This is a genomic window from Herbaspirillum frisingense GSF30 (assembly GCF_000300975.2).
Taxonomy (GTDB): domain Bacteria; phylum Pseudomonadota; class Gammaproteobacteria; order Burkholderiales; family Burkholderiaceae_D; genus Herbaspirillum; species Herbaspirillum frisingense.
The window spans coordinates 110,702-200,091 of record NZ_AEEC02000005.1 but is presented as its reverse complement, the minus strand read 5'-3'; the positions used below and the strand labels follow the sequence as shown (position 1 = coordinate 200,091).

The 89,390-nt window shown below is 64.1% G+C and carries 81 protein-coding genes and 1 riboswitch (1 of these 82 cut by a window edge); of the genes, 47 read left to right on the top strand and 34 right to left on the bottom strand.

What is annotated here, in order from left to right; all coding sequences use genetic code 11:
- The 5 genes from HFRIS_RS05790 to HFRIS_RS05770 form a co-directional block, all read right to left on the bottom strand.
- A partial coding sequence (locus tag HFRIS_RS05790; protein WP_006462327.1) for a calcium-binding protein occupies positions 1 to 461 on the bottom strand: 461 nt, incomplete at its 3' end.
- Positions 458 to 1,066 (bottom strand): type II secretion system protein, encoded by a 609-nt coding sequence (locus tag HFRIS_RS05785; RefSeq protein ID WP_081626823.1) that lies wholly within the window; start codon positions 1,064 to 1,066, stop codon positions 458 to 460. The genes HFRIS_RS05785 and HFRIS_RS05790, both read right to left, overlap by 4 nt.
- Positions 1,063 to 1,704 (bottom strand): pilus assembly FimT family protein, encoded by a 642-nt coding sequence (locus HFRIS_RS05780; protein WP_006462325.1) that lies wholly within the window; start codon positions 1,702 to 1,704, stop codon positions 1,063 to 1,065. The genes HFRIS_RS05785 and HFRIS_RS05780 overlap by 4 nt, the downstream gene beginning before the upstream one ends.
- Before the next feature lie 58 nt (positions 1,705 to 1,762).
- The gene (locus tag HFRIS_RS05775; RefSeq protein WP_006462324.1) at positions 1,763 to 2,482 is read right to left on the bottom strand and encodes a type 4 pilus major pilin; all 720 of its coding nucleotides are present in this window, start codon (positions 2,480 to 2,482) and stop codon (positions 1,763 to 1,765) included.
- Between the two features lie 235 nt (positions 2,483 to 2,717).
- Positions 2,718 to 4,676 (bottom strand): ATP-binding protein, encoded by a 1,959-nt coding sequence (locus HFRIS_RS05770; protein WP_051110877.1) that lies wholly within the window; start codon positions 4,674 to 4,676, stop codon positions 2,718 to 2,720.
- A gap of 323 nt (positions 4,677 to 4,999) precedes the next feature.
- On the opposite strand from HFRIS_RS05770, the gene pgi reads away from it, so the two are divergent.
- The 5 genes from pgi (at position 5,000) to HFRIS_RS05745 (ending at position 10,810) form a co-directional block, all read left to right on the top strand.
- Positions 5,000 to 6,703: a glucose-6-phosphate isomerase gene (gene pgi / locus HFRIS_RS05765; RefSeq protein ID WP_006462322.1), complete on the top strand. Its 1,704-nt coding sequence runs from the start codon at positions 5,000 to 5,002 to the stop codon at positions 6,701 to 6,703.
- Between the two features lie 45 nt (positions 6,704 to 6,748).
- The gene (locus HFRIS_RS05760; RefSeq protein ID WP_006462321.1) at positions 6,749 to 7,327 is read left to right on the top strand and encodes a hypothetical protein; all 579 of its coding nucleotides are present in this window, start codon (positions 6,749 to 6,751) and stop codon (positions 7,325 to 7,327) included.
- 270 nt (positions 7,328 to 7,597) lie between these two features.
- Entirely contained in the window at positions 7,598 to 9,205 is a 1,608-nt protein-coding gene (locus HFRIS_RS05755) for a sensor histidine kinase (RefSeq protein WP_039874543.1), read from the top strand.
- Positions 9,206 to 9,248: 43 nt separating this feature from the next.
- A complete protein-coding gene (locus tag HFRIS_RS05750) occupies positions 9,249 to 9,719 on the top strand; it encodes a response regulator (RefSeq protein ID WP_006462319.1) in 471 nt (156 codons plus the stop codon).
- Positions 9,716 to 10,810: an ATP-binding response regulator gene (locus tag HFRIS_RS05745; protein WP_006462318.1), complete on the top strand. Its 1,095-nt coding sequence runs from the start codon at positions 9,716 to 9,718 to the stop codon at positions 10,808 to 10,810. The genes HFRIS_RS05750 and HFRIS_RS05745 overlap by 4 nt, the downstream gene beginning before the upstream one ends.
- Before the next feature lie 39 nt (positions 10,811 to 10,849).
- Here HFRIS_RS05745 and HFRIS_RS05740 read toward each other — a convergent pair whose 3' ends face one another.
- The gene (locus HFRIS_RS05740; RefSeq protein ID WP_006462317.1) at positions 10,850 to 13,048 is read right to left on the bottom strand and encodes an ATP-binding protein; all 2,199 of its coding nucleotides are present in this window, start codon (positions 13,046 to 13,048) and stop codon (positions 10,850 to 10,852) included.
- A gap of 705 nt (positions 13,049 to 13,753) precedes the next feature.
- On the opposite strand from HFRIS_RS05740, the gene HFRIS_RS05735 reads away from it, so the two are divergent.
- Positions 13,754 to 14,125, top strand: coding sequence for a hypothetical protein (locus HFRIS_RS05735; protein ID WP_006462316.1), 372 nt, complete (start codon positions 13,754 to 13,756; stop codon positions 14,123 to 14,125).
- 361 nt (positions 14,126 to 14,486) lie between these two features.
- A complete protein-coding gene (locus HFRIS_RS05725) occupies positions 14,487 to 18,314 on the top strand; it encodes a hybrid sensor histidine kinase/response regulator (protein ID WP_039874539.1) in 3,828 nt (1,275 codons plus the stop codon).
- Positions 18,315 to 18,330: 16 nt separating this feature from the next.
- On the opposite strand, the gene HFRIS_RS05720 is transcribed toward HFRIS_RS05725, so the two are convergent.
- The 4 genes from HFRIS_RS05720 to HFRIS_RS05705 form a co-directional block, all read right to left on the bottom strand.
- Positions 18,331 to 18,651 carry a hypothetical protein gene (locus tag HFRIS_RS05720; protein WP_152486640.1) on the bottom strand — a complete coding sequence of 107 codons (321 nt, stop codon included), beginning with the start codon at positions 18,649 to 18,651 and terminating at the stop codon, positions 18,331 to 18,333.
- A gap of 61 nt (positions 18,652 to 18,712) precedes the next feature.
- Positions 18,713 to 19,033, bottom strand: a complete 321-nt coding sequence (locus tag HFRIS_RS05715; protein ID WP_039874537.1) for a hypothetical protein — start codon at positions 19,031 to 19,033, stop codon at positions 18,713 to 18,715.
- A gap of 2 nt (positions 19,034 to 19,035) precedes the next feature.
- The gene (locus tag HFRIS_RS05710; protein WP_006462311.1) at positions 19,036 to 19,644 is read right to left on the bottom strand and encodes a hypothetical protein; all 609 of its coding nucleotides are present in this window, start codon (positions 19,642 to 19,644) and stop codon (positions 19,036 to 19,038) included.
- A 2-nt stretch (positions 19,645 to 19,646) separates the two neighbouring features.
- Entirely contained in the window at positions 19,647 to 20,156 is a 510-nt protein-coding gene (locus HFRIS_RS05705) for a PAAR domain-containing protein (RefSeq protein WP_006462310.1), read from the bottom strand.
- Between the two features lie 458 nt (positions 20,157 to 20,614).
- Between HFRIS_RS05705 and HFRIS_RS05700 the strand changes: the two genes are divergently transcribed.
- Complete coding sequence (locus HFRIS_RS05700) at positions 20,615 to 21,865, top strand: PepSY-associated TM helix domain-containing protein (RefSeq protein ID WP_006462309.1); 1,251 nt, start codon at positions 20,615 to 20,617, stop codon at positions 21,863 to 21,865.
- 24 nt (positions 21,866 to 21,889) lie between these two features.
- Here the strand turns inward: HFRIS_RS05700 and HFRIS_RS05695 are convergent, their stop codons facing one another.
- The gene (locus HFRIS_RS05695; protein WP_006462308.1) at positions 21,890 to 22,714 is read right to left on the bottom strand and encodes a universal stress protein; all 825 of its coding nucleotides are present in this window, start codon (positions 22,712 to 22,714) and stop codon (positions 21,890 to 21,892) included.
- Positions 22,715 to 22,986: 272 nt separating this feature from the next.
- Between HFRIS_RS05695 and HFRIS_RS05690 the strand changes: the two genes are divergently transcribed.
- The 4 genes from HFRIS_RS05690 to HFRIS_RS05675 all read left to right on the top strand — a co-directional run bounded on the left by HFRIS_RS05690 (position 22,987) and on the right by HFRIS_RS05675 (position 25,219).
- Positions 22,987 to 23,403, top strand: coding sequence for a VOC family protein (locus HFRIS_RS05690; protein WP_006462307.1), 417 nt, complete (start codon positions 22,987 to 22,989; stop codon positions 23,401 to 23,403).
- Positions 23,400 to 24,350: a 2-hydroxyacid dehydrogenase gene (locus tag HFRIS_RS05685; protein WP_006462306.1), complete on the top strand. Its 951-nt coding sequence runs from the start codon at positions 23,400 to 23,402 to the stop codon at positions 24,348 to 24,350. Before HFRIS_RS05690 ends, HFRIS_RS05685 begins: the two co-directional genes overlap by 4 nt.
- Before the next feature lie 272 nt (positions 24,351 to 24,622).
- Positions 24,623 to 24,805 carry a type II toxin-antitoxin system HicA family toxin gene (locus HFRIS_RS05680; protein WP_006462305.1) on the top strand — a complete coding sequence of 61 codons (183 nt, stop codon included), beginning with the start codon at positions 24,623 to 24,625 and terminating at the stop codon, positions 24,803 to 24,805.
- Positions 24,806 to 24,823: 18 nt separating this feature from the next.
- On the top strand, positions 24,824 to 25,219 hold the full coding sequence (locus tag HFRIS_RS05675; RefSeq protein ID WP_006462304.1) for a type II toxin-antitoxin system HicB family antitoxin: 396 nt from the start codon (positions 24,824 to 24,826) through the stop codon (positions 25,217 to 25,219).
- A 50-nt stretch (positions 25,220 to 25,269) separates the two neighbouring features.
- Here HFRIS_RS05675 and HFRIS_RS05670 read toward each other — a convergent pair whose 3' ends face one another.
- The 7 genes from HFRIS_RS05670 to HFRIS_RS05640 all read right to left on the bottom strand — a co-directional run bounded on the left by HFRIS_RS05670 (position 25,270) and on the right by HFRIS_RS05640 (position 35,883).
- Complete coding sequence (locus HFRIS_RS05670; RefSeq protein WP_006462303.1) at positions 25,270 to 26,196, bottom strand: bestrophin family protein; 927 nt, start codon at positions 26,194 to 26,196, stop codon at positions 25,270 to 25,272.
- A gap of 118 nt (positions 26,197 to 26,314) precedes the next feature.
- Complete coding sequence (locus tag HFRIS_RS05665) at positions 26,315 to 27,760, bottom strand: heavy metal sensor histidine kinase (protein WP_006462302.1); 1,446 nt, start codon at positions 27,758 to 27,760, stop codon at positions 26,315 to 26,317.
- A complete protein-coding gene (locus tag HFRIS_RS05660) occupies positions 27,753 to 28,445 on the bottom strand; it encodes a heavy metal response regulator transcription factor (protein ID WP_006462301.1) in 693 nt (230 codons plus the stop codon). Before HFRIS_RS05660 ends, HFRIS_RS05665 begins: the two co-directional genes overlap by 8 nt.
- Positions 28,446 to 28,537: 92 nt before the next feature.
- Complete coding sequence (locus tag HFRIS_RS05655; RefSeq protein WP_006462300.1) at positions 28,538 to 31,705, bottom strand: efflux RND transporter permease subunit; 3,168 nt, start codon at positions 31,703 to 31,705, stop codon at positions 28,538 to 28,540.
- A complete protein-coding gene (locus tag HFRIS_RS05650; protein ID WP_006462299.1) occupies positions 31,702 to 32,922 on the bottom strand; it encodes an efflux RND transporter periplasmic adaptor subunit in 1,221 nt (406 codons plus the stop codon). Before HFRIS_RS05650 ends, HFRIS_RS05655 begins: the two co-directional genes overlap by 4 nt.
- Positions 32,923 to 32,980: 58 nt before the next feature.
- Positions 32,981 to 34,561, bottom strand: a complete 1,581-nt coding sequence (locus tag HFRIS_RS05645; protein ID WP_152486639.1) for an efflux transporter outer membrane subunit — start codon at positions 34,559 to 34,561, stop codon at positions 32,981 to 32,983.
- Between the two features lie 137 nt (positions 34,562 to 34,698).
- Positions 34,699 to 35,883: a citrate synthase family protein gene (locus HFRIS_RS05640; protein ID WP_006462297.1), complete on the bottom strand. Its 1,185-nt coding sequence runs from the start codon at positions 35,881 to 35,883 to the stop codon at positions 34,699 to 34,701.
- A gap of 120 nt (positions 35,884 to 36,003) precedes the next feature.
- Here HFRIS_RS05640 and HFRIS_RS05635 point away from each other — a divergent pair, with 120 nt between their 5' ends.
- The 4 genes from HFRIS_RS05635 to HFRIS_RS05620 all read left to right on the top strand — a co-directional run bounded on the left by HFRIS_RS05635 (position 36,004) and on the right by HFRIS_RS05620 (position 39,648).
- Positions 36,004 to 37,398: a CoA transferase gene (locus tag HFRIS_RS05635; RefSeq protein WP_006462296.1), complete on the top strand. Its 1,395-nt coding sequence runs from the start codon at positions 36,004 to 36,006 to the stop codon at positions 37,396 to 37,398.
- Between the two features lie 49 nt (positions 37,399 to 37,447).
- On the top strand, positions 37,448 to 38,152 hold the full coding sequence (gene lepB / locus HFRIS_RS05630; RefSeq protein WP_006462295.1) for a signal peptidase I: 705 nt from the start codon (positions 37,448 to 37,450) through the stop codon (positions 38,150 to 38,152).
- 108 nt (positions 38,153 to 38,260) lie between these two features.
- Complete coding sequence (locus HFRIS_RS05625) at positions 38,261 to 38,911, top strand: TetR/AcrR family transcriptional regulator (RefSeq protein ID WP_274620108.1); 651 nt, start codon at positions 38,261 to 38,263, stop codon at positions 38,909 to 38,911.
- A 413-nt stretch (positions 38,912 to 39,324) separates the two neighbouring features.
- Positions 39,325 to 39,648: a hypothetical protein gene (locus HFRIS_RS05620; protein ID WP_244436261.1), complete on the top strand. Its 324-nt coding sequence runs from the start codon at positions 39,325 to 39,327 to the stop codon at positions 39,646 to 39,648.
- A 59-nt stretch (positions 39,649 to 39,707) separates the two neighbouring features.
- Here the strand turns inward: HFRIS_RS05620 and HFRIS_RS05615 are convergent, their stop codons facing one another.
- From HFRIS_RS05615 to budC, 4 genes are read right to left on the bottom strand one after another with little or no spacing between them, the layout of a single operon-like run.
- Positions 39,708 to 40,517 (bottom strand): endonuclease/exonuclease/phosphatase family protein, encoded by an 810-nt coding sequence (locus HFRIS_RS05615; protein ID WP_006462292.1) that lies wholly within the window; start codon positions 40,515 to 40,517, stop codon positions 39,708 to 39,710.
- A complete protein-coding gene (locus tag HFRIS_RS05610) occupies positions 40,517 to 42,853 on the bottom strand; it encodes a VTT domain-containing protein (RefSeq protein ID WP_006462291.1) in 2,337 nt (778 codons plus the stop codon). Before HFRIS_RS05610 ends, HFRIS_RS05615 begins: the two co-directional genes overlap by 1 nt.
- Positions 42,854 to 42,910: 57 nt before the next feature.
- The gene (locus HFRIS_RS05605; RefSeq protein ID WP_006462290.1) at positions 42,911 to 43,117 is read right to left on the bottom strand and encodes a hypothetical protein; all 207 of its coding nucleotides are present in this window, start codon (positions 43,115 to 43,117) and stop codon (positions 42,911 to 42,913) included.
- A gap of 35 nt (positions 43,118 to 43,152) precedes the next feature.
- Positions 43,153 to 43,938 (bottom strand): meso-2,3-butanediol dehydrogenase, encoded by a 786-nt coding sequence (gene budC, locus HFRIS_RS05600; protein WP_006462288.1) that lies wholly within the window; start codon positions 43,936 to 43,938, stop codon positions 43,153 to 43,155.
- A gap of 420 nt (positions 43,939 to 44,358) precedes the next feature.
- On the opposite strand from budC, the gene HFRIS_RS05595 reads away from it, so the two are divergent.
- The 7 genes from HFRIS_RS05595 to HFRIS_RS05565 all read left to right on the top strand — a co-directional run bounded on the left by HFRIS_RS05595 (position 44,359) and on the right by HFRIS_RS05565 (position 50,321).
- Positions 44,359 to 46,794: an ATP-binding protein gene (locus HFRIS_RS05595; RefSeq protein ID WP_006462282.1), complete on the top strand. Its 2,436-nt coding sequence runs from the start codon at positions 44,359 to 44,361 to the stop codon at positions 46,792 to 46,794.
- 64 nt (positions 46,795 to 46,858) lie between these two features.
- On the top strand, positions 46,859 to 47,584 hold the full coding sequence (locus tag HFRIS_RS26000) for a methyl-accepting chemotaxis protein (protein WP_039874611.1): 726 nt from the start codon (positions 46,859 to 46,861) through the stop codon (positions 47,582 to 47,584).
- Entirely contained in the window at positions 47,581 to 48,195 is a 615-nt protein-coding gene (locus tag HFRIS_RS05585) for a hypothetical protein (protein WP_006462279.1), read from the top strand. Before HFRIS_RS26000 ends, HFRIS_RS05585 begins: the two co-directional genes overlap by 4 nt.
- 34 nt (positions 48,196 to 48,229) lie before the next feature.
- On the top strand, positions 48,230 to 49,183 hold the full coding sequence (locus HFRIS_RS05580) for a chemotaxis protein CheX (protein ID WP_006462278.1): 954 nt from the start codon (positions 48,230 to 48,232) through the stop codon (positions 49,181 to 49,183).
- An 80-nt stretch (positions 49,184 to 49,263) separates the two neighbouring features.
- Entirely contained in the window at positions 49,264 to 49,632 is a 369-nt protein-coding gene (locus tag HFRIS_RS05575; protein ID WP_006462277.1) for a response regulator, read from the top strand.
- Between the two features lie 154 nt (positions 49,633 to 49,786).
- Positions 49,787 to 50,053: a BrnT family toxin gene (locus HFRIS_RS05570; RefSeq protein ID WP_006462276.1), complete on the top strand. Its 267-nt coding sequence runs from the start codon at positions 49,787 to 49,789 to the stop codon at positions 50,051 to 50,053.
- Complete coding sequence (locus HFRIS_RS05565) at positions 50,040 to 50,321, top strand: BrnA antitoxin family protein (protein WP_006462275.1); 282 nt, start codon at positions 50,040 to 50,042, stop codon at positions 50,319 to 50,321. The genes HFRIS_RS05570 and HFRIS_RS05565 overlap by 14 nt, the downstream gene beginning before the upstream one ends.
- 54 nt (positions 50,322 to 50,375) lie before the next feature.
- Here the strand turns inward: HFRIS_RS05565 and HFRIS_RS05560 are convergent, their stop codons facing one another.
- Complete coding sequence (locus HFRIS_RS05560) at positions 50,376 to 51,242, bottom strand: PPC domain-containing DNA-binding protein (RefSeq protein WP_006462274.1); 867 nt, start codon at positions 51,240 to 51,242, stop codon at positions 50,376 to 50,378.
- Positions 51,243 to 51,515: 273 nt separating this feature from the next.
- Between HFRIS_RS05560 and HFRIS_RS05555 the strand changes: the two genes are divergently transcribed.
- Both HFRIS_RS05555 and HFRIS_RS05550 read left to right on the top strand, forming a co-directional pair.
- Positions 51,516 to 51,794: a helix-turn-helix domain-containing protein gene (locus HFRIS_RS05555; protein ID WP_006462273.1), complete on the top strand. Its 279-nt coding sequence runs from the start codon at positions 51,516 to 51,518 to the stop codon at positions 51,792 to 51,794.
- Positions 51,795 to 52,094: 300 nt separating this feature from the next.
- Positions 52,095 to 52,400, top strand: coding sequence for a hypothetical protein (locus HFRIS_RS05550; RefSeq protein WP_039874529.1), 306 nt, complete (start codon positions 52,095 to 52,097; stop codon positions 52,398 to 52,400).
- 65 nt (positions 52,401 to 52,465) lie between these two features.
- On the opposite strand, the gene HFRIS_RS05545 is transcribed toward HFRIS_RS05550, so the two are convergent.
- Both HFRIS_RS05545 and HFRIS_RS05540 read right to left on the bottom strand, forming a co-directional pair.
- Positions 52,466 to 53,770, bottom strand: a complete 1,305-nt coding sequence (locus tag HFRIS_RS05545; protein WP_006462272.1) for a voltage-gated chloride channel family protein — start codon at positions 53,768 to 53,770, stop codon at positions 52,466 to 52,468.
- 92 nt (positions 53,771 to 53,862) lie between these two features.
- A riboswitch (Fluoride riboswitch) is annotated at positions 53,863 to 53,936 on the bottom strand.
- 82 nt (positions 53,937 to 54,018) lie between these two features.
- Positions 54,019 to 54,315, bottom strand: a complete 297-nt coding sequence (locus HFRIS_RS05540; protein ID WP_006462271.1) for a YciI-like protein — start codon at positions 54,313 to 54,315, stop codon at positions 54,019 to 54,021.
- Between the two features lie 162 nt (positions 54,316 to 54,477).
- Here HFRIS_RS05540 and HFRIS_RS05535 point away from each other — a divergent pair, with 162 nt between their 5' ends.
- Positions 54,478 to 55,635: a zinc-binding metallopeptidase family protein gene (locus HFRIS_RS05535; RefSeq protein ID WP_039874607.1), complete on the top strand. Its 1,158-nt coding sequence runs from the start codon at positions 54,478 to 54,480 to the stop codon at positions 55,633 to 55,635.
- Between the two features lie 102 nt (positions 55,636 to 55,737).
- Here the strand turns inward: HFRIS_RS05535 and HFRIS_RS05530 are convergent, their stop codons facing one another.
- Entirely contained in the window at positions 55,738 to 57,081 is a 1,344-nt protein-coding gene (locus HFRIS_RS05530; RefSeq protein ID WP_006462269.1) for an MFS transporter, read from the bottom strand.
- A 160-nt stretch (positions 57,082 to 57,241) separates the two neighbouring features.
- Here HFRIS_RS05530 and cyoA point away from each other — a divergent pair, with 160 nt between their 5' ends.
- The 13 genes from cyoA to HFRIS_RS05465 all read left to right on the top strand — a co-directional run bounded on the left by cyoA (position 57,242) and on the right by HFRIS_RS05465 (position 71,492).
- Entirely contained in the window at positions 57,242 to 58,174 is a 933-nt protein-coding gene (cyoA, locus tag HFRIS_RS05525; protein ID WP_039874527.1) for a ubiquinol oxidase subunit II, read from the top strand.
- 76 nt (positions 58,175 to 58,250) lie between these two features.
- Positions 58,251 to 60,254, top strand: a complete 2,004-nt coding sequence (cyoB, locus tag HFRIS_RS05520) for a cytochrome o ubiquinol oxidase subunit I (protein WP_006462267.1) — start codon at positions 58,251 to 58,253, stop codon at positions 60,252 to 60,254.
- A complete protein-coding gene (cyoC, locus tag HFRIS_RS05515; RefSeq protein ID WP_006462266.1) occupies positions 60,247 to 60,873 on the top strand; it encodes a cytochrome o ubiquinol oxidase subunit III in 627 nt (208 codons plus the stop codon). Before cyoB ends, cyoC begins: the two co-directional genes overlap by 8 nt.
- Positions 60,870 to 61,346 (top strand): cytochrome o ubiquinol oxidase subunit IV, encoded by a 477-nt coding sequence (gene cyoD, locus HFRIS_RS05510; protein WP_006462265.1) that lies wholly within the window; start codon positions 60,870 to 60,872, stop codon positions 61,344 to 61,346. The genes cyoC and cyoD overlap by 4 nt, the downstream gene beginning before the upstream one ends.
- A complete protein-coding gene (locus HFRIS_RS05505; RefSeq protein ID WP_006462264.1) occupies positions 61,343 to 62,188 on the top strand; it encodes an SURF1 family protein in 846 nt (281 codons plus the stop codon). Before cyoD ends, HFRIS_RS05505 begins: the two co-directional genes overlap by 4 nt.
- Positions 62,189 to 62,193: 5 nt before the next feature.
- Positions 62,194 to 63,576: an ATP-binding protein gene (locus HFRIS_RS05500; RefSeq protein WP_006462263.1), complete on the top strand. Its 1,383-nt coding sequence runs from the start codon at positions 62,194 to 62,196 to the stop codon at positions 63,574 to 63,576.
- Between the two features lie 142 nt (positions 63,577 to 63,718).
- Positions 63,719 to 64,255: a response regulator transcription factor gene (locus HFRIS_RS05495; protein ID WP_006462262.1), complete on the top strand. Its 537-nt coding sequence runs from the start codon at positions 63,719 to 63,721 to the stop codon at positions 64,253 to 64,255.
- Positions 64,256 to 64,421: 166 nt separating this feature from the next.
- Positions 64,422 to 65,621 carry an ABC transporter substrate-binding protein gene (locus tag HFRIS_RS05490; protein ID WP_051110882.1) on the top strand — a complete coding sequence of 400 codons (1,200 nt, stop codon included), beginning with the start codon at positions 64,422 to 64,424 and terminating at the stop codon, positions 65,619 to 65,621.
- Between the two features lie 45 nt (positions 65,622 to 65,666).
- Positions 65,667 to 67,553, top strand: a complete 1,887-nt coding sequence (locus HFRIS_RS05485; protein ID WP_006462260.1) for an ABC transporter permease — start codon at positions 65,667 to 65,669, stop codon at positions 67,551 to 67,553.
- Positions 67,550 to 68,326, top strand: coding sequence for an ABC transporter ATP-binding protein (locus HFRIS_RS05480; protein WP_006462259.1), 777 nt, complete (start codon positions 67,550 to 67,552; stop codon positions 68,324 to 68,326). Before HFRIS_RS05485 ends, HFRIS_RS05480 begins: the two co-directional genes overlap by 4 nt.
- On the top strand, positions 68,323 to 69,024 hold the full coding sequence (locus HFRIS_RS05475) for an ABC transporter ATP-binding protein (protein ID WP_006462258.1): 702 nt from the start codon (positions 68,323 to 68,325) through the stop codon (positions 69,022 to 69,024). Before HFRIS_RS05480 ends, HFRIS_RS05475 begins: the two co-directional genes overlap by 4 nt.
- Before the next feature lie 159 nt (positions 69,025 to 69,183).
- Entirely contained in the window at positions 69,184 to 70,824 is a 1,641-nt protein-coding gene (locus HFRIS_RS05470; RefSeq protein ID WP_006462257.1) for a histidine kinase famiy protein, read from the top strand.
- A gap of 59 nt (positions 70,825 to 70,883) precedes the next feature.
- On the top strand, positions 70,884 to 71,492 hold the full coding sequence (locus tag HFRIS_RS05465; protein ID WP_006462256.1) for a DUF6988 family protein: 609 nt from the start codon (positions 70,884 to 70,886) through the stop codon (positions 71,490 to 71,492).
- On the opposite strand, the gene bioD is transcribed toward HFRIS_RS05465, so the two are convergent.
- From bioD to bioB, 5 genes are read right to left on the bottom strand one after another with little or no spacing between them, the layout of a single operon-like run.
- Complete coding sequence (gene bioD, locus HFRIS_RS05460; protein ID WP_039874515.1) at positions 71,470 to 72,150, bottom strand: dethiobiotin synthase; 681 nt, start codon at positions 72,148 to 72,150, stop codon at positions 71,470 to 71,472. The two genes, HFRIS_RS05465 and bioD, sit on opposite strands and share 23 nt — an antisense overlap.
- On the bottom strand, positions 72,147 to 73,514 hold the full coding sequence (gene bioA, locus HFRIS_RS05455; RefSeq protein WP_006462254.1) for an adenosylmethionine--8-amino-7-oxononanoate transaminase: 1,368 nt from the start codon (positions 73,512 to 73,514) through the stop codon (positions 72,147 to 72,149). Before bioA ends, bioD begins: the two co-directional genes overlap by 4 nt.
- Positions 73,511 to 74,674: an 8-amino-7-oxononanoate synthase gene (gene bioF, locus HFRIS_RS05450; protein WP_006462253.1), complete on the bottom strand. Its 1,164-nt coding sequence runs from the start codon at positions 74,672 to 74,674 to the stop codon at positions 73,511 to 73,513. Before bioF ends, bioA begins: the two co-directional genes overlap by 4 nt.
- Positions 74,675 to 74,684: 10 nt before the next feature.
- Positions 74,685 to 75,854 (bottom strand): cytochrome P450, encoded by a 1,170-nt coding sequence (locus HFRIS_RS05445; RefSeq protein WP_006462252.1) that lies wholly within the window; start codon positions 75,852 to 75,854, stop codon positions 74,685 to 74,687.
- Positions 75,854 to 76,870 (bottom strand): biotin synthase BioB, encoded by a 1,017-nt coding sequence (gene bioB / locus HFRIS_RS05440; RefSeq protein ID WP_006462251.1) that lies wholly within the window; start codon positions 76,868 to 76,870, stop codon positions 75,854 to 75,856. Before bioB ends, HFRIS_RS05445 begins: the two co-directional genes overlap by 1 nt.
- 115 nt (positions 76,871 to 76,985) lie before the next feature.
- On the opposite strand from bioB, the gene HFRIS_RS05435 reads away from it, so the two are divergent.
- Positions 76,986 to 77,618 (top strand): GntR family transcriptional regulator, encoded by a 633-nt coding sequence (locus HFRIS_RS05435; RefSeq protein WP_006462250.1) that lies wholly within the window; start codon positions 76,986 to 76,988, stop codon positions 77,616 to 77,618.
- Between the two features lie 41 nt (positions 77,619 to 77,659).
- Here HFRIS_RS05435 and HFRIS_RS05430 read toward each other — a convergent pair whose 3' ends face one another.
- Positions 77,660 to 78,586, bottom strand: coding sequence for an AraC family transcriptional regulator (locus HFRIS_RS05430; protein WP_006462249.1), 927 nt, complete (start codon positions 78,584 to 78,586; stop codon positions 77,660 to 77,662).
- Positions 78,587 to 78,690: 104 nt separating this feature from the next.
- Here HFRIS_RS05430 and HFRIS_RS05425 point away from each other — a divergent pair, with 104 nt between their 5' ends.
- Complete coding sequence (locus HFRIS_RS05425; protein WP_006462248.1) at positions 78,691 to 79,437, top strand: SDR family oxidoreductase; 747 nt, start codon at positions 78,691 to 78,693, stop codon at positions 79,435 to 79,437.
- Positions 79,438 to 79,672: 235 nt separating this feature from the next.
- Positions 79,673 to 81,079: an aminotransferase-like domain-containing protein gene (locus HFRIS_RS05420; RefSeq protein WP_006462247.1), complete on the top strand. Its 1,407-nt coding sequence runs from the start codon at positions 79,673 to 79,675 to the stop codon at positions 81,077 to 81,079.
- A gap of 42 nt (positions 81,080 to 81,121) precedes the next feature.
- Here the strand turns inward: HFRIS_RS05420 and HFRIS_RS05415 are convergent, their stop codons facing one another.
- On the bottom strand, positions 81,122 to 81,343 hold the full coding sequence (locus tag HFRIS_RS05415; protein ID WP_006462246.1) for a hypothetical protein: 222 nt from the start codon (positions 81,341 to 81,343) through the stop codon (positions 81,122 to 81,124).
- A gap of 234 nt (positions 81,344 to 81,577) precedes the next feature.
- Between HFRIS_RS05415 and HFRIS_RS05410 the strand changes: the two genes are divergently transcribed.
- The 4 genes from HFRIS_RS05410 (at position 81,578) to tcuC (ending at position 86,600) form a co-directional block, all read left to right on the top strand.
- Complete coding sequence (locus HFRIS_RS05410; protein ID WP_006462245.1) at positions 81,578 to 82,519, top strand: LysR family transcriptional regulator; 942 nt, start codon at positions 81,578 to 81,580, stop codon at positions 82,517 to 82,519.
- Between the two features lie 86 nt (positions 82,520 to 82,605).
- Positions 82,606 to 84,015 (top strand): FAD-dependent tricarballylate dehydrogenase TcuA, encoded by a 1,410-nt coding sequence (tcuA, locus tag HFRIS_RS05405; protein WP_006462244.1) that lies wholly within the window; start codon positions 82,606 to 82,608, stop codon positions 84,013 to 84,015.
- The gene (gene tcuB / locus HFRIS_RS05400) at positions 84,002 to 85,231 is read left to right on the top strand and encodes a tricarballylate utilization 4Fe-4S protein TcuB (protein ID WP_006462243.1); all 1,230 of its coding nucleotides are present in this window, start codon (positions 84,002 to 84,004) and stop codon (positions 85,229 to 85,231) included. The genes tcuA and tcuB overlap by 14 nt, the downstream gene beginning before the upstream one ends.
- 67 nt (positions 85,232 to 85,298) lie before the next feature.
- Complete coding sequence (gene tcuC, locus HFRIS_RS05395; protein ID WP_006462242.1) at positions 85,299 to 86,600, top strand: MFS transporter; 1,302 nt, start codon at positions 85,299 to 85,301, stop codon at positions 86,598 to 86,600.
- Between the two features lie 49 nt (positions 86,601 to 86,649).
- Here tcuC and HFRIS_RS05390 read toward each other — a convergent pair whose 3' ends face one another.
- A complete protein-coding gene (locus HFRIS_RS05390; protein ID WP_006462241.1) occupies positions 86,650 to 87,402 on the bottom strand; it encodes a lysozyme inhibitor LprI family protein in 753 nt (250 codons plus the stop codon).
- A 255-nt stretch (positions 87,403 to 87,657) separates the two neighbouring features.
- Between HFRIS_RS05390 and HFRIS_RS05385 the strand changes: the two genes are divergently transcribed.
- Positions 87,658 to 89,390, top strand: partial view of a DNA polymerase II gene (locus HFRIS_RS05385; RefSeq protein ID WP_039874502.1) — the 5' portion only. It continues 706 nt past the right edge of the window; only the first 1,733 of its 2,439 coding nucleotides appear in the window; the start codon lies at positions 87,658 to 87,660; its stop codon lies beyond the right edge, outside the window.

Below are 89,390 nucleotides of genomic sequence, written 5' to 3'. Positions count from 1 at the left end.
ACAGTGTCTGCCGCCTTGATGCCTTTACCCAGTCGCAGCGTATCGATGTTGCCAACATTGTTGTCATAGTCGTTGATGGTTTCGACGCCATCGCCCTGATTGAAGACATAGATGTCGTTGCCCAGACCACCATTCAGATAATCATTTCCTTTGTCGCCGGATAGCGTATCGTCGCCGTCGCCGCCATAGAGGGTGTCATCGCCACTGCCGCCCTCGATGGTATCTGCAAGTCGGCCCCCGGTGAGCACATCATTTCCCGCCATGCCGAGCATGCGGTTGTTCTGGTCTCCGAATCCGGTCCAGTTTTCGTTTCCGGAAGTGCCGGTCTGGGTCAGGCGGGACGCCAGGTCAGAATAGGCCCAGGTCGTGCCATCATCGAAGGTGATCTTCTCGATGTAGTAATAGCCTGTCAGGAAATAGTTTTCGATGGTGATGGCGTCAGTGCCCCAGGTCAGTGTCAAATGATTGCCGGACCGGGCAACGACGGTGTCTGCCGCATTGATACCTTTACCGAGTCGCAGGATATCGACGTTGCCGACGACGCGGTCAGGGCATGTCGCAGGTTGGCGGTGTTCAAGGTGGATTCCACGCTTTGCACGATGTCCGGACACAACCGCATGGGCAGCCCCGATACCTGCAAGACCCAGTTGGTATTGCTGCCGGCGATCAACGGACCCACGAACATCTGCCCGCCCCAGGGATTGTTGATCTGGGTACTGGCGCCGGCACCGCCCCCGACGTATTGCCGGGCCACGGCGGCGCCGCTGGCCAGCGTGCTGTTGTTGATCGGTGCGGCACCGTTATCGTTGGAAAAGAAATTCTGCAACGCCACCACCGTCTGCTGCAGGAAATAGGACGATGAGGCCACCTGCGTCTGATCCAGCTGCTGGCGCAGCACCACCAGCGAGGCCACCGCCAGGATGGCGGCAATGGCCATCGAGACGGATAACTCCACCAGCGTGAAACCACATTGGCGCTGTCGCAGTAGATGTGGCAGCGGCGCGTGACCGGGGGCGCCAGGCGAATGGGCGGCACATGACCGCCTGGGTAAGGAGAAACGGTTCATCGTAATTTGGTTTTCAGTAGCAGCACGCCGAGGTTGTCGCCAGCGTCCTGGCAAGCCGCTGCCAGTGCTGGAGGGGCAAGTTCGCGAGTCAGATTCTTGACGATGCGCGGGGCGGCCGGGCCAAAACCGCCTCCGATGGTGATCTCCGGCACGGCGGTGTTGATGGCAATGTTGCCGGTCCAGCCGACCGGGTTGCCCATACCACCGGGAAAGACCACCAGCGCATCGGCTAGTGGCGCCGACTGGTACAGCATTTCGATGCAGTGCCTGGCCGGGATGGCGTTGAGGTAGAGGCCCCAGGCCAGAGGCGCGGCGCCACCGAGCGCGGCCACGCCAACGGCACCGCCGAATGGATGGGTCACGGTCACGCGGTCGGTCCCAGGGAAGTTGATGATGAACTGGTTGAACGCGCCAAAGGACACCGCTCGTCGCAAGGACAGACCGGCGTAGCTGGGCAGTTGCGCATAGGCTTCGTTGACGCGCCTGATGGCATTGGCATTCTGCTCGGACAAGTCGTTGATACGTTGTTGATCGAGCAGCGAGGTGGCACCGGTGATGCCGCCCAGAACGATCATGCCAGCCAGGGCCACAGTGACCGAGAGCTCTACCAGCGTGTAGCCGGATTGCTGTTTTCTCATGAATGTGCGGAGGTATGTTTCGATGCAGCTCCTCTTAAAGGAACCGCATCGAAGGACATCACTTCCAGTTGACCAGGCCGATGGTGACGGTGCTGCTACCGGTGCCGCAGGCACGCGGATCGGTCATCGCTGCGATATCCAGATTGCCGTTTGCAAGATTGCCCTTAACGACCGCACCGCCGCCGGTAGTGCCGCCGGCCGTGGCACCGCCAGGTGGAACGGCTTGAATGGCGGCCAGAGTCATCGTGCCAATACCTGCAGTGGTAATGGAGCGGGTGCCGACCGTAGTTTCAGGTTGAACAAGAATGCCGCGTATGCCGGTGGCAGCCGCGGAAGTGACAATGTCAGCACAGGAAGACGCAGGAATGCCGGCGAAAGTGACGGCGTAGCCGGTGTTGGTTGCTGCTCCGGTAAAGGCCGTGGCGACATCCACGTTGGTGGCGTAACCAAAGCGATTATTCGCGATGCGGTTTGGGGGAGCGCCGAGAATGTCAAAGACACTGTCAAAGGCACCGAAGCCAACGGCCACGTCGGTGCTCAGACCGATGAAGTTATTGGCCCGGGCATAAATCTTGTCGATCTGTGCCATCAGGCGCGGGATGCCGCTGACCACATCATTGGCGCGCGATTGCCGCAGCACCACCTGCACCAGTGCAATCGCCGAGACCAGCAGCACGCCGGCAATGGCCACGGCGACCGACAGTTCGACGATGGTAAAGCCGCGTTGCGCATGCGGCAGGGTGCGCGGCTGGCGCGCCGGGTGAGGGGAGTAAAGCATGTCTGTATTCCTTGAAATAGGGTTAGCGCCGGCTGAAAGAGGGGGGCAGGCCTAACTGATGAGTGGATGGATTCTTGGCAAAGAACACCGCGCCGGGCCAAGGGTTGTCCCGTTCTTCATGCCACGTCCTGGCAGGCAACCAGGGTGTCGGGGCAGTCTTGCGCGCATGCGCCTTGCTTTCTGTCACGTCGTCGTGGTGCTTGTCCTTGGTTTGGCGATTTACTTCATCACGGGGCTATCTCCTTTCTCGTGGATCGAAACGCTTGGCCTGGATCGGCAGGACGAAGCGGCGCGAATAGCTCAGTACCCGCATGTAGCCGGGCAGGCGGAATTGCAGGATGTCGTCCTTGACGGCGCCAAACAGGCTTTGCACCGAGGCCAGGGCATCGACATCGATGTCGCTGGAGAGATGACCGATAAAGAAGTTTTCGGTCTGCGTCAGCAGGGAATAGCTGACCGAGGTCGGCGACTGGGTCGAATAGACGATGCCGATGCCGAACTTGGCGCCTTCCTTGGCAAAGCGGGCGTAGATGTCGGTGGTGTTCTTGCCGGCCGCCTCGACGGGGAAGATCATGTGTGCTTCTTCGAAGTAGATCTGCACGAAGCGCCCGGCCAGGGTGTTGGTGATGAATTTGCGTTCCTGCTGCAGGAACACGGCCGTGGAGATGATGCGCGAGAAGTAGCGCACGATGCGTTCATTGGCCGCACCCAGATCGATGATGACGGTCTTGCCGGTATCGAGGGCACGCAGGCTGTCATGCAGGAAATCGCTGGCGTTGGCGGAGTGGAACTGCAGGCATTCGCGCAGGAAATAGGGACCCACGCCATTGGTCTGGCAGAGCAGTTCCTGGATCACGCGGTCTTCTTCGTCGAACAGTTCGGTGCGGCCCACGCGCAGGTTGGGGTCGTTCTCGTACTTGAGCGCGAAGGCCGAGAGCACGCGGATTTCTTCGGTCATCTCGGTGAAGCTGGTGGGTATCGGCGGCGGCACCTTCGATCTGATCGCCTGCCAGGCCGCCATGCGCAAGCCCTGGGTGAAACCGACGTTGACCAGTCCACGGGCAGCGATGGCGGCGCAGACGACCTCGCCCGGCTCGAAGCCGGCTTCGTGCAATAGTGTCCAGTACAGACAGAGCTTGCGGAAGGCGGCCGCACTGTCGTCGGCACGCCCGGTCTTCAGGGCCGACAGGGCCGGAAAGCGGATCATCAGGAAGTTGCGTACCTCGGCAATCTCCAGCACCGAGGGCGTGAGCAGTTCGGAAAAGATCGCCAGGGCGCGGTCCGGGATGTCATAGAAGTTGTAGCGCAGGAATTCGCCGTCACCCCGGGGCTGGGTCGAGAGGTAGTACACCTGGACGCGCTCGGGGTAGGCCGAGGCGATGGAGAAATTGCCGTCCTGGGGATTGTCGTTGGCGTATTCGCCGTTGACGTCGAACACCAGCTGGCCGACGTGGCCACTCTCGCGGGTGGCATTGAGCACGCCCTGCATGAGCAGCTTGACGACGTTGGATTTGCCCAGCCGGGTCTTGCCGAACATGGCAGTGCGCTTGCCCACCACTTCATTGACGCTCATGGCCACCGGCGCCGTGTAGGCATGCTGGCCGATATGTTCGCCCCAGCGCACATGGCCCAGTTCGAAGGCTTCACCGACCTCGCCGGAGAGCGCCAGCAGGGCGCGCAGGATGGACTCGGGCAGCACGTGGCAGCCGCAGGTGGGGGAGAGCATCAGCCCACTGTAGCCAGGCAGACCGGCAAAGTAGCTCAGTTGCCCGTTGACCGGGTTGATGCGACAGCTGCCCATGACCCAGCAATGCAGTTCGCAACTGGTGCTGTAGCCATCGCGCCTGGCTGTGACCTGCAGGAAACGGACCAGGATGAACTCCTGCTGGCCGTGGAAGATCCAGTCGGGGGCGGCAACGGCGAGGAATTGGCCGGGTACGATGCCGGCGTCGCGCAGTCTCTCATAGGAGGAGCCTGCCTTGACCAACGGGCCGTCCTGGGACTCGACCCAGCCCAGGCTCCCTTCCCGATTGAAAAATGATTGCGCATCCTTGGATGCTGCATTGCCAGCCGCGGCACCGTTTGCACTGAGCAGCGTCACGATCGCCTTGGTCTCAGGCATGGCGGTAGTGGGCACACGCGGATTGATTCCGGTCGATGTCGTGTGCGGGCTGGTGGCGACAGTGGTGTTCATAAACGAGAGTGACTGCAGGCGATACTTCATCGCTACAGCGCTACGATCCATTGTTTTGACGGCTATACTTTAGCTAGTAAAACTACACGCCGGCTGACATTTCCTGACCGGATTGGTCGCCGCAAAGCCGCGCGGGCATTGGATTTCCGTCGATCAAAGGAAATCTGCATCCAGGCAAAACAAGGAGCGTGGATTCCTCGTTTCCTACAAGCGAATGTGCCGCCGTCCTATGCCCTTCGGAACAGGTCGACCCTTATCATCGAGCGATCCGGCATGCCGTCCGGCAAGTCCGCTGGCGCTGCCATCCCGCTCAAGGAGTCCGCATGACCAAGTTGCCCGCCGCCGATCTTCAACTGCCGCTGTTCGTCTACAGCCAGCGCGAGTCGCTGACCGAGAAGCGCGCCTGGATCGCCCTGCAGGAGCACCACCAGTACAGTGCCCGCCACTTCCGCCTGGAACGCCTGTTCGCCGCCGATCCCCGGCGCGGCGAAACCCTGACCGCCGAAGCGGCAGGTATCTATCTCGACTATTCCAAGAATCTCGTCACCACCGAAACCATGACCCTGCTGATGCAGCTGGCGCGCCAGTGCGGCCTGCAGGATCGGGTGGAGGCAATGTTCCGGGGCGACCGCATCAATGCCACCGAGCAGCGTGCGGTGCTGCATACGGCCCTGCGCAAGCCGGCGACGGAGCGGCTGGTGGTGGAGGGTGAAGACGTGATTGCGCAGGTGCAGGATGTCCTGGCGCGCATGGAGGTGTTTGCCGAACAGGTGCGCAGCGGCGCATGGACCGGGCATACCGGCCGGCCGATCCGCCACGTGGTCAACATCGGTATCGGTGGCTCGGACCTGGGGCCGATGATGGCGCACGAGGCCCTGCGCCACTACAGCCAGCGCGACTTGTCGCTGTACTTCCTCTCCGACGTCGACGCGGCGGCACTGCTGGAAACGGTGCGCGGCTTGCCGGCGGAGGAGACACTTTTCATCGTCTGCTCAAAGACCTTCACCACCCTGGAAACCATGACCAATGCCCAGGCCGCACGCCAGTGGCTGGTGCAGCAATTGGGCGACGAGGCGGCTGTGACCAGGCACTTTGTGGGCGTGACCACCAATATCGAGGAAGCCAGCCGCTTCGGTATCGATGAGCGCAACATGTTCGGCTTCTGGGACTGGGTCGGTGGCCGTTATTCGATGAGCAGCGCCATCGGCCTGTCGACCATGATCGCCATCGGACCGCAGCACTTCCGTGACATGCTGGCCGGTATGCACGCGATGGATGAACATTTTCGCACCGCGCCGCTGGAGCAGAACCTGCCGGCCATCCTCGGCATGCTCACGGTCTGGTATGGCAATTTCTTTGATGCCCGCAGCCAGGCGGTGCTGCCGTATAGCCAGTATCTCAAGCGCCTGCCGGCCTACCTGCAACAGCTGACCATGGAGAGCAACGGCAAACAGGTGACCCTGCACGGCGAGCCGGTGGATTACCAGACCTCGCCGGTGTATTGGGGCGATAACGGCATCAATGGGCAGCACTCCTTCTACCAGATGCTGCATCAGGGAACGCAGATGGTGCCGTGCGACTTCATCGGGTTCTGCCATCCCGCGCAGGCGCTGGGGCAGCAGCAGGAACTGCTGATGGCCAACATGTTCGCCCAGGCCGAGGCGCTGGCCTTCGGCAAGACCGTGCAGCGCGTGCGCGAAGAAGGCACGCCTGAAGAACTGGTGCCACACCGGGTCTTCCCCGGCAACCGCCCCAGCAACAGCATGCTCATCGAGCAGCTGACCCCCTATAGCCTGGGCAGCCTGATCGCGCTGTACGAACACAGTGTCTTTACCCAGGGTGTGATCTGGAATATCGATTCCTTCGACCAATGGGGCGTGGAGCTGGGCAAGCAGCTGGCCAAGCGCACCGCGCGCGAGCTGATCGATCACGGGCAGCCGCTACACCACGACAGTTCCACCAATGCCTTGATCCGGCGCTATCGCGCCTGCCAGGGCGGCACTGTCGCTAGCGATCCATCCAAATGAAGCGAAGCGGCCGCCTTGCGCCGCAGGGATCAAGGAGGAGACACCATGGGCAGCATCATCGCCGCACGATTTGAATTGCAGGACGAGGCGGCGCGTGCCGTCAACGCGCTGGTCGATGCCGGTTTCGCCCGCGAGCGCATCAGCAGTTTCTTCGTCAACCCGGCCGGGCAGCATGATCGTTTCGCCGTGGGCGGCGATCGGGACAAGTCGCCCGGCGCCGAAGAGACGGATAAAGGTGCGGCGGCCGGCGTGGCCGCGGGTGCCGGCGCCGGGGCTGTTGCCGGGGTGGCCGCCGCGCCCGTGGCTGGTCCCTTGGGGCCGGTGCTGGGTGGGCTTGTGGGTGGTCACCTGGGCGGTCTGGTGGGCAGTCTCAGTGCCACCGACGACGATCCGGTGCCGCGTCGCGTAGCAGGCATGCTGGTGGCGGTGCAGCTGGATGAATCTGCAGATGTCGCCGATTCCGCTGATGCCGTCAATTCCGCCGTCGAGCAACGCGCCATGAGGGTGCTGCAAGACCTGCAGGGTACTGATCTGGAGCGCGCGGAAGGCCAGATTCGCGATGGTGACTGGATCGACTTCGATCCTTTGATCGCACCGCAGTGGGTGCAGGGTGGCGTCGGCTGACGCAGTGCCGCGACAGGATCAGGGCCAGGCCCGACAGCACGCTGTCGGGCCTTTTGTCTTCCTGAAGGCACCGAGTGCAACCCCGGTCATGCACACCGCCGTTGACAGTTGATGAGTTTATGACTTTATAAGTCTATAATTGGGCGTAATAATTGATTACCAGAAATTCAGCGGGCGGGCGTACGACAGAACAATAAGAAACGCCAAGAGGGGGCGCTGCGATGGAAGGCAGCTGCGCCGTGAGAATGATCATGAAGCGGACGAACGCACATGAGATTATTGACCAAGGGCTTGTTGATCGTTGCCATCCCCAGTCTGGTTGAATTACTGCTGCTGGGGGCGCTGTTCAACTCACAGGACGATGCCGAGGAGGCCGAGCGCTGGGCCGCGCACTCGGCGCAGGTGATCAACCAGGCGGCCGAGGTGCGGCAACCGATGCTGCTGGAATCGGCCCGCATCCGCAATGCCATCCTCTTGAACCAGTCCGAGCCGATCAGTCGGCCCGAGATGTGGGCCGATCTGGAGGTCAAGACCGGCGAGCTGGTTCGGCTGGTGGCCGACAATCCCCAACAAACGACTGCAGTGCGGGCGCTGCACGACAGCATCGCGCGTTATCGCAGCTGGGCCGATACCGCCCGCGAGCGCATGCAACGGGGACAGCGCGATGCGCTGATCCGCGAACTGCGCGACGAGGAAGGGCCACATCGGCTCTCGGACTTCCTGAGCCGGCTGGATGGCTTTGTCGAGCAGGAGCGTCGGCTGGGCCAGCAGCGCACGGCGCTGCTGCAGTCGGCGCGCAATTCCCAGACCGCGTTGCTGATCGCGGCGGTGCTGGGCTCCATCGTTACTGCGGGACTGGCCTCGCTGGCCTTTACGCGCAACATCGGCAGCCGTATCTCGGTGCTCATCACCAATGCCCAGCGCCTTGCCGACGGGCAGCCGCTGGCGGCGCGGGTGGGTGGCAATGACGAGATCTGCCAGCTCGATGATGCCCTGCACCGCAGCAGCGAGCGCCTCAACGAGGCTTCGCGCCAGGCCCAGGGCTATCGTACCGAACTGGAACAGCGCGCACGCGAGCTGGCCGAGGTCAATGCCGACCTGCGCCAACAGACCCAGGACAATGAAATGTTCATCTACAGCGTGTCGCATGATCTGCGCTCACCGCTGGTGAACCTGCAGGGCTTCAGCAAGGAGATCACCCACACCACCCGCGAACTGCTGGCCGAAGTCGAACAACTGGCGCTGCCGGCGGCGGACAAGCAGCGCCTCAAGGCGCTGGTCGAGGAGGACATCCACACCTCGCTGCGCTTCATCCAGAACGCGGTTACGCGTTCGGCCGGGATCATCGATGCCATGTTGCGCCTCTCGCGTGCCGGCCGTGTCGAATACCAGCCGGTCATGCTCGACATGCATGCCATTGCGCAGCGCATCGTCGCGGCCATGAGCGGCAGCATCCGCGCCAAGGGGGCGCAGGTAGAGATCGCGGCCGATCTGCCGCCGGCCTTCGGCGACCCGACGTCGGTGGAGCAGGTGCTGGGCAACCTGGTGGGGAATGCCGTCAATTACCTTGATCCGTCGCGCCAGGGGCGTATCACCATCGACCACGTGCGCCACGCCGACAACATCGCCGCCGCGCCCAGCCTGGTGACCTACTGCGTGCGCGACAACGGCATGGGCATCGCACCGGCCTATCTGGACAAGATGTTCATTGCCTTCCAGCGTCTGCATGGCAACGCCGCGCCGGGCGAAGGTATCGGCCTGGCACTGGTCAAGCGGGTGGTGGAACGCCACGGCGGTCGCATCTGGGTGGAATCGGTGGAGGGGCAGGGCAGTTGCTTCTATGTGGCCCTGCCGGCGCGTCCGCCGGTGGCGGCATGAGCGCCGGCACCGGCGGGCAGGCATACATCACAGGGAGAGGGGCATGAATATGGAACAAAGCGTCAATATCCTGCTGGTCGAAGACGACGACGGCCATGCGCTTCTGGTGGAGAAGAACCTGCGGCGCGCCGGCCTGGTCAACGGCTTTACGCGCTTGCGCGATGGTCAGGAGGCGCTGGACTATTTCTATGGTGACGAACCGGCGCAGGGTGAATCGCAACAGCTGGTAGTGCTGCTGGACGTGAACATGCCGCGCGTGAATGGCGTAGAGGTGCTGCGCCGGATGAAGCAGGAGGCCTCCACCGCGGCCATCCCGGTCATCATGCTCACCACCACCGATGACCCCCGCGAGATCGCCCACTGCTACGAGACCGGCTGCAATGTCTACATCACCAAGCCGGTGGAATATGACGACTTCATCGAGGCGGTGCGCCGGCTGGGCTTTTTCCTGCAGGTGGTCAAGCTCCCCCTGGCGGGTCGTGTTGCGGATCGAGGCGAGAACGGGTCACGATGAGCGCCATCGCCGCCCACGTACTGGTACTGGAGGATGACGACGGGCTGCTGGCATTGGCCACCCGGGTACTGCGCAAGCAAGGACATCGCGTGACCGCCGTGGCCGATGCCGTCAGCGCCCTGGCGGCGGTGCAGCAGGAGCGACCAAACCTGCTCATCGTCGACTATCACCTGCAGGCACTGGAGACCGGTCTGGACTTTTTTCGGCAGCTGCGTGCATCGGGTCTGGACATTCCGGCCATCATGGTATCGGGCGTGTCCGACGATGCGCTCATCATCGAGGCGCTGCGTACGGGGGTGGCCGACGTGCTGCCCAAGACCACCGATTATCTGGACTATCTGCCGGCCGCAGTGGAGCGCCTGCTCCAGCAGCAGGCGCTGCTGCGCCTCGCCGAGGCCGAGCGCATGGCCCACGTGCGGGAAGAATTCGTGGCCGCGCTGGCGCAGGAATTCCGTGCCCCCTTGAATACCATCATCGGCTGGACGCAGTATCTGCTGCGCGACGCCACCGATGGCCAGCAGGTGCGCAAGGGGCTGGAAGTCATCGAGCGCAATGCGCGCCTGCAGGCGCAGCGGGTGGAGCAGTTGCTGGAACTGAGCCGCCTCATGGCCGGCAAGCTGCACGTGGACATGCAGCCGGTGGACATGGTCCGCGTGGTCGAACAGGGAATTGCGGCGGTACACGCGGTGGCCGATGCCAGGCAGATCCGCATTCATACGGTAGTCGATACGCCAGCGCCGATCCTGGGGGATCCTGCGCGGCTGCAGCAGGTGGTGGGGAACCTGCTGACGCACGTCATCCGCTCTACGCCGCCGCAAGGGCGCGTGCAGGTGATCCTGCGTCAGACGGGGGGGCAGGTAGAGCTGGAGCTGGGGCAGGCCTTGATCGACGCCGATCAGGCCAATGCGCCGGAGCGTGTTGGCGATGACGATGTCGAGGTCGACCTTGCAGGTGAGAGCGGCGTTGCGTCAGGATTGTCGCTGGCCATTGCCCGTCAGCTGGCGGAATTACACGAAGGGCGCATGCACGCGGAAGGTCTTGGCCCCGGTGTCCGTTTTCTGCTGACGCTGCCGCTGACCACTCCGAACTGAGCGATGTTGCCGGGGTGCCGGTGGCGGTCAGCGTCGCGTTCAGTCTGCCGGCGCCGGAATGGTGACGGTGAAGGTGATGATGTTGTTGTCGCAGTCTACAGTGATGCGGCCACCGTGGCCGTTGACGATCTCGCTGACGATGTACAGGCCCAGTCCCAGGCCGCGCGCATTGCGCTGGTTGCCCATCGACTCCTTCTTGTACGGCTTGAAGAGATTGTCGCGCACGGCGGCCGGTATCGGTGCGCCGTGGTTGGAGACCGAGATGGTCAGTTGTTCGTCGCGGCGGAACACGATCAGTGTAGAAGGCTTGCCGATTTCGCCATGGTGGCGCGTATTGGACAGCAGGTTGGACACCACCTGGCTGATGCGGTCACCATCGAGCCCGATCTCACCGCAGTCTTCGGCTTCCAGGATGATTTCATTGTCGGGATAGGCCATGCGGGCCTCGTTGACGATTTCCATCGCCATCTTGCGCACGTCCACCGGACGACGCTGGATATCCAGACCCATGCCGCTTTGCAGGCGGCTGATGTCGAGTACCTGCGAAATCAGCCGATGCATGCGGCTGGAGGAGGACGAGATGCGCTTGCTCAGGTTGGAACTGGAGGGTGAGTGCTCGCGCACCTCGATCATGCGGGCAGCCATCATGATGGCTTGCAGCGGATCGCGCAGGTCATGGCCCAGCGTGGCCAGCAGGGTTTCGCGGGCGCGCTTGACCATGTTTTCGTTGGACAGGGCCACTTCCTGGAAATCCAGGCGCAGCTGGCCGGCCACTTCCAGTTCAGTCTTGACCCAGGGCAGGCTCTTTCCGCGCACGGTTTCCTTCCAGACCGCGAAGGAGCCACGTGGCGTGAGTCGCGGGCCGAGCGGGCCGATGCTGTATTTCTTTTCGGGATTGCCACCCCAGCGCACGTCTTCCACCTGTTCGCTGCGGAACCAGAAGGCATAGCCGTCCTGTTCGCGGTAGAAGCGCACGGCCAGCACACCGCAGATGTCACCCAGCGCCTGCTTCAGGGCCGGGGCATCGGCGCCGAGGGCGCTGGTGTAGAACAGGTCCCCGGGTTCGTTTTCGTTGAGCCAGTTGATCAAGGCGTTGACCGCCTCGCGTGACGGTGCCTTGCCGAAGACCTGGGTCTTGCGGTCCATCGAGATGGCGCCGCCATGGCTGTTCATCAGGCGCAGGAAGCCCTCGTGTTCACCGGCCAGGGCCAGCACGATGTCTTCGCGGTCGGTGATGCGGGCCACGATCTCGCGCCGCAGGGAGGTGCTGTATTCCAGCGCCCGGGCGCGTTCGCCATTGAGGTTGCGCTCGACCAGGGCGCTGACGAACTGCGCCAGCAACTGGCAGGACATGCGCACCGCGTGCGGTACCAGGTGGGCACTCATGTGATGGCAGGCAATGAGTCCCCACAGCCGGTCGCCGATGACGATGGACAGGCTCATCGAGGCGCCCACGCCCATGTTGCTCAGGTATTCGATGTGTACCGGCGAGACGCTGCGCAGCATGCTGTGACTGAGGTCCAGCGGCCGCCCGGTCAGGGGATTGAGATCAGGCTCCAGCGCCACCGTGGGCGCCTGGACATCGGCGATCAGGCGGATCGGGTTGATCACGTACAGGCGTCGCGCCTGGGCCGGGATGTCGCTGGCCGGATAGCGCTGGCCGAGGAAGGGTTCGAGGTCTTCGCGCTTGTGCTCGGCAACGACCTCGCCGCTATCGTCATGCAGGAAGCGGTAGGCCATCACCCGGTCGAATCCGGTGATGCGGGCGATCTCGTCCACGGCCAGGGTCAGCAGGTCTTCCACGCCTTGCTGGCGCTGGATGCGCTGGATGGCCTGGTGCGCCGCCAGGGCGAAGGCGTCCAGCGACAGTGCATCGGCCGGGCGTTTCTCGAATTCGGCGATCAGCACGCCCTCGGACTTGTGGGTCACCAGATCGAAGGCGCCGGACGGCAGGGTGATCATGCGCGAATCGACATAGCCATGCTTGTCTTCCAGCGCGCTGTGGATCACTGCGCGGGCGCCGGCATCCAGGTGGTGTTCGCCCAGGGGGGCGCCCGGCGCGGGCAGCGCGCCAAGCAGGGCATCGGCGTTGGCGCTGCGCGAAGCGAGGCGGCCATCCGGCGTGAAGCACAGCAGGGCGCCGTGGCTCTGGATGGAACCGGGGATGTGGATCGGCTCCCGGTCGCAGTTGCTCAGGTCGACCGATCGTCGGCGATTTTCGTGGTACGGGTTGCTCATGTACTGCTTTCCCGAGGCCTGTGGAAACAGGGCGTCGAATTGCGGTCGCGCACATCTGGAGACGAACGCAAGTTGGAGGCGGCCCAAAGTCGGCAACGCACCTTTTCATTCCGCGCTGTTCCAGCTGTGGTCAAGCGCGGCGGTACGGCCCTTGTTTTCGGGAAATGCCAATTATAGGCGTGGTCCTGCATTTGGTGAACTCTGCATGTGAATTTAATGGCAGCGCCGGGAGGCCCCGATCCGTCCAGTCTCGCCAGCCGCCGGGATTTCCATTTTGTCCTACAAGGCAATCGGGAACAGTCCGATAGAACTCATCCGTGCGGGCTCTTAAGATCAGCAAAAACTCGCAGAAACAACGCGGCAGTCCGGTGCTTTTGTGCCGGAAGATGCCACACGGGAAAAGATTGCCCGGTTCAAGTGCTGAGACTTCGTGAGGATGCGTCAAATCACATCAGGAGGCGCTGTCAGGCTCTTCCAGTTTTGCGTGACATGGCTACAATGAAGTCGTCGATAGTGTGCTGAGCCGGGGTTACAACAGGGAGCGAACCAGTATGCTGTCGATGACATACCGGGAAGAAATCGAACGCTGTATCGGTCCGGCCAAGCCGCTGGCACCTGCCGGGACCGATGCGGACAATGGCAAGCTGACGTTGCAACCAGCCCGGCGCAGTCGGCATGCGTCGGATCTTTGAGCAGGGTAGCCTCATGGACAAGTCTGATTCCACCCATCCTTGCGATCCTCTCGTCGCCATCCAGCAGGGCGACTGGACCGCTTATCGCAACCACATCTCGACCCAGGCCGGGCACCCCGGCGAAACCGAGGACGAGCGCCCGAGCGCTTTTGCCGAGCCCGTACAGCAACAGGATACGGCGGGTGAGCCGCTGCACGGCGAGGAAGACATCCTGGCCTATCGTCGGCGCTGTGCGCGCGCCTACATCGGCATGAACGGTCGCCTGGGCGGCCGCGCCTACCGACCCAACGAGCCGGTGATCCTGACCCAGGAAGCGGTCCAGGAACTGGCCGAGTTGAATCGCCTGCTACGCGAAGAACGTGCGCTGAAGAAAAAAGCCGGCTGATACCCTGAGGCCGGGCGCCGCACCCTGTAGGTGCCTGACGCGACTTCGTGTAGGAAAACCGGAAGCTCCCCGCAAATGCAGATGCCATGCGGCTCTTGGCCGCATGCGCCGTTGCCCGCGGCGTGAGACGGCAGCGCGAGCGGGCGCGGGCTTCCCGTATAATCGTGCGCGTCATGCAGGGGCGCATGATCGACAATATCGAGCTCGCCGCACTATCGAGCTTGCAGTACGCAAGCGTCCCCGCTCGAAACGGATGCGAACAACAATGAAGGGACCCGTGGGCAAGGACGGCGCAACGTGATCGCGCAACGCCGTCATCCACGCGACCGACCTCGGTGCTCATAAAGGTAAGTTTCACGACATGGCAGAAATTTCTTGGTTGCGCGCAACCGGCCTGACCGCGCAAATCGTCGCAGCAACCGATTGGAGCGCCAGCCCCCTGGGCGCGCCGACCCAATGGTCGCCCACGCTGCGGACCACCCTCAATATCGCACTGCGTTCGCCCACGCCCAGTCTGCTGGTGTGGGGTGCTGGCCGTCACATGCTCTACAACGATGCATTTGCCGCCTGTATCGGCGCGGCCCACCCGGCCGCGTTCGGTGCTGCGCTGGCGGGTTCGCACATGTGGACCGGCGCCAGTGGCCGCTGCGAATCCGCCATCGAGGCCGCGTTCGCCGGCCAGCAACAGAAGCTGTGCCGTCTGCCCTTGTTCCACGATGACAACCAGGCGATCGCCACCGGCAATCAATGGGATTTCTCTTGCCTGCCGGTATGGGATGAGAAGGGTGAAGCAGGCGACGACCAGGTGGCCGGCGTCCTGTGTTCCCTGCACCGGGCCAGTGGACTGGATGCAGCGCTGGCCCATACCGACCTGCTGCGCGACCTGATGGAGCAGTCGCCCAGCTTCAAGGCCGTGGTGCGCGGGCCGCAGCACGTATTCGAGCGCGTCAATGACGCCTATTTCAAGCTGTTCGGCGACCGTCCGGTACTGGGGCTGCCGGCGCGCGAGGCCTTGCCCGAACTGTTGGATGAAAACCTCTTCGCGCTGCTGGACCGCGTCTATCAGACCGGGCAAGCCTATACCGAACGTGGCGCCCGCTTGTTCCTGCGGCGCTCGGAGGAGGGTGGATTCGCCGGGGCGGTGCTGGACTTCGTGTTCCAGCCCATCAAGGGCAGCGATGGCCGGGTGGCGGGCATCTTCATCGAAGGCAATGACGTCACTGATCTCCATGTCGCCGAGGAGCGGCTGCGCATCGTCGACCGTGCCGGTGGGATTGGCATCTTCGAGTGGTTTCCTGATTCCGGCAAGCTGGCGGTGTCAGACCGTTTCCGCCGCCTGTGGGGTGTCGCGCCGGAAGGCGAGGTGACCTCGCAGCAACTGGTGGACATGATCGATGAAGAGTTTCATCCCAACCTGGGGACGGTGCGTATCCGTGAGAGCGGCCCGCGCAATCCGCTCGAATACACCGAATACCACATCACCCGCCCCGACGGTGAGCAGCGCTGGCTGGCGCGCAAGGGCGAGGTGGTGCAGGACGATCCACGCGCCGGTGCGCGTTATGTGGGCGTGGTGTTCGATGTCACCTCGCGCAAGCTGATGGAACAGGCGCTGGCCGCCTCCGAGGCCAGCGTGCGGGCCAATAATGCCTTCGTGCGCCAGCTGCTGGATTCCACCGATCAGGGTTTCTTTTCCATCGACTGCGATGGCACGGTCACCCTGTGCAATGCCGCCTTCCTTCAGATGCTGGGCTATGCCAGCGAGAAGGACGTGCTGGGACGATCCATCCATGAAGTGATTCTGGTCCCGCAACAGGACGAGCCGGTCAGCCGTGCCGAATGCGCGGTGCTCAAGGCGGCGCGCGAAGGCATCACGGCCCATATCGACAACGAGGACTTCCTGCGCGTGGATGGCAGCAGCTTCCCGGCGCAATACCAGGCGCATCCGGTGTGGCAGGACGGCAAGCTGCAAGGGGCGCTGTGCACCTTCATCGATCTGACCGAGCGGCGTCGTGGCCTGCAGGCCTTGTCGTGGAGCGAGAGCCGCCTGACGGCCATCTTCAACCAGGCCTCGGTCTGCTTCTCCGAGCTGGACCTGCAAGGTAACTACCTGCGTGTGAACCAGGCGCTGTGCCGCATGCTCGGCCGCACTGAAGACGAGATGCTGCACATGACCCTGGCCGACGTCACCCATCCGGATGACGTGCCGATGAACATGTCCCTGTTCAACCGCTGCATCGAGGATGGCCGCTCCTTCACCCTGGAAAAACGCTACCTGCGTCCGGACGGTTCGACCTTCTGGGTCTCCAGCGACATCAGCCGCATCGTCGACGGCGAGGGCCGTCCGCAGGCCATGATCGCGGTCTCCACCGACATTACTGAACGCCGCCGCGCCGAAGATGCCCTGCGCGAACTCAACGACACCCTGGAGCAACGCGTGGTCGCCGAGATCATCGAGCGCACCCGCGCCGAGGCCGCCCTGCGTCAGATGCAGAAGATGGAAGCCGTGGGCCAACTCACCGGCGGCGTGGCGCACGACTTCAACAATGTGTTGCAGATCATCGGTGGCAACCTGCAATTGCTGCAGGGTGACCCCCGCCAGGATGATCGCAGCCGGCAGCGCATCCGCACCGCCATCGGCGCGGTCGATCGCGGGGCCAAACTGTCCTCGCAGTTGCTGGCTTTCGCGCGCCGGCAACCGCTGCAGCCGCGCAGCATCAACCTGGAACGTGTCGTTCAGAACATGGATGACCTGCTGCGCCGCGCCGTGGGCGAGAACATCGAGATTTCCACGGTGGTCACGCATGAACTGTGGAACAGCATGCTCGACCCCAACCAGGTCGAGAACCTGATCATCAACACCGCCATCAATGCGCGCGACGCCATGCCCAATGGCGGCCGCCTGACATTGCAGATCGATAACGTACAACTGACCGATCCGGCCTTCCTGTCACAGGCCGATCTGGCCGCAGGCGACTACGTCGAGCTGCAGATTTCCGACAATGGCGCCGGCATGTCGCCGGAGGTGCGCGAACGCGCCTTCGAACCCTTCTTCACCACCAAGCGCGAAGGCGAGGGCACCGGGCTGGGGCTGTCGATGGCATATGGCTTCGTCAAGCAGAGCAAGGGGCATATCAGCCTGCACAGCGAACCGGGCAAGGGCACGACCATCCGCATCTACTTCCCGCGTTGCATCGAGGACGAGGTGGTCGTCGACGACAGCCGCGACCTTCAGGTGCGGGGCGGCGACGAGACCATCCTGGTGGTCGAGGACGATCCCAACCTGCAGCTCACGGTCATCGACACGCTCTCGTCCCTGGGTTATCGCGTGCTCAAGGCCGACAATGGCGAACGGGCCTTGGCCATCCTGCAGAGCGGCATCACGGTGGACATGATGTTCACCGACGTGGTGATGCCGGGCAGCGTGCCGGTCACCGAACTGGCGCGGCAGGCGCGTCAGTTGCTGCCGGAGATCGAAATCCTGTTTACCTCCGGCTATCCGCGTGATGCCATTGTTCACGAAGGACGACTGGATGCCGGCGTGGAACTGCTCTCCAAGCCCTACCGCATCAACCAGTTGGCGCAACGGATCCGGCACATGCTGTCCAACCGGGCGCATCGCATCGAACTGGCCAAGGCCAGCCGGGAGCGTGACCTCGCCACGGCCTCGGCCACCATCCACGTCTTGCCGGTGGCCGAGCGCCACCACCAGGCTGATGCGACCGAGCAGCCACTGTCCCAGGAGGCTTATGGCACGGGCGGCCTCGCTGCAGGTGGCAGCGTCGGCGCGGCGGGCAGCGTGACTTCGCAGGATGCCGATGAGCCCGCACAGGCCGTCAGCGGACTGCGCCTGCTGGTGGTGGAAGACAACATCGACTCCCAGCAGCTGGTCTGTGAGTTGCTGGAGACCCTGGGCCATCAGGCGCGCGGCGTGGCCAGCGGCGAAGACGCGCTGCAGGCCCTGGAGGAGCAGCCGTTCGACGTGCTCTTCACCGATGTGAACCTGCCGGGTATCACGGGGGTGGAACTGGCCAAGCGCGCGCTGGAGCGGTTCCCGACGATGTCGGTGATCTTCGCCTCCGGCTACGGCGCGATGGTGGCACGCAACGTGGGCTTCCCGTCGCATTCGCTGCCCAAGCCTTACGATATCGATCAGTTGCAGGAGATATTGACGAAGATTGCGTTGGCTTGAAGCCTTGGGTCGGGTCTCAGATACCGTCCCTGCTCCAGCCTGCGCCGTAGCCCGGGCACAGCATCAGGAACTCCTTTGCCGTTGCGTCCTTGAAGTCCACGATCACAAAGGAATGGGAGTCATCTTCCAGGCGATAGCAGAGCATGCCCTTGCTGGCTTCAAACGCAGCCTGCTTGTAGTGCCTGTTCTTGAAGACGGTGATCTTCTCCGAGACGATGCGAAAAGCCACCACATCGACTGGCCCGTGCCAGAAGTCGGGAGGGACAAGGATCAGTTTGCAATAGAGCGCAATGGGAGCGGCGATGGCGGCGCCGATCAATAGTGATTTTATTGTCATGGATTCCCTCGCGATGATGCAGGGCTGGATAGTGGGAGCAAGTGACGAGGCAAAGATAAATTCATATGCCGTCTCGTAACCAGCCCGTGCCAAGGCCCGGGCAGATGATGAACTCTTCCAGGGTCGTTCCGTCCTTTGGGTCGAATACGCCGAAAGACCAGGTTATTTCGTAAAGGCGATAGCATTCCGTTTCCTTGAAGACGGTAAAAGCCACTTCCTTCGAATCCTGGGTCTTGAAGACGTCGAGTCGTTCCGAGATGAATTTCACTTTTTCAAGATCGATAGTCGCGAAATGAAACCGTGGATCGATCAGGAGCGCATGTCCAAAATAGCTGACAAGCGATCCGAGGATGACGCCCTTTAACCATTGGGGAAGCGTCATTGTCATCTCTTCGGATAAAAGTTCTTTTTGACCAGGCGCCTGGATTTCCCCAATGCGGCAAGCAGTTCTGCTGGCGTTACCGGGGTAGGGGGCCAGCGTGGATCGTGCGCCAGGATTCCGACTAGTTCGAGAACGTCAGCGACGTTGGTCGAACAGGAGTTGTCGAGAAGGCTGTAGCTGCTTCGCGTCCCGTTGGTTTCCCGGATCAGTTGCCTGTCCTGCTCCACTCTCCGCTTGAGTTCAGCTTCCACCTTTCGCTTTTCCTGTGGCGATAGCCATAGCAACAGGCCGATGCTGTCTCGGTAACTTTGACCCTCGATTGTTCGGTCTTTAAGTGTTTTCTGGATTTCCCCGCCGTATAAATAGATGTTCTTCGGCATGACCACGTATTCGTCATGCGCACGCGTATAGACAGTGTCATCAACGACGATGGCGACGTGTCCCCACTGCGACCCCAGGCTAAAGATCCGCGAATCTCCAAAGATCACTTCCACGAATTCGCGTTGCACCGTGATGGTCTTCTCGCTGGTATCGGAGACCGGCGTCAAAGTCCGCGTGTCGACCTTGCGCAAAGTCTTACCTGTGCTGGGCGATCTGAGCTGCTTCTCCATGCTCAGCCCTCCAGGAAGATGTCCACCGGATGCTGTTGCGCAACCGTGGCGGAAAGGTGCGTGCGCCCGAAGGCATCGCTGGTGCCGAATTCAGGTGCGGAACCGGCGATCACGAGCGCATATTCGGCATGGGCGAGCGGCTCGCCATGCTGGTCCTGGATGACGAAGCGGTCCTGATAGGCCGGTGCGTCCTTCTTGCCAGGATGGGCGCCACTTTCCGGTTCCATTCGACGGCCAGCGCCAGCCATCACCGCGACCTTGGCTTGCTGCTGGGTGGCCTGCAAGATGGCACCGCAGGAAGTCTGCATTCCTTCGACAGCGACCTCGTGTCCCATGTAACGGAAGCTCTCTACTCCGCTCAGGATGAGGAAATCGCGTTTGCACTGTGGGCAATAGCCACCATGGCCGACGCCGGCCACCGGTTTGCCGAACAGCTTGAAATGGGGGAATCCGTCCTTCACGGTGCCGCCGTGGGAGGTCGGGTCTCCCGCCCGGATGATGGCTTTGGACATGTGCTGCTCCTTTGTGGTCAAAAAAGCAGGGACAGTAGCGTCAACACATCGGCCTTGAGCACCGCCACCGAAGGAAGGATGGAAATACGGTAATTCTTGCGATTCAGGCTCGAAGGGATTCGATGTGCCAGAAAATGGGCCAGCGCGTCACGGGGAGGGCCGACGAAGCGAGCGGATGCAAAAAACTGTACACGGCGGTTTCCTTTTGCCTTCAGATTTCTTACAATTAATAGTAACCATTCTCGTTCTTATTTAATAATTGAATGGTGAAGGGAAATTTTTGATCGTGCTGCCTTTTCGGGCGAGTGCGTCATCTGTCTGCCCGGGAAGTCAATGCTGCAGCTTGCCGTTGGCCACGCTCTCGGTGGGCTGGCGGCCTGATTCAGCCCGACATTTCCACTCAGCCGTTCTACCGTTCTGCGGTTTAGCCACCTGCCCAATCAGCCTTACTGACCCTCATGCGCGCATTGCTCGTTCTTCTCCACCGCTGGTTCGGCCTTGCCGTTGCCGTGTTCCTGTTCATCGCCGGTGCCACCGGGGCGCTGATTTCCTGGGACCACGAACTCGACGCCTGGCTCAATCCGCAGCTGTTTAATGCCCGCAGTGCCGATCAGCCCGGTGCCGGGGCGCCATTGCCCGGCCTGGAGCTGGCGCGCAGGGTGGAGCAGGCCGAACCGCGCCTGCGGGTGACCTACGTGCTGACCGAGGCCGAGCCGGGCCATACCATCGGCATGATGGTCGAGCCGCGCCTGGACCCGGCCACCGGCAAGCCATTTGCGCTGGATTACAACCAGATCGCCGTCGATCCGGTCACCGCCGAGATCCAGGGCCGGCGCATGTGGGGTGCCATCTCGCTGTCGCGGGAAAACCTGCTGCCCTTCCTCTACAAGCTGCACTACACGATGCATCTGCCTGATATGGGCGGCATCGAGACCGGTATCTGGCTCATGGGCATCATCGGTATCGTCTGGATGCTGGACTGCTTCATCGCGCTCTACCTGTCCTTCCCCAACTGGCGGAGCTGGCGCAAGTCGCTGGCTTTCCGCTGGCGCGAGGGTGGGCACAAGCTCAATTTCGATCTGCACCGTTCCGGGGGCGTGTGGGTCTGGGGCCTGCTGCTGGTGCTGGCGGTGACCTCGGTGTCGATGAACCTGGAGCGCCAGGTGATGCGCCCGATCCTGCAGACCGTCTCCACGCTGACAGCCGGTCCGTTTGAGACGCGCACGCCGCTGGCGGCCGACAAGGTGCCGGAGCCGCGCATCTCGCGGGAAGAAGTGGTGGCGCTGGGCCGGGCGCAAGGGCAGAAGCTGGGACTGGATGAGCCGGTGGGTGGGGTCTTCTATTCCGGCATGTTCGGCGTCTATGGGGTCGGCTTCTTCCAGCCGGGCAATGACCATGGCGACGTCGGGCTGGGCAATGCCTGGCTGTATTTCGATGCCATGACGGGCGCCTATGAGGGCGGCAAGATTCCAGGCCGGGGCAGTGCCGGGGATATCTTCCTGCAGGCCCAGTTCCCGCTGCATTCGGGCCGTATCCTGGGGCTGGCCGGGCGGGTGATGGTGTCCTTGCTGGGGGCGCTGGTGGCCATGCTGTCGGTGACCGGGGTGATCATCTGGGTGCGCAAGCGCAAGGCACGACTGCAGCAGCGTGAACGGCTGGCCGCACAAAAGACACCGGCCCGCGAGGGGCCGGTGGCGGAACTGCGGTAAGCGGGTCGGCGCCGCGTCTATGCGTCAGTGCGCCATCAGGACCGGCAGCGTCATGGTCTTGAGGATGGTCAGCGTGACCCCGCCCAGCAGCACTTCACGGAAGCGGGTGTGGCCGTAGCCGCCCATGACCAGCAGGTCAGACCCCTTGTCGGCGGCCAGCGAGAGCAGGGCGTTGCCGATGTCCAGCGGGGTCTGTTCCTGCGCCACTTCCACCTTCACACCATGGCGCGCCAGATAGAGCGCGATGTCGGCGCCGGGTTGCTCGCCATGGGTGCCCAGGCGCTTGTCGGAATTGAAGATCACCACCGTCACGTTGTCGGCCTGGCGTAGCAGCGGCAGGGCAGCAGTGATGGCGCGGGTGGATTCCATGCTGCCGTCCCAGGCGATCAGTGCGTTCTTGCCGACGTGCTTGAATTCGCCGGCGCTGGGGATGATCAGCACCGGGCGCGGTGCGTTCAACATCACATATTCGGGCAGGTCGGTGAGGAAACTGTCGTCGGCATCGTCCAGGTCGGCCTGGCTGACCACCACCAGGTCGGCATAGCGGGCTTGCAGCGCCAGGCCACCTTCGGCGTCGTCGTCGACGAAGCGCTTCTCGCAGGAAGGCACGCCCACGCTGTTGGCGATCTTGTCGAAGTTCTCCAGGGCCGCCAGGGCGCGGTCGCGGAAGCCATCCATCTGCGCGGCCACATAGGCGGCGCCTTCCATCGTGATGAAACTGGAGATGCCGCTGACGGCGCTGCCGATCAGGTGCGCCTGCTGGGCGCGGGCCAGTTCGGCGGCGATGCGGATGCGCTGGGCGGCGTGACGCGACTGGTCGACATGGACCAGGATGGACTTGTAGCTCATGGTGGCTCCTCGGAAATATCGGGTAGATCAGGTGGGACGGCACCCGGGGCGGGATGCCATGTATCCAGACTAGGCCGCTCCTGCCCGGGCGTCCAGCGCAAATGCGGCGCTGATTGACACATGTCAATCGCGGCCGGCATCACTTCGCGGGCAGAATTCGGCGCGCCAACGATAGGCGCTTGCAGTGCGGTGGCGCTGGCTGGGTTATCCTTGTCAGCTTTGCGGTCTTTCCGTCATCCGACATTGCGTCATTGCCTCAGCGAGGAGCTTGCATGCCATCGATCTTCCATCTTGCCTACCACGTGCGCGACCTCGACCAGTCGCGCCGCTTCTATTGCGACCTGCTGGGTTGCGAAGAGGGCCGCAGTACCGACACCTGGGTCGACATCGACTTCTTCGGCCATCAGCTCTCCTTGCACCTGGGGCAACCCTTCGCGGTGAGCAACACCGGCAAGGTCGGCGAGCACATGGTCCCCATGCCACACCTGGGAGTGATCCTGGAGCTGCCCGAGTGGCAGCAACTGGCTGATCGGCTGACGGCCAGCGGCCAGGTCGAATTCGTGCTCAAGCCGCAGATCCGCTTTGCCGGTGAGCCGGGCGAACAGGCAACCATGTTCTTCCTCGACCCCTCTGGCAACCCCATCGAGGTGAAAGGCTTCAGAAGCCTGGCGCAGGTGTACGCCAAATGAGTCAAGGCACGACGATCCCCTTCGTCAGCCAGGGCGATGCTGCCTCGGTCGCCGCCTGGCTGCAGGCCCTGCGCAATGCCATGCCGGAGGAGCAAGTGGTGGCCTTCGCCGATCTGGACGACGCCCAGCGCGCCCAGTGCCGCCTGGCCATCGTCGCCAACCCGGACCCGGCCGAGCTGAAGCAGTTGCCGCAACTGCAGTGGGTGCATAGCGTGTGGGCGGGGGTCGAACGGCTGGTGGCCGATCTTGGTCAGTCCGACCTGCAGATCACCCGGCTGGTCGATCCCCGGCTGGCGGCGACCATGGCCGAGGCCGTGCTGGCCTGGACGCTCTACCTGCATCGCGACATGCCGCGCTATGCGCAGCAGCAGCGCGAGCAGCGCTGGCAGGGGCTGGACTACGTCGCACCGGAACAGCGTCGCATCGGCCTGCTGGGCCTGGGCGCGCTGGGCGAGGCAGCCGCCGTGGCACTGCGCCAGGCGCGCTTCCCGGTGGCGGGTTGGAGCCGCAGTCCGCGCCAGCTGGACGGCGTGGAGACCTTCAGCGGCATGCAGGGACTGACGCAACTGCTCTCACGCAGCGATATCCTGGTCTGCCTGCTGCCGCTGACCCACGACACCCGTGGCCTGCTGGATGCGGCGCGCCTGGCCTTGTTGCCGCCGCAGGCGCAACTGATCAATTTCGCCCGTGGCCCCATCATCGACGACGGCGCGCTGCGCCAGGCGCTGGATGCCGGCCAGCTGAAACATGCGGTGCTGGACGTGTTCGCCACCGAGCCCCTGCCGCCGGCTTCCTGGCAATGGACCCATCCCGCGGTGACGGTCTTGCCGCATTGCTCGGCCCCCACGGATGCCACCACGGCCTCGACCATTGTGGCGGGGAATATCCGGTATTACCGGGAGAGTGGGGAGATTCCAGCCAATGTGGATTTGGGGCGAGGTTATTAAGGGGATTTTTTGCTGAGTATCTCAACCTCAGGCTGGAACCGATGTTTCTTGGCGACGCAGAGAAAGTGACAAGCGTCCAGGCTCGGATAGTGTGTGGGGAGTTGGCAGACCGCGTGCGGAAGGGGAATTTGCACGAGCACGATTGCCCGACGGAACGTGATGCATTTACGCCCACTTACTGAAACGGTTCCTCAAGCATGCGGGCAAGATACTCGCTATATTGCCCGAAGGTCCATGTTGTGTAATCGTGTGTAGAATCTATCTTGCTGTGCATGGACAGCGCATCCCTCATCAAACGACTCAAGGCCGACGGCTGGTACCTGGTGCATACAGCAGGCTCACATTACCAGTTCAAACATTCGACCAAGCCCGGCAAGGTGACGGTGCCGCATCCCAAGAAAGATCTGCCCTTGGCAACCCAGAAAAGTATTTTCAGGCAAGCCGGCCTGAAGTAAGGCCATCAGGAGAACCCCGTGCTTTATCCAATCTACGTTCACAAGGATGCCAATAGCGCCTATGGTGCGGCCTTCCCCGACTTTCCTGGCTGCTTTGCGGGAGCGGACGATTTGCAGGACCTGCCGGCCGCTGCACAAGAGGCGGTGGAAGTGCACTTTCACGGCGAGACAGAGCCCATCCCTCGGCCTAGCGCGCCCGAAGACTGGTCCGATGATGCGCAATTCCAGGGCGGCTACTGGATGCTGGTAGAGATTGATTTGTCACGCGTCAACGCCAAGGCGATACGGCTCAACGTCAGCCTGCCGCAGAGCCTGGTAAAACGCATCGATGCCGTTGCTCAGGCGCGCAGTATGTCGCGTTCTGCCTTTCTGGCCCTGGCGGCAGAACATGAAATGCAGGTCGCCAGCCGCTGACGTCCTGTTGAGGACTCCCGCAGCAATTACTGTGCTCCGCCGCCCCTCCCTCAATCCAGCCGATAATCCTTCCCGCACGCTGCCGCCGGTGGCAGCGGTTCGCCCGCCAGTTCCAGCAAAGATCGCTCGATTTCCAGACTGATGGCATCCAGCGCCAGGCCATTGGGGGAGCAGGCGAAGGGCAGGGATATTTCGCTGGCGATGGCTTCCAGCGCCAGGAAGGTGTAGGAGACGAAGACCGAAATCAGCGGTGTGGCAACGCCGATGGCATCGACCAGCCCGAACGGCAGCAGCAGGCAATAGATGTAGACGGTCCGGTGCAGCAGCACGCCGTAGGCAAAGGGGATGGGCGTGGAGGCGATGCGCTCGCTGGCGCCGATGCAGTGGTTGATCTCGTTGAGCTGCTGGTCGCAGGTCCACAGGCCAGTGTCGCTGAGCCTTCCCTGCCGGTTGGCCTGGGCCAGCATGGCGCGCAGCTGGTCCATCTGGTACACCGGGAGGTATTGCACCGTGCCGGCGGCCGCATCGGCCTCAGCCGCGCCCGGCAGCAGGCGCGCCATGTCCTCTCGTGGTGAAGTCTTGCGCAACTGGTGCTTGAGCGCATAGGCCAATGCGATGATGCGACGGATGAACAACTTCTTGTGGGCGGCATCCTCGCCCGTCACGCCATAGCGCAAGCCCTGCGACGCCAGCGCCCGCGCTGCAATCAGCAGGGCACCCCAGATCTTGCGGCCCTCCCAGTAGCGGTCATAGCTGGCGCTGTTGCGAAAGCCCAGGAAGATCGCCAGCGCCACGCCCAGCAGGGTGAAGGTGGAGGTGTTCAGCGGCAGCTTGTCGCCGAAGATCTTGCCGTCGGTCAACACCGCCAGGGTGGAAAAGGCCGTCATCATCAGCATCTGCGGCATGATGGTGCGCAGCACCGAGCCGTTCCAGACGAAGAGCATGCGGAACCAGTGGGGCTGGGGGCGAACGATCATATTGGCTTCCCGGAACAGGAACGAAAAAGTCGAAGCCCCATGTTAATTCCGCGCCGCCCCGGCAAGCGTAGACAGATGACGCCAGCGTCCGCACATACAGCGGACCGCCGTCCAGCCCTTACTGACGGGCGATGGTGAATCCGATGGTGTTATGTCCGCCGCCGCTGCTGGCGAAGGCCCGCCCGCCATGCATGCGTGCCACCGCCTTGACGATGGCCAGCCCCAGGCCGTGGCCATGGCTGCCGTTGATGTCCTGGCGGGCGCTGTCGACCCGGTAGAAGCGGTCGAACAGGCGCGGCAGGTGCTGTTCGTCGATGGCGGGGCCGGGATTGGTGACCGCCACCCTGACCATTTCTTCACCTGCGGAAATATCGATGCGCAGCATTGCGCCTTGTGGTGAATGCTGGATGGCGTTCTGGATCAGGTTGGTCAGTGCCCGCTTGAAGAGCGCCGTTTCCATGGTCGCCGTGGCCTGGGTGTCGCCGGCGACCGTGATGCCCATGCCGGCATCGTCCAGCACGAACTCGAAGAAATCGGCAGTCTTCTGCACCTCCGCAGCCACCCGCGCCGGCACCCGGGCGGTGGCGGCCTCGCCCTGGTCGGAGCGGGCCAGGAACAGCATGTCGTTGACGATGGAACGGATGCGGTCCAGTTCTTCCAGGTTCGATTGCAGCACGTCCTTGAACTCGCCCGCGCTGCGTTCGCGCGCCAGCGCCACCTGGGTTTCGCCGATCAGGTTGGCCAGGGGCGTGCGCAGCTCATGGGCCACGTCGGCATTGAAGGCTTCCAGTTGGGTATAGGCCTGTTCGATGCGTTCCAGCGCGCCATTGAAGGCGTCGGCCAGGACCGACAGTTCTTCCGGCAATGCTTCCACCGGCATGCGCGCCGACAGCTTGCGCGGCGAAAAGCTCTGGGCGCGGACCGACATGCGGCGCAGCGGTGCCAGTCCGGCGCGGGCGATCCAGTAGCTGGAGATGACAGCCAGCACGATGCCCAGCAGCGAGGAGATGCTGGTCCCCAGCAGGAAGGTACGGCGCATCTCGAAGTAGGGTTCTCCATCCACGCCCACCGTGACCCGCACTTCGGGGCGCTCCTCGAAGGCCGGCAGGGTGCGCGTCATGATGTGCAGGGGGAAGCGGCGTCCCGGCAGATGCAGGCGGCCGACCACCTTGCCGTCGTCGTGGGTGATGGCGGTCGGGGTCAGGCGGGTGAGGTCGCCATAGGTAAAGCGCGGGTCGTCGCTGGCGATCCAGAAGAACACGTGCTGGTCCGCCTGCGACAGGGTGGAGAGCTTCAGCTGCACGCGTCCCCAGCGCTCGGTGTTGCCGGCGCGCTCGATCTGGTAGCTGATGTCGTTGAGGGTGGTGAAAAGGGCGTCGCGCTCGTGGCGCAGCAATTCGCCCTTGAGGACGGTGTAGAGCACCACGCCAGCGACGGCGAAGATCAGCAGGGCCGAGGCGGCCGACATCAACACCAGGCGCGCTGTGATCGATTGTCGCAGCGGCAGCCGACGTCGGCGGGTCGGTTGCGCCGGCGGGGCGGTCTGGAGATCGGGCTCAGTCATCGCCGGCGTCTGCCGCAGCCCGGGGCTCCAGCACGTATCCCATGCCGCGCACGGTATGCAGCAGTTTCTGTTCGAAGGGCGCATCGATCTTGGCGCGCAGGCGCTTGATGGCGACTTCGACCACGTTGGTGTTGCTGTCGAAGTTCATGTCCCAGACCAGTTCGGCGATGGCGGTCTTGGACAGGATCTCACCCTGGCGCCGTGCCATCACCGCCAGCAGGGCGAATTCCTTGGCCGTGAGGTCGATGCGCAAGCCGCCACGAAAGGCCTTGCGCGAGAGCAGGTCGATCTGCAGGTCGCCGATGCGCAGTTGCGCCGGCTCCTGCGCGCGACCGCGCCGGGTCAGGGCCTGCAGCCGGGCCAGCAGCTCCAGGAAGGAAAAGGGCTTGATCAGGTAGTCGTCGGCGCCGTCGTGCAAGCCCTTGATGCGGTCTTCCACGCTGTCGCGGGCGGTCAGCATGATGACCGGGGTCTGCTTGACCGTGCGCAGCGAACGCAGCACGGCAAAGCCGTCCAGCCCCGGCAGCATGACGTCGAGCACGATGACGTCGTAGTCATGCTGGATCGCCAGGTGCTGTCCATCCACCCCGTTGGAGGCCAGGTCGACCGCGCATCCCTGCTCGGTCAAGCCCTTGCAGAGGTATTCGGACATCTTTTGTTCGTCTTCGACTATCAGGATCTTCATGCGGTCTCCATAGCCTGCGCCGGGGCAGGATCGCCCGGCATCAGTCCATGCCGGATTCTACCGTCCCGGCTTTTTATCGGTGTGGTCTTGTTTCAATGTTCCACCTGCGGCGGCTGTTGGGCCAGGCGGGCGGCCTTGCGGGCTTGGCGTGCCTTCTTCTTGCGTTCATACCAGTAGTGCGCCCGGTCCAGGTAGAGATAGACCACCGGGGTGGTGAACAGGGTCAGTGCCTGCGACAGCACCAGTCCGCCCACCATGGCATAGCCCAGTGGCCGGCGCAGCTCGGAGCCGGCGCCATGGCCCAGCATCAGCGGCAGGCCCGACAGCAGGGCGCACATGGTGGTCATCATGATGGGGCGGAAGCGCAACAGGCAGGCCTGGTAGATCGCTTCTTCCGGCTTCATGCCCTGACTGCGCTCGGCGGTGAGGGCGAAGTCGATCATCATGATGCCGTTCTTCTTGACGATACCGATCAGCAGGATGATGCCGATCAGCGCGATCACCGACAGGTCGTAGCCGCCTATCATCAAGATCAACAGGGCGCCCACGCCGGCCGAGGGCAGCGTGGAGAGAATCGTCAGCGGGTGGATGTAGCTCTCGTAGAGCAGGCCCAGCACGATGTAGACCGCGATCAGTGCGGCGGCGATCAGGTAGGGTTGGGACGACAGCGAATCGCCGAAGGCCTTGGCCGTACCCTGGAAATTGCCCACCAGCGTCTGTGGCACGCCCATCTCGTCCTTGGTCTTCTGGATGATGTCCACCGCCTCGCCCAGGGACACGCCCTTGGCCAGGTTGAAGGAAATCGTCACCGCCGGGAACTGGCTCTGGTGGCTGATCGAGAGGTAGGAGGTCTTGGTCGTATCGACCTTGACGAAGGTCGACAGCGGCACCTGCTGGCCGGTCAGGGGCGAGGTCAGGTAGAGCTTGTCGAACAGGGCCGGGTCCTTCTGCAGCTGCGGCGTCACTTCCAGGATCACGCGATAGCTGTTGATCTGCGTGAAATACTGCGCGACCTGGCGCTGGCCGATGGCGTCATAGATGGTGGCGTCGATCAAGGCCGGCGAGATGCCGAAGCTGGAGGCGCGGGCGCGGTCGATGGTGATGACGGCCGCCGCCGCCTGGTTCTGCTGGTCCGAGGCTACATCGGTCAGCTGCGGCAGCTGGCGGAAACGCTCCAGCATGCGCGGCGCCCAGACGTTGAGCTCATCGAGGTCGGTATCGGTGACGGTGTACTGGTACTGGGTGCGCGAAAGGCGGCCACCGACGTTGATGTCCTGGCTGGCCTGCATGAACAGGTTCACCCCCTGCACGCGTGCCACCTTGGGTCGCAGGCGGGCGATGATCTCGTCGGCATTGGTGGTGCGCCCCTGGTCCTTGGGTTTCAGGGCGATGAAGAACTGCCCGGTGTTGAAGGTGGTGGAACCGGCGCTCATGGCAAAGCCGATCACGTCCGGGTCCTGGCGCACCACGTCGGCCACCTTCAGCAGGCGTTCATGCATGGCCGCCGAGGAAGTGTCCTGCGAGGATTCGGCAAAGCCGACGATGACGCCATTGTCCTGCTGCGGGAAGAAACCTTTGGGGATGAAGATGAACAGCACCACCGTCAGCGCCACCGTCGCCAGGAAGCTCATGAGCGTGATGAACTGGTGCTTCATCACCACATCCAGCCCGCGCTTGTAGCCGGCCAGCATGGCGTCGAAGCAGCGTTCGAACCATTGATACAGCTTGCCGTGGCGCTGGCCGTGTTCGTTCTTGAGGAAGCGCGAGCACAGCATGGGCGTCAAGGTCAGCGAGATCACCACCGACACGCCGATGGTCAGCGTGACCGTCACCGCAAACTCGCGGAACAGGCGCCCGACGATGCCGCCCATCAACAGCAGCGGGATGAACACCGCCACCAGCGAGACCGAGATCGAGATGATGGTGAAGCCGATTTCGCCCGCGCCCTTCAAGGCCGCCTCCAGCGGTGACATGCCTTCCTCGACGTAGCGGTAGATGTTTTCCAGCATGACGATGGCGTCATCCACCACGAAGCCCACGGCGATGGTCAAGGCCATCAGCGACAGGTTGTCGAGGCTATAGCCGACCACGTACATCACGCCGGCCGTGCCCATGATGGCCAGCGGCACCGTGACCGAGGGGATCAGGGTGGCCGCCACGTTGCGCAGGAACACGAAGATCACCATCACCACCAGGGCGATGGTCAACACCAGGGTGAATTCCACATCCTCCACCGAGGCGCGGATGGTCTGGGTACGGTCGATCAGGGTGTTGACGTGGATGGCGGCCGGAATCGCTGCACGCAGGCGCGGCATGGCGGCCTTGATGCGACCCACGGTCTCGATCACGTTGGCACCGGGCTGCTTGGTGATGGCCAGCACGATGGAGCGGCCGTTGGTGATGGTGTGGTCCGCCGTGTTGGCAGCACCCGAGAAGGCCCAGGCGGCGATCTTGTTGTTTTCCGGCCCGTCGATGGCGATGCCGATGTCCTTGACCCGGATCGGCGCGCCATTGCGCCAGGCCAGGACCATGTCGTTCCACTGGTCAGCCTTGAGCAACTGGTCATTGGTATAGACGGTAAAGGCCTGGCGCGCGCCATCGACCGTGCCCTTGGGCTGGTTCACGGTGGTGGTGGCGATGACGCCGCGGATGTCTTCCAGGCTCAGGCCCAGGGTGGCCAGCTTGGCCGGATCGACCTGGATGCGCACGGCCGGCTTCTGCTGGCCGTTGACGTTGACCAGGCCGACGCCGGAAATCTGCGAAATCTGCTGGGCCAGGATGTTGTCGGCGTAGTCGTTGACCACCGTCAGCGGCAGCGCATCGGACTGCACCGACATGATCATGATGGGCGAGTCGGCCGGGTTGATCTTGCGGAAGGTCGGCGGATTCGGCAGGTTGGACGGCAACTGCCCGGTGGAGGCGTTGATGGCCGCCTGCACATCCAGCGCGGCGGCATCGATGTTGCGGTTCAGGTCGAACTGCAGGGTGATCTGGGTCGTGCCCAGCGTGCTCTGCGAGGTCATCTGCGAGAGCCCGGCGATGAGCGAGAACTGGCGCTCCAGCGGCTGCGCCACGTTGGAGGCCATGGTCTCGGGACTGCCCCCGGGCAATTGCGCAGTCACCTGGATGGTCGGGAAGTCAACCTGCGGCAGCGGCGCCACCGGCAGCAGCGGCCAGACCGCGATGCCCACCAGCAGGATGGCGATGGCCAGCAGCGTGGTGCCGATGGGGCGCTTGATGAAGGCGGCGGAAACGCTCACTTGGTGTTTCCTTTCGCATCGGTGCCAGCGGCGGAACTGCTCTGGGTCTTGGCAGGCTGCGGCTTGCTCTCGACGATGCGGCTGCCCGGCTTGAGCTTGTACTGGCCGTCGATGACCACGCGCTGGCCAGCGGTGACACCGCTATCGGCGGCCAGCACGGCCACGCCGTCCTGGATGCGATCGACCTTGACCGGCTGCATGTTGGCCTTGTCGTCCTGGTCGATGGCATAGACGTAGGTACCCTGCTGGTTGCGCTGGATGGCGGCGGCCGGCACGGTCAGGGCATTGCCGTGGGAATTCATCTGCAGGCGGGCATTGACGTACTGGCCCGGCCACAGCTTGTGCTCGGCATTGTCGAAGCGCGCCTTGAGCTGCACCGTGCCGCTGGTGGTGTTGATCTGGTTATCCAGCAGCACCAGCTTGCCGGTAGCCAGTACCTCCTGCGAGTCGCGGGCATAGGCGCTGACCTTGAGCGGCTGCTGGCTGCTGCGCTGGGCGCGGTTGATGGCCACTACCGCCTCCTCGGGCAGGGTGAAGACCAGGGTGATCGGATCGATCTGGTTGATCACCACCAGGCCATTGGCATCGCTCGCATGCACGATGTTGCCGGGGTCCACCAGACGTGCGCCCACGCGCCCGGAGAGCGGGGCGTTGATGGTGGTATAGCTCAATTGCACCTTGGCATAGGCCACCTGGGCCTCGTCGGTCTTGACCGCCGCTTCCAGCTGCGCCACCAATGCCTTTTGTGTATCCAGCTGCTGCTGGGTGGCCGCGTCCTGGCCGCGCAGGGTGGTGTAGCGCTGCAGGTCCAGCCGTGCATTGGTCAGGGTGGCGGCGTCCTTGGCGCGTTGCGCCTCGGCCTGCGCCAGTTGCGCCTGCAGGGCGCGCGGGTCGATCTGGGCCAGCAACTGGCCTTTCTTGACCTCTTCACCTTCCTTGAAGCCGACCTTGTCCAGTTGGCCGTCGATGCGGGTCTTGACCACCACGCTGGCATTGGCCGTGACCGTACCCACGCCGGCCAGATACAGCGGCAGGTCGCGTTCCTGCACGCTCGCCAGCGAGACGGCCACCGGTGGCGGCGCCTTGGCCGCCGGCTGGTCGGCGGCGCGGGCGTATTCGACATAGGACCAGGCGCCGATGCCGGCCGCCAGGATCAGGGCCGTGGCAACGAACACGGCGAGGGGAGAGCGCTGGGGAGATTGGGGTGAGGTGGTCATGCCTGAAACTCGTCCTGAAATGATCGCTGTTGATTCGGAAATGGGTGCGTGGCCGCGCTCAGCGGGCAGCCATCGGCGGGGCAGAAGGTGTCGACGTTGCAGCATCAGCGGCCCCGGCCGCTGCAGCCGCTTCTGCCTGCCAGCCACCACCGGTGGCCTTGATCAGGGCGACGCTGGCCACCAGTTGCCGGCCCAGCAGGGTCACGGCATTGCGCTGGTTGGTCAGCGACGTGGCCTGGGTGGTCACCACCGACAGATAGGTGACGGTACCGGCCTGGTACTGGCGCATCGCCAGTCGTTCGGCCAGTTGAGCCGATTGCACCGCCTGTGCCTGGACCGCGCTTTCCTGGTCCAGCACGCGCAGGGTGGAGAGGTTGTCTTCCACTTCCTGCAGGCCACCCAGCACGGTCTGCTTGTATTGCGCCACGGCGGCATCGAAGGCGGCCGTGGCCGCATCGTTGCGGGCGCTGCGGGCGCCGCCGTCGAACAGGGTCTCGGCCAGCGCCGCACCCAGCGACCAGACCCGGCCGGGGGTGTTGAACAGTTGCGCAAAGGCCGGGCTGTTGTAGCCGCCGCTGGTGGAGAGCGTGAGGGTCGGGAAATACGCCGCCCGTGCCACGCCGATGTTGGCATTGGCGGCAGCGGCCAGGCGCTCGGCATTGGCGATGTCGGGGCGGCGTTCCAGCAGGTCCGAGGGCAGTCCGGCAGGAATCTGCGGCAGGCTCGCCTGCAGGCGCTGGGCATTGGCGTCCATGGCATCGTCGCTGGCGGTGGCGGCGGCCACCGGTGCCAGAGAGAAGGCGGCCGGCGCCTTGCCGATCAGCATGGCGATGGCATGTTCCAGCTGGTTGCGGGTAGCGTCGAGGTCGATCAGCTGGGCCTGGGCGGCACGCAACTGGGTTTCGGCCTGGGCCACATCGGAGCGCAGGGCGGTACCGGCTTCGTATTGATGGGTGGTCAGTTGCAGCGAGCGACGATAGGCCTCCACCGTGCGACGGTACAGGTCCTTCTGCAGATCGGTCACGCGCAGTTGCAGGTAATCCTGGGCCAGTGTGGCCTGGATCGCCAGGCGCGCCGCCGCCAGGCTGGCCGCACTGGCCTGGGCGCTGGCATCACCGGCTTCGGCGCCGCGTCGGATGCGGCCCCAGACATCGGCCTCCCACGAGGCATTGAGGCCCACCGTATAGGTGTCGGCCAGCCGCTGCACGCCGTTGCTGTTGGTCTGCCCGCGCGCGGCGCCGGCCTGCAGGCCGACGGTCGGCCACAGGCTGGCGCGGGCCAGTGCGGCGGTGGCCTGGGCCTGGCGATACTGGGCGGCGGCCTGCTGGATGGTCTGGTTGGCGGCGTTGGCCTGGGTGATCAGGTCATTGAGGATGGGGTCGCCATAGGCTTGCCACCAGGGCTGGTGGTCGTCGACCTGGCGCGGCGTGGCCTGCTTCCAGGGGCCGGCTTCCTTGTAGGCCTGCGGCAGGTCCATGGCCGGGCGCACGTAGTCCGGGCCGACTGCACAACCGCCCAGCAGCGCGGCCAGCAACAGCACCGTCATTCCCTTCTTGGCGCGGAAGGGGGTTCGATTATTGGGATGAGTGAAATGACGGGTACTGACGCTGGCTGCGACGCGGCGAAACGGGACGACCATAGGGCTCACGGAGATGGCTTGCGGATGACGGACAGACCGACCCCGGCGCCCCTCAGCGCCCGTAACCGGCCCCTGCTTAGGACGCTAATGTAAGCCTTGCCCCTCGACGTCAGGCTGACATCAAGATGACAATTCTGTCAGCCAGGGCGGGGACCGGTGTAGGCGGCGCGGGGACGGATCAGGCTACCGTCGCGCCCCTGTTCCAGCGCGTGGGCGATCCAGCCCAGCGAGCGGCCCAGTGCAAACAGGCCGAAGGCGCTGCCGGCTGGCAGATCCAGATGACGGCGCAGCGCCGCCAGGGCGAAATCGACCGAGGGGGCATGGCCGGTCAGCTCCCGCACGGTCGCGATGGCGACCTGCCAGCGGGGATGGGCGTCGAGGAAGCCCTCCAGCAGGGCCTGAGCCCGTACATCGCCCTGCGGATAGAGATGGTGGCCGAAGCCAGGCAGGTCATCACCCCGTGCCAGCCGTTCGCGCAGGGCCTGGGCCGGATCGGCCGCTGTCTCCAGCATTTCCAGCAGCGCCTCGACGCGGGCCGTGGTGCCGCCGTGCAGCGGGCCGCTCAGCGCCGCCAGCCCGCCCACGATGGACGCCTGCAGATTGGCGCCGGTGGAGGCAATGCAGCGGGCGGTGAAGCCGGAGGCATTCAGTTCGTGGTCGGCGCACAGCACCAGCGATCGCCGGACCAGATCGGCACCGGCCGCATCCAGTTGCCAGGCCCGGGCGCACTGCAGGTGCAGGGGGGCAGTGGAGGGCCTGCTACCCAGCAGGCAGGCTGCCAAGCGGCGCACCAGCAGGCCGGCGCTGGCCAGTCGGCGGGCCGACGGCAATTGCCATTGCGCGCCGATGTCCTCGGCACAGGCCAGGGAGAACAAGGGCAGCAGTGTCTGTTCGGCGCGACGTTCACGCCACTGCGCCGCCAGTGCGTCAAATCCTGTGGGCAAGCAGGGCGCGGCCTGGTCGAAGGCCTCATCCACGGTGCAGCCCCAGAGCAGGGCGGCGGCCTCTTCGACGCTGGCCTGCGTGCTGAACTCCACCGCATCCTGGCCGCGATAGTACAGGCGCCCATCTTCGATCAGCGTGAGCGCCGACTCCAATACCGGCAAGCCCCAGTCCAGCGCCGCCCGCGCCACTTCGCGTGGCTTGCGGCCACGGGTGCGGTTGACCGCCAGACGTTCCACTTCGGCGGCCAGGTAACGGCTTTCCCGCGCTTCTTCCCCCGGATGGGCGTGCAGCAGGCCACGGCTGACGTAGGCATACAGGGTCTGGCGCGACACGCCCAGCAGGGCGGCGGCATCGGCGGAAGAAAGATAGGTGCTCATGGCGGGTCCAAATCGGTCGATAAGTTGATTAAATTAATCAATATTGACGATTAATTCAAGCGGAGTAAGCTGCAGGCATTCCCCCCTTGCCCGACACCGACCTTACTTGAGGAGCCCACCATGACCCAGCCCGACCCCACACCCGCCTACGCCATGCTGGCCGAGATCTGGAACGCCCTGGGCGGGCCGGCGGCCGCGCTGGAGACCGTCACCCTCAGTGGTGAGGGTGCCTTGCCCTCGGTCTTTGCCACCAGCGACCTGGCCCAGGCCTCGGTGGCGGCGGCCGGGATGGCGGTGGCGCAGTGGATCCACAGCAGTGGCGCGCCGCTGCCGCCGGTGCAATGCGACCGCCGTCTGGCCTCGATGTGGTTTGCGTCTTCGCTGAGGCCCCAGGGCTGGCAGGGGCCTTCACTCTGGGACTCGGTAGCCGGCGATTATCGTGCGCTGGATGGCTGGATACGCCTGCATACCAATGCCGCTCATCACCGTGCGGCGGCGCTGGCAGTGCTGGGGCTGGATCCACTGCAGGCGAATCGCGAGGAGGTGGCCCGCGAGGTGGCGCGCTGGCACTGCGCCGAGCTGGAGGCGGCGGTGGTCGGTAACGGCGGTTGTGCCGCCGAGATGCGCAGCCAGGTCCAGTGGGCCGCGCATCCGCAGGGCATGGCGGTGGCCGGCGAACCGCTGGTGGCCAGCCATCTGGTCGACGCCGGTCCGGCCACGCCGCGCCCCATTGACCCGTCCCGGCCCCTGGCCGGCGTGCGCGTACTGGACCTGACGCGGGTCCTGGCCGGCCCGACCGCCACACGCTGCCTGGCCGGCTTCGGCGCAGAGGTCCTGCGCATCGACCCGGCCCGCTGGAATGAACCCGGCGTGGTGCCGGAAATGACCCTCGGCAAGCGCTGCGCCCATCTGGAGCTGGACCAGCCCCAGGACCGCGCCACCCTGGAAACCCTGCTGACCCAGGCCGATGTGCTGGTGCACGGTTATCGCGCCGATGCCCTGGAGCACCTGGGCCTGGGGCCGGCCCGGCGCCGCGCCCTGAACCCGGCCCTGGTGGATGTGGCACTGGACGCCTACGGCTGGAGCGGCCCCTGGGCCGGCCGGCGTGGCTTCGACAGCCTGGTGCAGATGAGTTGCGGCATTGCCGATGCCGGCATGCGCCAGCACGGCAGCGACAAACCGGTCCCGCTGCCGGTCCAGGCGCTCGATCACGCCACCGGCTACCTGCTGGCCGCGGCCGCTGTGCGCGGGCTCACGCTGCGCCAGACCAGCGGGCAGGGCAGCCAGTACCGCCTGTCGCTGGCACGCACGGCCCATCTGCTGGCCGCCTATCCGGTGACGCAGGCGCATTCCGGCTTTGCTAGCGAAAGCCCGCAGGATCTGGATGCGCACCTGGAACAGACCTTCTGGGGCCCGGTGCAACGGCTGCGTGCGCCCTTGCAGGTGGCTGGTGCGCCCATGCACTGGAGCCTGCCGGCCGGGCCTTTGCGCTCGGCGCCGGCACGCTGGGGCTGAGCACGGCGGCTTGAGGTAGGATGTGCATCCTTGTCATAGGAGACCCACCATGCCCTCGACCGCCCGCAAGCTGCTGACCCAGAACAAGGGACTGCTGGCCTTCATCGCCCTGATGGTGGTGTTTCGCAGTGCCATCGCCGACTACAACGTCGTTCCCAGCGGCTCCATGCTGCCCACCGTGATGGTGGGCGACCGCATCCTGGTGGACAAGCTGGCCTACGACCTGCGCCTGCCGCTGACCCATATCAGCCTGCTGCGCCTGGGCGAGCCGCAGCGCGGCGACATCGTTACCGTTGATTCGCACCAGGCCGGGGAGCTGCTGCTCAAGCGCATCGTCGGCCTGCCTGGTGACGTGGTGGAACTGCGCGACAACGTGCTCACCATCAATGGCCAGGCGGCCAGCTATGGCCAGGCCCAGGTCAGGCCGGTGGCTGGCGACGGCGCGGATGATGCCGTCTACCGCGACGAGCGCATCGACGGCATGAACCATCTGGTACGCCTGTCGGAATCGCATCCCAGCCTGCACAGCAGCTTTGGCCCGGTAGTGGTGCCGGCGGATCATTACATGATGCTGGGCGACAATCGCGACAACAGCATGGATTCGCGCTATTTCGGCTTCTTCGCTCGCAGCGAACTGATGGGGCGCACCAGCCGCATCGCTTTTTCGCTGGACGCGGACAAGGGCTACCGACCCCGGCTGGACCGCTTCGGCCGCCTGCTGGATCCGGTCGACATCCATCATCAACAGCAATAACAGGCGCTGCTCCATTGTTGTCGTAAAAATCTGCGTTTTTTTGCTGTCAATTGCTCAAGTTGTCCAAAAGCATGCCGTTACCAGAAGCGGAAAACATGCAATTGCCATCTGGAGCACATCATTTCTCTCACCTTCATCTCCGATCCGGCCACCGGTCGCCGCAGGAATGCCGTCAGTCATGACGCCATCCTCGATGCCACGTATGTGATGCTCGAGGAGATCGGCTTCGACAAGCTCTCCCTGGAGGGCGTGGCGGCACGCGCTGGCGTGGGCAAGGCCACCATCTATCGCTGGTGGCCCAACAAGAGCGCCCTGGCCATGGAAGCGCTGCTGCGCGCGGTGGAACCGATGCCGGCCATCGGCGACAGCGGTTCGGCGCGGGAAGATATCGGCTTGCATATGTTGCAACTGTCCCAACTGTTGCGTGGCAAGTCCGGTCGTGTGGTGCGCGAGATGATTGCGCTGGCCCAGTTCGATGAAGAGAGCAAGCGCATCTTCAATGACAACTATCTTGAGCCGCGCCGCCTGGCGCTGGTCAATGTCCTGCGCCGCGGCGCCCAACGCGGTGAGTTCAGGGATGATGCCGACCTGAACCTGGTCTTCGATCTGCTGTATGCCCCCTTGCTGCAGCGCCTCCTGACCGGCAGTGCCGACATCGATGAACGCCAGATCCAGTCCCAACTGAAGCTGGTCCTGGGCAGCATCGCGCTGTCCCAACCCTTTTTAGCGACCAGTAAAATTTCGAGCCAACAAGCGTAAATTTTGTTGAGCAGTAGATAATTTGCACCTAGAATCCGAGACGAAACGTATCGTATTGGTTCTGGGAAATAGACTTTTTGTCTTTTGAAACAGGAGTGCTGGCTTTTTTAAGGGGCGTTTTTTGTAAAGAAAACGGCTCCGGCCTCCTTCCTCTCCGCCGCCGTGCGCGAGGGGAATTCTCATGGAAAATGCGAGCCGCCATCCTTTCCGATGGCTCGCTGCTTCCCCCGTGCCTGCCTTGGCAGGCGCTTCCCTGACCTTTACGTTGATCCGGACTTATATCACCGGCGGCTCCCTGCGGGCTGCCGGATAACGGTTGCCGTTCCGCATTTGGGCGCCTTCGGGCGGCGGTGCGGCGACCCAGGGGCAGACAATACATGCAAGTGCAAGGGGGAAATATGCACGGCGAGTCGATGCAGCAATGCGCGGGCGCAGGCGGGGCCTGGCAGCGCGAGGGACACTGCCGACGACAACGCCAGCTGCGGCGCTGTTGCCTGGCAGGCGTGGTAGCCATTCCGGTGTTATTGGGTTTTCTCTGGCTGCAGTTCGCCGCAGCGCGCAGTGGCGGTGAACTGTTCTACGCCGATCAGGTGTGCGGTTGCCGTGACGTGCTGACGCTGTGGGTGAGCGACTATGTGTGGACGCAGATGATCTGGTTGCCGGGCAATATGCTGTTCCTGCTGATCTGGATCGCGCTGGCGGTCAAACTGTGGAGCAGCAAGCGGCGCATGTGCTGAAGGCAGCCCTTCTGGCTGCCTTTTCACCCTTTTCACCTTTTTCGCCCTGTTCACTCTTCTCAACCGTCGATATGCGCCACCAGCGGCAGGTGGTCCGAGGCCACCCGTGCCAGCGGCGTGCGATGTACGTTCACCTGCAGCAGGCGCTGGCGCGGGCTGATCCAGATACGATCCAGCGCGAACAGCGGCCAGCGTGAGGGAAAGGTGCGTGGTGCCGGTGCCGCCTCGAAATGCGACACCAGCCAGCGCAGCGTCCGTCCCCACATGAACCATTCGTTCACATCGCCCATCAGGATCACCGGCGCCTGATCAGTATCGAAAGCCTGGAGCAGGCGCTTGATCTGGTCACGCCGTTCAGCCGGCTTCAAGCCCAGATGGGTGGCGACCACTCGCAGCATGTGGCCGTGGCAATCGATATCGGCATCCAGCGCGCCGCGCGGTTCCCGGCTGCCGAAGGAGAGGTCCAGGCTCTGCTTGGCCAGGATGGGATAGCGGCTCAGCACCGCATTGCCATAGCGTCGTTGCGGCGTATCGATGGTCGCTCCTTCAGCGGCGAAGAAACCGGTTTCCTCGCGCAGCAGCGCCAGCACATCCACCTGCTCCGTGCCGCCCAGCGGCACTTCCTGCAGGGCCAGCACATCGGCATCGATTTCGCGCAGGACCTGGGCAATGCGCAGCGGCGAAAACAGGCCATCCATTCCGACCGCACCATGGATGTTGTAGGTGGCTACCGTGAGCGGCCAGGGATCGAGATCGCGCAGCGGCACGTCGGCCGTGCGCACCAGTTCGGCGTCCGCTTGCCGTGTCGCTTCGTGCTGTCCCTGGCGGGGATGCACGGAGCCCGAGGTCCCCAAGGTGTCGATCCTCATCAAGCCTGGCGCGCCTCGATCGGATGATCGGCCTGGACGCGTGGCAGCGGGTCGTCGCGTCGCACGGGCTGGTCGGTCGTGGTCACCGCACCGGTGGTCTTGCCCATTGCATTGCGTGACGGCTTGCCCGGTTTCGTCTTCTTGTCGCGCGGCTTGAGCAGCTTCTGCAGGCCGAAGGCGGTCAGCATCAGGGCAGCCGTCACGCCCGCCAGCACCAATACCGTCTGCAGGCTGGGATGGCGGATCGCCTCGGCCAGGTTATGCGAGAACACCACCGTCAACACGATGCCCGGCACCATGCCGATCAGGGTACCGAGCAGGTAATCGCGCAGTCCCAGATGAGAAGCACCGGCCACCACATTGACCACCGTGAAGGGTGCAATCGGCAGCAGGCGCACCACCGCCATGGCGGCGATGCCGCGCTGGGCAAAGCGTCGGCTCAGATTGTTGATGCGCGGGCCCAGCATGTCGCGCAGCGCGTCATGGCCCAGCCAGTGACCCAGGCCGAAGCCGAGCAGGGCGCTCAGACCCACCCCGGCCGTGGCGTACAGGCCACCATTGACCGGCCCGAAGACCACCCCCGCCACTGCGATCAGCACCGTGATCGGCACCATCAGCATCCCCGCCACCACGAAGGCAGCAATGACGATGGCGGGTGTGAAGGGCATCTTGTCCACGCTGCGCGCCAGGGCGATGAGCGAACTCAGATTGATCCAGTCGCGCAGCGGCGTGAAGCGCCAGGCCAGTGCGAATACCACCAGTGCCACGGCCAACATGCCCAGCCCGATCATGCGGCGCGGCACCGGCTTGCGGGCGCTGCGCGGCACATAGGCGTCGACGATCTCGTCGGGGCTGACCGGGCGCTCTGGATCGAAGACAGCGTTGTCCTGGGTCAGGGCGTCCAGTTCGGGTATCAGGCGCGGGTCCATCGGCCGCAGTTCGCGCTGCTCGGGCTGGCGCAATTGTTCGATGGCCGCATGCAGGCCGGCCTGCTGGTCCATGGCCTGTTGCACGGCGGCCGGGCTCACGCCCAGATGTTCGGCCAGCAGGCGATTGCGCATGAGGGCGATGGCCTCGGCGATCTCGCGCTGGCGCTGCGCATCGCCCTGGACTTCGACCGTGAGATTGCATTCAGTATCGAAGCCCATGGAACGGTTGCTCATATTGGCCGAGCCGACCGAGAACAGGCGGTCGTCCATGGCGAAGACCTTGCTGTGTACGTTCAGGCAGCAGCTTTCTTCCAGCCCCGGCAAGTGCGGGCAATACATCTGGTAGCGCGCTTCGGCGGGCGGCTGCTGGCCTTCCAGCGCATTCTTGAGCCGGTGGTGGATGCGCGCGCGCAGGGCGCCCATGGTGGCCTGTTCCAGCCAGCCGCTCTGAGTCTGCGGGGAAATGACGGCCACTTCCGGGCCATCCGTTTCGCGCAGGCGGGCGCCGATGGCCTCGGCCAGCACGTTGGAAGTGAAATACTGGTTTTCGAAGAACAGATGCTGGCGGGCGGCAGCAATCGCATCCAGATAGAGCTCCCGCACCTCGAACACGCCCGGCCGGTCTTCATAGGCCGGTTCGGTACGGGAGATGCCGATGCGCAGGTCGCGCAGATCCGGCTCGAAGCCATCGGGCCAGAGCTCGCTGGCAGATGCTTGCGATGGCTCTAACCGGGGCGAGCGACCTTCAGCGCGTTCGGCATAGCCTGCCAGCGTCCAGCGGCGACGCGCCAGGTCGCCCAGGGCACGCGCCACATCGCCATCGACCATGGCCTGGACATCGTGGAAGGGGGCGTAGGGCTTGTCGTCCGGATCGTGCCGCAGCGGGTTGTCGGGGGCATGCTCGGGCGTATCCCAGCGGCAGCGCGTCAGGTCCAGGCCGCCGACGAAGGCCAACTGATCGTCGATGACCACGATCTTCTGGTGATGCGAGGCGCCCACCGGGTGACGGGCGTCGGTGCGGAAATGCAGGCGCTTGTTGCGGGGGCGACCGGGCTTCCTCGCCATCATCCATTCGCGCTCCAGCGCATAGAGCATGGCGTAGTCCCAGTTGAGCACACGGATGTGCAGCGCGGGCTGCCGCTCCACCAGCGCATGCAGCAGGTCGCCCAGCTGCTCCGGCAAGCCATCGTCACTGCCCTGCGGAACGAGCACCGTGCGGCTGTCCAGATCCCAACCCAGGATGTATACGCTGTGGCGCGCCTTGACCAGCGCACGCCGCAAGGCGCTGAAATAGTCGGCCGCGTCGATCAGCAGCTTGAAGCGGTCGGCGTGCTCTAGCCGCCAGCAATTGCGGCCAGGCTGCAACAGGCCGGGAGTGGGATTGTCCTGCAGGGTGGGCGACGGCATGGGGGCCTCCGGGTGCGCGGTCTTGTTCTTGTGATTGGTGTGGGTCTGGCTTGCCGCTCAGGGCTGGCCGACCGAGAGCGGATGCTCTTCGCCATCGGTCGAGGCTGGCCGCTTGCCGGCAGGCGCCTCATCCTGGCCTTGGTCCTGGCCCACCTGCCGATGCGCAGGTTGCGGCTGCTGGGGCAGGGCGTGTGGCTTGCTCTTGTCCATGGCGCCTTCGCTGGCGCGGGTGGTGTCTTCGGGCAGGGGAATGGCTTGGCTCATGGGAGTCTCCTCATCATCGGATGCGATTGTTCATTTCACTGTGGTGGCTGGCCGTTGGAGGCGGTCAGGCCGCCATCCACGGGCATGTTGACGCCGGTCACGAAGGCCGCATCGGGGCTGGCCAGGAAGGTGATCACGGCAGCGATTTCCTGCGCCTCGGCGCCACGGCCCAGGGGAATGCGCTCGGCAAACTTGTCCTGCAGGACCGGGTCGTCTTCCATGTCGGCCGTCATCGCGGTGTGCGTGAAGCTGGGGCAGACCGAATTGACGCGCACGCCCTTGCGGCCGAAGTCCATGGCCATGGCGCGGGTCAGGTTGACCACGGCGCCCTTGGAGGTGTTGTAGGCCGACAGATTCCAGTCCGCCCCCAGGCCCGAGACCGAGGCCACGTTGACGATGCAGCCGCGCGTCTTCTGCAGGTGCGGCATGGCTTCACGCGCGCCATAGAAGACGCCGTTCACATTGGTGGCCTGGACGCGGTGCCAGTCTTCCGGGCTGACTTCGGTGACGTTGCCTTCGGCAAAGATGCCGGCATCGCTGACCAGCACATCCAGACGGCCGAAGCGCTCGATGGCGAAGGCCACCATCTCGCGCACGTCTTCGTGGCGGGAAACGTCGGTCTCGCGGGCTGCCGTGCGCTCCGACGGCAGCGAATCGAAGACCTTGGTCAGGGCCGCCGCATTGCGGTCGGCCAGCAAGACCTGGGCACCTTCATCGGAAAACCGCCGCGCAGTGGCCTCGCCGATGCCGGAAGCCGCGCCCGTGACGATGACGACCTTGTCCTTGAAGCGCTGCAGATGGGAAGGGTTCAGTGGATGCATGCGGACTCCTTTGCAAATCGGAGGAAATAAAGAAGAAATGGTGGATGGCAGGCAGCCTGAACACCAGGAAGACCAGGGTAGAACCAGGATGCCAAAGCCTGACGATAGCCAACGATAGGCCATGGCCCGCCATCGGAACATCGGACAGCTCCCCAAGCTGCTGTAGGAAGACGCTGTCTCAGTTCGTGTCGCGGGGGGAGGTATCTCCTGCCGCTTGAGACCGGCCTTCTCACTGGCAGCCGCGGCCTGAATGCGAGCTATTTCCTGCGCCGCTTGTCACAAATGGATTGTCACGTAGCAGTAATACTTCAATGCAACAATGCGCCCCGCATCCAGACCGGTCGCTCATTTGTTCATGTTCCAGGGACGAATGTGAAACAAATGACAACACCGGTTCACCGCCATCTCAAGGGGAATTCCATGACCATCCGCATGCGTATCACGCTCCTGGTGATACTTACCTTCGTCGCCATTGCCGGCATCGGTGGCTACGCGATGTACCAGTCGCGCAGCAGCGCCGTCGAGGTCCGTTCCGTCACCGAAGGCGTGATGCCCAGCGTGCTGGCCTCGTCCGACCTGATGGGGCAGTTGAAGGACGTACAGTTGGCGGCCATGGTGATGGTCACCGAGAGCGATACCCAGCTGGTCGCGCAGGAAAACGACAAGCTGGCCGAAAAGAAGGCCGTGCTGGAACAGGCCCTGGCGGCCCAGGCCAAGCAGGCTGAAGGCGTCGCCCAGCGTGGCCTGATCGAGCAGGCCAGGGAAAGCCTGGACAACTACTTCGGCGCCATCGACACCACCGCCAAGTTCAAGCTGGCCGGCAAGAACGAGATCGCCCAGGCGCAGTTCTTCGGCGGCGTGATGCAGTACCAGAGCGAACTGGAAGGCATCGTCAACACCCTGCGCATCGAAAAGAACCGGTTCAAGGACAATGCCATCGCCTCGCTCAACGGCAAACTGGCCCAGACCACCACCACCATCAGCGTGGTCACGGTGATGGCCGTGCTGCTGCTGGGGGGCATCGGCTTCCTGCTGTATCGCCAGATCACCGGCCCCATCAGCCGCATGGCGGCGATGATGGGCGAGATCGCCACCAGCCAGGATTTCACCCGTCGTCTGCCGGTGCAGCGCATGGATGAGGTGGGTCATTCCATCGTCGCCTTCAACGGCATGGTGGAGAAGATCGAAGAAGCCTCGGCCCAGGTGCGCCAGAAGACCGCCGACATGCAGGCCATGCTGCAGAACATCCCGCAGGGCATTCTCACCATCGTCGACGGCAACCGTATCCACCCGGAGTACTCGGCCTTCCTCGAAACCGTCTTCGAGACCACCGACATCGCCGGCCGCGACGTGATGGAACTGGTCTTTGCCAATACCAACCTGGGCGCCGATACGCTGTCGCAGATCGAAGCCATCGGCGGCGCCTGCATCGGCGAAGACGTCATGAACTTCGAGTTCAACGAACACCTGATGGTGGGCGAGATCGAAAAGACCATGGCCGACGGCAGCAAGAAGATCCTGGACCTGTCCTGGTCGCCCATCACCGACGAGAGCGATACGGTCATCCGCCTGATGCTGTGCGTGCGTGACGTGACCGAGCTGCGCCAGCTGGCGGCGGAAGCCAACGAACAGAAGCGCGAACTGGAAATGATCGGCGAGATCCTGGCGGTGGCTGCACCCAAGTTTGCCGAGTTCATCGGCAGCGCGCGCCGCTTCCTGGACGAGAACGAGCAGATCGTGCACCAGAACCCGGAAGCGACCGCCTTCGCCATCGCCAAGCTGTTCCGCAACATGCACACCATCAAGGGCAATGGCCGCACCTATGGCCTGCTGCACCTGGCCAACGTGGTGCACCACGCCGAACAGCACTACGACGACCTGCGCCACCCGGCCAGCGGCGCCGTGTGGAACCAGCAGGAACTGCTGCAGCAACTGGCCCAGGTGCGCGAGTTCATCGACCGCTACGCCCGCATCAATGAGGTGACCCTGGGTCGGGGCAGCAGCACCGCCAGCGCTGGCGAACAGGTGCTGCCGGGTTACGAGCGCCAGGTCCTGACCATCGACCGCAAGCACATCCAGGAAAGCCTGCAGCGCCTGGAAAACGTCAACACCGCCAACCTGCACGAACTGGTGGCCGTGCGTAACGACGTGCGCCGTACCCTGCGCCTGCTGGGCACCGAAACCATTGCCGACGTGCTGGCCCCGATCACCGATTCGCTGCCGGCGCTGGCGGCCGACCTGGACAAGGCGGCACCGGTCGTGGACATCGAGGACAACGGTTACGTGGTCCATAGTTTTGCCGCGCCGCTGCTGCAGAACGTGTTCATGCACCTGATCCGCAATGCCATGGATCACGGCCTGGAAGGGCGCCAGGAGCGGGCCGCCAAGGGCAAGCCCGAGACCGGCACCATCAAGCTGGAGACGGGCGTGATGGACGACATGTTCCAGCTGGCGCTATCCGACGACGGCCGTGGCCTGGCGCTGGAAAAGGTGCGCCAGATCGGCATCGAAAAGCAACTCATCACCGTGGATCAAGCCCTGTCGGACGCCGAGATCGCCCGCCTGATCCTGCAACCGGGCTTTTCCACCCGCAGCGAAGTGACCGACGTTTCAGGTCGTGGCGTGGGCATGGATGCGGTGCTGGACTTTGTCACCCGCGAACATGGGAAGATCGAGATCCGCTTTGCCGATACCAACGAAGGCGCCGCCTTCCGCCCCTTCCAGATCATCGTGATGCTGCCCGAGAGCGTGGCGGTGGAAGTGGATGGCATCGACGTGCCTTACCCGGTGGCCGGCCAGGTGGCGACGGTGCCGGTCGCGCTGCCGCCGCAGGACGGCAATCCCCAGGTGGCCTGAGGGCCGACCGGCATCGGGCACCCAAGCACGAGAAGCAAACGCGGAAGCAAAAAAACGGATGAGCATGTTCAATTCGATCCTCCTGGTGGCGCTGGGCGCCGCCCTGGCCGGCCTGCCGATGACCTGGTTGTGGCTACGGCAGAAGCGTCGCGTCGGGCAACTGTTCGATGCCGGCCAGCTGGAGCAGGCCCGCGACCAGGCATTGGCGACGCTAGCGCAGCAGCAAGAGCAGTGGGCCGCCCATCAGCAGCAACTGGAACAGCAGCAACTGGCCGCCGAGCGCCACATGGCCGAGATGCGTCACGAGAGCGAGGCCATGCTGGCCCGCCTCAACCAGCAGCAAACCGACAGCCTCTCGCGCGTGATGCAGAACTGCGACGCCTCCCAGGACACCATCGGCAAGCTGCTAGGCCTGGTGCGGACCTTCGAGCGCTGGCACGACGACATGAACGAACTCATCACCCACAATCGCGACATGCACCGCATGAACGACGAGTTCGCCCTGATCGTGAACCAGGTCATCATCGTGGCCCTGAATGCTTCCATCGAGGCCGCTCGTGCCGGCGTGCACGGGCGCGGCTTCGCCGTGGTGGCGCAGGAGGTGCGCGACCTGGCGCAGCGGGCCGAGAAACTCTCCAAGAGCTACCGCGCCAACCTGTATCAGAACGACCTGATCACCACCACCACCTTCCAGGACCTGCAGGCTGGCGGCAAGATGATCATGGGCGCCGTCATCGGGCTGGACCTGATCAACAAAAAGACCAGGGAAACCCTGGCCCAGGCGGCATGAGCGCCCACGACATGGACGAGCTGCAGGCCGTGGCCCAGAGCATCGCCGAGGAGCGCATCAGCGCCAGTGCCCGCGACGGCTTCGACACCCTGTTGCAGCAAGCCCTGCGCGGCAGCCTGGTGCCCTCCGGCGCCGATGCGGTGATCACCGCCGTCGAGGTGGACGATCTGGCGGAAAAGAAGATGGTGGTACTCACCATTTCCTCTTACCTGTTCCGCCTGATGGTGATGTTCCATTTCACGCCGGACGCCGCCACCAAGGGCCACTTTGCGCGGCTCGCGGGTGACGGTGCGGCTGAGGTGGGGGCAGAGGGCGAGCAGGCCTTCATGGATGCGCTGGCCGAGTGCGGCAACCTGTGCTGCGGCATCTTCAATCGCGAGCTGGGGCGCTTCTTCCCGCACCTGGGCATGTCCACGCCCAACGTCATCGACACCCAGTGCCTGCACTACCTGCACAAGCTCAGGCACGCCCATGTGCGCCACTTTGCCATCGACATCGACCAGTCGCCCCGGCTGCATGTCTCGCTCTGCGTATCGGCCTATGACCGGCTGGACTTTGCCGTGTCGGCCGAAGAGCAGGCAGACACCACCGGCGAACTCGAACTGTTCTAGACCTCCATCAACGATCCGGGGAACCCACACCATCATGCAAGCCAGCGCCAGCCTCGACAACACCATCACCAGCAAGGTCCTGGTCCTGGACCGTGACGCCGACTGCTACGACACCATCAAGTCCTTTTGCGAACGGCATCAGCTGGTCGGCCTGAAGGCGCATGAAGAACACGTCATGGCGGTCTTGCGCAGCAACGTCGACCTGGGCGGCATCATGCTCTCGGAGAGCCTGGCCGGTCTGGGCGAGGGCGGTCGCGGCCTGGCCCGCCGCATCCGCGAGGTGCGCCCGGAGTTGCCCCTCTTCCTGCGCCGCCGCCGTGAAAGCGCCGATACGCCATTGGCCGAGCGCGACAGCGAACTCTTCAGCGCCGTCTACCGCATCGACGACATCGAAGCCCTGGCCCCCGCCGTGGCGGCCTCCATCTTCAGCCAGCGCTACCCCAATGCTCTGGTGCGTGGTATCGCCGAAATCAGCCGCATGGTGCTGGAGAGCCAGTTCCCCGGCATGCAGGTGGAGATCGACCAGCCCTATCTGGTGCGTGACCGCATCATCTTCGGTGAAGTCTTCACCCTGATCCCGCTGGAGAGCAGCTGGTGCCGTGGCTACATGATGCTGCAGGCCGAGCAGAAGACCCTGCAGGCGCTGGCACCGGAAGCGGCTGACGATTTCCGGCAACTCAACAATGCCCTGGGCGAACTGACCAACCTGATCTGGGGCTGGTTCAAGAACCGCTTCATCAACCAGAGTCAGCCCATCCAGCAGTTGAGCCAGGTGCCCATCATCATCAACCACCAGCATCGCTACATCTCCTTCGGCTCGGACGATGCGCAGCTGTGCTTCAAGTACGTGCTGCGCCGGGACGACGGCGTGCCGCTGGTGCTGCTGCAGCGCTTCATCTTCAACCTGTCCTGGTCGCCCGAGGATTTCCGCGAGAACCAGACCTCGGTGGAGGAACTGTTCGAATCGGGCGAGCTGGAATTGTTCTGACCTGGCTGCCGCGGCGAAGATTGCGCCCCTCATTTCCCTCATCCCCTCATTGACACAACCTTAGTGAAAGAGAATTCAACATGGCACAAATCCTGGTAGTGGACGATTCGAGCACCGTGCGCGCCGAAGTCGGCGACTTCCTCAAGAAGAACGGCCTGGACGTGGCGCTGGCCGTGGATGGCCGCGACGGCCTGAACAAGCTCAAGGGCGACCCGGCCATCAAGCTGGTGGTGTCCGACGTGAACATGCCCAACATGGACGGCCTGACCATGGCCGAGAAGATCCGCAGCGAACTGGGCAATGCCAGCGTGAACATCATCATGCTCACCACCGAGAACTCGCCCATCATGAAGGAACGCGGCAAGGCCGCCGGCATCAAGGGCTGGATCGTCAAACCCTTCAAGGGGGAGGCAGTGCTGCCGACTTTCAAGAAGCTGGTGGGGGCATAAGCTTGTTCCTGCATCGCTGAAGTCCTCCCGCGAAACACCAAAAAACAATTCGGCCTGCAATGCAGGCCGAATTGTTTTTGTCAGACCCGGTTCCGATTAAATATAGCTACAAATAATCCTTGTAAAAGCTGATTAAATGTAACTACAATAATTAATGGAAATCCTGTTCGATCCCCATAAAGACGCCATCAACAAACACAAACATGGCGTTTCGCTCGCAAAAGCCGCGGCTATCGAATGGGAGAGCGCCTTGATCACGCTTGATGACAGAATCGACTACGGCGAACAGCGGGAAATCGCGATCGCCTACATCGGTCTGCGACTTCATGTGGTGGTCTATGTGCAACGCGCGTTTGCCAGGAGGATCATCAGTCTGCGCAAAGCGAACAAAAGGGAGATTGATCGATATGCCGAAGCTTAAACAGGGCACCATCCTGCCCACCCCCGCGGAAGACGCGCAGATCACCGCTGCGGCGCTGTCCGATCCCGATGCACAGCCGTTGAGTCCGGCCCAACTGGCTGCGTTGCGGCCTGCACGGGGACGCGGCAGACCCGCAGGTAGCGGCTCCAAGGTGCAGGTCACAATGCGTTTCGACGTCGATATCGTCGAAGCCTTCAAGCGCGGCGGCGATGGTTGGCAAAGCCGCATGAACGGTGCCCTGCGCGAATGGCTGACACAACACCAATGACCATGGTCGGTGATTGATGGCGCGACCGCGTCTGCCTTCACTGCTCGTGTAGTTTCACTGCTCTTCCAGCACCAGCTCAAAGCAGATCAGCACCGGATTGCAGCCCCGCGCCAGCACCCCTTCACAGACCTGGCCTTGCGGATTGACCAGGCCGATATCCAGGCGGCCGATGCCATCCCGCACTTCCCCGGCACGGATCAGGATTTCCGTGGCGCGGTCATCCAGTACGCGGCCGTCCTCGAACTCGGCGCCGATGATGCTGCCCACGCTACCGCGCACGATGGCGTTGCGCATGTCGTGGGCGGCGCAGGCCTGCTCGACGGCCAGGGTCAGGTCCTGGTCGGGCCGGATGCGGGCCAGCACCACGCGCTTGCCGGTGGCGACGACGGCCTGGTCCGATAGGCGGGTGGGGTAGAAGAGGGTGAAATTGGTTTCCGGATCGTAGCGCGTGGCCATGGTGGCGTCGTGCAAACCCCAGGCCTGGGCCGGTGCGGCTTGGCCGACGATGGTCTTTTCCATCATCAGGTGGCCGCCCTGACGCTGGCCGTCGCGACCACGCCAGATGGCGTGGCAATGCACGAAGGGCTCGCCGTCCTTGCGCCCATAGGTGGCGCAGGCGTATTCGATGACGGTGCCTTCTTCCATCGCATGCGGCGCGCTGTAGAAGGCGGCATGCTGGTCATCCACCGCCAGCGCGGGCATGAGGAAGTGCAGCGCGGCGATCTTCAGATTGGAAAAGCGCACGGTACCGCCATCGAGCCCGGCGCGCGAGAGCGGGATGCTGATCGCGTCGCGCAGGCTCAGGCCCGCCTCCAGGGTGAAATCAAGCTGCATGGCCTGGCCTTCCAGGCTGACGATGCGTTCGGGTTCAGGCGGGCCGGGATGGCGGACGGTACGGGCGAAGGCTTGCGGGGTGGGCATGCGGTCTCCTGGGTAAGGTGTCAGGGCGCGGCTTTGGTGGGCCGTCGGATAGCCGGTTCGTAGGCGGCTGGTGTGGTGAATTATCCTGCGTTCTGCGTGGGATTGCTGGTGAATGTTTTTAACCGGAAGGTGTTTCACCGGGTGGGATGTTCAATTGCTCAGTAGTGGAAGTGACGAGAATTTCTTCCTGAAGTCAGCTTTATCTGCCCAGAAGTCGCGGCGTGGCTATATTTGGCCTTGATGAGACAACTTTCCAGAACATGACGAGGCGAGATGAAGGGCGCTAACTACATTCAAATGATCCGGACTCCACGTTACGGCGGGGAGGGTAATCGGATTCCCAATGAAGTAGTGGGTGCGACCATGGACGGCTTGACGCCGATACAGGCATGGCGCGAGCATCTGGGGCTGACACAGGCGGTCGTCGCGCAACGCCTCGGGATTAGCCAGGCGCTCTATGCAAAATATGAGAAGACCCTGAGGCCGAGAACATCCACGATTTCAAGGATTGCGGCGGCCTTGGGTATCACGAAGGAGCAATTGCAGTTCTGAGCGGCAATTGCAGCTGTGCCTTGACGTTACCTTCTTATGCTTGCTAGTCTCCCTCATCCCATCAAAAAAATATGGGATCGAGTTTGGCGACTCGAATACACCTAGCGCGGACGTCCGCCTCTTTTTGGCGGCTTTTTTACGTCCGATGCCTGAGCACGTCCTTACCATGGCGGGCCTTGGCAGGGATACCTTCGGGTATGCCGGCGGCGCGGGTGTGCCGGTTCGCCAACCTTGTCTTGTGCCCGCCACCTCCATTTGGCGATGGAATGGTGGGTGATACCCGTCACCCCAGGAGGCAATATGCTTAATCCTCACTCGCCCGCGTTATCCCAATCTCCCTCTTTTCAGCCTTTTTCCTGGCACAACGCCGAGGTTCCACCGTCCCGCAAGAAGGTTCTTGCTGAATACGCTCAGGATGTCGGCACAGGTGTCGCCACGTTGCTGTCCCTGATCGAATACAGCGAAATCGAGGCAGTCGACGAGCGTCCGCTATTGTCGGAAGTAGACCGGGGGACTCTGCTGCGTCTGGCGATCACCGCCAGCAAGATGCTGGCCAGGGTCGCTGAAGAAGATATCGACGTGGCCAATACGGTGAAGCCGCTGTAACGCCGCATCCAAGGGGGCAGCACTCCGTTGCCCCCTCACCAATACCTGCAATGCAGTCTCGCCGATCAGCCTTCGTTGGTCGGCTCAGCCGATTTCTTCGCCTTGTAGGCCCTGACTTCTCCGATCTTCAATCCCCTGGGCAGCAGGCCATGCTTGGCCCAGCCCACCCGTTGCGCGTGGTAGATGCCGGTATGGCCGGAAAACAGGTAAGCGACCACGCAGGCCAGCGCTGCAAACGGGCCGATTTCCGGGCCGAACAATTCGATGGCCATGATGGTGGAGGCAATCGGCGTATTGGCCGCACCGGCGAAGACGGCCACGAAGCCGATGCCGGCCAGCATCGAGAAGGGCAGGTGCAGCAGCGGTGCCAGGGCATTGCCGAGGGTGGCGCCGATGTAGAACAGGGGCGTGACTTCGCCGCCCTTGAAGCCTGTGCCCAGCGAGGTGACGGTGAAGACCATCTTGCCCAGGAAATCCCAGGGTGCCAGCGGCTGCTGGAAGGCTTCCACGATCACCGGAATGCCCAGGCCGATGTAGCGATCGGTGCCGATGGCCCATACCCCGAGCGCCACGATCAGCCCACCGACGAAGGGGCGCAGCGGCGCATAGGCGATGCGGCTTTTCATGAAGGCTGACAGGCGATGCGTGCTGTTGGCAAAGACCATACCGATCAGGCCGAACACCACGCCAGCAGCGATCACGGCGGCCACGCTCCATAAGGCGACGGGGGCGCTGCCGCTCATGAGGTAGTGGGTGTGATGCACGCCCCAGGCCAGGCCGACCTGGTCGGCGGCGATGGCGGCGATGAAGCAGGGCAGGATGGCGTCATAACGCATGCGGCCGATGGCCAGCACTTCCAGCCCGAAGATAGCGCCGGCCATCGGGGTGCCGAAGACGGAAGCGAAGCCGGCGCTGATGCCGGCCATGAGCAGGATACGGCGATCTTCGGTGCGCAGGCGCAGCAGGTGGGTGAGCTGGTCGGCCAGCGCGCCACCCATCTGCACGGCGGTTCCTTCGCGCCCGACGGAGGCGCCGAAGAGGTGCGACATCACGGTGCCGAACAACACCAGTGGCGCCATGCGCAGGGGGATCACCTTCTTGGGGTCGTGGATTTCATCGATGAGCAGGTTGTTGCCGGCTTCGACCGGCTTGCCGGTGTGCAGATAGAGCCAGCCCACGATAAAGCCACCCAGGGGCAGCAGCCAGATGATCCAGGGATGACCCTGGCGCCATTGCGTGGCGTACTCCAGCGAGAACAGGAAAAAGGCGGAGGCCGAGCCTGCCAGTACGGCGATCAGGCAGGCGATCAGGCACCATTTGACGATGTAGGGCAGCAGATAGAGCTGTTCGGGGTATTTGTAATGTTTCATGTTGCCAGGATTATAGTGAACCAGCCTGGAAACACGGAGCGCAGGAAGCGCATGAAAGATGAAGGTGCGCGCCTACAGCCCTGGGTCGCCAGGTCACTGTAGGCATCATCAGCCCCAACATGATGTTGGTGGCGGTTTGAGGAGGAATGCCATCTCCTTGACGCCGATGGTAACAAGTTTGCGTCAGATCGACAACATAATGTCTATCGGGGTTGATGTTTCGCGATCCTTATCGCTCAATCCGGGCCTTATAGCGGGTCCGGCACCAGTTCCGGGATGCCGACCACCACCGTCCACGGTTGCACTTGCCAGCGCGTGACCAGACCCTGGGTGACATAGGGATCGGCGGCGGCAAAGTTTTCGGCATGTCGGGCCGCACCCTGGAACAGCAACAGGCCGCTGGACGGGGGATTGCCGACAGCGCCGCCGGCCAGCATTTCGCCGCGGGCCACGGCTTGCCGGCATAGCTCCAGGTGGGCGGGGCGCAGGGCGGTACGGCGTTCCAGGTAGTCGCCGACGAATTCATAGCTGAGCAGGTAAAGCATGACGGGGCTCCGGTCTGCGTGGAAAAGGTGGATAGCATCGCTGAAGAAGCCTGCACTTGGCAAACATTTAAGCTGCAGGAACGTATCGGCGAATTGTCCTTCAAACGCCTGACCACCGCGACCAGTGCGGTCGTGGCCATGACCAATAACAGGGGAGCACCGGTGAAAACCTTTCATTGCGACAATTGTGGAATGCAGGTCTTTTTTGAGAACACGGTCTGCGGGAATTGCGGCTGGATGCTGGGTTATCAGCCGCAATTGCAGGCCATTGCCAGCTTTTCGCCGCTGGAGCCGGTACAGCCGGTGGATGGTGAGGTGGCAGCGGAGGCAGCGGAGGCGGTGGCCGAACCTGGCCCCGGGCGCTGGCGCAGCGTCAGGCCGGAGAACGAAGGGCGGGTCTTCAAGCAGTGCCTGAACTACTGGCGTGAAAACATCTGCAACTGGATGCTGGACGAGCGTGAGCCTCATGAGCTGTGCGCCTCATGCCGTCTGACGCGGGTGATCCCCAATCTGGAGGAGGGCAATAATCGCGTGCTCTGGAGTCGCCTGGAAACGGCCAAGCGGCGCCTGCTGCATTCGCTGTGGACCTTGCAGTTGCAGCCGGTGCCGAAGATGGAGGATGAAGAGGCCGGGCTGGCCTTCGAGTTCATGCAGGATCTGCCGCATGGTGAACGGGTGCTGACGGGGCATGCCGACGGTGTCATCACCATCAACATCGCCGAGGCCGATCCCGCCTATCGGGAGCAGGCGCGGGAGCAGATGGCCGAGCCTTACCGCACGCTGCTGGGGCATTTCCGGCATGAGAGTGGTCATTATTATTTCGACCGGCTGGTTGCGCCCACGGAGTGGTTGGCGCCGTTCCGGGAGCTGTTCGGTGACGAGCGTCAAGACTATGGCGAGGCGCTGAAAACGCATTACGAGAACGGTCCGCGCGCGGACTGGGATCAACATTTCGTCAGCGCCTACGCCAGCAGCCATCCCTGGGAGGACTGGGCGGAGACCTGGGCGCATTATCTCCACATGTTCGATACCCTGGAGACGGCCTATGCCTGCGGCGTGCAGCTGCGGCCGCGTCATGAGGGCGAGCAGAAGCTGGTGATCAAGGCGCCACCAGTGGCGGCGGGCTCGTTCGACGAACTGGCGCGGGAGTGGTTTGCGCTGACCTATGTGCTCAACAGTCTGAACCGCAGCATCGGGATGCCGGATTCCTATCCTTTCACCCTGACCACGCCGGTATTGGAAAAGCTGCGCTTCGTTCATGAGGTCGTCAATGGAAAGCGGAAGGCGGGCATGGCTGCGGTGCAGGAGCAGGCGGCATAGTGCATTGCCATGCGGCCTTCGGGCGCGCAGCCATAAAAAAACCCGGAAGCAGCTTCCGGGTTTTTCTTTGGGCGGGCCGCTATTGCGGCCTGGTCCTATGGTTCAGTCCTCCCTGGCTTCAAGTGCACGGTTCAGGCTCAGCGCAGCCAGCGAGCCTACGGCGCCGGAGAGCAGGTAGAAGCTCACGTAGGCCATGCCGAAGTGGGCCGACAATCCCAATGCCACCAGCGGTGCGAAACCGGCGCCGACCAGCCAGGCGAGATCTGAAGTCAAGGCCGCGCCGGTATAGCGATAGCGGGCCTTGAAGTTGGCGGTCACCGCGCCGGCTGCCTGGCCGTAGGACAAGCCCAGCAGGGCAAAGCCGATCAGGATGAAGGTGTTCTGGCCCGATTCGCCGCCATTCATCAGGCTCGGGACGAAGGCGGAGAGGATGGCGATCAGCAAGGCCATGGAGCCCAGCGTGTTGCGGCGGCCGAAGCGGTCCGCGACCAGGCCCGACACCACGATGCCCACCGCCATGATGAGGCCGCCCCAGATCTGGATGACCAGGAAATCGGCGGCTTCACGCAGCGAATACAGCTTGATCCACGACAGCGGAAACACCGTCACCAGGTGGAACAGGGCATAGCTGGCCAGCGCGGCCAGGGCGCCGATGATGATGTTGCGGCCCTGGGTGGTGGCCAGCTCTACCACGCCGGCCGGTTCCAGCTCGCGTTCATCGAGCAGCTTGGCGTATTCCGGCGTCGAGACCAGGCGCAGGCGTGAGAACAGGGCGACCACGTTGATGGCGAAGGCGACGTAGAACGGATAACGCCAGCCCCATTCGAGGAAATCGGCCGTGGTCAGGCTGGAGAGCATGTAGGCGAACAGGCTGGCTGCCACGACGAAGCCCAGCGGCGCGCCCAGTTGGCCCAGTGCGGCGTACCAGCCACGCTTGTGCTCCGGAGCGTTCATCGCCAGCAACGAAGGCAGGCCATCCCATGCGCCACCCAACGCCAGGCCTTGACCAACTCGTAAAAGCGAGAGCAAGATGATCGCCCAGACGCCAATGTGATCAAAAGTTGGTAACAAGGCAATGCCCGCAGTCGAAAAGCCGAGCATGAACAACGCCAGCGTCAGTTTCACCTCTCGGCCGTAGTGCTTTTGAATCGCCATGAAGATCGTGGTCCCGATGGGGCGGGCCAGGAAGGCGAAGGAGAAGATCACGAAGGAGTAGAGCGTGCCTTCCAGTTTCGGATCGTTGGGGAAGAACAGGGTCGGGAACACCAGCACCGAAGCCAGCGCATAGACGAAGAAATCGAAGTATTCGGACGCTCGTCCGATGACCACGCCGACGGCGATTTCACCGGGTTCGATCCTGGCGTGGTCGTGGGAAGTGGAAGGTTGGTCCGATTGCGGTCTGAATTCACCCGAACCTTGACTGTTGTGGATGCTGGTGCTTGCCATGGCTTTGTCTCCCACTGTTAGAGGTTTAGTCGCAGTACGTACTACTAATCCCATCCTGGCAGGTGGCAGCTGACAGGGTGGGACAAAACGTCCAATCGCCAACACACTTTATTGGCGTTACATTACCACGCTCTGATACATACGACTGGAATTTTCCTTCATGGTTTCTCAAATCCTTCGTCGCGGATTGCTCCTGCTTCCTGCGCTTTTGTTGGCTGGGTGCAACACCGTCGTGATGAATCCTTCCGGCGACATCGCTAACCAGCAAGCGCGCCTGATCGTCATCTCGACCGCCTTGATGTTGCTCATCATCGTTCCGGTGATCATCCTGACGCTGCTGTTCGCATGGCGTTATCGCAAGAGCAACACTTCTGCTCCCTACGAGCCGGACTGGGATCACTCGACCCGTCTGGAGCTGGTCATCTGGGGTGCCCCCCTGCTGATCATCATCGCCCTGGGCCTGTTGACCTGGATCACCACCCACACCCTGGACCCGTACCGTCCGCTCTCGCGTATCGACGCCGAGCGTCCGCTGGCTCCGCAGGTCAAGCCGCTGGTGGTGGAAGTGGTGGCGCTGGACTGGAAGTGGCTGTTCATCTATCCGGAACAAGGCATCGCTACTGTCAATGAGTTGGCCGCGCCGGTGGATGTTCCCATCCAGTTCAAGATTACTGCGTCCAATGTGATGAATTCCTTCTACATCCCTGCATTGGCCGGCCAGATCTACGCCATGCCGAGCATGGAAACCAAGCTGCACGCGGTCATCAACAAGGCCGGCGAGTACGACGGTTTCTCCGCCAACTACAGCGGCGCCGGCTTCTCGCACATGCGCTTCAAGTTCCACGGCCTGGACCAGGCTGGCTTCGACGCCTGGGTGCAGAAGGCCAAGGCTGACTCCAGCAAGCTGGACCGTGCCGAGTACCTGAAACTGGAACAGCCCAGCGAGCGCGATCCTGCCCGCCTGATCGGCAGCGTCGAGCCGAACCTGTTCCACGCCATCGTGAACCGCTGCGTGGCTGCCAACACGGTTTGCATGGACAAGATGATGGCCACCGACCTGAACGTGAAACCGGGCCAGCAAAAGGCTGAATGATTTCCTTGCCTGGTAGCCGTATCAGCGCAGCAGAACACCGCTGCGCCCCAATTTCCTTTTTCCCCGGGAAGTAAAGATGTCTGACAATTTTGACCTGATAAAGCTGATCTTCGGTCGCCTCAGTCTGGAAGCGATTCCATACCATGAGCCGATCCTGATCGGTACCTTCGCCATGGTGGCGCTGGGCGGCATAGTGGTACTGGGCCTGCTCACCAAATATCGCCTGTGGGGCATGCTGTGGCGCGACTGGTTCACCAGTATCGACCACAAGCGCATCGGCATCATGTACATCGTGCTGGCCATCGTCATGCTGCTGCGTGGCTTTGCCGATGCGGTGATGATGCGCGCACAGCAGGCCATCGCCTTCGGCGACAACGCCGGCTTCCTGCCGCCGCACCACTATGACCAGGTGTTCACCGCCCACGGCGTGATCATGATCTTCTTCGTGGCCATGCCCCTGGTGACCGGTCTGATGAACTACGTCGTGCCCCTGCAGATCGGTGCGCGCGACGTGGCCTTCCCGTTCCTGAACAACTTCAGCTTCTGGATGACCACCTTCGGCGCACTGCTGGTGATGGCCTCGCTGTTCGTGGGCGAATTCGCCCGCACCGGCTGGCTGGCCTACCCGCCGCTGTCGGGCATCCTGTACAGCCCTGACGTGGGGGTGGACTACTACATCTGGGCCTTGCAGGTGGCCGGGGTAGGGACACTACTTTCCGGCATCAACCTGGTGGTGACCATCGTCAAGATGCGCGCCCCGGGCATGAACATGATGAAGATGCCGGTCTTCACCTGGACCTCGCTCTGTACCAACGTCTTGATCGTGGCAGCCTTCCCGGTGCTGACCGCCGTGCTGGCCATGCTGTCGCTGGACCGCGTCTTCGGCACCAACTTCTTCACCAACGACATGGGCGGCAACGCCATGATGTACGTGAACCTGATCTGGATCTGGGGCCACCCCGAGGTCTACATCCTGGTGCTGCCGGCCTTCGGCGTGTTCTCTGAAATCGTCTCGACCTTCAGCGGCAAGCGTCTGTTCGGCTACACCTCCATGGTCTATGCGACCGTGGTGATCACCATCCTGTCCTACCTGGTGTGGCTGCACCACTTCTTCACCATGGGTTCGGGCGCCAGCGTGAACTCGTTCTTCGGCATCACCACGATGATCATCTCGATCCCGACCGGTGCCAAGATCTTCAACTGGCTCTTCACGATGTACCGTGGCCGCATCCGCTTCGAAGTGCCGATGCTGTGGACCATCGGCTTCATGATCACCTTCGTCATCGGTGGCATGACAGGCGTTCTGCTGGCCGTTCCCCCTGCCGACTTCGTGCTGCACAACTCGCTGTTCCTGATCGCTCACTTCCACAACGTCATCATCGGTGGCGTGGTGTTCGGCATGTTCGCCGGCATCAACTTCTGGTTCCCGAAGGCCTTCGGCTTCAAGCTGAACCAGTTCTGGGGCAAGTGCTCGTTCTGGTTCTGGTTCGTGGGCTTCTACCTGGCCTTCATGCCGCTGTACGTGCTGGGCCTGATGGGCGTGACCCGTCGCATGAGCCACTTCGACGACCCGTCGCTGCAGATCTGGTTCGTGGTCGCTGCACTGGGTGCAGGTCTGATCGCTCTGGGCATCGGTTCCTTCATCATGCAGATCGCCGTCTCCATCCGCGATCGCAAGAAGCTGGCCGACGTCACCGGCGACCCGTGGGATGCCCGTACCCTGGAATGGTCGACTTCCTCGCCGCCGCCTGTCTACAACTTCGCCTTCACCCCGGTCGTGCATGACAACGACGCCTGGGCTGACATGAAGAAGAACAAGTATCAGCGTCCGCTGGGTGACTTCGTGGAAATCCACATGCCCAAGAACACCGGTGCCGGCTTCATCATCGCTGCGCTGTCGGCAGTGCTGGGCTTCACCCTGATCTGGCACATGTGGCTGCCGGCCGTGGCAATCTTCGTCGTACTGGTTGCCGCCACCATCATCCACACCTTTAATTACAACCGCGACTACTACATCCCGGCCGACGAAGTCGTCCGTGTCGAAGCAGAGCGCACACGTCTGTTGAATAGCCATGTCTGAAGCAATCAACCACACGGCCGACGCGACGCCTAGCTCGCGCTATTTCGTCCGCCATCACCATCCGGAGAACGGCACCCTGCTGGGCTTCTGGATCTACCTGATGAGCGATTGCCTGATCTTCGCCTGCCTGTTTGCGTGCTATGCCGTGCTCGGCCGCAACTACGCAGGCGGCCCGACCGGCGCCGAGCTGTTCGACCTGCCGCTGGTGGCGCTGAACACCGCGCTGCTGCTGCTGTCGTCGATCACCTACGGTTTCGCCATGCTGGCCATGCAGGCCAAGAAGCAGCAGAACACCATCATCTGGCTGGTCATCACCGGTCTGCTGGGTGCCGGCTTCATCTACTTCGAGCTGTATGAGTTCCTGCACCTGATCCACGAAGGCGCCGGCCCGACCCGCAGCGGTTTCCTGACCTCGTTCTTCGCCCTGGTCGGTACCCACGGTCTGCACGTCACCTTCGGCATCATCTGGCTGATCGTGCTGCTGTTCCAGATCAACAAGCATGGTCTGACCGAAGCCAACGGCCGTCGTCTGATGTGCCTGTCGATGTTCTGGCACTTCCTGGACGTGGTCTGGATCGGTGTCTTCACCTTTGTCTATCTGATGGGAGTCCTGCCATGAGCCGCGGCCACCAAGAACACCCGGCCCGTCCGATGGGCCACCACGATGACCATGGCCACGGTCATGGTCATGGCGACCACGCCGCCCACGGCACGATGAAGGATTACGTCACCGGCTTCGTGCTGGCCGTGATCCTGACCGCGATCCCGTTCTGGATGGTGATGAACAAGTCCATCTCCAGCTCGGCCACGCTGGGCATCGTGCTGCTGGCCTTCGCGGCCGTGCAGATCGTGGTGCACATCAAGTACTTCCTGCACATGAACGGCAAGTCCGAAGGTGGATGGAACATGCTGGCGATGATCTTCACCATCGTCATCGTGGTCATCACCCTGTCCGGTTCGCTGTGGGTCATGTATCACCTGAACCACAACATGATGCCGACCATGTCGCCGGAAAACATGCCGACCGAAACTGTCCCGCAATCGATGCAGGGCATGCAGGGTATGCAACACGGCGCAGCCCAATCGAAATGAGCCCGACGCCGAATCAAGGCGTGAAGCAGGGCAAAGAAAACGGAGCGGCGCAAGCCGCTCCGGTATCCCGCACAAAGGCCAGCCTGCTGTTGCTGACCCTTTTGGCGGGATTTTTCTTTCTGGTCTTCGCCGCGCTGGGAAGCTGGCAGGTCTACCGCCTGCAATGGAAGCTGGACCTGATCGCCAAGGTCGATGCCCGCGTGCATGCTGCACCCGTGCCCGCCCCTGGCCCCCAGGAATGGCCGCAGGTCTCGGCCGAACGTGACGAATATCGCCGCGTAAGCCTGTCCGGCCGCTACCTCTACAGCCAGACCGTGGCCGTGCAGGCCAGCACCGACCTGGGCAGCGGTGCGTGGCTGCTGACGCCCTTGCAGCTGGCCGATGGCACGCTGGTCCTGGTCAATCGCGGCTTTGTCAACGTCTCGCCGCTCAAGCTGGATGCCAACGGCCTGGCCGATGCACCGGCCGGCCAGAGCACACAAGTAGTCGGGCTACTGCGCATGAGCGAGCAGGGTGGTGGTTTCCTGCGCAGCAATGACGCAGCCCAGAATCGCTGGTATTCACGCGACGTCAAGGCCATCGCCCAGGCGCGTGGCCTGTCGGGTGTGGCGCCGTACTTCGTGGATGCCGACAAGCCTTCGGCCGAAGCCAACGCCGCCGTGGCACCGGACGCGCAGAAACCGGTCGGTGGCCTGACCGTCATCGCCTTCCACAACAGCCACCTGGTCTACGCCCTGACCTGGTATGCCCTGGCCCTGATGTCGCTGGGCGCAGGCTACTGGGTGATCCGCGATGAGCGCCGCTGGCGCCAGCGCATCCAGGAAGCCCGCTCCAAGGGCTGACACGCATGACCGCCGCCGACACCTTCGCCAAGCGCAAGACCCTGCGCGAGCGCTGGCAGCGCCTGCGCCAGGGGGAGCAGAACCCGGCCGGCCACCAGAACATGCTGCTGCTGATCCAGCTGCGCTGGCTGGCGGTGCTGGGGCAGGTGTCCACCATCGCCTTCGTGGTGCTGGTGTTCGACCTGCACCTGCCGCTGCCGCACATGCTGGAGGTGCTGTCCTGCCTGATCGCCTTCAACATCGCCAGCCACCTGCGCTGGCATGAACGGCGCATCGCCACCAACGCCGAACTGTTCCTGGCCTTGCTGGTGGATGTGGCGGTGCTGACCTTCCAGCTCTATCTGAGCGGCGGCATCACCAATCCCTTCGCCTTCCTCTACCTGATGCAGATCATCCTCTCGGCCGTGCTCCTGAAGCCCTGGTCGAGCTGGGCCATCGTCGGTGTCACCATGGTCTGCCTGGCCGGGCTGGCGCTGTTTTCCGAACCGCTGGCCCTGCCGCCGGACCACAATGCCGGCCTGCTGAGCCTGTATGTGGAAGGTACCCTGATCTGCTTCCTGCTCAATGCCGGCCTGATGGTGTTCTTCATCACCCGCATCAGCAGCAACCTGCGTGCCGGCGACGCCTTGCTGGCTGACCTGCGCCAGCGTGCCGCCGAGGAAGACCACATCGTGCGCATGGGCTTGCTGGCCTCCGGCGCCGCCCATGAACTGGGCACGCCGCTGGCGACCGTCTCGGTCATCCTCGGCGACTGGAAGCGCATGCCCGAGATCAGCCAGCGCCCGGACATGCTGGACGACATCGCCGAAATGGAAGCCCAGCTGCAGCGCTGCAAATCCATCGTTAGCGGCGTGCTGCTCTCGGCGGGTCAGGCCCGTGGCGAATCCTCGATCAAGACCACCCTCAACACCTTCCTCGACAGCGTGGCCGAGGACTGGCGCAAGACGCGCCCGGTGGAGGTATTCCAGTACCGCAACCTGATCGAGCAGGATGTGCCGGTAGCCTTCGACTCGGCCATCAAGCAGATGCTGGGCAACGTACTGGACAATGCCTTCGAGGTCTCGCCGCACTGGCTGGCGCTGGAAGTCAGGCGCGAGGGCGATCTGCTGTTGATGGAAGTGACCGACCAGGGGCCGGGCTTCCCGGAGTGGATGATCAACCAGATCGGCAAGCCCTACCAGTCGACCAAGGGCAAGCCGGGTCGTGGTCTGGGCCTTTTCTTCGTGGTCAACGTCGCGCGCAAGCTGGGCGGACGCGTCTGGGCCAGCCATCGCAGTGGTGGGGGTGCCTGTGTCACGCTGGAGCTGCCGCTGTCGGCCATCAGCCTGGAAAGCCCGCCCGAGGTTGCGCCGGGCAGTGTGGCACCGGATTTTCCGACCGGCGCTTGATGTGCCGCAATGTGCCGCAAGCCGCGCCCGCCGGGCGTTTGACTGCCATCATTCCTTTTTCTTTTGCTCGCTGCCATGCCGGGCGCCGTCTCGACATACAATAGCGCCCTGGGAAAGCAGATAGAAGAAATAGGGAATGTACATGCCGGCTGATCGCCTGCTCCTGATCATCGAGGACGATGCCGCCTTCGCACGCACCTTGGGGCGCTCCTTCGAGCGCCGTGGCTACACCGTATTGCTCGCCGCCAGCCAGGAAGAGGCGGCGGCTCATCTCAAGGAACACCAGCCCGGCTATGCCGTGGTCGACCTGAAGCTCGGTGGCAATGCCTCCGGCCTGGCCTGCGTGCAGATGCTGCATGCCCACGACGAGAACATGCTGATCGTGGTCCTCACCGGATTTGCCAGCATCACCACGGCGGTGGAAGCCATCAAGCTGGGCGCCTGCCAGTACCTCGCCAAGCCCTCCAATACCGACGACATCGAAGCCGCCTTCGGCCACGTGGCCGGCGCCTCCGAAGTTGAATTGCCGGCCCGCGCCACCTCCATCAAGACCCTGGAATGGGAGCGCATCCACGAGGTGCTGGTGGAGACCGATTTCAACATCTCCGAAACCGCCCGCCGACTCGGCATGCATCGCCGTACCCTGGCGCGCAAGCTGGAGAAGCAGCGGGTCAAGTAAGCCAAGTAAGCATCAGCAAGCATCAGCAAGCATTCAAGCAGCTACCCAGGCAGCGCCAGACCAGGGCAGCAGTGGTTATCATGGCGCCCGCAGACCAGGCAAGGCCATCTCATCAAAAGGGAATGACGTGAAACAGTTCAACTTCCAGTTCGACTTCCAGCGCAACATCCTGTGGGCGGCCAGTGCCGCCATCCTGTCCCTGGCCGGCGCCAGTGCCACCGTCACCGCCAGCGCCCAGGAGACCATCAGGATTGGCGAGATCAATAGCTACAAGGCGCAACCGGCCTTCCTGGAGCCCTACCGTCGGGGCTGGGAAATGGCCCTCGATGAAGTCAATGCCGCCGGTGGCGTGCTGGGCAAGAAGCTGGAAGTGATCGCCCGCGACGACAACGGCAACCCCGGCGACTCCGTGCGGGTGGCCGAGGAATTGATGGCCCGCGAGCGGGTGGCCTTGCTGTTTGGCGGCTTCCTCTCCAACACCGGCCTGGCGCTGACCGATTACGCCCGCCAGCACAAGGTATTCTTCCTCGCCGCCGAACCGCTGACCGACAAGATCGTCTGGCAGAACGGCAACAAGTACACCTACCGCCTGCGCCCCTCCACCTACATGCTGGTGGCCTCGGTGGTCAAAGAAGCCGTCAAGCTGAAAAAGAAGCGCTGGGCCATCGTCTACCCCAACTATGAATACGGCCAGTCGGCCGTGGCCAGCTTCAAGACCCTCATGAAGCAGGCCCAGCCCGATGTGGAGTTCGTGGTCGAACAGGCGCCGCCGCTGGGCAAGATCGATGCCGGTGCAGTGACCCAGGCCCTGGCGGACGCCAAGCCCGATGCCATCTTCAATGCACTGTTCGCGGCCGACCTCGGCAAGTTCGTGCGGGAAGGCAATACCCGCGGCCTGTTCGATCATGTGGAAGTGGTGTCATTGTTGACCGGCGAGCCGGAATACCTGGACCCGCTGAAGAACGAAGCCCCGCAGAACTGGATCGTCACCGGCTATCCCTGGTACGCCATCAACACGCCCGAGCACAAGAAGTTCGTCGAAGCCTACCGCAAGAAATTCAATGACTACCCCCGTAACGGCTCACTGGTCGGCTACAGCGCCCTGATGTCGATCGCGGCCGGCATCAGGAAGGCCGGCAGCACCGATGCCGACAAGCTTGCCGCCGCCTTCTCCGGCCTGAAGGTCGACACCCCGGTGGCCAGCATCGTCTATCGCCCGCAGGACCACCAGTCCACCCTGGGCGCCTTCGTCGGTCGCACCGGCATCAAGGATGGCAAGGGCGTCATGACCAGCTTCAGCTACGTTGACGGCGCCAGCCTGCAATTGCCCGACGACGAGGTCAGGAAACTGCGCCCGGCCGATTGAGTGTCGTCGTGGTGATCTTCCCTTCCGGCGACCGCGCGTGACGCCATGACTCTGGCCAGTCTCACCGTGCAGATGGTCAATGGCCTGGCCGATGCCTCCGCGCTGTTCCTGGTGGCCGTCGGCCTGTCGCTGATCTTCGGCGTCACCCGCATCGTCAACTTCGCCCATGGTTCGTTCTACATGCTGGGCCTGTACCTGGCCTATAGCCTGGTGGAGCGGCTGGGCGCGAGCGCACTCGGCTTCTGGGGCGCGGTCCTGCTGTCGGCCCTGATCGTGGCAGCACTCGGCGCGCTGGTGGAGGTCGTGGTGCTGCGGCGGATCTATCGCGCGCCTGAGCTGTTCCAGCTGCTGGCCACCTTTGCGCTGGTGCTGGTGATCAAGGACGCCGCCCTCTGGTATTGGGGCCCGGAAGACCTGTTCGGCCCGCGTGCCCCGGGCCTGGGCGGGGCCGTGCCATTGCTGGGACGGCGCCTGCCGCAATACGACCTGCTGCTGATCTTCATCGGCCCGCTGGTGCTGGCGCTGCTGTGGCTGCTGCTCAACCGCACCCGCTGGGGCACATTGATCCGCGCCGCCACCCAGGACCGTGAAATGCTGGGCGCACTGGGCGTGAACCAGGCCTGGCTGTTTACCGCCGTATTCGCCCTGGGCTGCTTCCTGGCCGGCCTCGGTGGCGCGCTGCAGGGGCCGCGCATGCCGGCCAACCTGGCCCTGGACCTGGACACCATCGGCAACGCCTTCGTGGTGGTGGTGGTCGGCGGCATGGGCTCCATCGGCGGTGCTTTCGCGGCCGCGGTGCTGATCGCCGAAGTCAAGGCCCTCTGTATCGCCGTGGGCAACGTCTCGGTCTTCGGCTTCGACCTCTCCCTTTCGCGGCTGACGCTGGTGGTCGAATTTCTGGTGATGGCCGTGATCCTCGTGCTGCGCCCCTGGGGTCTGTTCGGCAAGCCGCTGGCGGCGGTGCGCGTGGCGGCGGCCCATGCCGCGCCGCTGGAAGCAGGTGGGCGCGTTGCGCGCCTGGCCGGGCTGGCATCGCTGCTGTTGCTGCTGGCCCTGCCGCTGTTGGCGGGGCGCTTCCCCTATCTGCCGGTATTGATGGTGGAAATCCTGATCGCCGTGCTGTTCGCCGCCAGTCTGCATTTCCTGATGGGGCCGGGGGGCATGGTGTCCTTCGGTCATGCCGCCTATTTCGGCCTGGGTGCCTACGCCGCCGCGCTGGTCTCGCTGCGCCTGCAGTGGCCGCTGCCGCTGGCGATGCTCAGCGGCGCGCTGACGGCGATGCTGGCCGCCCTGTTGTTCGGCTGGTTCTGCGTGCGTCTGTCTGGCGTATACCTGGCCATGCTCACGCTGGCCTTTGCGCAGATCGTCTGGGCCGGCATCTTCCAGTGGGATGACCTGACCGGCGGCAGCAATGGCCTGGTCGGTCTGCGCCCGGGCGAGGCGCTGGCTTCCCCCGTGGCGTATTACTACCTGGCGCTGGCCTGCGCCGCGCTGGGCGTATACCTGTTGCGACGCGTGGTGCAGGCGCCATTCGGCCTGGCCCTGCGCGCCGCCCGCGACGCCCCGGTGCGGGCCGAGGCGCTGGGCATGGATGTGCGCGCCCTGCAGTGGGGCGGCTTTGCCGTGGCCGGTCTGTTCTGCGGCCTGGCGGGCGTGCTGTTCGCGTTTTCCAAGGGCAGCATTTCTCCCGAGGTGGCCAGTGTGGGACGCTCGGTCGATGGGCTGGTGATGGTGCTGCTGGGCGGCGTGCAGAGCCTGCTCGGACCCTTGCTCGGCGCTTCGCTGTTCGTCTGGCTGCAGGATCTGGTGGCACGCGAGACCGATTACTGGCGCGCCTTGCTGGGCGGGGTGATCCTGTTGCTGGTCCTGCTCTTCCCGGGCGGGATCGTGGGTGCCTTGCGCGGCTGGCGCGGACGGGGGGAGGGCGCATGAGCCTGCTGCACGTGCAACACCTGTCCAAGACCTTCGGCGGCGTGGCCGCGCTGGATGATGTGTCTTTCGAACTCCCGGCTGGCCAGATGCTGGCCCTGATCGGCCCCAATGGCGCCGGCAAGTCCACCTGCTTCAACCTGATCAACGGTCAGTTGCGCCCGGATGCCGGCGCCGTGCTGCTGGCGGGCGAGGACATCGCCGGCATGCCGGCGCGCCACATCTGGCAGCGCGGCGTGGCCCGCACCTTCCAGGTATCGGCCGCCTTCGGCTCCATGACCGTGCTGGAAAACGTCCAGGCCGCCTTGCTCTCGCACCGGCGCCAGTTGTGGCGCTGGTGGCGTCCTGCGGCTTCCTGCCTGCGCGATGAAGCCATGGCGCTGCTGGAGCAGGTCGGCATGGCAGCGCAGGCGCGCCGTGCCTGCGGGGTACTGGCCTATGGCGACATCAAGCGGGTGGAACTGGCCATGGCGCTGTCCAACGCACCACGGCTGCTGTTGATGGACGAACCCACCGCCGGCATGGCGCCCCGCGAGCGCCTGCAATTGATGGCCCTGACGCGGCGCCTGGTCAGCGAACGCGGGCTCTCGGTCCTGTTCACCGAACACAGCATGGACGTGGTCTTCGCCTTTGCCGACCGCATCATCGTGCTGGCACGTGGCCAGTTGATCGCCCAGGGTGAACCCGAGTCGGTGCGGCGCGATGCCCGCGTGCGCGAGGCCTATTTCGGCAGCGGCGCCAGCTTCGGTGAGGCCAATATGGGGAGCCCGGCATGAGCGCTGCCTTGCTGCAGGTCGAGGCGCTGAACGCCTTCTACGCGCGCGCCCATATCCTCTTCGATGTCAGCCTGGAGGTGGGCCGGGGCGAAGTAGTGGCCCTGATGGGCCGCAATGGCGCCGGCAAGTCCACCACCCTCAAGGCCTTGATGGGGCTGCTGGAGGGGACGCGTGGCAAGGTCAGTTTCGGCGGTCGCGATCTCAACCGCCTGGCACCGTATCAGCGTGCGCGGCTGGGCCTGGGCTTCGTCCCGGAGGACCGCCGCATCTTCACCGAACTGAGCGTGCTGCAGAACCTGGAAGCAGGGCGCCAGCCACCGCGTGCCGGTGCGCCGGTCTGGACAGCGCAGGCGGTGTTCGATCTCTTTCCCAACCTGGGCGCCATGCCTGAACGCCCGGGTGGCCGCATGAGCGGTGGCGAGCAGCAGATGCTGACCATCGCCCGCACCTTGATGGGCAATCCCCACCTGCTGCTGTTGGACGAACCTTCCGAAGGGGTGGCGCCGGTCATCGTGGAGCAGATGGCGACCATGATCATCCGGCTCAAGGAACGCGGCATGTCGGTGTTGCTGTGCGAACAGAATACCCACTTCGCCAGCCTGGTCAGCGACCGTGCCTACCTGCTCGATCAGGGCCGTATCCTCCATCACGGCAGTCCCCAACAGGTGCAAGCTCATCAGCAGCAGTCCGGCCTGTAGCAAGGGCTTCAAAAGGATGTAACAAAGCACCGTCGCGCTTGTTGCAATTGCGGGGGAACCGTTGAGCCTGCCTGTGTCCAAACTCCTGAAAACAGCTTGTTTCAGCTCGCCTTTTCTTGCCACGCTGCAACCGAGCCCACCCAAACGGAGAAGAACACAATGCCCACACTTGCCAAGCGCCCTCCGGTGCATTGGCCTGCCGACGACTACAACGATGCAGGATTACGTAACGACCACGCCAAGGTCGCGGTAGGCGATGACGCCAACGATATCTTTTTTGCCGCCGTCGAAATGACGCGCATGCCGATGATCGTGTCCGATCCGAACCAGCCGGACAACCCCATCATCTTCGTCAACAATGCCTTCATCAACATGACCGGCTACAGCCGGGCCGATGTGATCGGCAAGAACTGCCGTTTCCTGCAAGGCCCGGAAACCGACCGCGCGGTGGTGGCGCAGGTGCGCGAAGCCGTGCTCGAACGGCGCGAGATCGCCACCGAGTTGCTGAACTACCGCAAGAACGGTTCCACCTTCTGGAATGCGCTCTTCATTTCACCCGTCTATGACCAGCATGGCGAACTGAAATACTTCTTCAGCTCGCAACTGGACATCAGCCGCCGCCGTGACGCCGAACAGGCCCTGGGCCAGGCGCGCAAGATGGAAGCACTGGGCCAGTTGACCGGCGGTATCGCGCACGACTTCAACAACCTGCTGCAGGTCATCAGCGGCTACCTGGACATCATCAACCTGGCCCTGCGTAGTCCGGTACCGGACCTGGGCCGCGTGGCGCGCAGTACCGACAGTATCCGCAAGGCCTCCGGCAAGGCCGCCATGCTGACGCAGCAATTGCTGGCCTTCGCCCGCAAGCAACGACTGGAGGGGCGTACCATCAACCTCAATTCGCTGACCGAGGGCTTTACCGATCTGGTGCAGCGTACCCTGGGGGGTGATATCCATGTACGCACCGCACTGGCGCCTGGCCTCTGGAATTGCCGTCTCGACCCGACCCAGATGGAGGTGGCGCTGCTGAACATTCTCATCAATGCCCGCGACGCCATGGCCGGCAAGGGAACATTGCGCATCCAGACCAGCAATGAAGACCTGAGCAGCGATGAACGTGCCTTGCAGTTGGGCTTGAAGCCGGGCCTCTATGTCTGCCTGGCCGTGGTCGACGACGGCCCCGGCATTCCGCCCGACATCCTGCCGCGCGTGATGGACCCCTTCTTCACCACCAAGGACGAAGGCAAGGGGACCGGGCTGGGCCTGTCCATGGTCTATGGCTTCGTCAAGCAGTCGGGTGGTTCGGTACGGATTTCCTCGGGGCCGCAGGGGGGCACGACGGTAGCGATCTACTTCCCGGCCACGCAGGACCAGGTCGGGGGCAGCTTCGAGTATGACAACCGCACCCAGAGCCAGGGTGGTCACGAGCACATCCTGGTGGTTGACGATAGAATCGAGGTCGCCGAACTGGCCCAGGACATGCTGGAAAGCCTGGGCTATCGGGTGCGCATGGTCAATTCCGCCAACGAAGCGCTGCAGTTGATCCGTGCCGGCGAGCCGGTCGATCTGCTCTTCACCGACCTGATCATGCCGGGCCACATGAATGGCGTGGTACTGGCGCGGGAGGCGCGGCGCATGTTACCTTCGCTCAAAATTTTATTGACTACCGGTTACGCCAGCGAATCGATAGAACGGCATGGAGCCGACGGAGAATTCCCCGTCCTCGACAAACCGTATCGTCATGATGAGCTGGCCCGCAAGATCCGCATTGTCCTCGACGGCGCCACTGGCGTGAGCTGAAAACAATAACAACAAGCCGTCCGCCTCTGCCCGCTCTGCCCGAACAAAGGGAGTCGTCCATGCAATTGGATCATCTGTTGGCCAGGGCGCAGTCCCTGGCCTACCGCATTTCCGCCGATTTCAACGGCCAACCGCTGCCGCCGGACCGCCGCGCCTGTGCTGCCATCGGCTGCCTGACGGTGGCACAACAACATCACTGCGGCATCATCCTGCTGCTGCGCGATGACATGCCGGTGCACGCCTCGGCCTTCGCACTCATCGGTCATCAGATCGAGACCGCCTTCAATGCCCTGTGGCTGTGGTATTGCGCCAGCGATGAGGAACTCGGGCGCTTCCTCGCCGACGGCAGCGGCAAGACCATGCGCCAGCTGGTGGCGCAGGTCGACGGCGTGCTGGCCGGCAGCGACGGGCCGGAGGCAGCGCTCCTGCGCGATCACTGGGCGCGCCTGAGTGACTTCGTCTTTTCCGGCGAGCGTCGCATCCGCCACTGGCTCAACGCCAATGAGGTCGATGCCATGTATGCCGAGGAGGCCGTCATCGAACTGCTGGAACTGTCCAATTCCATCGCCGAACTGGGCCTGGCCAGTTTCCGCACCATCCACGACAAGCATTTCACCGCACCGCGCAGTGGCGAGGCAGCGCCGGTCAGGCTGGATCTGGCCAAGTGAGCCATGCCGTTGCCTGCGCCGCACTCATCCCGGGTGACCAGGGCAGGCAGCCCAGCAGCGGAGCCGGCAGGCGCTGCGCCAGGCTCTCGATCATGGCCTCGGCCTGATCTTCCTGCGCATCGATCAGGTTGGCGACCCAGCCAACCAGCGGCAGGCCCCGCGCCCGCACCGCCTGGCAAGTGAGCAGTGCATGATTGATGCAGCCCAGGCGAATTCCTACCACCAGCACCACCGGCAGCCCCAGCCTGGCCACCAGTTCGTCGCTGTTGTGGCGTTCATCCAGCGGCACCACGAAGCCGCCTGCCCCTTCCACGATCAGCACATCGCAGGCCTGCATCAGCTGCGCATGACATTGCGCCAGATGGTCGAGATCGATGCGCCGTCCTTCTTCTTCGGCGGCGATATGAGGTGCGGTTGCCCGGCGAAACAGATACGGGTTCACCAGCGCTGCCGGCAGCGCCACGTTGGCGGCCGCCTGTAAAGCCAGCACATCCTCGTTGCACCACTGCCCGCCCTGCAGGAAGGCACCTGAGGCCACCGGCTTCATGCCGCCAGCACGCGCGCCCCGCGCCGCATGCAGATGGATCAGCGCCGATGCCACCAAGGTCTTGCCCACGCCGGTATCGTTGCCGGTGACGAAATAGCTGCCTCCCATCATGCTCCCCGCATCTCGGCGAAGGTGGCATCGAAGGCGGCATGCAGGCGCTCACCCAGCCACTGTGCCTGGTCGGCATCGAGGATATAGGGCGGCATCACATAGACGCTGGTCCCGATCGGCCGCACCAGCAGTTCGCGCTGTGCCGCCTGTGCCGCCAGCCGGCGCGAAAATCGATGGCTGGCCGCCTGAGCCGCATCAATGTCATCGACACCGTCAAGCACGGCATCACAGGCCCAGATCAGGCCGCGCTGGCGCACGTGGCGCACCCGGCGGTCCTGTGCCAGCGGGGCCAGACCTGCCGCCAGCACCGGGGCGAAGTCGCGGTTGCGCTGCAGGACCTGTTCATCCTCGAAGATCGCCAGCGTCTCCAGCGCAGCACGGCAGGCCAGGGGATTGCCGGTATAGGAGTGCGAATGCAGGAAGCCGCGACGCACATCGTCATCATAGAAGGCCTGGTAGATCGCCTCGCTGGACATCACCAGCGACAGCGGCAGGTAGCCGCCGCTGATGCCCTTGGACAGGCACAGCAGGTCCGGCCAGATACCGGCCTGCTCGCAGGCGAAGAAGCTGCCGGTACGGCCGCAGCCGACCGCGATTTCATCGGCGATCAGGTGCGCTCCATAGGTGTCGCACAGGCCGCGCAGGCCGCGCACATAGGCCGGCTCATACATGGCCATGCCGGCCGCGCATTGCACCAGCGGTTCCACGATCACGGCAGCGATGCGTCCCTCGCCCTGTTGCAGCAGTCTTTCCACATCGGCCAGCGCCTGCCGGGCGACATCGGCCGCGCTTTCGCCGTCGCGGGCCTGGCGTGCATCGGGCGAGCGGGCCACGTGCGCCGGCCGCAGCAAGGCTTCGTAGGAGGCGCGGACCAATGGGGTATCCGTCACGCCCAGCGCCCCCACGGTCTCGCCGTGATAGCCGCCGGCGATGCAGATGAACTCGTTCTTGCCGGTCTGGCCCGCGTTGCGCCAGGCATGCACGCTCATCTTCAGCGCGATCTCCACCGCCGAGGCGCCGTCGGAGGCGTAGAAGCAATGCCCCAGCGCCTGCCCGGTCAGTGCGCCCAGGCGTTCGGACAAGCGCACCACCGGCTCATGGGTGAAGCCGGCCAGCATCGCATGTTCCAGGCGCCCCAGCTGATCGACCAGGGCGGCATTGATGCGTGGGTTGGCATGGCCGAACAGGTTGACCCACCATGAACTGATCGCGTCCAGATAGCGCCGGCCCCCGGTATCGACCAGCCATGCGCCGTGGGCGCGGTCGATGGCGATGGGGGGCGTGCTTTCGTGACGGCGCATCTGCGTGCAGGGATGCCAGACGCTGCGCAGGCTGCGGGCGGCCAGGGAGTCTTGCGGCTTCATGCGTGGGCTCCTTCGTCCGCCAGCGATCGCAGGGCGGCGATCAGGTGGTCGACCTGTTCGGGCGTATGTACGGCCGACAGGCTGATGCGCAGGCGGGCGCTGCCCTTGGGCACGGTCGGTGGGCAGATCGCCGGCACCCAGATGCCGCGATCGCGCAGCGCGGCCGCCAGTGCGCGGGCCGCCGCGTTGTCGCCGACGATCAGGGGCTGGATCGCGGTGGAAGAGGGCAGCAGCGCCCACGGCAAGCCGGCCAGCCCCTGCCGCAATTGCGCAGCCAGTTCGCGCAGACGTGCGCGCCGCCAGTCGTCCCGGGCCATCAGGGCCAGGCTGGCCGAGGTGGCCACCGCCAGGGCCGGCGGGTGGGCGGTAGTGAACATGTAGGTGCGTGCGCGCTGCGTGATCCATGCAATCAGCGACGCCTCGCCAGCGACAAAGGCGCCGGCCACGCCGGCCGCCTTGCCCAGCGTTCCCATGCAAAGCACGTGGGGCGAGCGCACCCCGGCCTGCCCCAGGCTGCCGCTGCCGTGCGGGCCGAGCACACCCAGGCCGTGGGCATCATCCACCAGCAGCCAGGCATCGTGTTGCGCGCACACGGCGGCCAGTTCGGCCAGCGGCGCCAGGTCGCCGTCCATGCTGAAGACTGCATCGGTCACCACCAGCCTGCGCCCGGTGGGACAGCGCGCCAGCACCTGCGCCAGCCGCGCCACATCGTTGTGGGGAAACACCTTCAGGCTGGCCCCGGACAAACGGGCGCCATCGATCAGCGAGGCATGCGCCAGCCTGTCCACCACCACCGTATCGCCGGCCCCCACCAGCGCGCCGATCACACCCAGGTTGGCCATGTAGCCACTGGAAAAGGACAGCGCCGCCGGCAGTCCGACGAAGCGTGCCAGTTCTTCCTCCAGCTTCTCGTGGGCCGTGCTGTGACCGCTGATGAGGGCTGACGCGCCAGCCCCCATGCCGTAATGCTGCAAGCCCGCGATACCGGCCGCCACGATCTCGGGATGCCTGGCCAGCCCCAGGTAGTCATTGCTGCAGAAGGACAGCAGCTGCCGTCCTTCCACCATCAGCAGCGGCCCTTGCGGACCATCCACCACGCGCCGCGTGCGCAGCAGGCTCTGGCTGGCCAGTTGGGCCAGCTCATCGGAAAAATCATGCATGAAAGGTCTTTCAGAACACCAGCGGCAGGTGATCCAGCGCGCTGTAGGCGGCATGCTGCTGCCGCCGGGGAGGGGTGGCCGACAGTGCCAGGGTGGGCAGGCGTTGCATCAGCGCGGTGAAGGCGATTTCCGCCTCCAGCAGGGTCAGTGCCGCACCCAGGCAGACATGCGGCCCCTGGCCGAAGGACAGGTGCATGCCTTCATCGCGCCGGATGTCAAAGTGCTGCGGCCCAGTGAAGCGGCGCCCGTCATGATTGGCCTGCCCGATATGCAGGATCACCAGTTCACCCTGTCGCAGCGTCCGGCCCGCTACCTGCAGATCGGTCAGCACACGGCGCCCGGTGTATTGCACCGGGCTGTCATAGCGCAGCATCTCGCGCAAGGCCTTACGCAGCAGGGTGGGATCTGCCTTGAGCGCCGTCCATTGCGCAGGATGCTGCAGCAGCGCCAGCAAGCCGTTGCCCAGCAGATTGCGGGTGGTCTCGTAGCCGGCAAAGAGCAGTGTGCAGCACTGCGCCAGCATTTCGTTGCGGTTGATCCGTTGTTCCCGCTGCGCCTGCAGCAGGCGCGCGACCAGGCTGTCGGGCGGCAGGGTGTCGGCATCTTTCACGACTTCACCAAAGAAGTCGCACAGCGCTGCCATCGCCGCCTGGGCCGCCAGGGTCTGGCCCGCATCCGGCGTGGGGCTGCCGATGAAGGCGGCCAGATCAGCAGCCCAGTCGATGAAGGCCGCTGGCACACGGTCCGGCAATCCCATCAGGCCGGCGATGGCCAGCGCCGGCAGTGGCCGGGCGAAACGGCTGACGAAATCGAAACCCTGCGGCGCCAGCGGATCGGCCACGATGGCATCGATCAACTGACCGGCAATGCGCGTGATGGCAGGCCGTTGAGCCTCCAGGTCGGTCGGCTTGAAACCCGGGTTGAGCACGCCACGCAGACGTCGATGGGCGCGGCCGTCGAGCAGCAGCACCGAGCGCGAAAAGAGTCGCTTGAAACGGCGTTGTGCTTGCAGTTCGGCCGGCGCGGAGTCCAGTGCATCCAGTCCAGCCAAGCCACTGTTGATCCAGCGCGCCCCGCGTCGCACCGACAGGCGCGGATCGCGCAAGCCTGCCGCCACCGCCTCGTAATCGCTGATGAGCCAGGCGCCACCGCAATGCGCGGCGCTCCATTGCACGCTCATCAGGCCGTCGCCGGGGCGGCCTGCAGACCCAGCCGGGACAACAGGTCCAGGTCGGACGACACCGGCGCATTGGCCGTGGTCAGCAACCTGGCCCCGAGGAAGATGGAATTGGCGCCGGCCGCAAAGCACAGCGCCTGGGTGGCGTCGCTCATGCTCTCGCGTCCGGCTGACAGGCGGATCACCGCGTGCGGCAGAGCGATGCGCGCCACCGCCACGGTCCGTACGAATTCGAATTCATCCAGCGGCGGTACGTCCTCCAGGGGGGTGCCGGCAATCGGCACCAGATGGTTGATCGGCACCGATTGCGGTGGCACCGGCAGGCGCGCCAGCTGTGCGATCAGGCCGGCGCGCTGGGCGCGCGTTTCGCCCATGCCGATGATGCCGCCGCAGCAGACTTGCAGGCCCGCCTGCTGCACCCGCTGCAGGGTATCGAGCCGGTCCTGGTAGCTGCGGGTGGAGATGACCTGCCCGTAGAAATCGGGAGCGGTATCCAGATTGTGGTTGTAGTAGTCCAGACCGGCCTCCTTCAGGGCCTCGGCCTGCGCCTGCTCCAGCATGCCCAGGGTCATGCAGGTTTCCAGGCCGAGGGCGCGCACCTCGCTGACCATGCAGGTCAGTGCCGCCATGTCGCGCTCCTTGGGATTGCGCCAGGCCGCGCCCATGCAGAAGCGGGTGGCCCCCTGCTCACGGGCGGCGCGGGCGGCCTGCACCACCTCGTCCACCGCCATCAGCTTGCCGGCCGGCACGCCCGCCTCCTTGTGATGCGCCGACTGCGAGCAATAACCGCAGTCCTCGGCGCAGCCACCGGTCTTGATCGACAGCAGGCTGGACAGCTGCACCTGGTTGGCCGGGTGGTGCTGGCGATGCACGCCCTGCGCCTGGAACAGCAGATCCAGGAAGGGCAGTTCGAACAAACGTTCAACCGCCGGGTTGGACGCCGGGACGCTGGCCTGCGGCGGCAGGAAGTGCAGGGGAGCGCTGGCCGGGACGGCCGCGGAGGAAGGGCATTGGCTCATCGATAAAATCCGGTTCGTGAGTAAAAAGGCTTAGAATTTCGTTCCGGCGGATTCTATCTTCGTCCAATTTCGTTTAACAATTTCTTTTTTAATAGATTATCTATACTTTGGCCGTATGAAAAATGACCCAGGCAGTACCGTCGCCCGCATCGCCGAGGTCTTGCGCACGCGCATCATTCGCGGCGAAATCGCAGGCGGGGCGGCCCTCCGGCAGGATCACGTGGCGCAGGAATTCCAGTCCAGCCACGTGCCGGTGCGCGAGGCCTTTCGTCAGTTGGAAGCAGAAGGATTGCTGCTCACATTGCCCCGTCGCGGGGTACGGGTGAGCATGGTGGACCGCGCAGCGGTGAAGGAAAATGCAGAGATGCGTGCTGCCCTGGAGATCCTGGCGCTACGCCATGGTGTACGCAAATTCACCAGTGAACACATCGCCCGGCTGGAGCAGGCGCAGGACGACTGTGCGCGGGCGGCCTCGCTGGTGGAGTGGGATGCCGCCAACAACCTGTTCCACGACATCCTCTCCAGCGAATGCGGCATGCCGCGTCTGCTGGCGGTGTTGAAGCAGCTGCAGCTGACCAATTCGCGCTACCTGTTCTCGACCGGCTTCAAGCGTGGCTGGCAGCCGCGTTCTGATCACGACCACATGCTCATCATCGACGCCCTCAAAGGCAAGAAGACCGATCGCGCCGTGCAATTGCTGAGCATGCATATCGGCACGATGGAACGGGTCGGCTTCGTGGCGGCCTAGTCGAGTCGGGTCAGCCTGGTCAGCCGGGTTAGCCATATACGCTAGCCCGGCAGGCCGGACAGGCTGAACTGCGACGGCGGCACGCCCACATGGCGCGTGAAGGCCACGCTGAAGGTGGAGGCCGAGCTATAGCCCACCTGCTGCGCCACCTCCGCCATGCCGGCGTCGGCCCGCAGCAGCAGGCGCTTGGCCAGCGCCATGCGCCAGGCCAGCAGGTATTCCATCGGCGCCAGTCCCACCTCGCGCCGAAAGCGTTCGAAGAAGGACGAGCGTGACAAGGCCGCCTCCCGTGCCAGCATGACCACGTTCCAGTTCTCCGCCGGCCGCGCATGCAGGGCACGGATCGCCTGCGCCAGGCGGGCATCGGCCAATCCGCGCAGCAGGCCCGGCGTAGGCGCCGCACCGGCCTCGGTGGTCGAACGCAAGGCCTCGATCAGCAGCACTTCCAGCAGGCGTGCCAGCACCATCTCCCGCGCCGGCCGGGCGGCGCGGAATTCCTCCCCCACCAGCTGGGCCAGCGTGCTCAGGCGCGCATGGGCGCGCACCACCACCAGATCGGGTAGCAGCGACAGCAGCAGCGGCGTATCGGGCGAGTCGAAGACGCAATGACCCACCACCAGTTGGACTTCCGGCGTCAGCTCCAGGGGTCCGAGGTGATAGCGGCCATCGGGCAGGCGGGGCGGTGGATTGTCTTCGTCCAGCAAGGCGGTGTCGCTGTCCTGCAGGCTGGACAGCGTAAAACCCTCCAGCGCCGGCGCCAGCACGAAATCACCCGCCTCCAGGACGATATCCTTGCCATCGTCGCGCAAGATGCGGCAACTTCCCTCGATAACGGTGCAATAGAAGGCCAGATCGGAACGCGAACGGCGCACCCGCCAGCCGCCTGCCGCTTGTACGTACTTGGTGTAGCGGGCCGCCGGTTGCAGCAGGGTGACGACCTCGGCCAAGGGATCGATGGAGTCGGACATGTCTGGACGATTGCAAATGAATGATGGACTCTGGATTGTAGCAAGTCCGGTGTGCTGCGCCTATTCTTCGTCCTGTCGTTCCCATCCATTCAAAGGAGTCCCTCATGAAAACCATCCTCATCACCGGCTGTTCTTCCGGCTTCGGCCTGGAAATCGCACGTTACTTCCTCGACCGCGACTGGAACGTGGTCGCCACCATGCGCAGTCCACGTCATGACCTGCTGCCGGCCTCGTCCAGGTTGCGCATCCTGCCGCTGGACGTCGCCGATGAGGCCAGCATCCGCGCCGTGGTCGCGCAGGCCGGCCCGGTCGACGTGCTGGTCAACAATGCCGGCATCGGCGCCCTGGCCGCCGTGGAAGCCCAGTCACCGGCGCAGGTGCGCGAGATCTTCGAGACCAATACCCTGGGCAGCATCGCCATGTGCCAGGCCTTCATCCCCCAGATGCGCGAGCGCGCCCAGGGGGTGGTGATCAACGTCACGTCCTCGGTGACCTTGCGATCCTTGCCCTTGCTGGCGGTCTATACGGCCAGCAAGGCCGCCGTCAATGCCTTTACCGAATCGATGGCGCTCGAACTGGCCAGTGTGGGCGTACAGGCGCGCCTGGTCCTGCCCGGCCGCGCCCCGTCCACCCGGTTTGCGGAAAATGCCCGGCCGCGCATGGAGGGCGCCATCCCCGACGCCTATGGCGCGCTGGCGGCCCAGGTGTTTGCCAACTTCCAGGACAACACCCAGGTCACCCATGCCAGCGACGTGGCCGAGGCGGTGTGGCAGGCAGCCACCGATCCGGGCGCTCCGATGCGTATTCCGGCCGGGGAAGATGCCCGGGAATGGGCGGCGACAGTGGTGTGAATGATGTCCGGGTCTCCTGCAATGGGATTCCAGACATCGGCGGACGCATGGAGCGAGTCGAGGAAATCAAGCGGCGCAGCGTGGCCGAGATATAGCTCTGACGAGCGGAAGAAGTGAAAGTTGGGGTAGGGTGGTGATGTATGGATTTGTGTTCCCATTAAATCCATACTAATATCGGCATGGTCACGCCCGCCCGCCTCTTTCCCTCTTACCCTTCTTCACGTTGGTTCGCCCCATGAAAAAATCCGCACGTCCACAGGACTGGGTCGGCAGCTTTGCCGCCAATGGCGGCCCACGCTATCTGCAGATCGTGGGCTTCATGGAACAGGCCATTTCCGACGACCGCCTCAAGCCCGGCGACCGTCTGCCCCCGCAGCGCCAATTGGCAGATCGTCTTGACGTGGACCTCACGACCGTCACCCGCGCCTATACCGAGGCGCGGCGACGCCACCTGCTCGAAGCGCGGGGCGCGGCCGGCAGCTTCGTGGCCGCTCCCAAGGTGGACCTGAGCCAGGTGCTGGACCTGTCGATGAACATTCCACCTCCGCCTGCCGGCATCGACCTGGACGATCTGCTGCGCCAGGGTGTCTCGCAGGTCCTGATCCATAGCGACGCCGACCTGCTCATGACCTATCACCTGGGCGGCGGCAGCAGTGCCGACCGCGCTGCCGGCGCGATGTGGTTGCAGGAGCCTTTGGGCCACATCGACGAAAGCCGGGTGCTGGTCTGTCCCGGGGCGCAATCGGCGCTGGCCGCCTTGCTGCTGTCGCAGACCCGCCCGGGTGAGGTGATACTGGCCGAACCGCTGGCCTACCCGGGACTGCTGACAGCAGCGGCCCAGCTGGGTCGCCGGGTGGTGGCGGTGGGTGTGGATGGCGAAGGCATGCGACCCGACCTGCTGGTGACGCTCGCACGCAAGCACCAGGCGCGCGTGGTCTATCTCAACCCGACCCTGCAGAACCCCACCACCCATACCATGCCGGCCACGCGCCGGGCCGAGATCGCGGCCGTGGCGACCCGGCTGGACCTGCGCATCATCGAGGACGATCCCTACTGGCGCTTTGCCGCCCAGCCGCCCCGGCCGCTGGCCTACTATGCGCCACGGCATGTGTTCCATGTCTCGACCTTGTCCAAATGCCTGTTGCCGGGGCTGCGCACGGCCTATGTGGTGATGCCTGAGGGCCAGGAGCAGGAAGAGGTGCTGGGGGCGCTGCGTTCCTTCGTGCTGATGTCGACCCCGCTGATGACTGCGCTCTCGACGCAGTGGGTGCACGATGGCACGGCCACATCCTTGCTCGAAGGGATCCGCAACGAAGCCTGGGCCCGTCAGGAGCTGGCCCTGCGTACGCTGGGAGATCCCGGACTGGCCGGGTCGGGCGGGATTCATCTGTGGCAGGCACTGCCGGCCCACTGGAGTGGCCAGGAGTTCGTCATCAGGGCCGGCCAGGCCGGCCTGAACGTGGTCTCGCACAGCAGTTTCGAGGTGGAGCCGGCGCCGTCGGGCCAGGGCTTCGGAGGCGGAGGTGCGGCGCATATCCGCATCTCGCTGGGACGCTCGCGCAGCCGCTTCGAACTGGTCAATGCCTTGCGCCGCCTGAGCGAGCTGACCCGCCGCCGCAGTATGCGGGAAGTGGTGGTGTAGCCAGGGGAGTGAGTGAGATGCTAGTGCGGCGCTAGTGCGGCGCTAGTGCGTGAGGGCCGAGGCCGCCGGGGACATCCCCGTATGGCGACGCGCTGCCGCCAGGATCTCGAAAGCGGCCTCATCTTCGGAGTGGGCCGCCAGCGGCAAGGAGCCGCGGCTGATCTCGGTGCGATCCTTCAGGATCGCGTAGGAGCCTTTCCAGCGGCCTTCGCTGTCGTCGGCCTGATAGACCAGCAGATAACCGTCGAATTCGATTTTCTTCATCGTCATTCTCACCAGGGCAATGAGGTGTCTGAGCTGCCTGAGGTGTCTGACTCCGCCGTCAGGGCGGGGCGGTCAACTCAACAGCAGCAGTTTGCCGAAGTATGCCGCGCAGATCGGCGGCTGGATGTCGTCCGCCTGCGCAATCGTTTGTAGGACAAGAGCTATGGCATCATGCGCGCTGACTTGTCGCCTTGTTTGCTACCTCCGCCACCTCCGCCACCTTCATTCGCCACCATGGAAATCCGCCAGCTCCGCTATTTCGCCAGCATCGTCGAACACGGCAGTATCGGGAAGGCCGCCCTGGAGCTGGGCATGGTTACATCGGCCCTGAGCCAGCAGATCACCCGCCTGGAGACCGAGCTGGCCACCCGTCTGCTGCAGCGCACCTCCACCGGCGTGGTGCCGACCGCAGCGGGCATCGCCTTTCTGAAGCAGGCCCAGCTGGCGTTGCGCCACATCGACGATGCCGCCCTGGCGGCGCGGCAGGCGCGCCTGTCCGGGCATGTCAGCGTGGGTATGGCCTCCAGTACGGCGGGGGTGATGGGGCTGGCCTTCATGCAGGCCATGCACGAACGCTATCCGGAGGTGCGTCTGCGCATGGTGGAAAGCCTGTCCGGTCACCTTGGCGCCATGCTGGGCGCGCGCCAGATCGACCTGGCCATCCTGTTCCAGGAAGAACCGGCGCAACGCTGGAGCGTACTGCCCCTGCTGGATGAGCGGCTGTTCGTGATCGGCGCCCCCGCGCTGGCCGGCATGCCCGTTGCGCGCCAGGCGCGCCTGGGCAAGCTGGGCGACTTGCCCCTGATCCTGCCGACCCGCAAGCATGGGCTGCGTTCGCTGCTGGATTCGGCCTTCCGCCATGCGGGCTACACACCCAATATCGTCCTTGAGGTGGATGGCCTGCCGATGTTGATGGACGCCGTGCGCGCCGGCATGGGGGCCACCATCCAGCCTGGTGCGGTGCTGGCCCGGGCCGAGAATGCCGACCTGGCCAGCGTGCCGGTGGCCGATGGCGATGCCTCCCGTCCCAACCTGATCGTCAGCGTCTCCGATGACGAACTGTCTCCCGCCGGGCTGGCCGCCCGGGTGCTGCTGGCCGAGGTGGCGCGTACCCAGGTGGGGCAGGGCCGCTGGCCCGGTGCTACCCTGCGCGGCACCGGTCTTCACGAAAACTGAACACCCCTTGCCGGCGCGCCGATAGCGGCGCACCGGCAGGCTGCCTATAGTCGCCTCCCTGGACATATCACAAGGAGGGGACGGCGATGTTGGACGTTCTGGTTATTGGCGGTGGCAACGCTGCCCTGTGCGCGGCCCTGATGGCACGCGAGGCCGGCGCCTCGGTCATGCTGCTGGAATCGGCGCCCCGCGCCTGGCGCGGGGGCAACTCACAACACACCCGCAACCTGCGCTGCATGCACGACGCACCGCAGGACGTGCTGGTGGAGGCCTATCCGGAAGAAGAATACTGGCAGGATCTGCTGAAGGTCACCGGCGGCCTCACCGACGAACACCTGGCGCGCCTGACCATCCGCGCCTCGGCCACCTGCCGGCCCTGGATGCGCAAGCATGGGGTACATTTCCAGCCGCCGCTGTCGGGCGCGCTGCATGTGGCGCGTACCAATGCCTTCTTCATGGGCGGCGGCAAGGCGCTGGTCAATGCCTACTACCGCAGTGCCGAGGCCCTGGGCGTGGAGATCCGCTACGAGACCCCGGTGGACGCCATCGAACTGGATGGCACGCGCTTCGTCGCTGCCCGCAGTGGCAGGCAGCGCTTCACCGCCCGCACCTGCGTGCTGGCCGCTGGCGGCTTCGAATCCAATCGCGAATGGTTGCGCCAGGCCTGGGGCCAGAACGAGCGCGGCGAATGGCCGGCCGACAATTTCCTGATCCGCGGCACCCGCTTCAACCGTGGCGAGCTTTTGCGCTACATGATCGAGGCTGGCGCCGACAGCATCGGCGATCCCACCCAGGCCCACATGGTGGCCATCGATGCCCGCGCTCCGCTCTATGACGGCGGCATCTGCACCCGTATCGACTGCGTCTCGCTGGGCGTGGTGGTCAATCGCGACGGCCGGCGCTTCTACGACGAGGGCGAGGATTTCTGGCCCAAGCGCTACGCCATCTGGGGCCGCCTGGTGGCGCAACAGCCGGGCCAGGTCGCCTATTCCATCATCGACAGTCAGGCCATCGGACACTTCATGCCACCGGTGTTCCCCGGCGAGAAGGCCGAGACCCTGGCCGACCTGGCACGCCAGCTGGGGCTGCCGCCGGCACAGTTCGAACAGACCGTGCACGACTACAACGCCGCCTGCCGCCAGGGAAGGTTCGACCACACCGTGCTGGACGACTGCCATACCGACGGCCTGCAGCCCCCCAAGACCCACTGGGCGCGGCCGCTGGAGCGGGCGCCGTTCTACGGCTATGCACTGCGACCTGGCGTGACATTCACCTACCTCGGTTTGAAAGTGAACGACAAGGCCCAGGTGCATTTTGCCGGCAGGCCCAGCGACAACCTCTTCGTGGCAGGCGAAATGATGGCCGGCAACGTGCTCGGCAAGGGCTATACGGCCGGTGTGGGCATGTCCATCGGCACCGCCTTCGGGCGCATCGCCGGAGTGCAGGCCGCCCAGTTCGCCACCCGATCTTCCGGAGTTTCCCATGCAGCAGCTTGAAGCCCTGACCGATGCCGCCCGCCGCGACGCGCAGGGCGGTCCTGCCAGCCTTGCCCCGGGAGGGGCCCGCATCATTCCCATCCTGCCCGTCAAGGCGGCGCCGCCCATGAACGCCGACGAGGCCGAAGTAGCCCGGCAGATGCAGATCTGCAATGCCTGCCGCTATTGCGAAGGGTTCTGCGCGGTGTTCCCGGCCATGACACGCCGCCTGGAGTTTGCCAAGGCCGATGTCCATTACCTGGCCAACCTGTGCCACAACTGTGGCGCCTGCTATCACGCCTGCCAGTACGCGCCGCCCCATGAATTCGCGGTCAACGTTCCCAGGGCCATGGCGCGGGTACGGCTGGACACCTATTCCAGTTATGCCTGGCCGGCCGCCGCCGGCGCACTGTACCGGCGCAATGGCCTGACCCTGGCCCTGGCCTTGGCGGGCAGCCTGGCCCTGTTCCTGTTGCTGGCCCTGGCGCTCAACGGCACGCTGGCCAGCAGCCCGGCAGGCGGCAATTTCTATGCGGTGTTCCCGCATGGGCAGCTGGCACGCATGTTCGGCGCGGTGTTCGCCCTGGCGGTGCTGGCGCTGGGCATGGGTGTCAGGCGCTTCTGGCGTGATATCACGGACGGCACGGCCGGTGCCCCGGGCAGTGCAGCGGCGGCCGAGGCCACCCGCGACGTGCTGGCCTTGCGCTATCTGGATGGCGGCCACGCAGAGGGCTGCAACGAGTCCGATGACGGCTACACGCTCATGCGCCGACGCTTCCATCACTTCACCTTCTACGGTTTCATGCTGTGCCTGGCGGCCACCTCGGTGGCGACCCTCTACCACTACCTGCTGGGGCTGGAGGCGCCATACCCCGTGCTGAGCCTGCCGGTACTGCTGGGCACGGCGGGCGGCATCGGCCTGCTGGTCGGCCCCGCCGGTCTGCTGTGGTTGAACCTGCGGCGGCATCCGGAGCAGGGCGACCGTCGCCAGCGGCCCATGGATCGCGGCTTCATCGTCCTGCTGCTGCTGGTCAGTGCCACCGGTCTGGCGCTGCTGGCCTGGCGCGACAGCGCTGCCATGGCGGCCCTGCTGGCCCTGCACCTGGGCTGCGTGATGGCCCTGTTCCTGACCCTGCCTTACGGCAAGTTCGCCCACGGCATCTATCGCAGTGCCGCATTGCTCAAGTCCGCCATCGAGAAGCGGCAGCCCCTGCGGCACGATCCCGGATCGGCCTGATCCCGGGCCGGCCAGCGCGCCGGCCCACCCGGTTTTTCATGAACACAACAGCAAGGAGACTTTCAGCATGAGCACCCAACCCGAGACGCGCGGTTCGCGCGCAGGCGCCGTCCTGCGCGTGACCAGCGGCAATTTCCTGGAGCAGTTCGATTTCTTCCTGTTCGGCTTCTACGCGACCCACATTTCCAAGGTCTTCTTCCCCACCAGCAGCGATTTCGCTTCGCTGATGCTGACCTTCGCCGTATTCGGTGCCGGTTTCCTGATGCGGCCACTGGGTGCCATCGTGCTGGGCGCCTATATCGACGAAGTGGGCCGCCGCAAGGGCCTGATCGTGACGCTTTCCATCATGGCCAGCGGCACCATCCTGATCGCCTGCGTGCCGGGGTACGCCAGTATCGGCCTGCTGGCGCCGCTGCTGGTCCTGATCGGACGTCTGCTGCAGGGTTTCTCGGCCGGGGCCGAACTGGGCGGGGTATCGGTCTACCTGGCCGAGATGGCCACGCCCGGCCGCAAGGGCTTTTACACTGCCTGGCAGTCGGCCAGCCAGCAGATCGCCATCGTCATGGCCGCGCTCATGGGCTATGCCCTCAATCTCTGGCTGGATGCAACGCAGATCGCCGCCTGGGGCTGGCGCATTCCTTTCTTCGTGGGCTGCCTGATCGTGCCGTTCATCTTCCTGCTGCGTCGTTCCCTGCAGGAGACCGAAGCCTTCAAGGCACGCGCCCATCGTCCCGCCTTGGGCGAGGTCTATCGCACCATGCTGGCGAACTGGAAGACCGTGATCGCCGGCATGCTGCTGGTGGCCATGACGACCACCACTTTCTACCTGATCACCGTCTACACGCCGACCTTCGGCAAGTCGGTACTCAAGCTCTCGACCCAGGCCAGCCTGGTGGTGACCTTGCTGGTGGGGCTGTCGAATTTCTTCTGGCTGCCCATTGGCGGCATGGTGTCCGACCGTATCGGGCGGCGCCCGGTGCTGCTGAGCATCACCGTGCTGGCGATCCTGACCGCCTATCCCGCACTATCCTGGCTGGCCGCCGCACCCAGTGTGGAACGCATGCTGCTGGTGCTGCTGTGGCTGTCGTTCTTCTTCGGCATGTACAACGGCGCCATGGTGGCGGCACTGACCGAGATCATGCCGGAGCAGATCCGCGTGGCCGGCTTCTCGCTGGCCTTCAGCCTGGCCACCGCCGTATTCGGCGGCTTCACCCCGGCCATCTCCACCTGGTTGATCGAACTCACCGGCGACAAGGCTGCGCCCGGCTACTGGCTGACCTTCGCTGCTGTCTGCGGCCTGTCGGCTACGCTGATCCTCTATCGTGGGCAGGCCGTTGCGGTGCGGGCAGCCGCCTCGCGGGCAGGCTGAGCGCTGCCCGGCATCTGTCGTTTCCCGGCATTCAATGCATTTAATGCGTTCAGTGCACCGTAGCCGGCACCAGCAAACCATTGAGCGCATCGCCGACGATCAGCGAGGGCAGGGAGCGGTGGTCGTTGGCGAGGATGACGCTGTCCTTCTCGACATCGCCCGGCAGCACCAGCTGCGCGATGTAGCGGCAGTCGCTGCTGCAGGTGTAGCGCAGCACGGTCTGGCCGCGCACCGCCTCCAGGATGGTCTGCCCGTGTTCCACGCCGTAATAGCGCACGCTCACCAGTTGCTGTGAGGCGTCGGCATCGGGGTCGCGATAGAAGTACGTGCCGCGTTCGACCCGCGTGTAATGCGGCCACGGCATGCTGCCGGCTGGCGCCAGGCCGTCGATCTGGCGCGCATCCAGCCCCAGCCGCAAAGCTTGGGGGAGTGGCACCGGTACGGCGGCTTTGCCCTGGTCGCTGATATCGGCCTGGCCTGCGGCGGCGGACAGTTCGGCCTGACGCCGACGGTACCAGTCCAGCAGGCAGGCGCGGTCACTGCAGTGCTGCTCGCGCCAGCGCCATTGCGCATCACTGGCGGCGCGAAAGGCGCGCTTGTCGGGGGCCATGTCGCGGGCCTGGCGGAAGGCCCGGCCCAGGGCGTCATCCATGGCCGATAACTGGGCATCGCCACAGATGGTCTTTTCGTTGCGGGAAGCGGCCTTGCCGCAATCGAAGCTGGCGGCCAAGCTGCCGGAGGCGAGCAGGAGCGCCAGCAGAGCCGGCAGTGCTGGCAAAGCGAGATGGGAGAGCTTGTTCATGGCGAGACTGTCCGTATTGCGAGCGAATGACGGGCGCCAGCTTCGCATTGCGCGCCCCGACGCAAAACGCGGAGAAGACAGGGAAAATTTCCAAAATCTTTGCAACTGAAAAAGCGTGTTGGGTTTGTCTTCACATTCATCGTGCTGCCTGCCCGCGCAGGCCATGTCACATGGCAGTAGAATCGCGGTCTTCATGCCATTTGCGCGATCCGCGCAAGGCACACAACCAGCACATAACCAGCACGCAGCAGACCGGTGACAGGCACAGAGGACAACACCCCGCAATCGCAATTGCGCCCAGGCGAACGTGCCGGCTTCATCCTGAGCCGACACTGGCGCGACACGCCGGCGGGCGTCGAGATCGAGCTGTGGCTGGCCACTGACAATGGCCCGCAATGCCTGCGCCTGCCGCCGCAGGAGGCGGTGGCCTTCGTGCCGCAGGCGGAGGCCGAACGGGTAGACGCCCTGATCGCCGGCGAGCGCGGCATGCAGTTGCGTCCGCTGGAACGACTCAAGGACTACAGCCAGCGGCCGGTGATGGGCCTGTATGGTCGCCATTACCGCAAGCTGCTGAAGATCGAAAAGGCGTTGATCGCTGCCGGCATCCCCGTCTATGAAGCCGATATCCGGCCGCCCGAGCGCTACCTGATGGAGCGCTTCATCAATGCACCACTGGCCTTCCACGGCGTGGAAGATGGTCACGGCGTGCTGGTCGAGGCGCGCATTCGCCCCTTGCCGGGCTACCGCCCGCCGCTGAAGCTGGCTTCGCTGGATATCGAGACCAGTTGGCAGGGCGAGCTCTACAGCATCGCCATCGAAGGTTGCGGCCAGCGCAGCGTCTATGTGCTGGAGCCGGACAGCGGAGCCGCCGGGCAGTCAGGCGAGGCGGTCGCCAAGGCGGCCGAGGCCGGTTTTGCGCTGCAGTTCTGCGACAGTCGTGCCGCGCTGATCGAAGCCCTCAACGACTGGATGGCGCGCCATGATCCGGATGCCCTGATCGGCTGGAACCTGATCCAGTTCGACCTCAACGTGTTGCAGAAACAGGCCGACAAATACCGCGTTCCGCTGCGCCTGGGCCGGGCCGGACGGGCCCTGGAGTGGCGCGAACACGGCCTGCGCGCCAACCACCTGCTGGTGTCGGCCCCGGGGCGGCTGGTGATCGACGGCATCGAAAGCCTGCGTTCGGCGTTCTGGAATTTTCCGTCCTTCAGCCTGGAAAACGTGGCACAGACTGTGCTGGGCGAGGGCAAGGCAATTGCCACCCCCTACCAGCGCATGGACGAGATCGACCGCATGTTCGCCGAGGACAAGCTGGCCCTGGCCACCTACAACCTCAAGGATTGCGAGCTGGTCACGCGTATCTTCGCGTACACCGACATCCTGTCCTTCCTGCTGGAGCGCGCCAGCGTCACCGGCCTGCAGGCCGACCGCAGCGGCGGTTCGGTGGCGGCGTTCACCCATCTCTACCTGCCGCACATGCACCGCAAGGGCTATGTAGCGCCCAACCTGGGCGAAGCCGAGCCGCTGGCCAGTCCGGGCGGCTTCGTCATGGATTCGCGCTCGGGGCTGTATGACTCGGTGATCGTGCTGGACTACAAGAGCCTCTATCCGAGCATCATCCGCAGCTTCCTGATCGACCCGGTGGGGCTGGTCGATGGCACCCTCAACGAGCCGGAAGAGGAGACCGTGCCCGGTTTCAACGGCGGGCGCTTCTCGCGTCGCAGTCATAGCCTGCCGGCCATCATCGAGCAGTTGTGGCAAGCCCGGGAAGCCGCCAAGGCACAGGGCAACAAGCCCTTGCAGCAGGCGCTGAAGATCATCATGAACTCCTTCTACGGGGTGCTGGGTTCGACGGTGTGCCGCTTCTTCGATTCGCGGCTGGCATCGTCCATCACCCGGCGCGGGCATGAAATCATGCATCGCACGCGTGAACTGATCGAGGAAGAGGGCTTCGAGGTCATCTATGGTGATACCGATTCGACCTTCGT

Bases quoted from the DNA above. Each gene is read 5' to 3' on its own strand.
- cyoB (WP_006462267.1), top strand. From the start codon at position 58,251: ATGTCTGACAATTTTGACCTGATAAAGCTGATCTTCGGTCGCCTCAGT.
- HFRIS_RS05435 (WP_006462250.1), top strand. From the start codon at position 76,986: ATGAAAAATGACCCAGGCAGTACCGTCGCCCGCATCGCCGAGGTCTTG.
- HFRIS_RS05755 (WP_039874543.1), top strand. From the start codon at position 7,598: ATGAGATTATTGACCAAGGGCTTGTTGATCGTTGCCATCCCCAGTCTG.
- HFRIS_RS05620 (WP_244436261.1), top strand. From the start codon at position 39,325: ATGCAGCAATGCGCGGGCGCAGGCGGGGCCTGGCAGCGCGAGGGACAC.
- HFRIS_RS05505 (WP_006462264.1), top strand. From the start codon at position 61,343: ATGAGCCCGACGCCGAATCAAGGCGTGAAGCAGGGCAAAGAAAACGGA.
- HFRIS_RS05565 (WP_006462275.1), top strand. From the start codon at position 50,040: ATGCCGAAGCTTAAACAGGGCACCATCCTGCCCACCCCCGCGGAAGAC.
- tcuA (WP_006462244.1), top strand. From the start codon at position 82,606: ATGTTGGACGTTCTGGTTATTGGCGGTGGCAACGCTGCCCTGTGCGCG.
- cyoC (WP_006462266.1), top strand. From the start codon at position 60,247: ATGTCTGAAGCAATCAACCACACGGCCGACGCGACGCCTAGCTCGCGC.
- HFRIS_RS05710 (WP_006462311.1), bottom strand. From the start codon at position 19,644: ATGGAGAAGCAGCTCAGATCGCCCAGCACAGGTAAGACTTTGCGCAAG.
- HFRIS_RS05640 (WP_006462297.1), bottom strand. From the start codon at position 35,883: ATGAGCACCTATCTTTCTTCCGCCGATGCCGCCGCCCTGCTGGGCGTG.
- HFRIS_RS05390 (WP_006462241.1), bottom strand. From the start codon at position 87,402: ATGAACAAGCTCTCCCATCTCGCTTTGCCAGCACTGCCGGCTCTGCTG.
- lepB (WP_006462295.1), top strand. From the start codon at position 37,448: ATGCCCTCGACCGCCCGCAAGCTGCTGACCCAGAACAAGGGACTGCTG.
- HFRIS_RS05445 (WP_006462252.1), bottom strand. From the start codon at position 75,854: ATGAGCGTGCAATGGAGCGCCGCGCATTGCGGTGGCGCCTGGCTCATC.
- HFRIS_RS05430 (WP_006462249.1), bottom strand. From the start codon at position 78,586: ATGTCCGACTCCATCGATCCCTTGGCCGAGGTCGTCACCCTGCTGCAA.
- bioF (WP_006462253.1), bottom strand. From the start codon at position 74,674: ATGCATGATTTTTCCGATGAGCTGGCCCAACTGGCCAGCCAGAGCCTG.
- HFRIS_RS05715 (WP_039874537.1), bottom strand. From the start codon at position 19,033: ATGACGCTTCCCCAATGGTTAAAGGGCGTCATCCTCGGATCGCTTGTC.
- HFRIS_RS05750 (WP_006462319.1), top strand. From the start codon at position 9,249: ATGAATATGGAACAAAGCGTCAATATCCTGCTGGTCGAAGACGACGAC.
- tcuB (WP_006462243.1), top strand. From the start codon at position 84,002: ATGCAGCAGCTTGAAGCCCTGACCGATGCCGCCCGCCGCGACGCGCAG.
- HFRIS_RS05725 (WP_039874539.1), top strand. From the start codon at position 14,487: ATGGCAGAAATTTCTTGGTTGCGCGCAACCGGCCTGACCGCGCAAATC.
- HFRIS_RS05420 (WP_006462247.1), top strand. From the start codon at position 79,673: ATGAAAAAATCCGCACGTCCACAGGACTGGGTCGGCAGCTTTGCCGCC.
- HFRIS_RS05680 (WP_006462305.1), top strand. From the start codon at position 24,623: ATGGACAGCGCATCCCTCATCAAACGACTCAAGGCCGACGGCTGGTAC.
- HFRIS_RS05575 (WP_006462277.1), top strand. From the start codon at position 49,264: ATGGCACAAATCCTGGTAGTGGACGATTCGAGCACCGTGCGCGCCGAA.
- HFRIS_RS05685 (WP_006462306.1), top strand. From the start codon at position 23,400: ATGAGTCAAGGCACGACGATCCCCTTCGTCAGCCAGGGCGATGCTGCC.
- HFRIS_RS05785 (WP_081626823.1), bottom strand. From the start codon at position 1,066: ATGAACCGTTTCTCCTTACCCAGGCGGTCATGTGCCGCCCATTCGCCT.
- HFRIS_RS05610 (WP_006462291.1), bottom strand. From the start codon at position 42,853: ATGCCGTCGCCCACCCTGCAGGACAATCCCACTCCCGGCCTGTTGCAG.
- HFRIS_RS05540 (WP_006462271.1), bottom strand. From the start codon at position 54,315: ATGCTTTACCTGCTCAGCTATGAATTCGTCGGCGACTACCTGGAACGC.
- bioD (WP_039874515.1), bottom strand. From the start codon at position 72,150: ATGATGGGAGGCAGCTATTTCGTCACCGGCAACGATACCGGCGTGGGC.
- HFRIS_RS05760 (WP_006462321.1), top strand. From the start codon at position 6,749: ATGGGCAGCATCATCGCCGCACGATTTGAATTGCAGGACGAGGCGGCG.
- HFRIS_RS05720 (WP_152486640.1), bottom strand. From the start codon at position 18,651: ATGACAATAAAATCACTATTGATCGGCGCCGCCATCGCCGCTCCCATT.
- tcuC (WP_006462242.1), top strand. From the start codon at position 85,299: ATGAGCACCCAACCCGAGACGCGCGGTTCGCGCGCAGGCGCCGTCCTG.
- HFRIS_RS05500 (WP_006462263.1), top strand. From the start codon at position 62,194: ATGACCGCCGCCGACACCTTCGCCAAGCGCAAGACCCTGCGCGAGCGC.
- HFRIS_RS05465 (WP_006462256.1), top strand. From the start codon at position 70,884: ATGCAATTGGATCATCTGTTGGCCAGGGCGCAGTCCCTGGCCTACCGC.
- cyoA (WP_039874527.1), top strand. From the start codon at position 57,242: ATGGTTTCTCAAATCCTTCGTCGCGGATTGCTCCTGCTTCCTGCGCTT.
- HFRIS_RS05415 (WP_006462246.1), bottom strand. From the start codon at position 81,343: ATGAAGAAAATCGAATTCGACGGTTATCTGCTGGTCTATCAGGCCGAC.
- HFRIS_RS05560 (WP_006462274.1), bottom strand. From the start codon at position 51,242: ATGCCCACCCCGCAAGCCTTCGCCCGTACCGTCCGCCATCCCGGCCCG.
- HFRIS_RS05775 (WP_006462324.1), bottom strand. From the start codon at position 2,482: ATGCTTTACTCCCCTCACCCGGCGCGCCAGCCGCGCACCCTGCCGCAT.
- HFRIS_RS05470 (WP_006462257.1), top strand. From the start codon at position 69,184: ATGCCCACACTTGCCAAGCGCCCTCCGGTGCATTGGCCTGCCGACGAC.
- budC (WP_006462288.1), bottom strand. From the start codon at position 43,938: ATGCATCCACTGAACCCTTCCCATCTGCAGCGCTTCAAGGACAAGGTC.
- cyoD (WP_006462265.1), top strand. From the start codon at position 60,870: ATGAGCCGCGGCCACCAAGAACACCCGGCCCGTCCGATGGGCCACCAC.
- HFRIS_RS05780 (WP_006462325.1), bottom strand. From the start codon at position 1,704: ATGAGAAAACAGCAATCCGGCTACACGCTGGTAGAGCTCTCGGTCACT.
- HFRIS_RS05660 (WP_006462301.1), bottom strand. From the start codon at position 28,445: ATGAAGATCCTGATAGTCGAAGACGAACAAAAGATGTCCGAATACCTC.
- HFRIS_RS05615 (WP_006462292.1), bottom strand. From the start codon at position 40,517: ATGAGGATCGACACCTTGGGGACCTCGGGCTCCGTGCATCCCCGCCAG.
- HFRIS_RS05745 (WP_006462318.1), top strand. From the start codon at position 9,716: ATGAGCGCCATCGCCGCCCACGTACTGGTACTGGAGGATGACGACGGG.
- HFRIS_RS05580 (WP_006462278.1), top strand. From the start codon at position 48,230: ATGCAAGCCAGCGCCAGCCTCGACAACACCATCACCAGCAAGGTCCTG.
- HFRIS_RS05645 (WP_152486639.1), bottom strand. From the start codon at position 34,561: ATGGTCGTCCCGTTTCGCCGCGTCGCAGCCAGCGTCAGTACCCGTCAT.
- HFRIS_RS05425 (WP_006462248.1), top strand. From the start codon at position 78,691: ATGAAAACCATCCTCATCACCGGCTGTTCTTCCGGCTTCGGCCTGGAA.
- HFRIS_RS05550 (WP_039874529.1), top strand. From the start codon at position 52,095: ATGCTTAATCCTCACTCGCCCGCGTTATCCCAATCTCCCTCTTTTCAG.
- HFRIS_RS05555 (WP_006462273.1), top strand. From the start codon at position 51,516: ATGAAGGGCGCTAACTACATTCAAATGATCCGGACTCCACGTTACGGC.
- HFRIS_RS05740 (WP_006462317.1), bottom strand. From the start codon at position 13,048: ATGAGCAACCCGTACCACGAAAATCGCCGACGATCGGTCGACCTGAGC.
- HFRIS_RS05665 (WP_006462302.1), bottom strand. From the start codon at position 27,760: ATGACTGAGCCCGATCTCCAGACCGCCCCGCCGGCGCAACCGACCCGC.
- pgi (WP_006462322.1), top strand. From the start codon at position 5,000: ATGACCAAGTTGCCCGCCGCCGATCTTCAACTGCCGCTGTTCGTCTAC.
- HFRIS_RS05495 (WP_006462262.1), top strand. From the start codon at position 63,719: ATGCCGGCTGATCGCCTGCTCCTGATCATCGAGGACGATGCCGCCTTC.
- HFRIS_RS05690 (WP_006462307.1), top strand. From the start codon at position 22,987: ATGCCATCGATCTTCCATCTTGCCTACCACGTGCGCGACCTCGACCAG.
- HFRIS_RS05545 (WP_006462272.1), bottom strand. From the start codon at position 53,770: ATGAAACATTACAAATACCCCGAACAGCTCTATCTGCTGCCCTACATC.
- bioA (WP_006462254.1), bottom strand. From the start codon at position 73,514: ATGAAGCCGCAAGACTCCCTGGCCGCCCGCAGCCTGCGCAGCGTCTGG.
- bioB (WP_006462251.1), bottom strand. From the start codon at position 76,870: ATGAGCCAATGCCCTTCCTCCGCGGCCGTCCCGGCCAGCGCTCCCCTG.
- HFRIS_RS05595 (WP_006462282.1), top strand. From the start codon at position 44,359: ATGACCATCCGCATGCGTATCACGCTCCTGGTGATACTTACCTTCGTC.
- HFRIS_RS05585 (WP_006462279.1), top strand. From the start codon at position 47,581: ATGAGCGCCCACGACATGGACGAGCTGCAGGCCGTGGCCCAGAGCATC.
- HFRIS_RS05650 (WP_006462299.1), bottom strand. From the start codon at position 32,922: ATGACCACCTCACCCCAATCTCCCCAGCGCTCTCCCCTCGCCGTGTTC.
- HFRIS_RS05635 (WP_006462296.1), top strand. From the start codon at position 36,004: ATGACCCAGCCCGACCCCACACCCGCCTACGCCATGCTGGCCGAGATC.
- HFRIS_RS05530 (WP_006462269.1), bottom strand. From the start codon at position 57,081: ATGGCAAGCACCAGCATCCACAACAGTCAAGGTTCGGGTGAATTCAGA.
- HFRIS_RS05670 (WP_006462303.1), bottom strand. From the start codon at position 26,196: ATGATCGTTCGCCCCCAGCCCCACTGGTTCCGCATGCTCTTCGTCTGG.
- HFRIS_RS05485 (WP_006462260.1), top strand. From the start codon at position 65,667: ATGACTCTGGCCAGTCTCACCGTGCAGATGGTCAATGGCCTGGCCGAT.
- HFRIS_RS05410 (WP_006462245.1), top strand. From the start codon at position 81,578: ATGGAAATCCGCCAGCTCCGCTATTTCGCCAGCATCGTCGAACACGGC.
- HFRIS_RS05770 (WP_051110877.1), bottom strand. From the start codon at position 4,676: ATGAACACCACTGTCGCCACCAGCCCGCACACGACATCGACCGGAATC.
- HFRIS_RS05605 (WP_006462290.1), bottom strand. From the start codon at position 43,117: ATGAGCCAAGCCATTCCCCTGCCCGAAGACACCACCCGCGCCAGCGAA.
- HFRIS_RS05480 (WP_006462259.1), top strand. From the start codon at position 67,550: ATGAGCCTGCTGCACGTGCAACACCTGTCCAAGACCTTCGGCGGCGTG.
- HFRIS_RS05700 (WP_006462309.1), top strand. From the start codon at position 20,615: ATGCGCGCATTGCTCGTTCTTCTCCACCGCTGGTTCGGCCTTGCCGTT.
- HFRIS_RS26000 (WP_039874611.1), top strand. From the start codon at position 46,859: ATGTTCAATTCGATCCTCCTGGTGGCGCTGGGCGCCGCCCTGGCCGGC.
- HFRIS_RS05570 (WP_006462276.1), top strand. From the start codon at position 49,787: ATGGAAATCCTGTTCGATCCCCATAAAGACGCCATCAACAAACACAAA.
- HFRIS_RS05735 (WP_006462316.1), top strand. From the start codon at position 13,754: ATGGACAAGTCTGATTCCACCCATCCTTGCGATCCTCTCGTCGCCATC.
- HFRIS_RS05695 (WP_006462308.1), bottom strand. From the start codon at position 22,714: ATGAGCTACAAGTCCATCCTGGTCCATGTCGACCAGTCGCGTCACGCC.
- HFRIS_RS05475 (WP_006462258.1), top strand. From the start codon at position 68,323: ATGAGCGCTGCCTTGCTGCAGGTCGAGGCGCTGAACGCCTTCTACGCG.
- HFRIS_RS05705 (WP_006462310.1), bottom strand. From the start codon at position 20,156: ATGTCCAAAGCCATCATCCGGGCGGGAGACCCGACCTCCCACGGCGGC.